Here is a 115,343-nt window from a genome sequence, read left to right on the forward strand (position 1 = left end):
TGCATTTTTGACCTTGCCCGTAATGCGATACGATAGCGTGTCGTCTTCAGTGATGTTGTCACCAAAATCGATCCCTGTTTCGGCGCGGTCGTAAGATCCCCCGGTCACATAGGCTTCGCCAAACCTTTCGTTTTTGGGTCGCTTCGTCATGTAGTTGACGGCGCCACCTGGGTCAGAAACGCCGAATGTTGCCGAGTTGGCGCCTTTTAGCACTTCTACACGTTCGTATGCGAAAGGTTCTTCACGGAGACCACCAAAGGGACGACCGATCAAAAGGCCGTCTCGATACATATAGGCATCGAAACCGCGAACCTTGAAATAATCAAACCGGTCGTCTGAGCCATAAAAATCAGTCGTGACGCCAGTGGTGTATTGCAACACTTCTTCGACGTTCTGCGCGCCACGTTGCTGGATTTCTTTTGACGTGATCACAGAAACGCTGGCAGGCGTGTTCATGATGTCCGTAGCAATCTTGCCGCCACTGGTTGTTTTGGTAGCAACAATGGATTTGCTGTCATCATCCGCGCCGGCGCCATCAATAGTAATGGTTTGCAAGACGGTATTGGAACCTGAACTGTCTGCATCTTGCGCCAGCGATGTTACCGGCGAAAAAGCGATCAGTGCCGTGCATCCAAGAAGGGCAGCATTGCGATAATGAAGACCGGACCGTTTGCCTGTGCTGCCGTTTTTTTTGCTGTGCATGTCCAAATTCCAGAGGTTGGCGTTGTTGTTGCTGGTCACCAACAGGGTGCATTTCTTAGTCCTTTGCCGAAGCGGTTCTGTGCGTCGCTTTGATGCGGAATGGCACGGACTGTGGCGATACCCTGTATTCACCTTCCGCGCTTGTTAACTTGAGGCGTACAGTCTGGTATTGTAGATTCCTCTGGTTTTGTATGAAACTCCGGAAACTTTGACGCGCTGCCGGTTGGTCGTTTGCGTAAGCCTTGACGCATCCCCATTAAACTGGAACTGGAAAGCCAACTTTAAATATCAAGGAGGGTTGGCCGTGCCAAGGTTCTTCGGTTTTTACGCAATGGTGGTTGTGACATGCCTTTCATTGCTGGCATTCACACAGGTCCGTGCAGACGAAAACACGTCTTATCCGATCGTCATCAAACATGCGTTGGGAACAACCACGATTGCCAAAAAGCCAGAGCGCGTCGCGACTGTCGCTTGGGCCAATCATGAAGTTCCGTTGGCATTGGGCATTGTTCCCGTTGGTTTTGCAGCAGCCAATTTTGGCGATGACGATGGCGACGGTCTGTTGCCATGGGTCGCTGAAAAGCTGAAAGAGCTTGGTACTGAAAAGCCCGTGCTGTTTGATGAGGGGGATGGAATTGACTTCGAGGCCGTCGCTGCAACCCAGCCGGACGTCATTCTCGCAGCCTATTCCGGCCTCAGTCAGGCCGATTACGACACGTTGAGCCAGATTGCACCGGTTGTTGCCTATCCGGAATCATCCTGGGCGACTGATTGGCGCGATATGATCCGCTTTAACAGCGCCGGGCTCGGCATGGCGAAAGAAGGCGATGCGCTGATTAAGCGGATTGAAAAGGAGATCGCTGATACGGTCGCTGGGCATCGTCAGCTTGAGGGCAAGTCGGCAATGTTTGTGACGCATCTCGACACCACGAACCTCAGCATCGTCAATTTTTATACCGCCAATGACACTCGCGTGAAGTTTTTTACCGATCTCGGTCTTAAGTCACCCAAGAGCGTTTTGGATGCAACCACCAAGGGCCAGTTTGCTGCGGGCGTCAGTGCAGAACGTGTCGACGCCTTTGATGATGTTGATATCGTCGTGACTTACGGCAGCCAGGCCTTGCTGGATGCGGTGAACGCTGATCCCCTGCTTTCGCGAATGCCCGCAGTCGCGAATGGCGCAATCGTCATGCTGGGCCGCAATCCACTCGGTACTGCATCCAATCCAACACCATTGTCGATTTCGTGGGTGTTGAAAGACTACGTCAATCTGCTTGCCGAGGCGGCGGGAAAGTCCAAATGATATTGAATAAAGGGTCCTCGCAGGCTGCGAAGGCTTTTCCGGGAAATATGCGCCGTTCGCGGTTCTTGGGTTTGGTTCTAGTGCTGGCAGCACTTGCTTTTTTGTGCGCCTTGTCGGTCGCGATCGGTACACGAGACGTGTTTTGGAGCGATATCGTAATGGCATTGCGTGGCCATACGGATAATATAAGCCAAGCTGCTGTCGCAGTCCGACTGCCAAGGACTCTGCTTGCATTGCTTGCGGGCGCTTCACTCGGTTTGGCAGGTGCGATCATGCAGGGCGTTACCCGCAATCCTTTGGCTGATCCCGGCATTCTCGGCGTCAATATGGGTGCGTCTTTGGCGGTCGTGGTGGGTGTGGCGTGGTTCAGTATCGCGTCGGCATACGCCTACATCATGGTCGCCATCTTAGGTGCCGGCATTTCAGCTGTTTTTGTTTACGTCATCGGCTCGATGGGGCGCGGCGGTGCGACACCGCTCAAATTGGCACTGGCTGGTGCCGCGACATCGGTCGCTTTTTCCTCTTTGGTTATCGCTGTAGTCTTGCCACGCAATGATATTGCGGGCGGTATTCGCGCCTGGCAGATCGGTGGTGTTGGTGGGGCGACATTTGAGCGTATTTCTCATGTGCTGCCGTTTCTGATCGTTGGTTTTGCAATCAGCCTGTTGTCGGCTCGCAAGTTGAACTCATTGGCGCTCGGCGATGAATTGGCCGCTGGTCTGGGCGAACGTGTTGCGACTGCCCGGGCCATAGCGTCATTCGGGGCAATCCTCTTATGTGGTGCAACGACTGCGATTTGTGGTCCGATCGGTTTCCTTGGTCTCGTCGTTCCACATCTGTGCCGCCTGCTGGTGGGGGTAGACCACCGTTGGCTATTGCCTTTCTCGGCCTTGAGTGGAGCTTGCCTACTACTGGCCGCGGACATTATGGGACGCATCGTGGCACGGCCTGCCGAGTTGGATGTGGGCATTGTCACTGCACTCGTCGGGGCGCCGTTTTTTATCTGGATTGTCAGGCGGCAAAGGGTGCGTGAATTATGAGCATGCTTTCCCCTGTCATCACCTCGATCGCTGGAAACCGGCGTCAGCGCGCTAGTGGCCGGTGGCTTGTTATCTCCGGTCTGGTGGTGTTGTTATGTGCCGTCTGTGCACTGACGCTGATGTCCGGCCAGACGTTTACGCCGCCGAAAGACGTTATCCGTGTTTTGCTTGGTGAGAATATCCCGGGTTTGAGTTTCACCGTTGGTCAGTTGCGGTTGCCGCGCGCTGTCCTGTCCATTGTTGCGGGACTTTGTTTTGGCATGGGTGGCGTCGCCTTTCAGATCATGCTCCGCAACCCACTCGCCAGCCCTGACATTATCGGCATCAGTTCCGGCGCAAGTGCCGCTGCGGTTTTTGCCATTGTTGTCCTGTCGCTCAGCGGGCCGATCGTGTCAGTTTTCGCCGTCGTCTCCGGGCTTGGTATTGCGCTGTTGGTCTATGCTCTGTCGTTTCGCAACGGTGTTGCAGGGACGCGATTGATCCTTGTCGGCATTGGTGTCTCTGCCATGCTGCAGAGTTTTATTGCTTACATATTGTCTGTCGCGCCGGCCTGGAGCCTTCAGGAGGCGATGCGCTGGCTGACGGGCAGTGTGAACGGTGCACAGATGTCGCAGACACTGCCGCTCATTCTCGCCTTGGCTGCCTTCGGTGGACTGCTGCTGACCCGCGTTCGTGATCTGGAAGCCTTACGGCTCGGCGATGATACTGCCGCAGCACTTGGCGTGCGTGTCGCCAAGACACGGATCATCGTTATCATCGCATCAGTTGGAATGATCGCATTTGCCACAGCAGTGGCCGGGCCTATTGCATTTGTTGCTTTCCTCTCCGGGCCGATCGCTGCAAGGATCATGGGTAACAATGGTTCGTTGCTTGTGCCTTCGGCACTGGTCGGCGCAACGCTCGTTCTGGTTGGCGATTATTGCGGGCAATTCCTGTTGCCCAGCCGTTATCCGGTCGGTGTCGTTACGGGTGCGCTCGGCGCCCCCTACCTCATTTTCCTTATCGTGCGCGTCAATCGCGCCGGAGGTTCACTATGACTACCTATTCACTTGCCGCCACGAAACTTTCAGCCGGGTATGGCGATAGCGTCATTCTGAATGACCTCGATCTGGTGGTGCCACATGGCAAAATCACAGTGATTGTTGGCGCCAATGCCTGTGGCAAGTCGACACTGCTGCGCACCATGTCGCGGCTGATTACGCCGCGTGCAGGCCACGTGCTGCTTGACGGCAAGTCCATTCACAAAATGCCATCACGGGAACTGGCGAAAGTGATGGGGCTTTTGCCACAATCCCCTATCGCGCCTGAAGGTATCATGGTGGCAGACCTTGTCAGCCGTGGCAGGCATCCGCATCAGGGCATGTTTACGCGCTGGACATCAGCGGATGATGAAGCTGTCGCGACAGCGCTTATTGCCACCAAAACTGTTGAGCTGGCAGAACGGCCGGTCGACGAACTTTCCGGCGGACAAAGGCAGCGTGTCTGGATTGCAATGGCACTGGCGCAGCAGACTGAAGTCCTGTTGCTGGACGAACCAACGACCTTCCTCGATATCAGCCATCAGATTGAGGTGCTGGATCTGTTGACCGATCTCAATCAGTCGCGGGGAACGACAATCGTCATGGTTCTCCACGACCTCAATCTGGCGGCACGATATGCCGACTATCTTGTCGCCATGGCATGTGGACGACTGCACATCACGGGAAAGCCGGAAGAGGTTCTGACAGAGGACAATGTGCGACAGGTGTTTGGCCTTGAGAGCCGCATCATAACCGACCCTACCTCAGGGCGGCCGCTGATGCTGCCGATGGGCAGGCATCAGATGGTCGGTGATAAGGCCGTATAATTACGGAGCAGACGCAGCAACTATCAACACGCTGCGTCTAGCGATCTGAACGTTGCAATTACTGCGCCTTGGCCAGAGGCAAGCGGGTCAGCACAGCTATATTATCTGTTTTAAACACCTGCTCGGCATAGGTCTGCAACGCGATCGGCGTCAACTGTTCGCTCAATTTTGGCATGTTGCTGAGGTAGGTCGGGTCGCCGTAACGGCGGTAACTCAAAGACAGTCGGCGCAGCCAAGTGTTGGCGTCACTCATACGCCCGCTTTCGGCAAAGTCGATGTCTGCCTGCAATCGCTTGAAGTCCACAGCCTGTATGTTCTGCGGCATGTTCTTCAGGACATTTATGGCAGCGTCTGCCAGCTCTTCTGCCCGCTCCGGCGCACAAATGAACGACAAGGTACTGATGCTGCGGTTGGTCTCTGGGTCCATGCGCAACTCAAACTGCAGCGTGTAGATGCCACCAAGATGATTGCGCAGTTCATTTTTCAGCGCTTGCTGTGCGAGTGGTGTCAGCGTCGAAATGAGGAAGGCTTTTTCTGGCGTCCATTCAAGGGCTGTGAACGTAGATATTTCGACCTGGGCCCGATGATCCCTAAATGTTTGAATGCTCTTTTTGTGTATGCCGTCTTGCTGCCTGGCGGGTGCTGGTGTGAGAGACGGAGCGCGTGCCAACGCACTCACTGTTTTTGCAAATGTGGTTTTGGTCTCAGGCGTTGGGGCGGGACCGACCGCAAACCAGGTTACCGGTTCCGCGACGAGCGCGCGAGCTGCTTTTTCCAACGCCTGTGCATCAATCACTCCAATGTTTGCATCGCCGGGGTGATCGGCAGACTCTCCGTAGAGCAACTGCGAATATTCATTGGCAGAGGTGAGGTTGCTGGCCATCTGGGTGCGGAAAGCGTCAGATGCCTCTTCACGAACCAGACCAAATTTTATACTCGCTGCATATTGACGCAACAATTCGGGGAGTTGTTCCGGTTTTGCAGCCACGGCAACGTCGAGCATGCTGTCCTTCAGCGCCCAACTCCACCTCGCTGGCTGGGCTTTTTTCCAAAGTTCATATTCGTCCTGTGACCAGAAATTAAAACCGCTTTGTTCCCAGAGTTGAATGGCAGCCTGTGAAACTGTGCTGCCGAACTCGGCATTCATGAAACCCGGTCTGGATTGTCCTGATAGATAGACCTTGCCATCCGTCGTGTCGCGCGCCAGCCAGACCACGCGATCGCCGTTCGAAAGGACCCATTCCTGTATCGTTGGGTTGTCATGGCGGGTTTCCGAAACGATTTCTCCCGTTTCATCAACCGTCGCGTCTGTTGGCCATATTGGCAGCGGTTGCTCTTTCGCAACCGGCGCCTTCGCTACAATCGCGGGCAAATCGGGGAGTGCTGTAACCGTGGACAACGCCTGACGTTGGGCACTGATATCGTCGACCGATGGAAGCTCTACCGTCTTGTCGCCCGGAACCTGATACATCATCACCTGGTCGGGCGCGCGCAGCATGTCTTGCATACGGGCAGACAGGCTTTCGAAGGTGATCTGCTCTAGCAGGGCTTGTGTGTCCCTCGCCTTTTCAGCTGCGTCTTGCAGCACGGAATCCATCATCACCGCGCTGGTAATACGGTCTTCCCACTCCGCATAGGTTCGCTGGGCTGCGGCGTCAGGATTGCGACTGTTGATCCGGACAGCATCTTTCATCAGAGCGTCGAAGCCATCCCGAGACAGGCCCGTGCGCCGCAGTCGCTCGACACTTTCAAGCAAAATGTCTTTCGCTCTGTCATGATTTTCGCTTCTGGCGTTGAAGGCCAGAATAAGCCGCCGCTCTACAGGTTCTTGAATGACGAAACTGAGAGAATTGACTATCTCACCGTAATGTTCGCCCTGCGTCTGTATCGCGTCGCGCATCAGGCGGGTCAGGAAATATTTCTCGAGATAGGCAAGTCTGCCGTCATCGCTTTGACGGGGTGGCATTTCCAGTCTGAAAGCATAGGTTACTTGCGAGGTGGTGCCCTGTGGGTCCTGTACCTGGCCGATGGAGAGTTCATCTTTCAACGGGAATGCCACGTAGTCTCTGGATGGTTGTGGCTTGTTCGGTGCTGAGCCAAACAGACGGATAATCGCCTTCTCAGTGCTTGCCGCATCTATCCTGCCAGAGACGATCAGGGTCATGTTGGACGCGACATAATAGGAATCGTAAAACGCCTTGATGTCAGCGATGGTCGTCGCTTCAATTCCCTCACGTGTGCCAATAGTCGGACGATCAACATAACGCGAACCTGCACGCAGCAGCTCTTTTTTCTGTCGGTTGATGCGTTCAGCCACCTTGTTATCATGGCGCAGTTCTTCAAGAATGACGAAACGTTCTTTGTCCCAGTCCTCGGCCAACAGTTTCGCGCCAAAGGCCATGTCAGCAACCAGCGCCAAGGACCCTTCTACATCGAGCGCATCATTCGGGCGGGTACGAACCATATATTGGGTCTCTGCTTCGCGCGTGACTGCATTGATCTGCACGCCGGTGCGCCACCCAAGCTTCTGAAAGTAGGTGTGTAATGTCTCGGGGTGCGCCTGCGTCGACTGGAACACCATATGTTCAAGGATGTGGGCAGTGCCACGGGGTATCTCTTCATCAACAGATCCGGCGTGCACAACAAGGCGGATGTTGAACGGTTCATCTGCGCGTTTGCTGTCGTAGAGAATGTAGGAGAGGCCGTTATCCAACTTTCCGTGCGTCAGCTTCTTGTCCCACTCCACACCATTAGCCTGAGCAAACTGAAGTCCGGCAAAAAGGGTAACTAGGGCAAACACGGCGCGCACAAAGATCATAACGTCACTTTCAAAATTCCACGAACGAATGCGTTCACTGGTATTCGACGTTTGATCTCGTTTGATCTCACAAAAAATCTGAGTATTTGGCGAATGATTAAAAGCGAAACCTATGGTCCTCCGATATCATCAACGGACCATAGGGGTGCTAGCGTCTGCGATCAGCCGCCATATTCGATTATTTCAAGGCCAGCATTGTAGTCGGTTGCATAGATCAGGCCATTGGCATCAACAAAAACGTCAGCCGACTGGATAACCCTAGGCCGATTTGGTCTCCGGTCCGTCATTGTTGTTGGGCCAGCCGGTACGAGCGCGCCCGTTTCAACGGGGTGATAGGGGTCGGATATATCGAATGCCCGGATACCGGCATTCTGCCATGTCGCAAAAATCAGAGTTTCCGACACAAACGAACCGGGGCGGTTTTCGTGAAGATTGTGTGGACCAAAATGGCCGGCCTTTTTGGTGTAGTCGATCTCATTTGGGATCGGGAATGTCGAAATACTGATCGGGTTTTCGGGAACCCGGATGTCGAATACCCACGTATGTTTGCGGCCGTCTTCTTCGTTATCAAGTACCGCCTCGTCGGCGACGACAAGCAGATCGCGTCCTGGCAATGGCAATGGAGAGTGCGTGCCACCGCCATAGGGAGGGCACCAGTTGTGGTGTTTGATCAGCTTTGGTGCGGAATGATCCGACACATCAAGAAGGGTCAGGCCGCCATCGCGCCAGCAGGCATAGGCTGTGTTGCCATGCACAAGGGCGTGGTGAAGTGCATAACGACGCCCCTCACCCCAGTTTGGTGTTTCGCCAGCCGCAAGGTTCATGCCCGGCAACCACCAGCGACCGACAAGTTCGGGTTTCGCGGGATTGGCAAGGTCGATAGTCACGAAAATATAATCCGAAAAACCATCCAGAAGCGCTGAAGCATAGGCGTAACGGCCGCCGACGTACCAGATGCGGTGCAGACCGACGCCGTCGACATCCAGTTGGCCGATTTTGCGGGGCTGAGCGGGGCTTGAAATATCGTAGACGCTCATTCCAGCCGTCCAGGAACGCTCGCGTTTTGTCGCCGCGACGGTTTCACCTACCGACTTGGTGTAATAGGCCTTCTCATCGGTGAAGGTTTCGACGTCGGCAAACAGGTCAAGCGCATTGATGACCAAAAGCAGATCGCCGTGTGTCTGCAGATGGATGTTCCAGGTGTTCGCAGGCGCCGCTACATAATTGACCGTACGCGGGTTCTTGGCGTCCGAGACGTCGACGATTGAGAAGCCCTGCGACCAGGGGTGGGCAATATACGCGTGGTTGTGGTGAACCATAAGCTGCAGGCCATCACCACGACCGCCAATATCGCTATGGCCAATCAGTTTCATATTGCGGGCGAAATCCGGTTTTGGCAGGTCTGTCATGGCCATTCTCATTGCTTGGTAAAGGGAAAACGCCGCCTTGCGGGCGGCGTCATTTTCATCTTTGGTCTTACTGCTTTGCAGCAGGAATCCATTCGGCAGAGGCAGCGTCGCTCTTCTGGAATGCCGGGAACTTTTGTTGAAGCTCCTCGATCGTGCCGATGTTGTTGTTGACCAGATCGTCACGGGTGATCAGGGTTGGCTGAAGGAGGACGGAACGGCCAGGGAACTGACCGGCAATCGCCAGCGATACGGCGCGAACAGAGACTTCACCCACAACAGCGGCGTTGGTGGCGGCAGTTGCAACCCATGCGCTGTCTGGCTCGGTGATCAGCTGAATGTCAGCGGTCGAAATGTCGACGCCATAGATTTTGACCTGCTGAGAAAGACCCAGCTCATCGATAGCCAGCTTTACGCCCTTGGCGAATTCGTCCCAAGGCGTGAAGATGACGGAGATATCCGGGTTGGCGCGCAGGATTGCCTTGGTCTGGTCAGCTACTGATGCTGGTACCGTATCGTTCACGACGCCCCATACGGCCTTTTCCGTCAGCTTGTGCTTTTCGACAAATTCTTTCCAGACGCCATAGCGGCGATCAAGTGGTGCAAAACCTGCAACATAAACGGCGCCGCCGACAAATGCTTCGCCCTTGTCTTTCACAGCCTGCTCAAGAACAAGCTTCGCCATATCCTTGTCGCTCTGTTCAATCTGCGGGATTTGCGGGTTGTCGAGGTCTATGTCATAGGCGACAACCTTGATACCGGCATCGAGCGCCTTCTGGGCTACGTCCTGCAGAACCTCAGGGCGACCGTTATTGATGATGATGCCGTCAACGCCGAGATTGATGGCCTGCTCAACCAGATTGCGCTGGGTGTCATTGTCGTTACGTGCCTGCGAGACAGTCAGATTGATGCCGAGTGCATCAGCCTGCTTTTTCACGCCTGCTTCAAATGCCTGCAACCAGTCGCCGCTACCGAGAAAGCTGACAACGGCAATGTTGACGGTCTTGCTGTCGAACGGTGCTGGTGCGCCGGCGATGCCAGCAGCGGACGCCGGTGCGGTGAAAATCGAACCGGCAATAACAACGGCTGCCAGCCTTTTCAGTGTCTTGAACATGGTTTTTCCATTTCGTTGCTAAGAATAATTCGAGAGAATGTCTGGTTAGTTTTGGGAGCGGCCAATGCCGTAGGTCAGCGCCAGTGCTCCGACGAGCACAGCACCCTTGATGAAGTCCTGCGTGTAATAAGGGGCGTTCAGCATGGTCAGGCCATTCAGCAACACACCAACAAACACAGCGCCGATCAGGGTGCCGAGGACGTTGGGACGTCGCAGGCCCAGAACCGCAAAACCGATCAGCGACGCGGCAACAGAATCCATCAACAGCGATGCGCCTGACGATACGTCGCCTCTGCCGACGCGCGCGGCAACGATAATGCCGCCCAACGCAGCAAGAGTGCCAGAAAGCACATAAGCGAAGGTCTTTATGCGGTTGACATTCGCACCGGCCAGTCGTGTTGCGACTTCATTGCCACCCGTCGCATAAAGCAGGCGTCCCAGTCGCGTCCGTTCCGTCAATACAAACAGGATTAGAGCGACCAGCAACATCATCAGTACCGAGAACGGGATGGTGCCAAACAGGCTGGAACGACCAATCGTCAGAAACGCCGGATCGTATTTTCCTGTCGCCGTCGTACCATCGGGCAGAATGAGGCCAACCGAAATCGAGCGCCCGGCGGTTGGAATAAGCTGCAAGCCGGTCAGCAGGAACATGGTCGATAGGGTTGCCAGTAGGTCTGGTACCTTCAGCTTCACAATTAAAAATGCATTGGCGAAACCGACAAGCGCACCGAAGGCCAGCACCAGTGGTACGGTATGATAGGCATTCAGGCCAAGCACGATCATGGCGTAGCTCGCGGCCATCACACTTGAAGCAGCAACTGCGCCGACGGAAAGGTCGAAGCCACCAATGGCAAGCGTGACCGTGACACCCGCGCCGATGATTGCGACGACGGATACCGCCTGCAGAATGCTCATCAGATTGTTGATGTTGATGAATGCGGGTTGCGCCAGCGAGAAGCCGACAACAAGCGCGATCAGTAGAATGAAAACCGCACCACGGCGAATGGTTTCTCGAACTGTCTCCAGACCATTGCCGCCGCGTGGATTTTCAGAAGTGTGTTGGGCGCTGTTGGTCATTAGACAGTGTCCTCTTGATAGCCGGTGAAGGCCGAATGTTTGGTTTCTTCGCGCAGCGTATGGTGGTCCATCACCAATACGCGGTCCGCAACTTCATGTGCTTCTTCCGCGTCTGAGGTTGCAATCAATGTGGCGCGGTCGGTGTGGCTGCGAATAGTTGCAATGATGTCCTGACGCGCACCGACGTCCACACCCTGAAATGGCTCGTCCAAAAGCAGCACCCGGCTTGGCTCCGCTTCCCAACGTGCAATCACTGTCTTCTGTTGGTTGCCGCCAGACAGCGACCACACTGACGCGAGAGAGTCGACTGCCTTGATGCCAAGCCGTTTGATGGCGGCATTGCCCTCATTTTCTTCGCGTTTCGAGAACATGAAACCTGAGCGATACCAACGGTTCAGATGCGGTAGGCTGATGGTGGAGGCGATGCTTTCGCCGGGCCAACCTGCATGTATCAGCGACGAAGTATGTCGATCTTCAGCCGCCATGACCACGCCTGCGGCAATGGCGTCTGCCGGCTTGCGCGCATTGAACGGCTGTCCGTTCAATGTGATGTTACCCGAGACGAATGAACCGACACCAAACAGACCGGAGAGAAGACGACTTTTGCCGGCACCGAGCACGCCGGTTATCGCAACGACTTCACCCTTGTGAACGGTCAGATCGAACGGCCGACTATCGGGCAATAGCTGAATACCTTTCAGCTCCAGAACCGCCTGTCCAAATCGCCGCTGGTCGGGCCGTGCCGATTCAAGCGACCGTCCGATCATTGTCTCGATGGCGGCTGAAAAATCAATTGGTCTGCTGAAGGCGCCGACATTGCGACCACCACGCAAGATGACAACCCGGTCAGCCAACGCCTCCAGATCTGCAGTGCGGTGTGAGATATAAAGGACGGCGATGCCGCGTGCCTTCAGTTGCCGCAAAATCTCATAGAGACGCTCCGCTTCCCGTACCGAGAGACTTGCAGTCGGTTCGTCTAGAATCAGTAGACGTGCGTTTTGCGAGAGCGCGCGCGCTATAGCCACCATCTGTCGGTCCGCAGTGCCAAGCGTCTCGAAGTCGCGATCAAGGGGCAGATCAAAACCCGCTTCCTGCAGAATGCGTGCTGCTTCGCGCCGTACTGTTCTGTGAGAAAGGAAAAACGGATGACTGCGATCAACGAATTGATTGAGCAAAAGCACATCTGCAACGCTCAGACCGGGAATGCCGACCACGTCAGTGGACTGATGAACGGTGACAATGCCGCGTGCGGCGGCCTCGGCCGGGTTTTGCGGTTTGTAGTCTGTATCTTCCCAGACGATTCTGCCGGAATCTGCCGTGTAGAGACCCGACAGTATCTTTACCAGCGTGGATTTTCCCGCACCATTGGCGCCCATGAGGGCTACAATTTCGCCGCGCTCGACCTGCAAAGAGGCATCCCTCAAGGCCTGCGTCGAGCCAAATGCTCGCGAAATATTTTGAACGTCCAGAAGAGGCATGATGGAAGAAAACCTGCGAATATTATCAGGATTTCGTAGCCATCCTTTGTCGGCAAACAAGGCCGTGAATTCTATTCTCGACCTAATCCACGGAATAAATTTCCAACAGTCCGTCGGGCCATTGCGAGAACTTGAATTTTGCTAAGAAAAACAAGTGAATTGCCTGTGGTATGGTGCCGTATTTTATCTCATGTGGTCTAGTGTACTGCCTCAGCTGTTACCCAGTTTACAATGTAATTCGGGTCTGCTGGCAGGATTTCCGCGCAGCCATCCGTGAAAGAGAGAAAGGCTTCGAGATTGAGTTTGTTGACACCGATGACTACGGGAATGTCCCGTTCCATGGCGTCGATGATCATCGAAACAAAGCCGCGACCCTCGGCTTCATGTTTGCCAAACTTGTTGACGATCAACACGGAGGCGCCATCTGAGCGTGCAGCAGCTTCTGTTGTCGCTGCCTCCAGAGCAGCACTGTCCAACCGGCATCCGGTTGCGAGTTCACCTAAGTTCTGGCTGATCCGAAACACTGGCCCATCCGGTAAAATCTGAAGGTCCATGTCGCATTTGCTGCGGTTTGGACCTTTGTATGGTGCATGAAGTGCGCCTGACGGTTTCATGCCAGCTTCTTCAAACAGCTTGACGAGCCGCGACAGGCATTTGTCCAACTCATCGCCGTCTGTCAGGTTGATGTACCCAAGCCGCATGGTCATTTTCCTCACATTTCCGTCATGCCAGACACTGGCCGATATTCTGAAATGCATGAACCATGCGGTGTTTCACGTCGTCAATAGCCGATGCTGTAAACGGCTTGTCTTGTCTGGTTTGTGGCTGTGACAAAGACTGGACGTAGACAATGCGCGAAAAGAGCGTCGCTCAGAAACCTTTCCTATAAGGTGAAGGCATTGCGGAAGGCTTCAAGTGCATGCTCAGGATCACCTTTTGCAAATGCCTCCATGCCGACCGGTCCGCGATATCCCATGTCGTTTAATGCTCTTGCGATCACCGGGTAATTGATTTCGCCGGTGCCGGGTTCACATCGTCCAGGTACATCCGCCACCTGTATCTCGCCGACCCATGGCAGGCAGGATTTGCAGGTTTCAATCAGATTACCCTCACCGATCTGCACGTGATAGAGATCAAGATTGAGACGCAGACGGGAATGGTTGACGGATGACACCAGAGCAAGCGTGTCTTCTGCCCGACCAAAAGGTGTGCCGGGGTGATCGACCGGAAGATTGAGGTTCTCAAGCGTGTAGACGACACCCTCCTCTTCCGCCATCTCGGCGATACGTGCCAGAGTATCGCGTGCCTTGAGCCACATTTTGCCGGTGACGATCTCAGTGGGTTGAGCCGGCAGGCCGCCCTCGCCAAGGCCAGTGCCATGCAGGTTAAGCCGGGCGACACCAAGCCGCTTGCCAATTTGGGCGGTTTCCCGTGCTGAGCGCAGCAGTTCAGTGGCTCCTTCATCGTCTGCCAAACGGCCAGTGAGGTAACCGTTCATGATCGAAAAACTGGCGCCGGAATGTACCAAGGCTTCCAGATCATGATCCGGCCAGTTCCAAAGGCCGACGTCAAACCCCATTTCGGCAAGACGTGCGCAACGCCATTCAATCGGCTTGTCCCGCCAGATCATTTCGGCGCAGACGGCAAGTGTAAACGGTTGGGTCATGATAAGTACTCTGAGGTTCTGCGATTACTTCAACAGATGTTCGACATTGGGTGCTGCAACGAACCGCCATTTGCGCAGTGGGCCAGCCATCACATTGAGATAATACATCTCGAAGCCATAAGGCGCGCCGCAGGGATGGTGGCCGCGTGGCACGCAGACGACGTCGCCGTCGTGAACTGCCATGGTCTCATTCAATTGCAGGTCATCGGTATAGACCCGGTGCACGCCAAAACCGTCCGCAGGGTTCAGCCGGTGATAATAGGTCTCTTCGAGATAGGTGATGCGGGGAAAATCATCTTCGTCGTGGCGATGGCTTGGATAGCTTGACCAGTTGCCAGCGGGTGTGAAGACCTCGGTGACCAGCAGCGAGTCACAATAATCCTCGTTTTCCATGGCGATATTGTTGATGTAGCGGGTGTTGCTACCTTCGCCGCGCTGTGTAAGCGTAATGCTGTTTGGGTCAATCAGGCGGGCTTCGTGACCACTCTTGCCAGGAGCGGAACACACGGCAATCACGCAATCTGTTTCGGCCGTCGCCTGCCAGTTCGAGCCATTTGGCAGATAGAGCGAATGGGGAGCTGTCTTTTCAAATACATTCATGCGGTTGCCCAAGATACCCCAATCCCGGCCGTTCGAATTTATCGCGGCTTTACCCTCGATCAGGACAAGGATCACTTCACGATCACCCGTTGCCTCCGCTGCTTTTTCACCTGCTCGCAAACGATGGAGCGAAAAACCGACATAACGCCAGCCAGCCGAAGTGGGAGTGATTTCGTGCACCTTTCCGTGGGTGCCAAAAGGCCGATGGAGAAGATTGGGCATCGTGTTTCCTCCTGGGAATATCACCCGCTTGAGCGATCTTGGGTGATGCATGCAATAAATTATTGATAAGAGAACGCTGCATCCGGGTTAGCCGGGGCAGCATTCTTGTGGTCGTTGGATGTCAGACGAGACCTGTCTTTGCGGCTGCCTCTTTTAAGGTTTTCAGGCCGAGTGACTGGTATTGATGCGGATTGCGAACCTTTGGATCCTGTTCGGCTTCGATGACGATCCAGCCCAGATAACCTTCATCCTTGAGTATTTGCAGAAGCGGCAGGAAATCGACGCCACCTTCGCTGTCGCCCGGAACGGTGAATACGCCTGCCCGCACACCATCCATAAATGACAGGCCGTTTTCGCGGACCTGTCGCATAATGGCAGGACGGACATTCTTGGCATGGAAGTGCGCGACGCGCTTTACGTATTTGCGAAGCACGGGTGTCGGATCGGCGCCGTTAGCACCGAAATAGCAATGTCCGGCGTCAAAAAGCAGATGTGTTGCCGGGCCGGTCGCGGCCATAAAGGCATCGATCTCTTCCGGTGTTTCGACAACAGTGCCCATGTGATGATGATAGACCAGCGTAATGCCTTGGGACGCCGTGAATGCGGCCAGTTCTTCCACCTTGGCAGCGAAAGCCTTCATCTCGTCTGCTGAAAGTTGCGGGCTTTCCGAAAGTGCTGTCTGCAGCCCTTGAATGGAATTGGAGGTTTCGCAAACGATGCAGACTTTGCAGCCATTGTGCTTCAGCTTGTCGAGGTGCTTCTGGATCGCCTTCTTTTCGTCTTCGATAGACTGAGTCAGAAGGTTGAGGGAATACCAGCCGGAAACGAAGGAAAGACTGTAAGAACCAAGAAGGCTTTTCAAAGCCTCCGGTTCATCGGGCCAGCGGTGGCCGTTTTCGATACCGTCGAAACCGATCTCGGATGCTTCCCGGAGGATCTGTTCTGTCGGTATATCTGCGCCAAGGGTCTGGTCGTCGTCATTGGCCCAGGCGATTGGATTTGTTCCGAAGCGGATCATGCTCATTCCTCAATTTACCAGTGTTTGCCGTGCCATACCTTCAAGGTAGCGTGCATAGGCTTCTTTCAATTTTTCGGTCGTTCCGACTTGCGGCACGGCAACATCCCACCAGTTTCCTGCGTCGCCAAAACCAGGCCCATTGGTCGGATCGGTATCGATGACGATGACGGTAGGGATATCGCGCTGTCGGGCTTGTGCAATCTGCTGTTCAAGATCGGCAATGTTCTTCGCCTTGATGGCAACGGCACCCATAGACGCCGCGTGGGCGACAAAGTCGATTTGCGGCTGTTGCTCGATGTTGCAATCGGCGTAGAGGTTGTTGAATGCGGCACCGCCGCTGGCCTGTTGCAGACGGTTGATGCAGCCGTAACCTCTGTTGTCGGTTAGAACCACCGTAAACGGTACCTTGCGCATAACCGCAGTCGCCAGTTCAGAATTGGCCATCATGTAAGACCCATCGCCGACAAAGCAGATGATTTCCCGTTCCGGCCGCGCCAGCTTCAAGCCCATAGCACCAGCGATTTCATAACCCATGCAGGAGAAGCCGTATTCCATGTGGTAGCCGCCCTGACTTGGCTGCCAGAGCAATTTCAATGCGCCGGGCATTGTGCCGGCCGCGCACATGGCAATTGCATCATCGCTCGTGGCGCGTTGTACGGCGCCAATGACCTGTGCGTCGGTCGGCAAGCCGTCAATCTTGGGCGCTGCACAGTGGAGATCAACAGCCGCCAGCCACTCCGAGCGCAAGGCGCCGTCTTGCTGTTCCGACTTGTGACCGCCCAAGGCTGCGCTGAGTGCTTCAAGCGCAACTTTCGCATCGGCAACAAGACCAATGGCACCGTGTTTGTCGGCATCATATGCCTGCACGTTGATCGAGATGAGCTTGCGGTCCTTTGCTTCAAACAATGTCCAGGAACCTGTCGTGAAGTCCTGAAAGCGGGTGCCAACGCCGATGACTACATCAGCCTTACGCGCAACAGCATTCGCTGCCGCTGATCCGTCGACGCCAGCGGCACCGAAGTTCATCGGGTGTGCTTGCGGCAAAGAGGATTTGCCTGCCTGCGTTTCGATGACCGGAATGTTATGGCGCGTTGCGAAATCGGCCAGTTCTTGCTCTGCCCCGCTGTAGATCACACCACCACCTGCGACGATGACCGGGTTGCGTGCTGCGCGGATGGCTTTTTCAACCTCTGCAAGGTCGCGTGTGTCCGGCGCTGGACGGCGTATGCGCCAAACGCGGCTTTCAAAGAATGCTTGCGGCCAATCAAAAGCTTCGGCCTGAACATCCTGGCAGAATGACAATGTCACCGGGCCGCAATTGGCCGGGTCTGTCAGTACGCGCATGGCGCGTGGCAAAGCAGTTAGCAACTGTTCCGGCCGGGTAATGCGGTCGAAATAACGGCTGACAGGACGCAGGCAATCATTGGCCGATACCGTGCCGTCATCGAAGTCTTCGATTTGCTGCAACACCGGGTCAGGACGACGATTGGCAAAAACATCGCCGGGAATAAGCAACAATGGCAGACGGTTTACGTGTGCCAGAGCAGCAGCCGTGACCATGTTCGTCGCACCGGGGCCGATGGATGATGTCACCGCCTGGGCACGCGTGCGTTTTTTTGCCTTGGCATACGCGATGGCCGCATGTGCCATGGTCTGCTCGTTCTGCCCGCGCCAAGTTGGCAGGCTGTTGCCTGCCTTCTGCAAAGCTTCGCCAAGTCCCGCAACGTTCCCGTGGCCGAATATCGCCCAGATACCGTCGATGAAACGTTCGTTTTCTTCCGTCAACTGTGCAGAGAGCCACTTCACCATGGCTTGTGCCGCTGTCAATCTTATGGTCGTCATGCGGCATACTCCTTGGCCTTGGCGCGTGCATTGTCCCAAACCCGGCACAAGCGGGCGTAACGCGACACCATTTCATCTGTGGCGGCAGCGTCTGTGATCTCGCCTGCCAGCCAGCGTGTTGCGACATCTGCAAAGATCGTGCGACCGACTGCAAAGCCCTTGACCAGATCGAAGCTCGCGGCGACCTCGAAGCTTTGTGAAAGTTCTGCTTCGGGCGCTTCAAGTCCCAGAACAACGATGCCTCTGGTGTGACGATCGTGTGCCTCAATGGCGTCGATCGCGTTAGCCCAAGCCGCATGCGTCTTCAGCGGTTCCAGTTTCCACCAGTCAGGGAAAATACCAGCTTCATAGAAACGGTGCACGAGGGTCGCGACCGTGTCGTCATCGGTTGTTGCCACCTTGGATGGAATGATTTCCAGAAGGAATTCCAGCCGGTTACGGCGTGCAGATTCAAACAGACGTTTTACGGTTGCTATCTGTTCCGACCATACCTCTGCACTATCTTGCGGATGGCAGAAGCACAGAACCTTCACGACGTTTTCGCGTGCCCATTCGATCAGTGTCCCGCAATCCGTTCCAAGCTCTGGTTCAAGCTTCAGTGGTCTTGATCCCGGCAGTTCTGCCGGACGGCCAATCCAGAGACCTGTTCCAGAGGCGCGTTGCAAGGCGGAGCGGCCAATGCGGTTGTCGCAAAGAATGCCGTAGCCAGCCTGGCCATTTTGCACTTTGAGGGCCGCATCAAGGCACAGTTCCTTGAAAGCACCGCCCTTTTCCAAGGTGTAGCTCGGCATATTCTCAAGCTGCATGCGGTGGTCAAAGGCAAAAACCCGCATAGTTGACCAATCGCCATTAACGCGCGTGTGTCTTGTGGTTGACCAGTGCAATTGTTCCAGAACCGGATCATTGCGCAAGTCAGGTCGTACGACGCCACGCTCAAGGAAAAATTGCAGCTCTTCCCAGCTTGGATAGGCTGGCGTGCAGCCATGTCGGCTGACCGCAAATGCGCCGCAAGCGTTGGCGTATTTGAGAGATGTTGGCCAGTCCTGGTCGGTCATCCAGCCGCGCAGCAGGCCGGAGAAAAAGCCGTCGCCTGCACCCAGGACGTTAAAGACTTCAATCGGGAAACCTTGGCCGGATTGTCCCTTGTCGAGACTGTCAGGAATATCCTTTTCAAATGCGACGGCACCGAGTGCACCGCGTTTGCAGACAAGGGTGGCTGGCGTCAGCGCCCGCACAGCCCTCAGGCATGCCAGTGTGTCGGTGCTGCCACCGGCGATATGAAATTCTTCTTCGGTCCCGACGATCAGGTCGAAGTAATGCAGGGATGCTTGCAGTTTTGCGGTGACCTTCTGGCTTTCGACGAAACGGCTTTCACCATCGCCATGACCGGCGACGCCCCACAGGTTTGGACGATAATCAATATCAAGCGCTGTCCGCAGACCATGTTTACGCGCGAGTTTCAGCGCCTTGATAACGGCGGCTTCAGTGCGTGTGTTGCTGAGATGCGTGCCGGTCACGACGACGGCGCGTGCAGAGGCGATAAAGGCCTCGTCAACATCATCTTCGCACAATGCCATGTCTGCGCAGTTTTCACGGTAGAAGATCAGCGGGAATTGTTCGTCGTCGCGGATACCGAGAATAACGAGAGCAGTCAGTCTCTCAGGATCGATTTTGACGCCCTTGGTGGAGACACCTTCCCGCGCCAACTGTTCAAGAATGAAGCGGCCCATATGTTCGTTGCCAACACGGCTGAGAAGCGCTGTTTTCAGACCAAGACGTGCGCTTCCGCAGGCAATATTGGTGGGAGAGCCTCCGATGTATTTTTCGAAAGACCCCATATCTTCCAGACGGCCACCGACCTGTGCACCGTAGAGGTCCACACCTGCGCGACCGATTGTAATGACATCGAGTGTTTTGGTCACAGCCTTACCTTTCAATATGCACGACACTTCCATGGGACGTTGCCATGGCGTGAATTATCTTTTCGATTTCCAATCCCTGAATGAAATCAGGGCCACAGGCAGCGCCACCTGCGATCGCGCGCAACAGATCGCGTGCCTCAACGACCTTCTGTTCGTTGAAGCCGAAATTGTGGCCCGGTGCCGGGCAAAATGCTGCGAAATCAGGCTGGTCCGGTCCGGTGAGATGACGGGTAAAACCGGCTTCGCCATGGCGATGCAGCCAAAGTTCGTTCATGTTTTCCTGATCGAAGACGAGCGTTCCATCCGTGCCATGCACTTCCCACTGCAAACGGCATTTGCGGCCACGAGCGACACGTGACGTGGCGAACGAACCTTGTGCACCAGAGGCGAAACGCAACAATGCGAGCGCGCTGTCTTCGTTCTCGACCGGCTTTGGACCTTCGGGAGAGTTGCGGGTTGAAACAACGATCTGTGTCTGTGCCACAACTTCTGTGACAGGACCCATCAATGCGATCATTTGGCTCACGAGGTGGCAGCCCAGATCCCCAAGAGCACCCAGACCACCACCTTCGTGAGTCATCCGCCATGACCAAGGGAGGAGCGGGTCAGCGGAATAGTCTTCGTCATAAACGCCGCGAAATGCCACGGGCTTGCCAATGACGCCATTGGTAATCATCTTTCTGGCGGACTGGAATGCCGGGCTGCGCAGGTAGTTGTAACCAAGAATGGTTTTCTGATCGGGATGTTGTGCGGCAAGAGCCGCCATGGCGCGGGCGTCGTCAAGTGTCAGCGCCATCGGCTTTTCAAGCCAGACATGTTTGCCTGCACTTAGAGCCGCCTCCGCCATTGGGCGGTGCATGCCGTTTGGCGCAGTGATTGAGACGACATCGACTTTGGGGTCATTGATTGCATCTTCCCAACGGGAGGTCGCGCGTGCAAATCCGAACTGACGAGCGTAATTCTGCGCTGCCTCTTCCGTAACATCATTCAGGATTTCCAAGCGGGGATGCACTCCGCCAAACACTGCTGCCACATTGCGCCAGGCCATGGCGTGACACTTGCCCATAAAGCCGGTGCCGATCAGGGCGATGCCGAGTTCTTTTGCAGGCATTGGATAAGACATCTCTGTCACCAGTTCACTTTCTATGGATAGATACGGGCACGTCTGTTGACGGATCAGATCGTGCCGCCAAGAGACCCTTCAAGCTCGGCGAGCTGCTGGCCACCGGCCATCAGATCCTGCAATTCCGGTGCTGTAATTTCGCCCTTTTTCGCCGTACCCAGCGTCTGGCCGCGGTTCAGGACGGTAAAGCGATCACCGACGGCCATGGCATGGCGGACGTTATGAGAGATGAAGACGACGCCAACACCCTGTGCGCGTACCTTCATGATGGTTGCCAGGACATTGGAGGTTTGCCGCACACCAAGCGCCGAAGTCGGTTCGTCAAGGATCAAGACCTTGGCACCAAAATAGACCGCTCTTGCAATGGCAACTGTCTGGCGTTCACCGCCAGACAATGTGCCCACAGCCTGGTCAGGTCCGCGCAGATTGATGCCCATCTTGCGCATTTCCTGGACAGTGATCTCGTTGGCACGGTCGATGTCGAAGCGCTTGAAGATACCCTTACCCGTTGTCGGCTCGCGGCCCATGAAAAAGTTGCGGGTAACTGACATCAGCGGGATCATAGCGAGATCCTGGAATACGGTGGCAATTCCGGCTTCCATCGCGTCACGCGGCGTTTCGAAAGACATGGGGCGTCCTTCGAAGGTAATGCTGCCCTCATTGGGTTTGTGTACGCCCGACATAGTCTTGATGAAGGTAGATTTACCGGCACCGTTGTCGCCCAGCAGGCAGTGGCATTCTCCGGGCATGACATCAAAGGTCACACCGTTCAGGGCAATGACATTGCCATAGTGCTTTTTGATGTTTTCCATGTGGATGATAGGTGCAGTCATCTCAACGCTCCCCGGTTACGCGTTTGCGGATTGCATTGTTGAAGATCACAGCCAGCAACAGCATCGCGCCAAGGAAGATCTGGAACCAGTCTTGGTCGAATTTGGTGTAGGTGAGGCCAATGGTGACCATGCCGAAGATGATGGCGCCGAAGAATGCACCGACCGCCGAACCATATCCGCCTGTCAACAAGCACCCGCCGATAACCGCTGTGATGATGGCTTCGAATTCCTTCATGAAGCCGCGCCGTGCATCGGTGGAACCAGCATCGATAACAGTGATGATAGCGACCAGAGCTGCAGCCATTGCTGTCAACATGAACAGAGAAAGTTTGACGCGACGAACTGGGACGCCCGAGTTCTGTGCGGCCACGGAGTCACCGCCTGTCGCGAAAATCCAGTTGCCGAAAGGCGTGCGCAGAAGGACGTAGGTAGCGATAATGGCAAAACCAATGAACCACAGGATTTCAACGGGCACACCCGGTACTTTGGGCGCGCCGGTCCGCAATGTGTCGATCAGCCCCTTGTCTGCCATCCACTGGAAGAACCAGCCGAATGCATCTCCGGAGAAGATTGGTGCAATGAAGTCGCCGCCGACTGCTTCACGGACACCACGCAGCTGTGTCGAACCCCCTGTGACGATTTTTAGTCCAACAAGTGATGCGCCGCGCAGGATGAAAAGACCAGCAAGCGTGACGATGAAAGAGGGTAGCTTGGTGCGAAGGACGATGAGTCCGTTTGCAATGCCAAGAGCACCGGCAAGGCCCATGGTCAGGGGAATGGCAACGATCAGCGGCAGGCCGATATTAACGGTAAAAGCACCGAACAACATCCCGGCAAAAGCGACCATCGAGCCGATGGAGAGGTCGAACTCACCGCCAATCATCAACATGGCAGCGGCGATGCCGAGAATACCCAATTGAGCTGCAGGGGTCATGAAATTCATGATGCCTGACAGCGTGAACATGGTGCTGTCGGCGGTAATCAGGAAAAAGATCGTGACGAGGACGACGCCTCCGATTGCTCCCAGTTCTGGTCTTTTCATGAGCCTGGTCACAAAGGACTCAGCTTTAATGCGTTCATCCACCATAGCAAGCGTCTCCGTCGACATGCTGTTCCTCCCGATAGAAAGCCGGGCCACACCAGTGCATGGCCCGGCTGTTGCTTAGCGGATGCCCTTTGCGGAAAGCTCGATGACCTTTGCGGCCGAATCTTTCATCACAAGGTTCGGGCCGGATGGTACGTCACCGCCCGGGATCAGGCCGTATTCGGCATTAAGCGCCAAGAAGGAAACAGGTAGATAACCCTGCAGGAACTGCTGCTGATCGATGGCGAAGGTTGCCTTGCCGTCGACAATGTCCTGTAGGAAGCCAGACGACAGGTCGAAGGTAGCGATCATGACTTTGTCGCGGCCGATTGCCTGCGCTGCCTGCACTGTGGGCTCACCGACCAGCGAGGCGTTCAATGACAGAACCGTGTCAACGTCGGCGTCGGATTCGAGAGCAGCGCGAACCTTGGCCTGCACTTCTGCTGGGTCGTTACCGGTTGGGATAACGGTGACTTGCCCGAAGCCTTCAGCAAAGCCTTTGCAACGCAGGTCGAGGGACACGTTGCCGACTTCCTGGTTAATGCAGATGCCTTTCTTGCCGCCCAGTTCAGCGAGCTTGGCACCAGCTGCCTTGCCAGCGTCGAATTCAGACTGGCCAACGTGAAGGAGGGCGCCGAGCTCGTGAGCGACATCGGAACCAGAGTTCATGGAAATGACCGGAATACCGGCTTCCACAGCGCGCTTGATGGATGGGCCAAGTGCATCGGCGTCAGGGATGGAAACGACAAGGCCATCTGGCTTCTGGTTAACGGCCGCATCAATCATCTGGCTCATCTGAACCATGTCGAAGGTTTCAGGCGAACGGAATTCTACGGTCGCGCCTGTGTCCTTGCCGGCTTTTTCCACGCCGTTTTTGACGACCGACCAGAACGGGTCGTTCGCCTGTCCATGTGCAACAACAATAATGCTGGCGGACAAGGCCGGACCAGCCATAGCAATGATTGCGGCTGTTGATACCGCGGCAAATAACTTCTTCATGATATCCTCCCGTTAAGTTTCGCAAGGCGCCCCGTCTGAACGCCCTTGCCTCCCGGCCCTCCAAGCCGGATTTCGAGACCGGGTGCGCGTTCTCCCTACGCACTCCGGTCAAAAACTCATGCATCATGACGAGTGGTCAGATGCCTACAGCGTCAGTTCAACTGAGCGACCTGTTTGCGCCGATTGCGTTGCCGCTTCAGCAAGTGCCAGCGCCTGAACGCCATCTTTCAGTGTGACTGGGATCGCCGCACCATCAAGGACTGCAGCGACAAATGAATTCCATTCCGCAACATAGGCACGCATGTATCTTTCAAGGAAGAAGTGCTCTGGCTTCGCGCTCGTCACGCCGGCCTTGGTGGCCTTGGAAACTGTGTTTTCCAGAATGTTGGCGGCCGAAAGCAGGCCTTCTGAACCGAGCAGTTCCAATCGCTGGTCATAACCATAAATGGCACGGCGGCTGTTCTTGATCACTGCGATGCGGCCGTTTGCGTAGGTCAAAGTCACCACCGCAGTGTCGACGTCACCAGCCTTGCCGATCTCAGGATCGACAATCGATGTGCCAACAGCATGCACGGTCTTGGGTGCGTCGCCCATAATGAAGTTAGCCATGTCGAAGTCATGGATCATCATGTCGCGGAACAGGCCGCCGGAAACCTTCACATAGCTGACAGGTGGCGGCGCCGGGTCAAATGATGTGATCGACAGCAGTTCCGGTTTTCCGATTTCACCGGCGTTGACCGCAGCTTTTACAGCCGCAAAATTTGGATCGAAACGGCGATTGAAACCGATCATCACCGGCAGGCCCGAGGATTCGGTTTTCGCCAAGCAGGCTTTCGCACGCTCGAGCGACAGATCCACCGGCTTTTCGCACAGCACAGCCTTTCCGGCTGCTGTCGCTTTCTCGATAAGATCAGAGTGGGTATCGGTCGAAGTTGCGATAAGGACTGCATTAATGGCTCTGTCGGCCAGGATATCCTCAATCGAACGTGCCTGCGCACCATAATGTCCGGCTAACTCATCTGCGGCCGCTGTATTAACGTCCGCAACAGCGACCAGCTCGCTTCTGGTGTTTGCGGCAATATTGACCGCGTGAACCCGACCGATGCGGCCAGCGCCGAGCAATGCAACTTTAAGCACTCTATTCCTCCCGAATTGGAAGCCCTCCTGCTCCCGTGAGCAAGACCTAGCACTCATTTGCTCCCGTGAGCAACAGCAATTTGCTCCCGTGAGCAAAATAAATGGAAGCGTGTGCAAAAAGGAGCTATCAATGAAGCGCGATACACGACATAAGGTTAGGAGGAGACGATTATGCCGCAAGAGAAGAAACCTCTATTCGCCGCGAACGTTACCGCGGATGACGTAGCGGTTGAGGCTGGCGTATCGCGGTGGACGGTCAACCGTGCGTTTCGCAAAGACGCCTCTATTTCCCCGAAAAGCCTGGCAAAAGTCATGTCTGCGGCGGAACGACTTGGTTATGTTCCCGATCTCCGGGCAGCGAGTCTCTCCTCTGATCGGACCAATCTTGTTGCTTTGCTCATTGACGATTTCGCTAATCCTCATAAGCTGGTGATGATGGAGCGATTGACGCGGATCCTGCGTCGTGAGGGATGGGACATTCTCCTCGTCAACACCCTCAACAAAGACGATGCTGGACATGCTTTGCTCAATGCCAGCCAGCGGCGGGTTGATGCGGTTATCCTGATTGGTATTCAGTTTGATGACGAGGTTCTGGAAACCGCCCTGCACGCCCGGCGGTTTCGTAAGCTGATCATTTTTGCCAGAACATCTCGTAACCCGAATACAATTTCTATTGCCGTCGATGACGTGCATGCAACGACTGAAATTGCCAATTACGTCCGTGATCGCGGTTATAAACGTCCGATGTTTCTGGCCGGACCACGCACCTATTCCGCACATTTGTTGCGCAAGGAAACCTTCGTTGACCGCTGGCGGGATTATTTTGGCGTTGAACCGGAAACAGCAAGCGTGCCCGCCTATGATCCTGAACTGGCAGCTGACGTCATCATGAAGGCGTTCACTGGACGTGATTTGGCCAATCTGCCTGATATCATCGTTTGCGAAAACGACGCTCTGGCGCTCGGTGCTGTTGATGTCATCCGCCATAAACTTGGTCTGCGGGTGCCGGAGGACATCGCTGTGGCCGGTTTTGATGATGTGCCACAGGCAGATAGCCCGAATTATCGTTTGACGACCTATCGCCAACCACTGACCGATATGGTCGAATATCTCGTTGAGGTGCTTGGCAGTTCCGAAGACAAGGATTTTGACAGGCTGTTTTTGGGCAAGCTGATTCCCAGAGAGAGCGCCTGAACGTAAGATGCGCGGTGCCTGACATGTAACTGCCATTAGAAATCGGCAGATTGCATACATGATTTGCTACGCTAGCTGCAAAGCTTAGACATCTTTTTCATTCAACACAGTGTTCAGCGTATCGATCATCTAAATATCGATTTTTAAATCAACACGCCTTGCATTTCGCCAGCCTATGCACTTATCTTCAGCCTGTTCTCAGGGCGGGGTGCAATTCCCCACCGGCGGTATCGGGAGTAATCCCGGAGCCCGCGAGCGCTTCCGGTTCCGCCGGAAGGTCAGCAGATCCGGTGAGATGCCGGAGCCGACGGTATAGTCCGGATAGAAGAGAGCAGGTCACGACAGCCATCCTTCGGGGTGGTTGGGCAGTGTTTGTTCGCCCAAGGGAAGTTTTGCCGAAGTGCCCCCAAGCACGGTTGGCGCAACATAAGCCGGACTTCTGGCTCAACCCTTGAAAGACTATGAAATGACTATCTCTAAAATTGAAGATGCTATCTCGGCCATTGCTCGCGGTGAAATGGTGATCGTTGTTGACGATCAGGACCGCGAAAATGAAGGTGATATCGTTTTTGCATCGCAGGATGCGACTGCTGAAAAGATCGCCTTCATGATGAACAAGGCCCGTGGCTTGATTTGCGTGTCTATGGAAGGTTCACGGCTTGATGAACTCGACATTCCATTGATGGTGCCAAACAATACAGAGTCTCTGAAAACAGCATTCACAGTGTCTGTCGACTATTTGCCCGGCACGACCACCGGAATTTCTGCAGCGGACCGCGCAGCGACCGTAAAGGCTTTGCTTGATCCTTCGGCAAAGCCGGATGAGTTTGCGCGTCCGGGCCATATTTTCCCACTGCGTGCCAATCCGAATGGTGTTTTGGGTCGTCCTGGGCACACCGAGGCTGCCGTTGATCTTTGCAGACTTGCCGGCAAGTCGCCTTCGGGCGTCATCTGCGAGATTGCCAATGATGACGGTACCATGGCGCGTCTGCCGCAGCTCGAGATCTTTGCGGAGCAGCACAATATCCTGCTCGTTACGATCGAAGATCTGATTGCCTACATGCAGAACACCGTGACGGAAGTCGCAGCCTGATGAGGCGATAAAATTAAACCGCTCCGTTTTCGCGGAGCGGTTTAGATGACATCAGATGGTATGGAGCGGAGCGTTACGCCGCATAGCGACGATACGAGCCGTTTTGCTGGGGGTTACCCTCCTGCATTCTGAACTGCGCAAGAAGGTCGGAAAGACGACCACTTTCTTCGGCGAGATTTGCGCCAGCGGCATTCATCTCCTCAACCATTGCGGCGTTCTGCTGTGTGACTTGATCCATGTGATTGACGGAAGTGTTGATCTCCGCCAAGCCTGAAGCCTGCTCGCGGGCCGCTGTCGCAATGGCGTCCATGTGTTCATTGATAGCGGTCACAAGCTGGGCAATTTCGGTCAACCCGCTCCCGGTATCATTCACCAATGTAACGCCCTGATTGACGGCAGCTTCGGAGTTACCGATCAGCGCTTTGATTTCTTTGGCCGCATTGGCAGAGCGCTGTGCCAGTTCGCGAACTTCCTGTGCAACCACCGCAAAGCCCTTGCCTGCTTCGCCGGCACGCGCAGCTTCAACACCGGCATTCAACGCCAGAAGGTTGGTTTGGAAAGCGATCTCATCAATGACACCGATGATATTGCTGATCTGCCCGGAGGCCATCTCTATCTTCTGCATGGCTTCGACTGCGCTAGATACAACAGTGCTTGAAGCAACTGCTCGCTGGCTTGCGTGACGTACCATCTCACGGGCTTCACCCGCACGCTCGGAGGTCTGCTTAACGTTGGTTGTGACCTCTTCAAGCGCGGCTGCGGTTTCTTCAAGCGATGCCGCCTGTTGTTCTGTCCGCTTGGAAAGCTGGTCCGACGCAGTCGAGATTTCGCCACTGCCATTGCTGACGCTCTGCGCGGTCTGGTTGACCTGCTCCAGCGTAATGCGAAGCTGATGGACGGATCTGTTGAAATCTTCACGCAGAGCTTCGAATTGCTCGCTGAATTTCTCATTGATCTCACAAAGCATGTCGCCGGAGGCAAGGCGCTTCAGACCATTTGCAAGGCCGGATGTTGCCTTTGTGAGACGCTCTTCTGCTTCCTGTTCAGCACGCTCCTGAATTGAGATGCGTTCGGCCTCAGACGCACGACGGTTTTCGTCTGCCTGTCTCTCGAGTGCCTTGTTGTGCAGGGCCGCCTCTTTGAAGACTTCGACTGCGCGTGCCATTTCGCCGATTTCATCGCTGCGTTTGGAACCCGAAACCGTGACAGACAGATCGCCACCGGCCAGCTTGCGCATGATGGCCGTCAGCTCAGCGATCGGATTGGTGATACGGAAGATGATTGTTAGAATGCCGACCAGTGACAGGGCCGTTATCAAGAGCGTGGCGATGGAGTACGCGATGATTGATCTTGTGGCCGATGTTGCATTGGCAGCGGTGAAGGCGGTCATCTCGACCAGCGCTGCGGATGCGATATCGGCAAGCGATGCCTGTGCCGGTGCTGCATCTTTGCGCCAATCATCGACATTGATGTCGACGGCTACACCATCCTTGGAGGCTGCGAGGGCTTTGGCTTTTTGCGCCGCGTAAGGGCCGCCGAAGTATGAATTTTGCGCAACGTCGAACAGCTTTTTGAGCTGTTCAGGTGCGGTTGGGCTGGCGACGATCTGGGCAATGACGTCGCGTGCAAAGTCAACCTTGGCATCCTGTACGGAGATTTCCGCGAGCTTTGCAGCGCTCAGAGGTTCTTTGGCAATCAATCCACCGACCAGCGTCGAATTCGCCGCGCCACCGTTTGTGCGAGCCTGCCATCCAAGCGAGCGCAACTGCGTGAACATGATCATGCCGGGCTCCCGACCGTTGATTGTCGCTTCTACCCGGTTGGCGGCCTTTTCCAGGTCCGACAACATGCCGTCAGCAAAAGTCAGCACTTGTTTGCCCAATGCTGGATCACGGCTTGCGACAGCCTGCTTCAGCGCATTGTCGATGTCCGCGCGCTGGGACGTCCATTTGGCATAAGCATCCAGCACCGGCGTGGTGGCGCTTTGAATTTCGCCGGAGCCGATATTGTCGACCAATGTGCGAATTGTGCTGAAGGCACCATCGACCTGCTTGCGGCCTGTCTCGAGATTGACGAGGCTTGACTGCATGGCAGAAGTTTCGAGTTTGATTGCCGAGGATATGGCGCCACGTTCGCCTCGAAGGCCAAGCAGGCCATCAAACAAGCTGGCGTCCAATTGTGCCAGTTCTGAAAGTCGGGAGGAATTATCGTATGTTTTAATTTCCTGGACAAGCATTTTGCTCATCAAACCAATAACAGCGAGGCTTAAGCCGACAAAGGCAAGCACAAGAGTGTGTTTTATTGAAATTTTCATGCGATTCCCCCGAGATATGAGGTCGTATTCGGGTTTTCACGTTCCACACGACAGCAATACGGGCTGTGACAGGAGGTGACAATGTCGCCGAATACTCCCTGAATATCAGGCTTTTCGCATGACAACGCTAAAAATTGAATTAATTACAATCTACAACTTATTATCGGTGTGCATGTATAAATTTCATCTTGCTTGAATTCATTGCACGTCCGGGGGAATTATTGATACCTGCTTGGAAGAGATTGTTATAGGATTTAAATCTCTGCCTTCAGGTTGTTTTTTAGATGACGTTGTCATCTGCAGCACTTCCACCCTCACCTTCCCAACCAACGATTTCTTGTCTTTCCTCGCGGTCAAACTTTAGGCGAACGCCAGCGCCATTACCTTCCTCAGGCAGAAAGACAGCGCCGAGTTCCTCAAGCGCGGATTTCAAGGCGCTCAGAACGCTCTGGGGAGGTGTTTCGATGCCGCTTTCAAACCGTCTCAACAGGTTCAGTGGAACGCCAGATGTCTCGCTGAGCAAGGCTTGATCGGCCTTAACTAGGGCACGTGCTGCGTGACAGAGTTCAGGGGTCAGAATGGGCATTTTGCTTTCCCTTTCAGTCTCAAAAGGTCAATGCAAAGCAGTATAATCTCGTTTAGCCTGAAAAGGAAAGAATGAGCATCACCGCACCACGATGTAACGATCGGCGCGGTGATTGATGGCAAGGAAGATGTTCAGCACGACCGCACCAAGGATGGAATAGGTAACGGTGATTGGATCGATCACAGTGAAGGCGCACAGCATGACAACCGCATCGAATGCCAATTGTATCAGGCCCGCGCGAATGCCGAAGCGGTCCTGGATATATATTGCCAGAATGCCGATGCCCCCGAGACTTGCCCTGTGTCGGTAAAGTGCCAACAGGCCGTAACCCAAAAGCAGGCCGCCAAGCAGCGCCGCCCATATGGGGTTGATGCTTTCAATCACCAGCATCCGGGATTCCAGTTCGGTAATCACCGATACCAGCGCAATGGCAATGAATGTTTTCAGAGAAAAAGCCGCACCCAGACGTTTGAACGACAGGTAGTAGAATGGCAGGTTGACGACAAAAAATAGCAGGCCGAAGCTTATGCCCCATGCATAGTGCATGAGGAAGGCGACGCCTGCGGTGCCGCCGGTCAATAGGCCGACTTTATTCATGAAATAAAAGCCCAAAGCGGAGATCATGCTGCCGGTAAATATGCCCTGTATGTCTTCGGCCGCAGAGTGATGCGACGGATCTGATTTCCACATACCATAGACGCTTTTGGACTTTACCATTCCCCATCCTTTCGGGCTAATGCATGCTATTTTGCATTGCGCCCTAGGGTTCATCAAGCAGGGTAAGTAAGCAAAGCTGACCTATCATGAAAAATGCAAGAAAACATTATGTCACAGGGCTTTGCGCGAAATAAACAGAATGTTGCAGACGGCTTTTTTAATATCCGTGAGAACGGCAAAAATGAAAAACGGCGACGCGTTGTGTTGCTTGCAGGAGCAAGCAGCAAATCGGCGCGTTTTTGAACACGTTATTGGCTTGCCCAAATGATACGGGCGATCCACTCAACTTCGCTGATGTCAAATGTTCGGTTGGGGTGTGCCGGGTTCAAGGACAGCAATTCAATAGAGCGCGGGCTTTGACGGGCGAGAAGTTTTGCCATGACTTCGCCGTCACGGCTTTTAACCACCACACGGTCACCACGTCTGACTTGGGCGCCGGGTTCGACAATTAGAATATCGCCATCTCTGTAGAGCGGCATCATGCTTTCGCCCTGTACTTCCAGAGCGTACACACCTGCCTTGTCGGCCGGAGAGGTTGGAAACTCAACAACGTCCCAGCCCTGACCAGCAGGAAAGCCACCATCGTCAAAAAAGCCGCCGGATCCAGCCTGCGCAAAGCCTAGCAAGGGTATTGCCCTAAGTTCAGCTTGTGAAAATGCGGTGTTTTGAAATGCAGCGTTTGTATCACTGTTGGTTATGACAATGCCAAAAAAGTCGTCGACACTTGCGCCGGTCGCTTCCAGCACCTTGGATACTGACTCTGTCGATGGCCAGCGCTGACGACCATCAGGGCCCAGCCGTTTGGATTTGTTAAATGACGTAGGATCAAGCCCTGCCCGCCGCGCAAGTCCGGAAGGGGTCAACTGATTGCGTTCAGCAAGGTTGTCGATAGCGCTCCAGATCGCATCGTGTGAAAGCATTGGCATATGGACCCATGAGTGGGGTTGTTACGTGAGTCACCCCTATTGTCATCTGCCCCATGTTAGACATTGGTACGATAAAGTAAAGTGAAGAAGGAATAAAATCCTTTCCTCCCTATGCCACCATGGCTGAGCTGTTTATTTTCGACAGCTGTATGACCGCCTGAGTGCGGCTATCCACCTTGAGTTTGAGCAGGATTGCCGAGACATGCGCCTTTATGGTCGCTTCAGACACCCCCAGAGCATAAGCGATCTGTTTGTTAAGCAGTCCTTCGCCAAGCATGCCGAGAACGCGGCTCTGTTGTGGCGTCAATGTGCGTAGTCTGTTGATGAGGTCTGCAATGTCAGGATCGTGTTCGCGTCCGTCTTGATAGCCGTTCGGTGTTGAAATTCCCCCGTTCAAAACCGTCTGAATGCTTTTGCGCAACTCATCAATGCCGGCAGATTTCGAAATGAAACCAGATGCGCCCAGTTCAATGGCGCGGCGGACTGTTGTCGCGTCGTCGGTGGCAGACACGATGACAATCGGCAGGCTTGAGAACTCGGCGCGCAATGCCATCAGACCTGAAAAGCCGCTGACCCCCGGCATGGCGAGATCGAGCAGCAGAAGGTCCGCATCTTTCTGCTCCTGCGCTGCGGCATGTGCCGTTTCGAAATCCCCGGCCTCCACAATGGTCTGGTCTGCATCAATGCCGTTGACGGCTTGTTTCAACGCACCTCGAAATAACGGGTGGTCGTCCGCGATGATGATCGTGAGTTGTGTCATGGGAAGCCCCCTCCCAAGGGCACGGGCACGCTTTCGCTTGCCCTATAACGGGAAAGTTTAATCTTGCCCGCCAGTAGATACAACTGATTGCTGACTCTATGGCGCATGATGTTGCTGTATGACGCGTTTGAAAAGCGGGTCTTTGGCTATTTCCAACGGAAATCGGTAAAACTTGCCGATGAAAGATGGACAAGGGCAGCCCTTTGGGGCAAATCGGCTGGCATCATTGACCCCACACAGAGATTTACTGGCATGGTGGCTTCCGTCATTTACAAGATTGTGCCGCAAGCACTCTGGCAGCTTGCCCGCCAGAAAGGTGTTTTTGACGGAGCGTCGATCGACCTTCAGGATGGCTTCATTCATTTCTCGACGGCTGCCCAGGCTTTGGAAACAGCGGCACGGCACTTTTCCGGTCAAAACGATCTTCTGCTTATTGCAGTAGAGGCGGCGAAACTGGGTGAGGCTCTCGTCTTTGAACCGTCAAGGGGCGGCGATCTGTTTCCGCATCTCTATGCTGCTTTACCGCTTGATGCTGTCTTGTGGGAAAAACCTCTGCCACTTGGTGCAGATGGTCTTCATGTTTTTCCGGAGCTATCAGAATGAACGATTTTCTGTCGTCGATTGGCCGTCGCGGTCTGTTTATGCTTGATCCTGAAACAGCGCATGGTTTGTCGATCAAGGCGCTGAAAAGCGGTCTCGTGCCAAGCTGCGCGCCTGCGGCAGATCCCCGTCTGGTTCAGACAGTTGCCGGAATTCGATTTTCCAATCCGCTGGGCATGGCTGCCGGTTACGACAAGAATGCTGAAGTGCCAAATGCGCTGTTGAAGCTGGGTTTTGGTTTCACTGAAGTTGGAACTCTGACGCCGAAACCACAGGACGGTAACCCGAAACCACGCATTTTCAGATTGACGCAGGATAATGCCGTCATCAATCGCTTGGGTTTCAACAATGAGGGCCATGAGGTGGCATTTGAACGCCTGTCAGCGGGGCGGTTGAATGGCCTCGTCGGCGTTAACATTGGCGCCAACAAGGACAGTGCAGACCGGGTTGCCGATTATGTTGCCGGTATCGACAAATTCTATTCGGTTGCCTCTTATTTCACAGCCAATATCTCTTCTCCGAACACACCTGGGTTGCGTGACTTGCAGGCACGGGAAAGCCTTGCTGTTCTTCTGTCGGCCGTGCTGAGCAAGCGAGATGCACTGGCGGCAGCTAGTGGTAAACGTATTCCGGTTTTTCTGAAGATCGCGCCCGATTTGACGGAGGAAGGGTTGGATGACATTGCGGCCGAAGCGCTGGAACATGACCTCGACGGTTTGATCGTGTCCAACACCACGCTATCTCGGGCGGGTTTGAAGGCTGGCCCCCATAATGGCGAAGCTGGCGGCCTGTCTGGTACACCATTGTTCGAGCGTTCGACCGCCGTGCTGGCCAAGGTTAGACAGCGCGTTGGCAAGTCCCTGCCGATTATTGGTGCAGGCGGTATTTCCTCTGCTGAGACAGCCATTGAGAAAGTCCGCGCTGGCGCTGACCTGCTGCAGCTTTATTCGTGCATGGTCTATGAAGGTCCAACGCTGCCGTCACGGATTATCCGTGGTCTCTCGAACCTGATGGATCGAGAAAAGGTCTCGTCGATAACGGAGTTGCGCGACAGCGCAGTGGATAAATGGGCCAGCAAACAGCTCGATTGAGCCATTTGCTGATTTTGCAGGTGGTTTGAATTTGTCTCTATTGGGCGGTTAGCTTGAAAGCACCATCGCCCAATAAGGCCGATTTCCTGAAGACGCATCCCGTGCCACGGCAACGCCAAGACCATGATAATTGCCCAGCATGTTTTCCAGATGCTTTGGAGAATCAATCCAAGCCTGAACCGCTCTCTGCACCTCTGCCTGGCCGCTGGCAATATTTTCCGCAGCAGGAAGTGGCACAGAGTGGCTTTTCATACGGCTGAGGAAGCTGTCGCCCAAACCGATGAGATGGGACATCTTGTCGGCTTTTGCCATGCGAACCGCCTGGCTTGCTGCCGCCTGTCGCGCACGTGTGTTGGCGCTTAAGGGCGAAAGTCCGCGCCCTTCACGAAGCTTGTTAACCATCGCCAATGCGGCGCCGGTTTCATCCGAGGTATTACCCGAGAGCTTTGGTGCGCGTGATGATACGCAGGCCGACAGCAAGACAGTTGCTGAGACTGCAAGAATGTTTCTGCGCGAGATTTTTGGTATGTTTTGCAAGGTCATATCAACGGCGGTAGTTGAAAATTCGCAGGATGATGAAAATAGGAATGACGATGGTCGCTCCCAGTATCAGGTAATCGCCAATTTTCCCGAGTGCGGCAAAACCACTGTGCCAGATATCGAGAATGAAATTGCGGATGCTGTAGACGAGATCCCATGGGTCAACGCCAAAGATCGCCATCAAAAAACCGACGATCAATGATACGACCACCAGCTTCAGTACGGTGCGAGCGGGACTATCCCCGAGGAACCTGTTCACATCACCAGCCATTGTTTTCTCCTTTTGGGACAGAGATATGAAAGGCAACGCCTGCCTGCAACCCTATTTCTATATGTATGAGCGCTGCGTGAATGAAATAAGACTTGAGTTTTTTTATGACTGCTGCAATTAGCGCCATCGCTTCAGGATATTGCTATGGCCTCAACCCAATTTTCTTCCGGTGACGTAATCGTAGACCGCCGGGCGGATTATGCCCGAATGCTTGCTGAAAGCGGCGACCACCTCGCCGCGACCGAACTTATGGCGCAAGCCCTGGAACTGGCCCCCAACTGGCCAGCGGGATGGTTTAAACTGGGGGAATATCAAGAGAAATCCGGAGATAAGGGAGGCGCAATATCTGCCTACGAAAGGGTGGTATCCTTGGACCCAGAGGGGATATTTGCAGCCAGCCTGAAGCTCGCTGTTCTTGGGGCCGCGGAGGTGCCCGATCAACCCCCCAGCCGTTATGTCGAGGAATTATTCGATGAATATGCCGTACGGTTTGAAACGGCACTGGTTGAAAAACTCGAATATTCCGTTCCGGCCAAACTTACGGCCCTGATCGAAAAAAATATCCCCACCCCTTCGTTTCGCTGTGTTGTTGATATTGGGTGTGGAACTGGCCTGCTGGGTGTTGAAATCAAATCCATGGCAGGCAGGCTTGAAGGCTTTGATATCTCTGCCAACATGCTGTCCAAGGCAGAAGAAAAAGAGATATATGACTATCTCGGACAGGCCGATCTGGCGTTGGGGCCAGAAGAATCCGCCTTATTTACTGAAAGTTTTGTCCAACATCGTGCTGATCTTGTCGCTGCGGCCGACGTGTTGATGTATCTCGGAAGCCTTGCGACGGTATTTGACCTGACCGAAAGCCTGTTGATGCCAAAAGGCATATTCGCTTTTTCCGTTGAGGATGCTGGCGATAAAACTGGCTTCACGCTTCGCCCTTCGCTGCGATACGCTCATTCCTTCGATTATGTCTGTGATCTCTTGGCGAAAAAAGGTTTCGACCTGTTGGAGAGCGTGCGGACCACCATCCGAATGGATGCAGGTAAACCTATTACGGGTATCCTGTTCATTGCACGTAAGGCCGATTGAAAGAGCTTGAAGCGTGATGCCTCAGTAAAGGCCACGCGGAAAGTAGCGGCGATAGATCTCGTCCAGCTTGCCATTGCGTGACAAGGTCGCCAGCGCCTGATCAAAAGCCGGGATGAGGACATTTTCGGGATCATTCGCCATAATCGTCAGACCTTCACCCAGGAATTTGTCGGACATATAGGGCCCGTCAAACAGCTCACAACAATCCGCTGACGCTGTGCCAGATACCCAGAATGGCAAACGCAATCCATCGGCAAAAATGGCATCAACGGCACCGGTTTTGACAGCCTCGAACAGCTCGTCGTAATTTTTATATTCGGTGCTGGTAATATCAGGGAAAAAGGCTTTCAGCATCGCCTGGTGGCGAGAGCCAACGACAACACCGACCTTGCGTTTGGCCAGTGCAGTTGCTGCACTACCTTGCAACTTGGCATTCTTGTTTGCGACAAAACGCGCTGGCAGCATCATATAAGGACGGGAAAACGAAAAACGCTGGCGCAGCGAACCGGTGACCGCCATGCCAGAAACGACTGCGTCCCCCTCGCCCATCTCCACAGCCGCTTCCAGCTCATCAAACGGCAGGGCCTGCATCTGGCACTTTGCGTCCATTTTCAGCTGCGCACAGACTTCGCGCACCAGATCGACGTTAAAGCCGGTCAGGCGGCCATTCTGGTCGGTGAAATTAAACGGCGGAAAATCAACCGACATCAGGAAACGAATGCTGCTTACGTCAGAAATATTGGCGCTAGGAAGACGCTCGCGTGTATCAAACAAGACCGGAAGCATGCCATCGGTGTTCTTTTCAGCGCTTTCTGCCGGCGCACTGACCAGAATGCCCAGCGTTGCCAGAAATATCGAAAGGCTCGGTAATTTCAGCGATGCAAGCTGGCGGGGCATGGGCATGATCCATCTTGGATGTAGGAGGCCATCAGTTCAGTGGCAGTGTAACAGAATGCTACATACTGAATATACAACCGAACGGTCACTATCCATGTCTAAAAATTGTCAGCGGTTTTTTGCAGCGATAGGTGATGATAACCGAAGTGAGCCAGAAAAGCTGGCCCACCTGAATTTCGGTGCCGATCTGATCAGATGCCTGCTGTATGTTAAAACAGCTCCGCATCAAGCGCCATGATTGAAACCGCGCCGTTCTCAATGGCTTTGGCCAAAGCCTCGGTTTGTGGCAGCATGCGATGGGAAAAAAAATCTGCAAGCACAGTTTTTCGACGTTCGAAATCGTTTGTTTTGCCGGCCGCTTCTTTCGCCATTTTTGTCCACATCCAGCCGAAGCACACAAGGGCAAACATCCGCTGATAATCGGTTGCCGCACCGCCGGTAAAGGCGGCGTCACTCTGGCGCGAAAGCAGGGTTTCCGTAACGGCTTCAAACTGCTTTAACGCGGCAAGAGAACTTTCAGCGATTGTTTTCGCTGCGTCTGTCTTGGCAGCACTTTGCATGTCCTGGCGCATTGTTTCGAACAGACCTCGCACCACTCCACCGTTCTCAAGTGGTAACTTGCGGCTTACGAGATCGAGCGCCTGTACGCCATTGGTGCCCTCATAAATCTGGGTAATTCTGGCATCTCTGACAAACTGCTCCATACCCCATTCGCGGATGTAACCATGCCCGCCAAATACCTGCTGGGCCAGCACTGCAGTTTCGAAGCCGAAGTCGGTGAAAGACGCTTTCACGACAGGTGTCAAAAGCGCCACCAGATTGCCGGCCTCATTCCTTGTCTTTTCATCCGAATGCCGGTCTGCGGTGTCCATTTGCAAGGCTGTCCATACCGCCAGGGCGCGCGCGGCTTCGATAAAACTGCGTCCGGTCAACAGCATCTTGCGCACGTCAGGATGTTCGATAATTGGCACCGGACTGTGCGCGCCATCTGCTGAGCGGCCTTGTAAACGCTGACGTGCGTAATCGCTCGCTTTTTGAACGGCCGCTTCAGCAATGCCCAACCCTTGAATGCCGACCATAAGTCGCTCGGCATTCATCATCGTGAACATGGCGTTCAGTCCGCGACCAGCCTCCCCAACAAGCCAGGCCGTCGCTCCGTCATAATTCATGACGCAGGTTGGTTGGGCGTGGATACCCATCTTGTGTTCCAGCGAGCCAACGGACATGGTGTTGCGATCACCGAGGCTACCATCAGCGTTGACAAGGAATTTCGGTGCCAGAAACAGGCTTATGCCTTTCACGCCCTTCGGTGCATCAGGCAAACGTGCCAATACCAGGTGGATGATATTGCCGCCAAAGTCGTGGTCGCCTGAGGAAATGAATATTTTGGTGCCTTTGAGCTTGTAGCTGCCGTCACCAACCGGTTCGGCGCGTGTGCTCAGCAGACCAAGGTCTGTGCCGGCCGACGCCTCGGTTAGAGCCATTGCGCCTGTCCATTCACCTGAGGTCATTTTGGATAGGTATGTCTGTTTCAAGGTGTCGTCAGCATGGTGGGCAATTGCTTCAGCGGCGCCCCGGGTCAGGCCTGGGAAAAGCCCAAATGACAGATTGGCCGAAGCCATCATTTCATCCAGCAACAGTTGCAGTACTCGAGGAAGCCCCTGGCCGCCAAACTCCGGATCACCAGATAGCCCGCCCCAACCCGCTTCGACGAATGTCTTGTAGGCGTCCGCCATTCCTTTTGGTGTGCGGACCACGCCGTTTTCCAGAGTGGAACCTTCCTCATCACCGGCTCGATTTATCGGTTCTAGCACACCCGTTGCAAACTTACCGGCCTCTTCCATGACGGTAACCGCAAGTTCTGCATTGACCTCCTCAAATCCCCGCAGGTCTTGCATAACACCATCGAAGTTGAAAATTCTCTCCAGCAGAAACCCGATATCATCGACCGGTGCGGTATATGGCGCCATTTCAGATTTCCTCCACCCTTGGAATGCCGCGTCCTTACAGGGATGATGGCACACCACCTGTTTGGCCATCAATGTACCAAACGACTGTTACACTTTTCAAGGACGAAAATTTTCACAAATCTATACCGGTTTCTCGGTTGGAGGGACGACGGTTATGTGGCTCTTTGAATGGCCGTCTCCATTACTGAGTCAGGCAATATGTGCGGAAACAGGGTTCTGCTGACGTGTAAATATAATGCATTCTTGTTGCCGCTGACCCCTGCCAGGGGCGGCAATGATTCGCGGTTTTTGATGAATGAACTGTCTGAATTTGTCAGTCTGATGATGAAATGGCTAACGGCTCGAGGTTTTGCCCTCAACAGGCGGGTATCTGCAGGTTCCTATGTTTTCAAGATAAAGTCACTTAAGAGTGACATGGGTAAATAATTGAAATATATATAGAAAGATGATTTTGCTAATTTAGTTTTATTGTAAAATCCTCCCGATTTCCGCCTTAAGTGTAAACGGCTAGAGCGTTGTTTTCTGTGGTGTAAAAGCACTGTTAACCTTCACTTCTGGACGAAGTGTCAGAATCATGTTCTACGTCTTGGCGGGCATAGGTCGGCAAACCGACAAAATGCCGCCAAGGGGAGAATATGACGATAGTTGAGCGTGCAGGCGCCAAAGCTGTAGTGAAGGAAGACGCTGGTAGTAAAATCATGCGTCACGCTACCGTTTTGTCTGGTCAATTGCAGCAACTCAGAACTCGTATGTATCCCCCAAAGGCTGAAAAATCATTGCGTCATTTTATGACCAATGAGGTTTCCAGATTGACGTCCATTCCTGACTCCACCCTGAAACTGATGTCCAGCGAAGGACGTGGACCCGTTCCGAGTCGGTTGGAGAACAATCACCGAGTTTACACTCTTCCGCAAATTAATGAGCTGCGCGAACTGTTTGCCAAGCAGAAGCCCGCCGACGCGCTTCGTTTTCTGCCGCGTCGGCGTGCTGGTGAACATTTGCAGGTGTTGGCGATCGCTAACTTCAAGGGCGGTAGTGCCAAGACGACAACCTGTGTCCATCTCGCGCACTACCTCGCTCTGCAAGGCTATCGGGTGCTGGCGCTTGACCTGGACCCACAGGCTTCGTTGTCAGCGATGTTTGGTGCGCAGCCTGAAGTGGATGTTGGTGCAAACGAGACAATATATGCGGCGCTGCGCTATGAAGATGCTGAGCGGCGTCCAATTCGCGACATTATCCGCAAGACCTATTTTGACGGTATTGATCTGATACCCGGCAATCTTGAGGTCATGGAATATGAACATGAGACACCGCGTGTACTCGCCAATAAGTCCAGTTCCGGCGCGATCTTTTTCGAACGACTGAAGTTGGCTCTTGATGAGGTTCAGGACGACTATGATATCGTTATCCTGGATACGCCGCCATCTCTTGGCTTTCTGACGTTGAGCGCTATCTACGCTGCCACCAGCATGATCATCACTGTGCATCCTGCCATGTTGGATGTCGCGTCGATGAGCCAGTTTCTATTGATGATGGGTGATTTGATCGGCGTTCTCAACGAGAGCGGCGCGCAGCTCGATCAAGATTTCATACGGTATTTGATTACACGTCATGACCCGAATGATGGGCCTCAGTCCCAAGTGGTGGCAATGCTACGTCACCTGTTTGGCACCGATGTTCTGTTGCCAACATCGATTGAAAGCACAGCCGTGGAAGCGGCCGGACTTGCCAAACGTTCCCTCTATGAACTGGAGATGGGACAGATCGGCCGGGATACTCATAAACGTGCTCGCGAAGCCGTCGATGCCGTGAACGAAGCGATCATTGATTTGATCAATAGCAGTTGGGGGCGCAAATGAGCAAAGGATCTCGCAAATCGATCGTGGCCAGTTTCGGACTGCTTTCGGCTGAGTTGGAAAATCACCTGAAGGGTGAGGTATCTGCACCGGCAGTGGCACCTAAGGCTGCCAACAATCGTGTGGGAGCTGGTGTCATTGGTGCTGCACATCGTGCCATCGATGATATTCGTGCCGAGCGTGACCGTTTGAAAGCTTTGGTAGAAGCTGGTGGTGGTTCACTGCTGATGCTCGACACCGCCGTTGTTGACCCCTCGCCCTATCCGGACCGTTTGCCGGAAGATGACCCGGATGCATTTCAGGCCTTCAAGACGTCGATTGAGACTGACGGACAAAAGGTACCTATTCAGGTTCGCAAACACCCAACGGCAGCCGGCCGCTATCAAATTGTCTACGGTCATCGCCGGTGGCTTGCCGCCAAGGAACTGGGTAAGCCGGTTCAGGCAATGGAAGTGGATATTTCCGACCTGGATCTTGTTGTCGCGCAGGGTATTGAAAATGCCAGCCGACAGGATTTGAGCTGGATCGAGCGTGCATTGTTTGCATCGCGTATGGATATGGCCGGGATAAAGCCGCGCGACATTTATGCGGCGCTTTCAATCGATGACGCCGAACTGGCGCGGATGCGTGGCGTTTACCGCACCGTACCAGCCGACGTGATTGAGGCCATCGGCCGGGCGCCAAAGATTGGTCGACCGCGTTGGGTCGATTTCGCTAAGCGCATCAGCGCCAACAAGAATGCTCTGGAGGTAATCCGGAAAACTCTTGCCAATGGCAACGGTAAGTTGCTGACATCAGACAAGCGGTTCCAGAATGTGCTGGAAGCCATCAAGCCGACGGTCACCGAAAAGGCACCGACCGAGATACTCGACGCCAATGGTGATCGTCTCGTGGCACTGAATACGTCCGCAAAAGAAGTTCGCATTTCTGCCGAGGATCAGCTTGGCAAGGAATTCATCAAGTTTGTTGCTGAGCAATTGCCGACACTCGTCGAGCAGTTTTCGCTTCAACGCGCAAAAAAGAACAACTGATAGCACAAGCTATCTTGTTGATCGAAAACGAAGAAAGGTATTTACCGCAAAAGAAAAAGGCCCCCAAACGTTGCCGCATGGAAGCCTCTCTCAGATTTAGCACTTCGAGAATCGCATTTCCATGATTCACAGTCAAGAGTTTTCGGCATCTTTTTGGTGAGCGGATTTCTGTTGCCTTAAAAGAGGTAAAAGAAGATGCAACCTGTCAATGTAACGACGCCCTTTGGGCGGCGGCCGATGACGCTTGACCTGATGAAACGGCAAGTCGCTTCGGCTCAGATTCAATCCGGTAAAACCGCCGATAAGTGGAAAGTGTTTCGTGATGTGTGCGAAGCTCGAGGTATGCTCGGCGTGCAGGACAGATCACTTGCAGTGCTTGATGCGCTTTTGAGCTTTTATCCTGAAACAGAACTGCGTCAGGGTGACCAGCTCATCGTATTTCCATCAAACGCAAGTCTTTCAGTTCGCGCCCATGGCATGGCGGATGCAACATTACGCCGGCATTTGGCAGCATTGGTTGGAGCAGGGCTTATTGTCCGCAAAGACAGCGCTAATGGCAAGCGGTTCGCCCGCAAAGGTCGTTCAGGGGAAGTCCAGGACGCTTTCGGTTTTGACCTTTCACCAATACTTGCACGAGCAGAAGAATTTGCACACCTGGCGCAAGAGGTGGCTGCAGAGCGTGCGAAGTTCAGACGGTCAAAAGAAGCTCTAACGATATGCCGACGCGATGTTCGCAAGCTCATCTCGGCCGCGATCGACGAAGAGGCAGACGGCGATTGGCATGCTGTTGAAGAAGTTTACAACGAGCTGGTTGCGCGTATTCCAAGGTCGCCGACGACCGATGAACTGAATTCGCTGCTCGATGAGATGCTGATGCTCAGGGCAGAGGTACTCAATCTGCTGGAAACACTAGCTAATTCAAATAATATAAGCGGCAATGCAGATCATTTTGAGCGGCACCAACAGACTTCAAATACCAACTCTCTTAATGAACTTGAAGCTAGCTCAAAAAATGAGCTCGACCCGAAACTTGGTGTCAAAACAGCCAAGCCGAATGTGGAGCTGAAGGCATTTCCTTTGGGTATGGTGCTTCGCGCCTGCCCCGAGATTGTGCCCTATGGTCCGTCCGGCGTTATTGAGAATTGGCGCGATTTGATGAGTGCCGCGGTGACTGTTCGCTCAATGCTGGGTGTCAGCCCGTCCGCCTATCAGTCGGCGTGCGAAGTCATGGGCCCTGAAAATGCGGCGGTTGCTATCGCCTGCATTCTGGAAAGAGCACAGCACATCAATTCAGCTGGCGGGGATCTGCGCGATTTTACCAAACGCACAGCACTTGGCGAATTCTCATTGGGACCAATGTTGATGGCTCTGCTGAGAGTGGCTGGGACTAATCAACGCCAGGCGGGGTGACGCGGTGGTGTCATGTGCAAATGAGCTTGTCGGGGTTTGTCTTTATAAAAGTCCAACGTCTGATTTCCGAAATCGGTCGGTGGTTCATAGCAAGACGATGATAGTCGACTGATGTCGGAAGCATTAATCGCTGGCAGCCGAGTGTGGAAGATTGCAGCGAACCGGCGGACTTAAAGTCGATTTCGCAAGTGGCATTAAATGGAAACAAAATTTGTTTCGAAATGCCACTGCTACTGTTGGTGAGATTTTGGCCCGATGGCTCGGCATATTTCCAGGCCGAGAGAAAATAGTGAGGTCAGCTCGCGCTTAGCGAGATTTGCAGCGGAAGTGATTATCAACCATCGATCAACTCAACTGTACAAAAGGCAATGAGCCACTGAAGTGGATGTGACGTTTTTAATTGTCGGTGGAAAGGGGGAAAAGGACACGCCAATCTATTGGCGATATGGGACGACAGTGACGGCTAATGTAAAACCGCCCATTAGGGCAAAATAAAACCCTGTCAGTTGACAGGGTTTTAGGTGTTTCTGTTTGCCTGAATCAGGGGCCTTCGCTGGTATCGAGGCTATGCTGAATATAAAGTGCACGCAATTTTTGGCTTATAGGACCAGGCTTTCCGTCGCCGATATTTTGTCCGTCGATAGCGATGACGGGCATAACGAAAACCCCGGCCGAAGTGATAAATGCTTCCGCGGCTGATTTTGCTTCATCAGGTGTAAAAGACCGCTGTTCCGTCGGAATACCGGCCTTATCTGCGATATCAAGAATTGATCCGCGGGTAATTCCATGGAGCAGAGCATTTGATAATGCGCGGGTGATAAGTGTGCCATCGCTGGTCACGATATGAAAATTGTTGGATGTGCCCTCGGTGATGAAACCATCCTCGACAAAGAGAGCATCATCTGCGCCCTTGCGTTGGACTTCCATCTTCGCCATCGACGAATACAACAATTGTACGGTCTTGATCTGGCGATTGGACCAACGGCCTTCAGGGACCGTGGCGACCGAAATTCCGGTTTCCCATCGTGGATTTGCCAAGACATTGCGGGCCTGGGTAAACATCACAATTGTTGGCTCGAGACTGGCACTATAGAGAAAGTCGCGATCTTCAGCACCACGCGAGATTTGCAGATAGATCAAACCGTTCGTAAGTTCATTTCGGCGAATGATTTCGAAATGGAGCGACTTGAGAACATCATTGGTCACCGGCGGTTTGATACCGAGCGCTTCGAGTGAACGGGCGAGACGTGCCGCATGGCCAGTGAAGTCGATCAGCCTGCCGTTAGCGACTGCGGTTACTTCATATATCGCATCGGCGAAAAGATAACCGCGATCGAAGACAGAGACCTTGGCGTTTTCTTCCGCGACCCATTCACCGTTGACATAAACGGTCCTGCTCATTTCGCTTTTCCTTTAATGAATTTTGAAGCTCACCCGTCCTACAACATGTGTAATTAATGGGGAATTGCTTTCCTTTCGAATGCCGGTTGAATACGGTTTGCCCAGTTACACTCATTTCCAAAAAAGGTGTTTTTGATAGATGTCCCAACTGCCGCCTATTGCATTTGTCTCGCGGAGTGATGCCGCCTCCGAAGCCGTCTGGATCAGTGCCTTGAGTGCGGCTTTACCTCAAGAGACAATCATCTCTTTTTCGGCAATGTCGGATGATGAAAAGCAGCGCGCAGAAATTGCTGTTGTCGCCAATCCCGACCCCGAACATATCGCAGCACTGCCAAACCTGAAGTGGGTTCATAGTCTTTGGGCCGGCGTTGAACGTTTGGTTGCGGAGTTGGGTCCAAAGGCTCCACCTTTGGTTCGACTGACTGATCCAGAACTTTCGCGGGTTATGTCTGAGGCTGTTCTTGCCTGGAGTTATTACCTCCAACGGGATATGCCCGCTTATCGGAAGCAGCAACAGCATCGTGTCTGGCAGGAACTGGAGTATCGGCAACCGAGCGAAATGGCCGTTGGTCTGATCGGCCTTGGCGAGTTGGGTGCAGCTTCTGCCCGAAAACTGAAAGATGCGGGTTTCAACGTGATTGGCTGGAGCCGCTCGATGAAATCGCTAGCCGGAATTGAAACAGTTGCCGGTGATGAGGGGTTGAACACCATGTTGCAGCGTAGCGATATTGTTGTCTGCCTCGTGCCACTCACCGAGCAGACCCGTGGATTGCTCAATGCATCTCGGTTTGGAATTATGAAAAAGGGCGCCAGCCTTATCAACTTCGCACGCGGACCGATTATCGTGACTAATGACCTCTTGGACGCTTTGGACAGTGGTCAGCTTTCACACGCTGTACTCGATGTCTTCGAAGTAGAGCCGCTACCCGATAATTCGGCGTTTTGGGATCATGAAAAAGTGACAGTACTACCGCACATTTCCGGACCGACCAGTCGTGAAAGTTCCGCGCGTATCGTTGCTGGAAATATTCGTAACTGGCGGCAAAATGGCACCTTGCCACCGACTGTCGATATTCAACGGGGATACTAGATTTTCGACAAAAATAACCCGGCTTTGATGAGGCCGGGTTATCTTGAAGCGTGATGCGATGAAGCGCACCTGTACTCTTAGAATTTCGTGGTTACGCCAAGGAAGAATGTACGGCCATTTTCCACAAAATTGGATTCGCTCTTTGGCTGCGTATCGAAGATGTTATTGATGCCGGCTTTGAAGTCGACATTCTCATTGAAGCTGTATCTGGTCGAAATATTGGCAACAGCGTAAGGCTCGACGTTCTGAGCGATGAGCGTTTCAGGTGTTGTGACATAATCGACCTGTTTTCCGTAATAGTCACCTGAGAGTGTGAAGCTCAAATTCTCACGGGCCTGCCAAACCAGTTCCGTATGGACGGACATTTCCGGATCCGCAGACAATGGCAGGTTAGTTTCGAGATTCTTCGATTCAAACAGCCAGGTAAACGAGTTTGTCCAGGTCAAAGTGTCGTGTAATGGAATGGAGAAGTTACCTTCCAACCCCTGTGATCTGGCACGGTCAACATTGATCTGTTGAACGTATTTCGTGCCGCCGGCAGTGATTAGGGAAGCTACGCGGGCAGAGGTAATTTTGTCTTCAATTTCATTGAAGAAATAATTCAGGCCTGCCTGCAATCCAGCGGAGTTTTCGTAGAAAAGACCGCCTTCGAAACTGTTGCTGGTTTCCGGTTTGAGGTCTGGATTACCGACCATTTCGCAAGGGCCGCCGACAGCACCGCAGCCACGGCCGCGGGATGTTTGCACCCAATTCGGATTGAGCTGGCGAAGATCAGGCGCTTTGAAAGCCTGAGCCCAACCGGTTTTGAACGTCAAATCCGGAGTGACATCCCAGGTGATGTAGGCACGTGGAGAAAGATGACTGCCAAACATGTCGTGGTAGTCATAACGCAGACCGGTTGTCAGATGGACAGTTTCGATGATGTCGAGCTTGTTTTCGGCAAACAGCGCAGCTGTCCAGTTGTCGGTTTGTGGAGAACCACTTGTGCCGGTTACGGTATTGGCCTTGCCAAGATTTTCCGGATCGTCCAGTTCTTCGTAGCGGAATTCGCTGCCAATCGTCAGGCCATCCGTCCAGAAGTAATCCAGCGGCATGGCAAACTTGCCGTCCAGCGTGTAGCTGCGAACGGTGATGCTGTTGCCGAGAACATCGCCCAAACGATCGGTGATGGTGTGTTTGTTTTCGGCATTTTCCATAAAGCCTGTGACTGTGGAGGTACCAAAGTCCCACTCGCCGACATGGCGAAGCGAAACTGAGGTTCGCTCAATTGTTGTCGGTGTGTCGGCCTCGCCCGGTTCAAGATACGGGATGTAACGCTCACGTCCAAAACCCGCTTCGAGATCAATAACTTGATCGGCTGATGGCGTCCATGTCAAACGACCTGTCAGGTCGAAATCACGTGTGCCGCGTGGTGTCTCCACACCGCCGCCCAAGCTTTCATCAGCTTCTTTTTGTTTACTGACATTGCCAAATGCGCTGAAGGACAGAACATCAGGGATGATCGGACCACTGACGTAACCGCTGAGTTTCTGTTTGGAGCCGGTCAGGGCATTGCTGGGCAACAGCGTTTCTGCGGTCACCGATCCACGCCAGCGATCACTGTTTTTCTTGGTGATGATATTGACGACACCGCCCAATGCATCGGAGCCATAAAGTGTCGACATCGGGCCGCGCACGACTTCAATACGTTCGATTGCATCGATCGGCACCCAATCAAGATCGCCGTTATATTTGCGCATTGTCGTCAGGCCGGCGTTTACGCGCTTGCCGTCTATGAGGATGAGTGTGTAGCTGGAGCCGAGGCCACGTATACTGACACCGCGTGTGCCATTACTGCCAAATCCGACATTAACGCCCGGCTGAGTGCGGATTGCCTCGGAAATATCAGTGACGGCTCTTCGTTCAAATGTATCAGAGTTGATAACCGATACACTGGCCGGTGCGTTGCGCAAATCGGTTGCGACCGACGAGGCTGTCACGACAATCTGTTGAAGCATAAGTGCTTCTTCATCTGTGGCTGTGTCAGCTGACTGTTGCGCGTAAGCGTTTTGAGCAATGAAAATGGCTGTACTCGCGAGGCACGCCAAGGCAATTCGGTGCTTTCCGGCTTTCAGGTTTTGGCTTGGATGCTGGCGTTTTTTTGCGCGCAACATCGTCCCCTGCCCGTCCCCTCGACGGTCAGCGATCAACTTCATGTGACACTCCAGACAATTAACTTGAGTAATGGTATCCACATAATTAACGGCTCTGGTAAGAGCAACCTTGTTGTTTTCGAATGATTCCAAATTTGAATATGAGGAAGTTACAGGGCAGAACGGAGATGTCGTGACAGGGGAAAAAAAGCGACGCGGGGGCGTTGATCAGGCACAAGATCGATCAGGACAGTTGCGTCTTTTGATCGTGCTGGACACTCTTTTGCGAGAGGGGAGCGTCAGCCGCGCTGCGGCAAGCATGGGTATACAGCCACCTGCAATGAGCAGAATGCTCGGCCAACTTCGGGAAATTTATGGCGATCCACTATTCCACCGAACGGCCCGAGGGTTGGTGCCGACGCCACTTGCAGATTCCCTGCGGGTTCGTGTTCGGGCACTTGCGGCAGAAACGGATCGATTGTTAGCGCCGCAAAAAGAGACTGTCTCCTCCTCCAGGCCGGGTGAAACCGGTTGGAGCGGCCCTGCCCTGTTGGATGCACCACCGCTTGCGGTTCGACCCTCGATGCTTCTGGATGGACAGCCATCACCGGAGCACATCGCCGATAAATTGTCCCGGATAGGGGATAACGCGCCGCCGATGCAGAGACTTGCGAAATATATCGCTCTGTCCGGCGCAGGCGTAGGTCGCAGCCGCTCGCTCAACCAGGAAGAAGCGCAAGACGCCTTGTCCATCATTCTCGACGGCGAGGCAGATCCGATCCAGATTGGTGCTTTGTTGGCGACAATGCAGTTCCGCGGTGCAACGACATCGGAATTTGCAGGTTTTGTCACGGCACTTCGTGCTCATCTCAAGGTATCGGATGTCGGGACCACGACGGCCGATCTTGATTGGCCGGTATATTTATCACCGAAGTTACGCACCTCTCCCTGGTTCATGCATGCCGTGCGACTGGTTAATATGGCTGGTTACCGCGTGGCAATGCACGGTTCTGCCGGCGGTGGTCAGGACGAAGCAAAATTTGTTATCGCTGCGAAGATGTCGGGCATTCCCGTTTGCGCATCGATCAAAGATGCAAAAAATGCGCTGAAGACGGCTGCGAGCGTCTTTATTCCAATGGAAACCCTCGACGCACAAATTACCCGGCTTATCGGTCTGTATCCGTTGATGGAAATGCGCTCGCCGCTCAATACGATTCTGCAGTTGATCAATCCCTTGGGTGCAAAGGCCAGCATCATGGGTGCGTCGGGATCTGCGCGACGGGATCTACACCGCGATATTGCGATGTTGCTGGGTGTGCAGCAACTGTCCATCATCGGCAATATCAGGGATATTCCGGAATTTGGCCCGTTCAGAACGACGACAATCTATCGTTTGCTGGATGGTGCATCCTATGATTTTTCTATTCCGGGCATGAAGCAGCCAGGTGCAGAACCGGACACGTTGATGACGATGCGGGAATACTGGTTTGCGGTTTGGACAGGTGCGGCGCGTGATGAACGCATGGAAATGGTGATTTGCGCGACGGCCGCCATGGCGCTGATGACGATTGAATGTGCATCGGCGGATAGTTTTCTGGAATACTATCAACGTGCGTTGAGACTATGGAAGGACCGTCTGGTGGCGGCTGCGTAACCATGGTCATGAGTATGACAGCACCTTCAAAATCCGCAATATGATGCAACAGCTGTAAAGTGGCCGCGTTAAAAACCAGCGTCTGAAATGTATTCTGGAAATATGGATTGAAAGATTGGCGGGATATTGAAGGTGCCGTTAACGCCATGATCTAAAAAGATAAATCCCGTTTCTTCGATCATGGTGTGGCCTTATGTTGTGGCACTTTTTAGCTCAAAAAATGCCACAACAAATATCGACCTGATGTCAAATTACCGGATAGAGGGACCAGAAAAACAGTTCGTGTTCCTGCTCCACATCCTTACGAGATGCCTCGTCGCGCGCAGTGCGTGCCGCAGTTTTTTCACTGCCCGTTTCTGACTTGTTCTCGGGCATTCTGCGGCCGAGACCGAAGAGGTCAAAGGAAAGCATGTTCATACCTGCTACCATTTACGTATCTCCTGTCTAATCGTTTACGTCCCGTTAAGTGTGCTTTGTTGCCACTTTTTCGTCAAGATTGGTCAGGCAATCAATTTTCTATTTTTTCTGTAGACTATAGCAAGAATGTTTACTGATGGAACGCGAGAGAAAATGCGGGCTTAATGTGGGTCTTCGTAGGTTTTTGCCAGAGCTGAGTGGGCAGAGATCGCGTCACGTGCGACATCAAAATGTTTGAGTAGGGAGATATAGGCATCGATATTGGCGGTGACTGCGTCTCGAGAGGCGCGATGTCCCGTGTGGTTGAAGCGGACAAGTCGTTCCGCGCCAAGACCTACACCCGATGTGAGATCAGATCCTGCACCCCATGATCGAGCTGCGAAGTCATTCAACGCGATTTTTTCTGGTAATATGACGGTTGTCACAAGCGCGGATGCCTGGTCTTTTTCTACCCATAGTGTGGCGCCCAAGGCTTGCAATGCACTGCGGGTGGCGCTTGCCGCGTGCTTATGGCGCGCCACAATGTCGGCAATTCCCTCTTGCTCCACACGCTGCAAAGCTGCTCTCAAGGCATAGAATTCCAGTGGCGCCGGTGTGCCAGGGAGTGCACCTCTCCCTTTCTCAAGCCATTGTTTTTTCTGGTCAATCAGCGACAACATGGACTCGCGTGGGGGATTATCATGATCAAGAAATGCCCATGCCGCTTTGCTAATCGAGATCGCAGATAGTCCGGCTGGACCTGCCAAAGATTTTTGCGGGCCAATGACGGCGATGTCTATGCCCAGCCTGTCGACCTCCAATGCGTGGCCGCCGACGGAAGCAACGGCATCCACCACGGTGACAATGCCGCGTTTTTTTGCAAGGGCAACGATCTCCTCCAATGGATTGAGAATGCCACTGGCCGATTCCGCATGCACCACTGCAAGGATTTGGATGTCAGGTTCTGCATCAAGGGCGGCTTCGACAGCTTCGATTGTGATCGGTTTGGCTGGGGCAGCCTGCAAGTTGGTCACTTGCACGCCGCCGCGCGACAGCCAGCCGCCGAACCAGCTGCCATAGGGGCTAGTGACGATGTTGAGTGCGGTGAGATCTGGTCGTGCCAGACTGGTCGCAACGGCTTCAAGTGCCAGCACCGCTTCTGCCTGAATTAGGAGAACATCGTTTCGAGTGCCAAGTATCGCTGCCAGCTGGTCCGCCAATGGCGCATAGGCATCGGCCGGGAAAGGGGGTGTGTCGAGCAGGAAAGTCCAGTCACGGTTCGGCATTGTGGATGTCCTCATGCAATATATTAAGCCGCGGAACGGCCTCAATCAGTTGTTTGGCGGCGGCAGATTGCGGTGCGGCAATGACTTTGCCGGTAACACCGCTTTCAACGATATGCCCTTTTTCTATCACCGCAATGCGATGGCAGACAGCCCGAATAACGGCAAGATCGTGTGATACAAAGATGCAGGCGATGCCGGTATCACGCTGAATTTCAACAAGAAGTTCTAAAATTCTGCTGCGAACGGAGACATCAAGCGCAGAGACGGCTTCATCCATCACCAGTAAATCGGGGCGTAGTGACAGGGCCCGGGCGATCGCAACACGTTGGCGTTGCCCACCTGATAGAGCCATGATCGGGCGTACGGCGTAACTGGCTGGTAGACCCACACGTTCCAGCAATCGGTGAATTTCACGCTCACGTCCCGTGGCTGGCACAATATTGTGGATGCGCAACGGATCGCCAATCGCACTTGTGACCGTTGCGTGTGGATTGAAGGCCCCTACAGTGTCCTGAAACACCATCTGCATGTGCTTGCGCTGTTTTCGAAGCGCTGCCTGCGGCAGAGCCAGCCAGTCCTGTCCTTGAAAACGAATAGACCCGCTATCCGGTGGAACAAGCCGCATTAAGATACGGGCTAGTGTCGATTTTCCGCAACCTGAAGCGCCGGCAAGACCCAACGTTTCGCCTTTTTCGACGCTGAAGGTGATATTGGACAGTGCCGTCACCTGGCGTGGTCCGCCGTCATAGGTTTTTGACAGTCCTGTTACCTGCAGCAGTGGTTCGGTCATTGTCGGGGCTCCAGCACCAGCGGTGGCGTGGAAAGATCAATATGCGCGGAAATCAGTTCGCGCGTGTAGGGATCTTCGGGAGAGTTTATGACCTCACTCGCCCTGCCCTGCTCTACAAGCCGTCCGGATTGCAAAACAGCAATGCGGTCCGCCAGACTGCTGGCCAAAGCGATGTCGTGAGTGATGAAGATCAGCGTCATGCCTTCCTCTTGCACCAGACCATCGAGCAGTCGGGCAATTGCCGCCTGAGTGACGCTATCAAGCGCACTTGTGGCCTCGTCGGCTATCAATATGGATGGCTGTGCCGCAATGGCTGCTGCAATTGCTACACGTTGTTTCTGGCCACCTGAGAGCTGATGTGGATAGGCATTCACCAAGCGCTGAGGTTCCGGCAATTGAACCCGTTCCAGCAGGTCCACAGCCTGTCTCAACGCCTGTCGATAGGAGATATCGAGATGCTGATGTGCAGTTTCGGCGACTTGCTCGCCTATTTTCAGCACAGGATTGAGGCTACTTCCAGGATCTTGAAAAACATATGCCAGTTCACGACCGGCTTGTGGGCGGGCTTTTATGCGCTTTCCATGCAGGGCCCAATCAATTGAGCCGCTCGATTTAGCGCCCTGCGGTAAAAGTCCCGCGAGAGATCTGGCCAGTGTCGTTTTGCCAGAACCGCTTTCACCGATGATTGCCAGTCTCTCTCTTGCATAGATCTCAAGGTTAATATCTGTCAATGCCGGAGTTCGTTGTTTGGGGTAGGTTATGCCGAGATTTTGGATATGGCACAGTGGAAGCGTCATTGGTCCCCTCCCCTGTCGCTTTTCGACAAAGCCTGATTGATACCTTCGCCCAGAAGATAAACACCCAGCACCAGTGTCAGCAAACCAAGGCCCGGTATGATGGAGAGCGATGGTGCTGAGCGAAGCACATTACGTCCCTCGGCAATCATCGATCCCCAGGTGACGATGTTCGGGTCTCCCAGTCCCAGAAACGACAAAGCGGCTTCTGTCAGCACGGCTGCTGCGACGATGATGGCAGCCAGTGCCAGAACCGGTGGCAGGGCATTGGGCAATATCTGCCTGAAGGCGATTTCAAGCGGGTGCATGCCGATCGTGCGGGCAGAGGCGACGTAATCGCTTTCACGAATGGACAACACCTGTGCGCGCGTCAAACGGGCGGGATCAGCCCATGCGCCGAGTGCAATTGCGATGACCACAATTGGCATGGAGGTACCGATGGTACTGACGAAGGCAAGTGCCATGAGAAAGCTGGGCACGATTTGAAAGGCGTCAGTGACACGCATCAGTGCCTCATCAATCAGGCCACTGGCGAAACCGGCAAGGGTGCCAATGATCGTACCGAGGGTTATTGCGGCGATAGCTGCGGCCAGTCCGACGGCGAGTGACGCACGTGTGCCATGTACCAGCCCGGCCAGAACATCGCGGCCCAGCCTGTCGGTTCCGAGCGGAAAGCTCATGTCAGTGAACGGCGGAATGAGTGGCGCACCGGCAATCGACAGAGGATCGGCAGGAAAAAGATAGGGCGCAGCCAGCGCAATCGCGCTCAGTGCGAGCAGGATGATCACGCCGGCCAGTCCCGATGCGGAAGCCATGAGAAAACTGAGCTGTTTCATGTGCCGGTGGTCCCTGCCCCGACGCGCGGATCAAGCGTGGCATAGAGGATGTCGACAAGCAGGTTGACGACAATCACGAACACGGCGCTGACAAGAATGATGCCCATCAACAATGGCGTATCTCGTCCCGACACAGCTTCCTGCGCTAGACGTCCAAACCCCGGTATGGCAAATACGCTTTCAATCACTACGCTGCCCCCCAGCATCGCCGCTGACTGCAAACCAAGCACCGTGACGAGTGGTAACAGGGCATTGCGTGCGACATGGCGTAGAACGATCCTGCTGCGTGAAAGTCCCTTCGAGCGGGCAAACAGTACGAAGTCGAGTTTCCAGATGCCGGCCATGGAGGTGCGCATGACACGCAGGAAAAGTGCCAGATAGATCAGACCGAGACTGGTAACCGGCAAGACGAGATGTCTGGCGATGTCCAGTGCCCTCGCCCATCCCTGTTTGCCCGACGCGATGGTTTCAATACCGGATGTCGGAAACCAGCGAAGCTGAACCGCGAATATAATGGCAAGCACCAGGCCGAGCCAGAAACCCGGCATGGCGTAAAGTGCCAGTGAAGAGACCGACAGGAACCGATCACGCACACTTCCCGGTTTCGCCCCGGCAACAATGCCAAGCGCTGAGCCCAATGCGAAAGAAATGGCTGTGGCGCTTCCCATGAGTAGTAGCGTATTCGGCAGCCGTTCGAGTATGAGCGCAAGCACGGGGCGATCGAAGGACAGAGACCAGCCAAGGTCTAAACGCGCTATGGAGCCAACGTAGAGCCAAAGACGGGCAAGCATGGATTGGTCCAGGCCGTATTGCGCCCGCAGTGTCTGCACAAGGTTCGCATCGCCGCCACCAATCGAGGTTAGATAGGCATCAACGGCGTCTCCCGAGGCGTTTTCAAGCAAAACAAAAGTAAACAGCAAAACGATCAGCAGGACCGGAATGGCGCTGACGGCTCTTCGTTTCACTAATGTCATGGACCGGCGCATAGCTGATATCCCCGACTATCGATATTCTTGCGAGCGCAGCCAATCAGTATTCGGAAGCATTGACCAGCCTGTTGTGAAAATTTGTCATCCCGAACTTCGGCCGGTGGTAAAGCCACGGCGATAATTGCTGAACTCGAAAACGTCGATACTGCAAAGTGCAGCAGATTTTTATGGAGGCCGACTGTTGTTGAAGTTAGGGTTTGGGAGAGTTGTCACCCTGCCAAACCCTGTCAGGTGTCAGGAAACCAGTTCCGTATCTGCCCAGTTCGAAACCGCCCAGCGTGGGTTGCTTGCCACATTCTGCACGGTATCGCGGGCAACGGTGATGAAGCCCCACTCAGCAACATTGATGAGAGGCAGATCCTCGGTGACCTTTTTTTGGAACTCCTTGTAGAGTTCCGTACGGGTCTCTGTATTGACCGCCTCGGCAGCCTTGTCGATCAGCGCATCCAGATCCTTGTTTTCATAGCCACCCTGATTGGAGAAGCCGACACCAGCCGGTGTGCCTGATTTGACGAGAATGGTGGTGGAGATGGCCGGGTCTCCACGGAACACAGGTGGAGCAATCGCCAGATCAAATGCATGATCGGTGTAGACTGCCTTCTGATGTGCGGCGGAATCATTGTTGACCAGCTCGGCATCAATGCCGACTTCCGCCAAAGCCTGCCGCAGATAGGCACCAAACTGTTTGGTTTCATTAAAATAAGGTGCCGGCAGTAGCTTCAGCGAGAAGCGATTACCGCCCTCCCCGCGCTTGTAACCAGCCTCATCAAGAAGGGCGTTGGCCTTAGCAACATCGAAATCATAGGTCTCCACGTCGTCCGTGTAGAACTCAGGCGCATTCTTGGGTACAGGGCCGCTCGAGGCCGTTGCATAACCAAGGAAGATGGTGTCGACCACGAACTTCTTGTCGATAGCATGCGCAATCGCTTGGCGCACCTTAAGGTCGGCCAACTCCTTGCGGCGGTGATTGATTTCGACGACCAGCTGGTAGGTGAGCGCTTCGTAACCGTCGGCAATCACCTTTATGCCCGGCACCTTGGAGATGCGCGACAAGTCTGCCAGCGGAACCGCCGAGAAGGCCGCAAGGTGGATTTCTTCCGCCTCAAGCGTAGCACCCGCCCCTGCCCTGTCTGGCAGAATGCGGTAGATGATTTCCTGCAGCTTCGGTTGGCCGGCATTCCAGTATTTTTCATTGCGTGTCAGACGGTAATACTCACCTGGTTTATATTCCGCAAACACGAATGGGCCCGTACCAACCAGCTTGTTGTTGGCCGGATTGGTGGCAATGTCGGTGCCTTCATAGACATGTTTTGGCAGGACGCTGGTGACGACCGGAAGCGCGTTACGGATAAGCTGGAATGGTGTTGGCTTTGAGAACCGGAAGATTGCGGTATGGGCATCCGGTGTGTCGACGGTTTCGAGATGCGCGAAAACCAGACGGCCGAGGTTCTGCAATGTCTTCCAGACGGACAGCGCCGAGAAAGCAACGTCAGCCGAAGTGAAGGGTTTGCCATCGTGCCAAGTGACGCCCTCACGCAGTTTGAACGTGGCGCTCAGGCCATCTTCAGACCCCTGCCATTCCACGGCAAGACGCGGTGCAAGCCCATCCTTACCATCAAAGGAGGCTTCGGCCAGCGGCTCGATGACCTTGCTGGAAATAAAGAACACGCCGTTTGACGCGACGATCGCAGGATTGAGGTTTTTAGGTTCGGAGTCGGCGGCGACAATCAGACGTCCGGAGGCTGCTTCCTGCGCAAAGCCCCTGCCCGCAAGTGTGGTCGCAGCGGCCAGCAGAATGCTGCTTTTCAAGAGCAGACGTCGGGACAGTGAGGATGAGAAAGACATGATTTCACTCCGATAGATGAGATGCTTCGCGGGCCGCAATGCAGCATCTTATGCCTGCGGTGAGAGGAGTGTCCATCTTAAAGGGACGATAAGACAGCAATTGCATTTCAGCTTTTTTGAGATGCAGAGCAATTTAGATGCAATGTGTGGTTTTGGATGAAATGCTATTCTGCGAACCCTGTGACGCTATCAAACCGCATGAAAACACTTGCACGCTTTCCGCTCCTATTTCATGGTCTGTCGCCAGATAAGACGGCCCCTGCCCGATAACGATTTTGCAAGACGCTCAAGGACATTCCATGCCATCCGCCGATAACAAACCTGTATTCAACTCTCTTGTCGCTGAGTTGTCGCCACCACCTGTTCCCTTCGTTTTTGCCTGGGCACGGGCTTACGATGGCGCACGCGGACCGATGATCGACCTGTCTCAGGCCGTACCGGGTTATGCGCCGCATGACGATATTCTGCGTTGGCTGGGTGAGGCGGCATCCTCAAAACAATATTGCGGATACGGTCCGATTGAGGGTGAGACCGAGTTGCGGGATGTCTATGCGCAGCACGTGTCAGAGCTTTATGGTGCGAGTGTTGGCATCGACAATATCCACATCACGTCGGGCTGCAATCAGGCCTTCATGTGTGCGGCAATGGCTGTGGCCAAGGCTGGTGACAGTGTAGCACTCACGGATCCGTTTTATTTCAATCAGGATACGACGCTTGCCATGCTCGGCATCAACCGGGTGCTTGTATCCTGCGATCCCAATAATGCGTTTTTGCCAGATGTCGCTGACGTCAAAAGAGTGCTGGAAACCGGTGTGAAGGCTCTCGCTTTGGTGACGCCAAACAATCCGACCGGTTCGGTTTATCCGCCTGAATTGTTGCTGGAGATTTTCCACGCCTGCCGCGAAAAAGGCGTCTGGCTCATCCTCGACGAGACCTACCGTGACTTCCTTCCCGGCCAGACGCCGCGTCCACACACATTGATGAATGTCGAGGGATGGCAGGATAATCTCATCATGCTGTACAGCTTCTCGAAGTCCTTCTGCGTGCCCGGGCATCGACTTGGCGCGATAACAGCGGGCCCACAGGCTGTGACCGAGATCGCCAAGATCATGGACAATCTGCAGATCTGTGCAGCGCGTGCACCGCAGGCCGCCGTTGCAAAGGCTATTCCCGCTTTGGCCGATTGGCGCGATGACAATCGGCTCGAGATTGAAAGACGGGCCGATGCACTGCGTCAGGTCATGCCGAAGATCAGTGGTTGGGACCTGGTTTCTGTTGGTGCTTACTTTGCGTTCATCCGCCATCCGTTCCGTGGCGTTTCGTCTGCAGCAGTCTCGGAGCAGCTGGCGAAAAGGGCAGGGGTGGTGTGTTTGCCGGGCGTCTATTTTGGTGAGGGCCAAGAGGACTATTTGCGCTTCGCTTTCGCCAATGCCGATGTTGAAACCATTGCCAAGCTGGAGAGCCGTCTCTCTGGATTTACGCTAGCATAAGCTGCTGAAGACCAAGACATCCCGCGAGTTGACAGCTGTCAACTCAGTCAACAAAACCGCAGAATCCCAGATTTTGCGGTTGTTATTTTGTCCTTATGAAATGGGATAGTTTGTGCCCTTATGCCACATTTAGACCACGTAAGTGGTGGTTGGCGGGCCGTCGATAAAGTTAAATGACTGAAATGCTTTCATATTATTCGGTTGACAGCTGTCAACCAGTGCTGAGTTTCGTGCCAAATTTCAGATGTTTTGGGTCGCGGAGTGCTTGACGGGAATCACTGAATCCGTCATCCTGTTACGGAAATTCGCAAAAATTTGAGTATTTGTCGTAACTGGACCAGATTTCTGTAAATCTCGGTATGGTTCGTCAGCTTGAGATAGTTGTCCTGGTCCTCCTTCTGGCGCTCAAGGAATGATTTCACCGCTGTCGAACCCACAGTCCTCATACTCGCCAGTCAGGAGATAGAACCCATGGTGTCTGTAGTGCAGGCGACCGATGAAAAGCCACAGGGCACGCCGAGCATCGTGGCAGATGCCGCGATTGCGGCGGACGCGCGTGCGCTGTCCGAGCAATTGAAGGCGATGCGTGAACGCCTGTATCCACCGATGGCACAGAAGACACTGCGCCAGTTTTCCTCAGGTGAGGCTGCAAAGCTCATCGGTGTTTCGGATGGCTACTTGCGCCAATTGTCGCTGGCGGGCGAGGGGCCACAACCGGAAACCGGGACCGGCGGCCGACGTTTCTATACGTTGAACGACATCAATGCACTGCGCCATCACCTCGCTGAACAGGCTTTGGCGAAAGGCAACACTGCGAAGGCACGCAGTTATCTGCCGCAGCGTGATCTGTCGCGCGGCGAACACATGCAGGTCATCTCGGTGACCAACTTCAAGGGCGGCTCTGGCAAGACCACTTCAGCTGTTCATCTGGCGCAATATCTGGCGCTGACCGGTCACCGGGTTCTCGCCATCGACCTCGATCCGCAGGCATCATTGTCGGCGATGTTCGGTTATCAGCCGGAGCTGGATCTGACCGGCAATGATACGCTGTACGGCGCTATTCGTTATGACGATCAGGCCCGCCCACTCTCGCAGATCATCCGCGGCACATATTTCCCGGGGCTTGATCTGGTCCCTGGAAATATCGAACTGCAGGAATTCGAGCACGAGACGCCACAGGCGCTGACACGCCGCCACAGCGGCATAGACAGCGGGCCGCTGTTCTTTGCCCGTATACAGGCCGCTCTGGCCAGCGTGGAGCTGAATTACGACGTGGTGGTCATCGATTGCCCGCCGCAGCTCGGATATCTCACCCTGTCAGCGCTGTGCGCCTCCACATCCGTTATCGTTACCGTCCATCCGCAGATGCTGGATGTGGCATCGATGAACCAGTTTCTGTTCATGACCTCGGATTTGCTGGGCGTGGTGCGTGAGGCTGGCGGGGAGTTAAACTTCGACTTCCTCCGCTATCTCGTTACCCGTTTTGAACCGAACGATGGACCGCAAACACAGATTGTCGGCTTCATGCGTTCGCTGTTTGGGGATCGGGTTCTGACCGCGCCGATGCTGAAATCCACAGCTGTTTCCGATGCAGGCCTGACCAAGCAGACACTGTATGAAGTGGGCCGCGAAAACTTTACCCGCACCACCTACGACCGCGCGCAGGAAGCGATGAATGCGGTCAATGCGGAAATTGAGAAACTCGTTCACGACGCATGGGGCCGATAGGAGGCTGACGAAGATGGTTGGAAACTCCCGTAAAACCGAACTCAAGGCTTTGTTTGGCGGCTCTCTGCCTGTTACGACAACACCGGCTGTTGCGCCGGAAGTCAAACCTGCCAGCCCCGCACCAGTGGCTCCGGTCAGCAATACAGAGACAAATGCACCGGCGCGCAGCGCCTCTGGTGCAGTTCGTGCCATGGGCCTGTCGCTTGGTTCAATGACCCGTGAAGCCGAAGAGGCGAGGGCGCTGCGCCAGGCCATGAGCGACGGCGAGCACGTTCTGGCCGTTGATCCAGCGCAGATCGATGCCTCATTCGTCGAGGACCGTCTGAGTGTGGCGGGTGTAGATGATGAAGACTTTGCGGTGCTGCTGGAAAGTATCCGCGAAAGTGGCCAGCAGGTGCCGGTTCTCCTGCGTCCGCATCCGGAAAAACAAGGTCGTTACCAGACGGCCTATGGTCACCGTCGTATTCGTGCGGCGCTTAAACTGGGGCAGCCGGTCAAGGCAATCATTCGCTCTTTGAGCGATGATGAGCTGGTTTTGGCGCAGGGTAAGGAAAATGCCGAACGCCGTAATCTTTCCTTCATCGAGAGAGCAATTTTTGCCAGAAACCTCGCGGAGCGCGGGTTTGATCGTAAGGTGATCGGTGACGCGCTTTCGGTTCAGAAAAGCGAGCTCTCCCGCCTCATGCAGGTGGTGGAAAAAGTGCCAGCCCGGTTCATCACTATTATCGGGGCTGCTCCGAAGGCCGGCCGTGATCGTTGGATGAAGTTGGGTGAGATGCTGCAGAGTGATACCGCTCAGGGCAACGCCATGGACGAGATCGGCACAGATCGTTTCGGCACATCGCAAAGCGACCAGCGGTTTGAATTGCTGTTCAAACGACTTTCGGCCCGCCCGCCTGCCAAACAGAAAACCCAGCGTCCACGTGAACTCCGCGACGGTAAGGGGAAGGTGTTTGCGACACTGCGCGTCGATGGCAAAGCGCCGCGGATCGACTTTGTCGGAAAAATTGATCCGGAATTTATCGAGAAGGTCGTCGATCTGCTGTCGCGGGAATACACGGCGCATACTGCTAAGCGCTGATCGGAACAGGCCAGAGCACATCTGCGTGTGTTCAATATGTTGCGCTCTGGCTTTTACACCGATGACACTGGATTCTCGCAGGCTGGAACTGGGATTGAACCAGCCATTTCGGATGGATTTGGACGTTGAGCTTCGCAATCGAAGCAAAAGCCGCTATTTTTGCCGATTAAGAACCTGACGACGGGGCGTGCGGTTTTGGGTGTAGATCAGCATCAAACTCCACATAGCTCTCCGTGCCACAGCTATGCTTGTTGGACAGAATCTGTCCCTGCTTTCACACTCAACGTCCAAAACCGATTGCGTTGTGTTACGCAACGACTGAGAAAGTTACGCCCTCGGCGGCTAGGCAATTGCTGTAGTGTTCGATCGACGCGACTTGATCGATATGCCATACGCCGGGCGCGATGGGTGTGTCAGTAAGTAACTGCACGGTGTTTGCAGCGACCAACGCAGTGATCGCCGCTTCCTCTCTTCCTTCCAGTGACATGGTGGCCGTGGCCTCGCGGCCACTACGTGAGCCCGTCACCACCACTGAAAGAGCCGTGCGATCAGAACCGAGCCTGATGTGCATCATGCTCTTGCTGACCAGGCGGCGGAGAAACGCGATCTTTGTCATGACTGGCAGCAGGTGGAATAAAATCCGACTTAGAGTCGCGCTATCAAAGGTCAGCAATGTTCTAACCTTGCCGATACCGCGTGTGCGGCGAAGCACGTGTTGATCTGCGAAGTTGAATTCCATTGCCGGGTGCGGGCGGTCATTTTTACCGAAATGCAGTTTTTCAATGGGTGCGCGTTTGAAATTCTGAAGTGTCCAGTCGATGGCAGCTGGTCCGTGCGTGTCACCAAGGCCGAGCAAGATACCGATACGCGCATCCGTCGCGTCATCCAGTTTCTCGGCACAGGCCTTGACCAGCAGATTGGTGAGGCCCGGCGCGAGACCGACGGACAGAAGCGCCGTTCCGCCTGATGCCCTGGCGAGTTGGGCTAGCTGCTCGACGTCTCTGAAAAACGTATCGTCGGCAGTAATGTCGATATAGCGCAAGCCCTTCGTCAGAACATGTTCGATGAAGCCGGTGTCGGTTTGGTCAATGCAGACAACAACCGTCTTAATTGCGGCAAGTGCTTTGCTCCAGGTTTGTGGATCGCGCACATCAAGCTGTGTTGCTTTGCATCCCAAACGCGTGGCCATGGCATTGGCTTTGTTTTCATCACGGCCGGCGATGCAGACCTCATAGTGACCGGCTTTCTTTAGACGGCGAGCGATCTGGCTGCCGACATGGCCATATCCGCCGACGATCATGACGCCCGGTCGGATTGTTGTGTTATCACCCATTAGTGTCGCGCCTTTGCATGTCAGGCCGAAAAATTTATGTTCCGGCGAATCGATTGGTCCGATGGCAGATAAAGCAGATGGCAACTGAACTATCCAAATGGGAAGAACAGGGACTGCGAGGTGAGGCAGTGGGCACGAAACAGGCACCCCGCCATGTGTCGCAATGCCCGGTTGAGGATTGGCTGACGTTTCTCGGACACCGCTGGAGTGCGTTGATCCTCTGGCGTCTCTCCGATCGTGAATTCGGTTTTTCAGAACTCATGGAGACGCTGCCGAAGATTAGCCCGAAAGTCCTGACGGAGCGGCTCGAAGGTTTTGTCGAAAGGGGATTGGTAACCCGGTCCTCCACATCGACCTTTCCCCGCCGGACAACTTATACCCTGACCGATGCAGGACGGGAGATTACGCAGATGCTATCGCGGCTTTACGAGTGGGCGCGCTGAGAAGCCTTTCACGGGCCGTATTTTTCTAGATCGAAAAACTGTTGTTTGGGAACACACATGAAGGGCAAATATTGATGCGGCTTTTGGCATCGGCGGAGCGCTTGCTTTGGTTCTTGCATAAGAGGGATGGGACTCAATGACGACGAGTTGGCCCGTCTCGTTTCGCAATCTCCTGGAGCGATGCAGACAGACACACTGACATCACAATATCCCGTAACTAACGGACGACCTTGAGAAGACGGTCGAGCCGCTCCGCGAGCCTGACCTCCTGATGTTCAAGCCTTCCGTGCGTCTCACAAACTGCCATAACTAAATAACTGGAAATATTGGGATTTAATCTCTTTCCATGATTGTTTGTATGAATAAAGTAATACTTAATTTAAACTTTTCGCAAAATGTACAATTTGCAGGTTCCCGCTTTCAAGGCTGGAGCCGGTAGAACAATCGGATCACGCTCTTGCCCTGCATGATGCAGTTGCCAACAGCATTGCCGCTTGTCGCCCGATGAGTGGGCCCACCTACCTGCAATGTCTTATCATGTGCTCACAAACTGCCCCCGTAGGGCCGGTTTCGAGGCCGTCTGGCTTGAGGTCTATATGTCGTTTTTGAAAAATGCCAAGATACAAACAAAAGTCGTTTTTGTAATTGCTTTGATGAGTATCGTTTCGTTGTCTGGCCTGGGTTATGTCAGCCTGCAATATAAACACACTGATAATAATTATAGTGAGTTCATCGCCAATAACGGTGTTGCAGCGGTCTTGAACGCCAGAACCAGTGGTAACCTCAATGCCTTGGGCATGCAGGTTCTCCGTGCCACTCTCAATGAAGCTGGCAGCAGCGATTTTGAAAACGCCGTCAAGACGTTCCGTGCTGACAGCAAGCAGCTTGAAGAACGCCAGAACACGATCGTAAAGCTTATTCCATCGCGCGCCGATGCGGCGCGTGACATTCTTAACGGCGTTGCAGAGGTTCAGGCTGTCGGAGAACGCACTATTGCACTGATGCAGGCAGGACAAACTGCAGATGCTCAGAAGATGGCGCTGGAGCTCCTCAAGAAGCTGGGCGAAGTTTCGCCAAAAATCAGTGCCGGTAACGAGCAACTCATAGAGAGAATGGTCAAGGGTAGCGACGAGCTTACTGCAAATACCAACAGCACGATTTTCAAGAGCATTACTGGCATTGTCATCCTGTCCTGTCTGCTGATTGCGCTTGGCCTTTACGTCTCGTCGCGTGGCATCACGATGCCGATTGCCCGTCTTCGCGAACGGATGGCTTCGCTGGCAAATGGCGACACGGCCGCAGGCGTTGACGGCATGGACCGCAAGGATGAAGTTGGCCAGATGGCCGCTGCCGTACAGGTCTTCCGTGAAGGTGCCATTGAGCGCATTCGCCTTGAGAATGAAACGGAAGCCAATCGTTCGCTGTCTGAAAAAGAGCGAATTGAACGCGCCAAGCAGAAAGAACAGGAAGAGCGAGACGTGCAGTTTGCAGTCGATAATCTGGCCACAGCTCTTTCTAAGATCGCGCATGGCGATGTCACCTACAGGATTGCACAGCCTTTCGTTGGTAATCTTGACGGTATTCGTGGCGACTTCAACAAAGCTGCAGAACAGCTGCAGACGACGCTCAACCAGGTTGCCCAGAATGCGCGCGGTATCGATGCTGGCGCAAATGAAATCAAGTCCGCTGCTGATGACCTGGCCAGAAGAACAGAACAGCAGGCGGCTGCTGTTGAGCAGAGCGCTGCAGCACTAGAAGAAATCACGACGACGGTTCAGGACTCGACAAAACGTGCGCAGGAAGCAGGCCAGCTCGTCAGCCGCACAAAGGTCGGCGCCGAGAAGTCTGGCGAGGTTGTTCAGAAGGCCGTCGCGGCTATGGAACAGATCGCAAAATCTGCAGGTGAGATTTCCAACATCATCGGCGTCATCGACGAAATCGCCTTCCAGACCAATCTGTTGGCGCTGAACGCCGGTGTAGAAGCCGCGCGTGCCGGTGAAGCCGGTAAGGGTTTTGCGGTTGTTGCGCAGGAAGTGCGTGAACTTGCGCAGCGTTCTGCAGGTGCTGCAAAGGAAATCAAGAACCTCATCACAACCTCAAACAGCCAAGTACAGCAGGGCGTGCAACTGGTCGGCGAGACCGGCAATGCATTGTCGGTGATTGTTGCAGAAGTGCAGGAGATCAACCGCCACGTTGCTGCGATTGCAGAATCCTCGCAGGAACAGTCATCCGGTTTGCAGCAGATCAACACCGCTATTAACCAGATGGATCAGGACACGCAGAAAAACGCTGCGATGGTCGAAGAAAGCACCGCTGCAAGCCACGGACTTGCACGCGAGGCGCTGTCGCTCAACCAGCTGCTGTCCAGGTTCACGCTGTCTGACAATGGATATAGCTCTGCTTCTCCCAACGTTCGCCCGGCATCCCCGGTTGATCGGCCGGCTGCCTCTCCGGCGCGTGCGCTCGGTGGCAAAGTTCGGGCTGCATTTGCAGGCAATGCCGCGCTGAAGCCTTCTGCTGATAGCTGGGAAGAGTTTTGATAATTGTGCAACCCTAGCGGTTGACGAATCTTGATGACAACTCCACCCCATCCGGCGTGTCCGGGTGGGGTGGTTTTGTTTTAAGCCTGTGCGGTTTCATTTGCACGCGACCCATATCGGACCTTATGAGTTCGATATAACCGTCAGTTTGCCGTGCATAGGAAAGAATATTCTCGGCTTTGTCGGGTTTTGTGGTTTCGAAAAGACGAAAATGTCGATCATCGCCGTTATCCCGATAGATTTTTTCGACGTTTATGTTGCAGCGCAGCAAAAGGTAAGATTTTCTTATTGTTCTTCTCCTAGCATTTTGGCTTGGAACATAGCGACCAAATCTGGTCACCAGCGCGCATGATGTGCGCCGCCTTTTCAGGCGGTTTCCTTTTTTCTTCCTCACATGCCTGACGCCAAACGCTTAGTCCCTCTGCCCCGCACCGAGGTTTTTTCCGATGCTCCAAAATTTAAAAATCAAAATCAAATTTCTTATGGCGATCGCCATTCTCAGCCTCATTTCACTTGCTGGTCTGATGCACCTGACTTTGAAGTTTTCCGAGGCCAACACGGCCTATTTCGGCTTTCTCCAGCATGAAAGCCTTGGTGCAAACTACGGTCCCCGTGGCGCAGCAGGAACCTGGACCGCGACGACTTGGCTCACGCGTGCGCTGGCTCAAAATCCAGCATCGCCCGCCTTCAAGGACTTTTCCGAGCGTTTTACTAAGGAACTTGCTGGCGCGCGTGGGCGCCTTGCGCAGGTGGCAGACCTCGTGCCGTCTCGTAGAGAGGCGATGAACGAAATCCTCGTTCTGGTCGACAATTTGAAATCGATTGGTGATCAGGTGCTGAAAGCCCATGCGGAGGGGAACTCTGCAGAGGTTGAAAAACTTTCCGCGATGCTCGACAAAGCCGTGATTGACCTGTCACCGAAATTCGGTGCCAACAATGTCGTTATGGCCGAAGCTTTGACCAAAGGTGGCGAAGAACTATCGAATTCAGTGTCACAAACAATCCTTTACACGACTTGCGCCTTGTTGGCCGGCATCGCAATCGCGATTGCAACCAGCCTCGCCATTGCTCAAAAAGGTATCACCGCGCCGATGGCACGGTTGCGTGAACGCATGGCGTCTTTGGCCGCCGGTGATGTTCGTTCAGACATCGACGGCCTCGTACGAAAGGATGAAATCGGCCAAATGGCCGAAGCCGTTGCAGTCTTTCGTGATAATGCCCTTGAACGGGCCCGCCTTGAACTGCAAGCCGATGAAAACCGCAGTCTGTCGGAGAAGGAGCGCGTTGAACGGGAAGAACAGCGTGCCCGCGAAGCATCCGAGGTCAAGTTTGCCGTTGAAAACCTTGCTAAAGGCCTCAGCAATCTCGCCGACGGCAATGTCGTCTATCGCATCGAACAGCCTTTCACATCTGTGCTGGATGGAGTTCGCGGCGACTTCAATGCGTCAGCAAGCAAGTTGCAGCTGGCGCTGGAACAGGTTGCTGAGAATGCCAGCAGCATTGAGGCCGGTTCGTCTGAAATCAGATCTGCCGCCGACGATCTTGCCAAACGGACTGAACAGCAGGCCGCTTCCGTCGAAGAAACAGCTGCAGCCCTTGAACAGATCACAACGACCGTCAAAGATGCGGCCAGCCGTGCCCATGAAGCCGGGTTGCTGGTCAGCCGGACACGGGCCGGTGCTGAAAAGTCAGGCACCGTTGTACAAAATGCCGTTGCCGCCATGGAGCAGATCGAAAAGTCTTCGGGCGAGATCAGCAATATCATCGGCGTCATCGATGACATTGCTTTCCAGACCAACCTGTTGGCACTGAACGCAGGTGTTGAAGCAGCACGCGCTGGCGAAGCCGGCAAGGGCTTTGCTGTTGTTGCACAGGAAGTGCGCGAATTGGCGCAGCGTTCCGCAAACGCGGCCAAGGAAATCAAGGCTTTGATCAACAACTCAAACCAGCAGGTACAGAACGGGGTTGAACTTGTCGGCGCAACCGGTACAGCCTTGAAAACGATTGTCGCTGAGGTGCAGGAGATCAACCGCCACGTCAACGCAATCGTTGAATCGGCACAGGAACAGTCCTCCGGATTGCAGCAGATCAACACTGCGGTAAACCAGATGGATCAGGACACCCAGAAGAATGCGGCGATGGTAGAGGAATCCACCGCAGCCAGCCACGGCCTTGCCCGTGATGCTGCATCGCTGAATGCGCTTCTGGCGCAGTTCAAACTGTCTGGCCGTTCTCAATATGCTGCTGTTCGTCCAGCACAAGCGCGCGACGTTCCAGCGGCATCACCAGCACGTAATCTTGCACGCAAGGTGGCGTCAGCCTTCTCCGGCAATGCGGCACTCAGCACGGCGTCCGATAGCTGGGAAGAGTTTTGATCTTCCCATGAGATAGGTAATGCTTTGAAAGAACTGCATCCCCGTCACTGCGTGTTACGAAATGATGGGGATGCACAGCTGCGACATTCGCTTTTCCAGCATCGTGTGCGGAGGCCGGTACCACATGCAATTCGATGACGAAAATTTTATTCATCATTCCAAAAAAATGCCACCAATCATGAAGCATCAGCTGTGGCTGAACGAACCGCGATTCATGCAGTAAAATCAAATAGAAAATATGTGTAGAATACTCATGTTTTTTTAGCGGGGGGCTAAACGCGAATGTTTCAGCGTCGTCTCGCATGGTTGCAATCCCATTTGACCTTGACTAAGCCCTGTGGCGCGGGTGCTGCAAACGCATAAGCCGTCCAGCGTCTCAGGCGAAATTGACATGTGCAGTAGTGTTTGGCTTTACAGATTTGAAGGGCGCGGGAGGCTGATTTGTCCGCAGCCCTGAATGCAATTTTCCAGTCTCGCCGACGCTCCCTGATCTGGGCGGTCATGAAGATCGTTGGTGATCCACAGATCGCTGAGGATGTCGCGCAGGAAGCCTATCTGCGTGCCCGGCGGGCGATAGAAAACGGCTCAATAGACCATATTGAAGCATTTCTTCACCAGACCGCGCGCAACTTGGCTCTTGATCACCAGCGCCATCGCAAAATGCGCTCGACCTATGAAGCCGATGGTGTGAGCGACGATTTTCTGCAGACCATTCCTGACAATGTGCCGTCGATTGAGGCGGCAATATTGGATAGGGAGCGTTTTCATGCGCTGCAAAAGGCGCTGAGTGGATTGCCTGAGCGAACGCAGACCGTGATGAGACTGAGCAGGATCGAAGAGTGGTCCAACCGAAAGATCGCCGAACATCTCGATATTTCAGAGCGAACCGTTTTCAATGACCTCAAGCTTGCCATGGCCCATTGCCGCGAAACGCTTGCCCGCTTTGACAGTCGATAACTCCCCGGTTTTGAAAACGGGATAACTTTCTTTGCTGAATTTCAGCGCGTCGAGCGTCTCATATATAAAAGGCGCGAAAACAGCATCAATTGGACGGCTTGAGTGGCACCACAGGACGACGATCAGGATATGAACCAGAGCGGCTTCGAACACGATAATCCCATCGTGGATGACGCCTTGGAGTGGTTTGCCCGCCTGCGCAACACAACACCTGTTCCGGCGACCCAAGCTGCCTTTGAACGTTGGATTGCGACGAGCCCGCTTCACGCGCAGCATTATCGCGAACTTGAAGAGATGTGGGGAGCGCCCGCATTCAAAAAGGCAGTACAGAGCCTTCCGGCAACACCCGTGCCGCAGCTGGAGGTCAAAACAAAAAACCTTGGCTGGACGCGCCGTTTTGCTGCCATGGCGGCCGCCGCTGTGATGGCCATCGGTATATGGCAATATCCGGTGATGATGTTGCGGTGGGAGGCTGATTACCTCACCACCGTTGGCGACAGGTCTAGCGTGACGCTGCCGGATGGATCGGTGATGACGCTGGATACCGCGTCTGCGGTTGCCGTCGATTTTGCTGATGGAAAGCGCAATATCAAGCTGTTGCAGGGAGAGGCGTTTTTTGACGTTAAGCCAGATCCGGCCCATCCATTTCGCGTAGTGGCAAGTTACAGTGAAGTCGAAGTGAGGGGCACGGCGTTTTCGGTGCGTCGCGACGATGAGGCCGACCGTGTGGTACTGGAACACGGGCTTGTCGAGGTTCGCCGTGTCGGCAATCAGCCAGAGAAAGCCAATCTTCGCCCCGGCGAGATGATTTTTGCCAGTGGAGCATCGCTTTCGGCCATCTCTCCGGCCGATCTATCAACTGCGCTTGCATGGCGCGATGGCCGCCTTATTTTTGAAGACCAACCCTTCTCCCGCGTGCTCAGTGAATTGCAGCGTTACTACAGAGGTACGGTCGTTATGGTCGATAAACGTCACGACCAGTTGGCTGTGACCGGTAACTATCGTCTCGACAATGTTGAGGCTGCAATCCAGACACTCGCGAATGCAGCAGGTGTCTCCATGACGCGTCTGCCGGGCGGGATCATAATCCTTCGTTAAATTCTCAACTATTTTTTCCGACTCGCCACACCTCGTTCGTCAAAGAATACGAAGGCCCATGCCAACATGATGTGAGCAGGGCCCTTTGGAATTGATGAGAAGGGTTTGGGAATGGGGCATAAGAATTTTGAAGGCGGCGTTGCAAAGACCGCTGGCAGACAGCAAAGCCGTTTGCGCGTGGTGTCGCTGCTGATGGCATCCACTGTTCTGGGATTTGTTTTTACCGGCACGACCACGTTTGCACAGGCTCAACAGAATGCCGCGCTGGTTGCCGATCATGCCGTCAAGTTCTCCATTCCTGCACAGCCTCTGTCATCCGCCATCAATGCCTTTATCCGCCAGACCGGCTGGCAGATCAGCTACTCTTCCGCGCTGGTCAACGGCAAAACCTCGACTGCTGTTGCTGGCAGCTACACGCCATCGCAGGCTTTGCAGCAGCTTGTTGCCGGTACCGGCGTCAGCATCCGTTTGAGTGGAGCAAATTCTGCAGCGTTGATTGTCGGCGACAGTGCTGCGACTGGTCCCGTCGATGCGAGTGGTTCAATACTGCTTGATCCGATCACGATCGTCGGCAAGACAGGGCGCATAGCAACGCTTGGCGTATTGGCCGACGAGGATGCCAATTATCGCAACGCCGGCAGCAGCGCGTTTCTAAGTGAACAGAAGGTTCAGCGGTTTCGCGGATCGTCGGTTGGCGATTTTATCAAGGGAACGCCGGGTGTTCTGACCGGGGATAACCGCAACAGCGGTGCTGTCGACGTGAACGTTCGCGGTATGCAGGGGTTTGGCCGTGTTCCCGTGGTTGTTGATGGCACCACGCAGCAGAACACGGTTTACCGCGGTTATTCTGGCGTCGCCTCACGCAACTATGTTGATCCCGACATGATTGGTGGCGTTGTTATCGAAAAAGGTCCCTCTGCCAGCGTCTATGGTGTTGGCGCAACCGGCGGCCTTGTACGCATGGAAACCATCAATGCAGACGATATTATCAAGGGTGATAAAAACTGGGGTATTCGGGTGCGTGGTGGCTTGATGAGCAATACGACCACACCGCCAGCCGTCGGCACGCCGGGTGGTTATCCGCCCTTGGCAAAGTCCCGCTTCATTACCGGTTGCAACTACACCCCCTGCGCCGTCGATACTATTCCTGATGACTTGCTCTCGGGCAGCCCCTACGGTTTGGACCGCCCTGCTTTTCTTACCCCGACCACCGGCAATGGTAGTGTCGCAATTGCCGGACGCAATGACATGTTCGAGGTCGTCGGCGCCTATGCAAGACGCAAGAATGGCAACTATTTCGCCGGAACGCGGGGCAGGACACCCGTCCTGAAAAAATCCTATGACACGATTATTCGTCCGGGACGAAGTGGCACTCCGGACCGGATTACAGACTATACGGTTTTCTCTCTAAATGGCCTGAACCGCTATAGAGGCGGTGAGGAGGTTCTCAATACCTCTCAGGATAACACGTCCTATATGCTGAAGTCGAAACTGGAATTGGACGGCGGCCACACCTTTGATATGAGCTACATGCGGTATCACAGCATGTTTGGTGAAATGATGCCGTCGGTGATCATCCGTTTTGATGGCGCAACGCAGGCACCTCTCAGTGAGGTTTCCGTCAACACATACCGCGCAGGGTACAAATGGAACCCGGAAGAAAACGATCTGATCGATCTCAAAGCCAACCTCTGGATGACAGACACCGACACCAAGATTGTTACGCCTTATGCCTTCAGCTTTCCTTTCGGCGGAACATTGGAGTTGCCGCAAGCCTATTGGGATATCGCCAAACGCTACGGTTTTGACGTCGTCAACGCATCTGAGATCGACACGGACTGGGGCGAAGTCGGTGTGTCAGTTGGCGGATCCTTTGTGTATGAGACCATTGAACCGCCATCCGGTCATGTGAATATTGATTCCAATGGATTGCTCGCCTCGCGTGACGGATGGCGCAAGGAAGCCAGTGCATTTACTGCCGTCGATTGGAAACCCACCGATTGGCTGAAGTTCGATGGTGCGATCCGTTACACGTGGACGCAGTCTTATGACAACAACACCAATTATGGTTCCACCCTGCATAACGAAGAGAAAAACAGCGGCTGGGCGCCGATGATCGGCGCAACGCTCGAGCCGTGGGACGGCATTCAGCTTTACACGAAATATTCCGAAGCAATTCGTTCGCCGAGTCTGTTTGAATCGACCACCGGTTTTTCATTCAATACCAACCCGCTGGTTGGCGTAAGACCGGAGCATTCACGCAACACGGAAATCGGTATCAATGTTCTTCAGGAGGATGTTCTGCTTGGCGGGGATAAGGTGCGGTTCAAGGCGTCCTATTTCAACAATAATGTGAAGGACTATCTGTCCCGTACAAACTACCCGGATGTGTCGGTCAAGAACATCGATAGCGCTTTGTTTCGCGGTTACGAGGCGTCGATCGGTTATGACGTCGGGTGGGGCTACTTCGATATCGGTGGCACGGTTTACGACAAGACCGAGTTTTGTGCTGCAGAGTTGAATCTTGGCGTGAATTGCCGATCTTCCGGCATTCAGAACGGTTATGCCCAGTTGCATCTGCCGCCTCGCAAATCCGCCTCGCTGACAGCCGGTGTCCGGCTAATGGAAGAGGCTCTGGAAGCTGGCGGACGTGTGACTTTTGTTGGCGACCGAGGAACCATGACCAGCAATGACACCGGTGGTTATACGACCGTGGTCAATTGGTCGAAATACACACTGCTTGATCTGTTCGCGAGCTATAAGGTCAATGACAGTGTCAATATCGACCTCGCCGTCGATAACGTTACCGACGTTTACTACATGGACGCATTGACGCTTGGTCTTATGCCATCTCCGGGACGTACGTTCCGTGTCAACATGACCGCAAAGTTTTGATCTCACCGTTTTGAATGAGGCACCAGGCCGTTGGCACGACACTCGGGATCGGCGGGTCTGATCTCGAATAAACTTTTGCAAGCATGCGGCCTGAATGTTCAGGCCGCATCTTCACACCGATCAAGTCTCGTTGTCGTGTACGCCTTGGATCATTTCGTCGGTGACACGCAGTTCCGCGCCAACCGGCGTCATCGCGGTTGTTGCTGCAAATGGCGCAACGTGGTTCGATTCCGGGCGGACACCACGCCTCCAGAAGAAGAATGATATCAGGCCGACGTTGAGAACAGCCAGTGACCAGAACAGGCCGGACGCACCGAAATGGTTCATGACGGGCGAAATGGCGATTGGGCTTATGGCCGAACCAAGGGAGTTTATCAGCAGCAGACCCTGAATGATCGGTACCAGCGATTCTGATGAGGCGCGGTCGGCCGCAAAGCTGACCGATACCGGATAGATGGCAAACACGCCGCCGCCGAACAGGAACATGGTGATCATGAGTGTCGTCGACGTATGTGGCAGCAACAAAATGGCAGCACACAACAACAGGCAAATGAATGCCAGTGTGATCAGCACGATACGTCTGTCCTGCCGGTCAGACCAGCGTCCCACTGGATATTGCAGCACCATAGCGCCTAGGATGACGCTGGCCATCATGTGACCGACCTCTTCAACCTGCAGACCAGCATGTTGGAGATAAAGCGGCAGAAGCGAATATATTGCCGCAATTGCGACACCAGAACCAAAGCAGCCGATAACGCCACTCGGCGACATCTGAAACAGTCGGGATGGTTTGAGTGCTTCCACCCGTTCCACTGTTGGTGTTATGCGCGGCAAGATCACAATTGGCAGAACCGAGAGTGAGGCAAGCATCGCTGCGGTGATGAACGGTGCAGTTTCTCCCAGGCCTGCAACGGATCCAAGCAACACCTGACTGAGAGCGCCAGCGCCATAAAAGGAAATCATGTACAAAGCCAGCAGACGGCCGCGTACACTCTGGTCGGCGGCAAGCAACAACCAGCTTTCGATGACAAGAAAAATACCAACTGTCGTCCAGCCATAAACCAGACGCGCGAGGATCCAGACGGTCCAGTCCGCGGACAGTGCCTGCATCAGGATGCTAACGACGCCCAGCGATGCAAAACTGCTATAGGCGCGAATGTGACCTATCCGCACGATCAGTCGGTCGTGGAACAGTGCGCCGATCGTGAGGCCAATAAAATAGGCGGAAGAAACAATGCCAACCATGGTGGCGGATGCGCCGCTGGCGTCAAGCCGCAGGGTGGTAAGCGATGACAGGAAGCCATTTCCGACACTTAGAATAAAAAGGCCGAGTAGCGGAGCCAACACCTTTGCCAGGAGTTGCATAGACATGAGTATCTCATTTCAGGGGGGAGGATATGGGAAGGCTGATGAGTACCTGCAAACATTGGCATTCATCGGGTTTTACACAGATCAAGCTGGACATTGCCGGAAACAGGTAACGACATATTGGTCGTAAATACTGATGTTTTTACAAAGGGATAATCCAGTCTGACGGAACCGTTTCAGCGTCGTTGCTGAACCAGTCCGAATAATCAAATTCGGCGGCAATCTCCTCTTATTACGACCAAATTGGAATGCCGGAAACGACAAATTAGTGTCCAATTTGCGACATCGCTGAAAATTGAATTTTTGGCTGAAGGGGCTGCTTGGTTGCGTTAGTCTGCGACGCTACCCCCAAACTTTCTGTCAAACCGGAGGGGCGGATTTCAGGTAAAACATGAGTCAACATCATATATGATGCATCATGCTTGACGCATGATATTTTTCTTCGTATGTTTTTTTTACTGAACGGCAGGGGCCACAGTGGAGGAGCTGGCCCGGGCGCCGCCGGAAACGGCGGAGGTCGGGGCGTGCCTCGTAACGACAAAAGCGAGATATGTTTATGCAGAACACCGAACTGGGGCCGGAGCTGATTGCCCGTCTCGAGGAGCGGGCGAGATTCGTCCGACTGGAGACCATTCGGCTTATCAGCATCGCCAAGGTCGGACACTATTCGTCCGTCTTTTCATGCGCCGAGATTTTCTCTTCACTCTATTATGACGTGATGAATATTCGGCGTGGAGAGCCGAAATGGGCTGATCGTGATCGCTTCCTGATGGGCAAGGGCCATGCGGCGGTTGGTCTGTTTCCCATTCTCGCTGATCTTGATTTCTTTCCCGTAGAATGGCTGGACGACTATACGCGTCTTGGCAGCCCTTTGGGTGACCATCCTGACATGCGCAAGGTGCCGGGTGTCGACTTCAGCTCAGGTTCTATCGGCCATGCGCTATCCAATGGTGTTGGCATGGCGCATGGCGCGCGGATCCAGAAGCAGAATTTCGACGTCTTTGTCTTGCTGGGTGACGGCGAGATGCAGGAAGGCCAGGTCTGGGAAGCGGCATTGAACGCGTCCAGCCACGGCCTGTCCAACGTCATCGCCATCGTTGACCGCAACGGCTATCAGCTGGATGGCAAGGTGGACGATGTCATTGCAATCGAGCCACTGGATGAAAAGTGGCGTGCTTTCGGTTGGGAAGTGCATGTGGTCGATGGCCACGACATTGTTGAGCTCACCGAAAAACTCCGTGAGGTCAAGGCCGACCGCGAGCGTACCAAGCCATGCTGCATCATTGCCAAGACGCTGAAAGGCAAGGGCATTGATTACATGGAAACGGAGCCTGGCTGGCATCTTGGTTGGCTTGCCCCGGATGATGAAGAGCGCGCGCGCCAGACCATTCTAGATGGAGTCCAATAATGAACGCCCCACAGAACCCACAATCCTGGCAATATCGCGATCTCAACAAGAAGGCGCCGTCGCTTTCCGTGCTGTCCGATGCGCTGATTGAACTTGTCGAAGCTGGTCATCCCATTGCTGCAGGCACTGCCGACCTTCAGCACTCCAACGGCCTTTTTGCCTTCGCGGAACGTTACCCCGATCGTTTTGTTCAGTTCGGTATTTCCGAACAAAACATGGTGTCTGCCGCCGCTGGTATGGCGACGACCGGGCTTATTCCCTATGTCGCAACCTTCGCGTCTTTCATCGGTCTGCTGACATGCGAACAGATTCGCATGGATGTGGCCTACTGCGCGCAGCCGGTGCGGCTGATCGGGCATCATACCGGCATTTCCATGGGCTTTTACGGCACGTCCCACCATGCCACGGAAGACATTTCCACCATGCGGGCCATCGCGGATCTAACGGTTATCTCACCCTCTGATGGTCAGCAGTACAAGCAGCTTTTGCTGGAATCTGCTGTATACAAGGAACCGATCTATTTCAGAACCCATCGTGGTCACGATCCGGTTGTTTATGACGACACGGAAAAATTCCAGATCGGCAAGGCGAAGGTTCATGCTATCGGCAAGGACCTCACCATCATTGCCTGCGGCATGCCGGTACATGGCGCGAAAGCGGCCATGCAGGCGCTTAACGCCAAGGGTTACTCCGTCGGTTTGATCGATATGCACACCATCAAGCCGCTCGATGTTGAGGCGGTTCTTGAAGCGGCCAAAGCCTCCAAAGTCGTCCTGACGGTGGAAGAGCACAATATTCTTGGTGGTCTGGGTTCCGCGGTCGCTGAAGTGATGGCGGAAAACCCGGGTGCGGCTCGATTGGTGCGTCACGGTATCATGGATGAATACAGCCTGATTGCCCCGCCAACCCATCTTTACCGCCACTACAAACTTGATGCGGCCGGTATTGAAGACGTGGCATCACGTCTGGTCTGATCTCCCGTGGTCCGTAAAAACGGGCTTGAAAAAATGGCGGTCTCTTGGGAGATCGCCATTTTTGTTGTGACAATAGAAACGTTTAGCTCCCGATGCCACCCAGGCAGATATATTTTAGCTCCATGTAGTCATCCATGCCGTATTTCGAACCTTCGCGGCCGGTGCCGGATTGTTTAATGCCACCAAACGGTGCGACTTCGGTGGATACCAGCCCGGTGTTGACGCCGACGATGCCGTATTCAAGTGCTTCCGCCACCTTGAAGACACGCGACAGATCACGAGCATAAAAATAGGCGGCTAACCCGAATATTGTGTCATTGGCCATCTCGATGACTTCGTCGACATCGCTAAACCGGAAAACCGGAGCGAGCGGTCCGAATGTTTCTTCGCGTGCAACAGCCATGCCCTGATGAACGTCGCGCAGGACGGTTGGTTGGAAGAAACACCCACCACGCTCATCGGGTTTGCCGCCCACAACCAGTGTGGCGCCTTTTGAGAGGGCGTCGGCTATATGCTCCTCGACTTTGGCCACAGCTGCCTTGTCGATCAGCGGGCCGAGTTTGATGGCTTCTTGCAGGCCGTCGCCGATTTTCAGATTTGCCACGGCTTTCGCTAATTTCTCGACAAATGTGTCGTAGATGCTGTCATGGGCATAGATGCGGTTGGTGCATACACAGGTTTGCCCGGCATTGCGGAATTTCGAAAGGATTGCGCCTTCGACGGCCTCATCGATATCGGCATCCTCAAACACGATGAATGGCGCGTTGCCGCCAAGTTCAAGGCTCAGTTTCTTGATCTGGTCCGAGGCCTGACGCATCAGGATACGGCCAACTTCTGTAGATCCGGTGAAGCTCAGTTTCCTGACCTTTTCATTTTCGCAGAATTCGGCGCCGATTGCTGAACTTGAGGCGGAGGTCAGTACAGAAAATACGCCGGTCGGGACGCCGGCACGCTCTGCGAGGACCGCCAGTGCCAATGCTGACAGTGGTGTCTGTTTTGCCGGTTTGGAGATGAATGTGCATCCTGCCGCCAGCGCAGGAGCAGCCTTTCTGGCAATCATGGCGATCGGGAAATTCCACGGGGTTATCGAGCCAACCACGCCAACCGGTTGTTTGATGACCATGATCCGTTTGTCGCCGGCGTGGCCCGGGATAATGTCGCCATAAGCACGTTTTGCTTCCTCGGCAAACCATTCGACATAGGCCGCGCCGTAGGCAATTTCGCCGCGCGCCTCAGCCAACGGTTTGCCCATTTCCGTGGTGAGGATGATCGCCAGGTCTTCCTGATTGGCCATTATCAGTTCAAACCAGTTGCGCAGTATCTTGGAGCGCTCACCGGCGGTCAGGGCTGCCCATTTCTTCTGGGCAACATATGCCGCGTCGATTGCTCGCGCGGTCTCTGTGCGACCCATGTCGGGCACTGTGGCAATTTCCTTGCCCGTTGCGGGATTATCGACAGCCAGTGTGCGACCGCTGTCAGCTATTGCCCACTGGCCAGCGATGAACGCCTTGTCTGCAAGCAGGCTCGGATCAGTGAGCCGGGAACGAAGATCATGTGTCACGGGATAAGGTTTCCTGTTGTTATGCAAAGTCGAGCATGACCTTGATGGCCTGCTGTCGATCACGGGCGAAGGCGAAAGCGTCGTCAGCGCGGTCAAATTTGAAGGTGCGGGAAATGATTGGCCGCACATCGATGGTGCGGTCTGAGATCAGCCGGACAGCCAGATCAAATTCGCTGTCGAAACGAAATGATCCCCGGAAGGTGATTTCCTTGGTGATGACAGGATTAAAGGCTGTGGTTATCTCGTCAGGCAAAAGCCCTACCTGAATAATCGTGCCGCCGGGCTTGGTGACGCCAATGGCTGTCTGCATTGCAGCCTGATTGCCAGAGCATTCAAATACCACATCGAACTGCCCCCGATCGCGGTATTCTTCTTCCATCATACCGGGCATTGTGACGTTCCAAGTCTTTTCTGCCCCCAATTGCGCTGCAAGACGAAGCGGCATGTCGGCAACATCGGTCGCAGAGATTGCAGCTGCTCCGGCGTGTCTTGCAGCAAGGAATGTCAGTGCGCCGATTGGCCCGAAACCGGTGACAAGAACGCGTTTGCCCCGCAGATCCGGTGCCTGCGATACCGCATGCAGGCATACGGCCAATGGTTCTGCGCAGGCTGCTTCATCAAGCCCTGCAAGTGTCCCGACCGGCACGGCCTGCGCCGCCCGAACCACTACATATTCGCGGAAACCGCCATCAATATGTGGGTTGCGCATGGCGCTGCCCATGAAGCGCATATCGGAGCAGTGCCGTGGCGTGCCCGACGCGCAGTAGCTGCATTTTCCACAAGCGAGCGATGGATTGACCGCAACTGCTGTACCGACGCTTTTTCCAGAAACATCCACGCCAAGGCGTTCAACAACGCCCGAAAGTTCGTGTCCGGGTACCATCGGTGCCTTCATGCGCACTGTCCCGAAGCCGCCATGATGGTAATAATGCATGTCCGAGCCGCAGATTCCCCCCTTATGAATGCGGACCAGCACCTCTCCGTCGCTTGGAACGGGCATATCTCGATCCTCGATCACCAGATGATGTGGTGCGTGTAATACAACTGCCTTCATTGCTCCTCCCAAAGACTTTTGCGTTGACGACAATCAAATATCATGCATGATACGTGATGACAATGCGAGGGAGGCGCTGATGGAGATTAACGGGAGAACGCAAGTTCTCATTCATATTGCGTATCCGTCTGCGCATTTGCGGACTCCGCAGCTGTTTAATGCCCGCTGCACGGAGCGTGGGCTGGATGCGGTGCTGGTGCCGTGGCAGGTCCACCCTGACAATCTCGTCGCCGTGATGAATGCGCTGCGCATCAGCGAAAGTGTGCCCGGTGCGATTATCACAATCCCTCACAAGGAGACCGTTGCTGCGTTGTGCGACAGGCTTGAAGGCCCTGCCGCATTGCTTGGTGTTGCCAATGTCGTTCGCAAGGATGCTGACGGAGCCTTGGTCGGTCGTATACTCGATGGTGAGGGTTTTACGGGCGGTCTATCGCGTCTGGGGCGTAACCCAGCTGGCAAGAAAGCGCTTTTGGTGGGCGCGGGCGGTGTTTCTGTTGCCATAGCCGATGCGCTTCTGGCGGCCGGTGTCCGCGAGTTGGTTATCAGCAACCGTACCGAAGCCCGTGCGCAAGCGTTGGTGGACCGTTTGCGGGCACTGTATCCGGCAACACCTGTCAGTGTTGGCAAGGCCGATGGAACCGGTTTCGATCTGGTGGTCAATGGCACGGCTCTTGGCATGCATGATAATGATCCGCTGCCGCTTGATCCCGATACGCTGGAGCGTGGCAGCATCGTTGCCGAAGTCATCATGTCGCCACCCGTTACGCGACTTCTGGAGGAAGCGCACCTGCGCGGTGCGATGGTCCACGAGGGCGTTCATATGCTGACCGGCCAGATAGATCCTTTCATTGATTTCGTTGTCCGGCAGGTCCCGGATGAACATATTTTGAATATCCGGAGAGAAAACGCATGATTATTTTTGGAGCACCACGCCGCTATATTCAGGGGCCAGGCGTTCTTGCAGCCATCGGCAAGGAACTTGCGGGATTTGGAACATCCGCGATCCTTCTGGCCGATGATAATGTCAACGCAATTGTTGGCCCAACCATCACCCGCAGTGCGCAGGAGGAAGGCGTTAGTGTGACAGGTCTGCGTTTTGGCGGCGAAATCACCTATGCCGAGATTGAGCGACTGGTGAAGGAAGTGTCCGATGCAAAACATGACGTGGTGATTGCTGCAGGTGGTGGCAAAACCATCGATACCGGCAAGCTGGTGGCAAGGGCGCTGAAGGCCGCTTTCATTTCGGTTCCGACGGTTGCCTCAAATGATTCTCCCACCAGTCATATCGCGGTTGTCTACGACAGCGACCACAAGCTGGTTGGCGTGGAACAGAACCGTGCTAACCCTGATCTTGTGCTTGTCGATACAGCTATTATCGCCAAGGCACCGCTGAAATTGCTGTCCGCAGGCGTTGGTGATGCGCTGGTCAAACGTTTCGAGGTTGAGCAGTGCATCGGAGCAAAGGGCAATAACGTGTTTGGTGCGGCATCACCGCGCTCTGCTCTAGCGCTCGCTCATGCATGTTATGATACTGTGCGTGAACACACCACCGCCGCTTATGCCGCGCTTGAGCGCGGCGAACCGGACGAACATCTCGAGGCACTGGTTGAAGCCTGCGTTCTGATGAGCGGTCTGGCCTTTGAAAGTGGCGGACTTTCCGTGTCTCACGGCATGACGCGTGGACTGTCAGCAGTGCCCGGTATCGCCAACGCACTTCATGGTCATCAGGTCGCTTACGGCCTGCTGGTGCAGCTTGTGCTTGAGGACCGCGATGATAACTTCATGGCCGATATGTACGATTTCTATCGTGACGCCAAACTGCCGCTGAAACTGGCGGATCTCGGTCTGGACGAGCGGTCGAATTCGGTTGTCGAAACCATCGCCACCGTGTCTGCCGAGGCCGCGCATATGAAGAAATTTGTAAAGCCGATTTCGGCTGACGATATCGCCCGCGCTATTACCATCATCGAGGCCGCTTGATCATGACCACAGGGACTGAACTTTTCTCGTTGAAAGGCCGCATTGCATTGGTAACCGGTGCTGGTCGCGGCATTGGTTTTTCCTTTGCGAAAGGACTTGCCTCGGCAGGTGCGCACGTCGTTATCAACGATATCAATGCCGATAACGCCAACGCTGCGGTCGAGAGCTTGAAGGCCAGCGGCTGGAGTGCCGAAGCCGTCACCTTTGATGTGACTGACACGCCAGCGGTTGCCGCCGCTGTCGACGGTATTGTTGAGCGCAATGGCAGGCTCGACATATTGATGAACAATGCCGGTATTCTTATTCGCAAGCCGGTTGAAAGCCATGACATGGATGACTGGAACAAGGTCATTTCCATCAATCTCAGTTCGCTCTACGGCGTGGCGCGTGAATGCATTCGCCACATGCGCAAGCAGAAATACGGGCGTATCATCAACACAGCGTCGGTCATGGCCATCAGTTCGCGCCCCGGCGTCATATCCTATGTTGCGGCCAAGCACGGGGTGGTTGGCATCACACGTGGTCTGGCAGCGGAGCTTGGTTCCTGCGGCATCACGGTCAATGCGATCGGTCCCGGTTATATTTTGACTGACATGAACAAGAAGGTGCTGGGGACGGGAACTTTTGAGCAGCAGGTCATCGACCGCACGCCTCTGGCACGCTGGGCCGAGCCAGATGAGTTAATGGGTTCGGCAATCTTCCTGGCGTCCGAAGCGGCAAGTTTTGTGACAGGCCACGTCTTGATGGTGGATGGCGGCATGACAGCCAATGCATTCCTCACCGAAAGCGCTGATCTGGGCGTGGCAAGCTGATGACGACAATTGCAAAACTCGAAGCGAGGTCTGTCTGCATCCCGCTTCAAAAACCGGTTCAACTCGGTCCTGTTACCATCGCACAACGGGATTATGTCGTTGTGAAGCTGGTGCTTTCCGACGGGTCGGAAGGTTACGCTTATGGCTATGATCGTGGTCTGCCGCTCTTTGATCTGGTGGCCAAGGCGGCCCGGCATTATCCGGGCGAAAAGGCGGCCGATCGAAACCGGTTGCGTAAACTTGCACTGGGACCAACGCCTGCACCGCGTGCGGCCATGGTCAGAGGAATGAGCCTTTGTGACATTGCGCTTTGGGATGCCTGGTCCGTGTCGGTTGGCCAACCGCTTTCCACTGTTTTGGGCGCCGTTCGGGACAAGGTGCCTGTCATGCCGGTAATCGGTTACGGCATGACGCCGGAACGGGCTGCCACGGAAGGCGCAAATCTCGCTGCCCGCGGGTTCAAGACCATCAAATGCATGATTGATGGGCTAAATTTCGAGGCTGACAAGGCTGTCATGGAGGCTCTTGCTGCGTCACTGCCAACAGGTGTCAAATTTGGGATTGATGCGCATTGGTCGTGGACCAGCATTGATCAGGCGCTTCCCTGGTGCAGGCTGGCGGAAAAGCTTGGTGCCGCTTTTGTTGAAGACCCATTCGCACCAACGCAGGTGCATGCCATCGCCTCATTGTCCTCGCGGCTCGACATTCCGCTGGCGGTGGGCGAGGACGTCATCGATCTCTCGGGCTTTCGTGATCTTGCCAATGCTGGCGGTATTCTCCGGGTCGATGCCTCGGTCAGTGGCGGCATTACCGGTGCAGTAGAGGCAATTGCGGTGGCTCACGCCTTTGACAGGCCCGTCATTCCGCATGTTTTTGCAGCGCTTCACGCTGAGCTGGCATTGGCTTTTGATGCGGTTCGCTGTGTCGAAATGATCATGCCGGAGGTCGGGGCCGATCCGATCGACCAGTTTTTCTTGTCACCTCCGGTCATCGAAGGCGGAAACATCATTGCCACTGGACGCAAAGGTGCGGGTCTCGCACTCGATTGGGACCGGGTGGCGCCCTACACAACCCGTCAGGAAATTTTTTCGAAATGACAGATCAGGCCTATCTGGAAAAATGGGGACAATCCAGCCTCGACCATACCGGCTGGATTACCCCCGATATTGAGCGCTCGGTCGCCTTCTGGACCAATGTGATGGGATTTGAGGCGAAACCGATTGGCGAACGACGTCAGCCTTGGATTTCACGCTTCATGGGTGTGCCAAATGCGCAGGTGAAGCTCGTGCATCTCTATGGCCATGGTGGCCATATCGAGTTCATCCAGTTTGATGAACAGGACACGCCATCCGTGCCGCGTGGCAGCCAGCCGGGTGCCGCACATATCTGCCTGCGCATAAAAAATGTCGAGGCGCTGCGCGATGACATTCTCCGGAATGGCGGATCTGAGCAAGGCGAACTGACCGAGATTACCGAGGGTATAGCGGCCGGTTTGCGGGGGTTATACATGCGTGATCCACATGGCGTGCTTATCGAACTGGTCGAGCTACCCAGGTCATAGAGAAGTATGTTAGATCATATATGATTTGTTTCGTTGCCTGAAAGGATGCCGGATTGGCCCAGAAACCTATTTCGCGGGAAAACCTGTCGACACAGCTTTATGGCAATTTGCGCAATGCACTTATGGACGGCCAGTATGCACCGGGCCAACGCCTGACGATCTCAGGCGTGGCCGAAGAATATGGCACGAGCATAACCCCGGTACGCGAAGCGATTTTCCGTCTGGTCAGCGAGCGGGCCCTGGAAATGCGCGCTGCCACATCTGTGCAGGTTCCTGATCTTTCCCCGCAGAGTTTGCGGGAGGTGCAACGTATTCGCGTCGAGCTTGAAGGTGTTGCAGCAGCACGTGCAGCAGAACTGGCCACCAAGGCAGATATCAAGGCGCTGAAAGCCATCAACGCTGAATTTATCAAGGCCGCTGCGACAAGCCCTGAGCGAGCAAGTGTTTTGAACCGCGATTTTCACTTTGCAATCCTGCGTCTTGCGCAATTGCCGATCCTCGAAAGCATCTGTGAAAATATGTGGGTCCTGATGGGCCCGTTCCTTCGTACCTTCCACGACCGGATGCCGGTACGTCAGCTTTCGGGTGACAATCACAAACATTATGACCTGATTGCTGCGTTGGAAGCCGGAGACGCACAGGCAAGCCGTGCCGCCATGCAGGAAGATATCCTGTGGGGCGAGGAAATGGTCCGGACCCTCGAAGCCGAGCGCAAGACAGCCGTCTGAGCAATCCTGGATTTCTGATTTTATAACCGCCGATGACCTCATCGGCGGACACTTTTTCACGCCCGGAGAAACCGCATGAAACTTCTATATGCAGTGCCTTCACCCTATTCCCGCAAGGTTAGGGTGGTTGCGCACGAACTCGATGTGCCGCTTGAATTGGTTACCGTCAATGCCATGTCTGACGATGTCACGCTTGCTGCCGTCAATCCGCTGAACCGTGTTCCGGCCCTGCTGCTGGACGACGGAAAGGCATTTTTTGACAGCCCGCTGATCAGCGAATATCTCGATGTAACCTATGGTCCAAAGCTATTTCCGTTGGAGAGCGGTGCGCGCTGGCAGGCGCTGCTGCAACAGGCCCTGGGTGACGGGATCATGGACGCGGCAGTCCCCCGCCGCCATGAAACATTGCGTCCTGTAGAACAGCAATCGCCTGAGCGTATCCGGCTCTACAGGCGCACGATTGACCAGACACTGGCGCATCTGGAGCAAAACATTGGTGAACTGTCCCGCTTCCATATTGGGGCGATCTCGATTGCCTGTGCGCTGACATATCTGGATTTCCGTTTTTCCGAGGATGCTTGGCGAGTTCGTCACCCCGCACTCGCGTCATGGTTGGATGCTGTCTCCGCCAAACCGTCGATGCAGGCCACTTTGTTTGAATAACACGCGTTTGCAGGCTGTTGGCGGACTTGACGCTGAAAGAATATGATGCATGATATATGACTGAGGCCGAGGAGGAGTGAGCGGTGCTGGAGGAGCAGCCAGCCGCACACGGACCACAGGTCGGGATCGTCTTAACCGTGCCGGGGAGGCACGACACGTCCATCTGGAGGAAAATATATGCTGAAATTCACCCGTAGAGTTTTTGCGGCGAGCGTTGCTGCCAGCCTTGCTATGTCCTGTGCGCTGCCTGCTTTCGCGCAATCGCCGACATTGCTGCGCATGAACATGGTGGTGTCCAATCAGGACAAAACCTACCCGCTTTGGCAGGAGTTTGCCAAGGAGCTGGAAGCTGCGTCCAATGGCACACTCAAGGTCGAAATCTTCCCGTCGGAAGCTTTGGGCAAGACGGTCGACATGATCGACACCATCTCGCGTGGTGCGCCGGTACTGCAGGATTCCGATCCGAGCCACCTGTCCAACTATGTGCCTGACTTCTCGACTTTCATGGCCCCGTATCTTGTGAAGAAGCCTGAGGATATCGAGAAGCTGTGGAACTCTGACACGGTCAAGGACATGGAAGCGAAGCTTTCCGAAAAGGGGCTACGTGTTGTTACGCTTGTTTATTTCGGCACACGCCATCTGCTTTCCAACCGTGAGGTAAAGGCTCGTCCCGATACGGCTGGCATGAAGATCCGTAATGCCCCAACCAAGATGTGGAACGAAGTGTCCAAGACCCTTGGTGGAAACCCGACCAACACCGCATGGTCTGAAGCTTACAGCGCCCTTGAGCAGGGTGTGGCGGATGGCGTGGAAGCGCCGCTATCGTTGCTTTATTCATCGAAGCTCTATGAAACCCGTCCCAATATATCTTTGACCGGTCACGTTGTTGCCACCACCTCAATCCTGATGAGCCAGAAGGTGTATGACAGCCTGCCTGATGACGCCAAGAAAGCTCTCGATACCGTGGGTCGTGCTGAATCGGCCAAGCGTATCCCGAAAATCCAAGCGCTTGAAACCGAGTTCCGCAAGACGCTTGAAGACAAGGGCATTCGCTTCAATGACGTGGACAAATCGTCCTTCTTTGAAGCTGCTGCGAAGGTTCCGGATGCCTTTCCTGAGTGGACGCCTGGCGTCTACGACAAGATGAACGACATCATCAAGTAAGTTCCCATCTCCTCCACGCACTCATCGTGATGTCCGGTTCTGCCGGACATCGTTTATCTATGGAGTAAAGATCATGCATGTGATGAACCGGTTAGCTGGGCTCGTCTCAAAATTCGAGGTGACGGTATCTATGGTCGCATTTGCCACCATGGTGCTGGTTATTTCGGCCAATGTCATCATTCGTTTTACGACGGGTAACTCATTGGTTTTCACTGAAGAAATTGCCTATATCGCTTTCGGCTATTCCGTCTTTTTTGGATTGTCACTGCTGTTTCGAATGCGTGCGATGATCGCGGTGGATCTGGTCGTTGATATGTTCGCGCCCGGCCCGAAGCATATTGCGCATATCATCAGCTACATCATCATGGTCGTGATCTGTGGGTATTTCTTTTATCTGGCTGCAACGCTTGCGATGTCCGGATGGATTCGTCGTACAGCGTTTCTTGAAATTCCCTATTTCTGGATCAATCTCGCGCCGGCCATCTCGTTTGGTCTGATGACATTTTACAGCATCCGCTTTCTGGTGATGCTCCTCAGAGGGCAGGAACTGCCATCTGTTGATCTGGAAGAGCAGATGTAACTGTCATGTGCTGCGACCTTCTTCATCCCGTTATTACTTGCTCCATTGGGAGCGTCTGGGGGCTCACATGGGCTTGACTTCCTACCTGCCGCTTTTCGTCCTTTTTGCGCTGTTTCTTTTGCGTGTTCCTGTTGCTTTGTCACTGATGGGTGCGGCGGCTTTCTACTTCGTGTTCATCAACACTTTGCTGCCGACCGACACGATGGTCACCAATCTGATGGCCAATACGGAGGCGTTTTCCTATCTGGCAATTCCGCTGTTCACCTGTGCGGGCGTCATTTTCAACTATTCAGGAATTACAGATAAAATCCTGAAGCTGTCGAACGTGCTGGTTGGCCATTACACTGGCGGAATGGCGCAGGTGAATGTGTTGGTGAACATGCTGCTGGGCGGGCCTTCGGGTTCTGCCAATGCTGACGCGGCCATGACCACCAAGATGATCGTGCCTGAAATGACCCGACTTGGGTACGACAAGGGTTTTTCCACTGTGGTAACCGCCGCCTCATCCTGTATCGCGCCAATCATCCCGCCCGGTATCATCTTGATCCTTTATGCGCTTGTGGCTGATGTCTCGATTACGCGGATTTTCTTTGCCGGCTATTTGCCGGGGCTGCTGATCTATGTAGCGATTGCTATTACCGTTGCGATCATTTCGAAAAAGCGCAACTACAAGCCTAGCCGAGAAGGCAGGGCCTCATGGGGCGAGATCGGCCGTCAGGCGCTGGATTCCAGTTGGGCCCTATTTCTGCCGATCGTTATCCTTGGTGGCTTGCGTTATGGCCTGTTTACCCCAACCGAGGCTGGCGCGATTTGCGTGATCTATGCGGCGCTTGTCGGTGCCTTGGTTTATCGCCAGCTGAAATGGTCGCACATTCCTCTCATTCTAATGGAGTCTACACTGGCGACTGCGGGCGTGATGTTCCTGATCTGCGCGGCGACTGTGTTCTCGGCCTACCTGACGTGGGAAGGCATTCCCGCCATGGTAGCCACAGCCCTGACGACGAATATCTCCGATCCGCTGATCATGCTGCTTGTCATCAACCTCATTCTGCTCGCCGTTGGCGCGTTCTTTGAGGGCGGTTCTGCGATGATCTTGATGGCACCGCTTTTTGTGCCGGTGGTCTTGGGCATGGGCATCGACCCGGTACACTTCGGCATCATCATGTCGATCAACCTGACGATTGCCGGCTTTACTCCGCCGGTTGGTACAATGATGTTCATCACCATATCAATCGCTAAGGTGAAGATCGGCCACTACATCCGCGAAAGCTGGCCATTCCTGTTTGCGTTGCTCGCAGTGCTATTCCTGGTGACCTACATCCCCTGGATTTCGCTGATCGTACCAAGGCTGTTCCTCTAAAAACGAAAACAGGGCCCGAAAGGGCCCTGTTGTTATTTCGATGTCGGGAAAGGCCTGTTGTAACGCCGGCTAACCGACCATCAACAGCCGTGCGGGTTGCAAGGAAACCACTTCATGGGGTGTGCCTGCCGGATTGATGGGGGCGGGAGGTATCACAAGTGGCAATTGGCCGTCGGGTTTGAGAATACCGGCCATTTCCGCCAAGACTATAAGGTTAAATCGCAATTCGAGCTGAATGAGCTTCCAGGTGTGAACGGAAATCAATGCAGGGTGATGGAGGCTGGCACCTTCTGTCGGCGTATCTCAGACTGCCTGACGATGCGGGCTCTTAAGCTAAATGGCAATGGTGCCAGGATCATGCCGGCATTGTGTAAGGCCATTGCAAAGGTCTCGGCAGACGCCGCCACCCTGATCCGATCGCTTTCGGCGCAGAGCTGTTTCAGGCAGGCACGGAATATTTGCTCATCCCAATGCTGAATCCCAGCGATAATTCCGAGCACCAAAACTTCGTCCGGACTGATAAACCGTGAACCTGGCGGGTAGGCGGCAATTGGGCTAGCTCGAAAAGTTTTTAGTGCGGCGACAAGTCGTTCAAGAGCTGCGGCAGCTTCCGCGCCCGCAGGTTCGCCAAGATTGTCGTGATAAAGACGCAGTACTGATGGTGAAGTCAGTTTGGCGCGACTATCTGCCAATCCGGCCAGGAATCGATAACCCTCGATGACCAGTTGTTCGGCCCGGCGGTTGAGATAATCCTCGTTTGTGGTCGCGGCGCCAACCGTCATCTGTGCCAAGGCAACTCTCCTGAATGAATGATCTGGGCCGACGGCCCAGTCATGATGTCATGGCCAGTTATGATTTCAGGGTATGTGCCGCAGCCATTCGTCGGTCGAGAATTTCTCGGCTGCCAGCTTTTCGGCCGCTGCGTATTCATCCGCAGAAACGCCACCGGCAATTCCGCCATTGAGGGATCGGAAGGTTTCCTTCATCCGCTCGATGATCTCTTCGCGTGGTAAGCCGGTCTGGCTGCGCAGGGGATCAACGCGTTTGTTTGCGCTGGTTGTGCCCTTGTCGCTCAGCTTTTCCCTGCCAATGCGCAACACCTGCACCATTTTGTCGGCATCCATGTTGTAGGCCATGGTGACATGGTGGAGAACGGCACCCGACGTGAAGCGCTTCTGTGCAGCGCCACCGATCTTGCCCTTGGAACTGGAGATGTCGTTGAGCGGTTTATAAAAGGCATCAATTCCCAGGGAGTTCAGAGCTTTCAAAACCCAGTCATCAAGGAAGGCATAGGAGTCTGCAAAACTCATGTCGCGAACGAGTTCGGCTGGTGCATAAAGTGAATAGGTCACGGTCGTGCCGGGCTCGACGAACATTGCCCCACCACCCGTGATACGACGTACGGTCTCAACGCCGAATTGGGTCGCAGCCTCCATGTCCACTTCATTACGAAGTGACTGGAAACCGCCAATAATGATGGCCGGACGTTCCCATTCCCAAAAGCGCAGGCAAGGGGCGCGGCGGCCTTCGCCCACTTCCTTTGCCAGAACTTCATCAAGGGCAAGATGCATGGCCGGACGAAGCGCAGGGGTCTCGATGATCTGCCATTCATAATCCCGCCAAGTGCCAGTGACGCCGAGCGCCCGGCGCACAGCGATTGCGACGGCCTCAGGGCTGAAGCCGATCATTTCAGCGCCAGGGCGCAGGCCGGCTCTGATCGCGGCAACAATGTCTTCAACGGTCGAGATAACCGGTAGCCCTTCCAGTGAGGTGCGGATATCGTCCAGAGCCTCGGCCGGCTCGAGGAAAAAGTCGCCGTGCACCTGCACGTTCGTCAGACGGTCGTTGATATTATCAAGATCCACGACCACAAGCTTACCGCCCTGCACCTTGTATTCACCATGCATGCTAGTGTTCCAATCCAGAAGGCCTATGCCTTGTCATTTCAATCAGGGGAAAGAGACCAGATTTCCATATAGTGAGCGCAGCTTTGCCTTTACAGCATCCGAGCCGCGATAGATGTCGATGAAGTTGCGCAGGTTTGCGTCGTCCTTCATGTCAGGACGCGTGACAAACTGGAACGCATAAATCGGGTCGTTCTCGAAGATCAGGCCAGATGCCGGGTCAAGACCTGCCAGTTTGGCAAATGTCGGATAGGTGGCAGCGGCATCGACCTCATCCAGCGCGCGGGCAATCTGCGGGCCATCAAGCTGCACGATGTTGAGCGGTTTGTGCCAGACGACAACGTCTTCCAATGTCGCGCGGTGACCAACATCGGGCTTCAGTTCAATCAGGCCCGCACGCTGCAGCAACAACAGGGAACGGGCGGTATTGACGGGGTCCCCGGAGAAAACCACGCGGGCATTGTCAGGCAATTCTTCAAGCGTTTTGTATCTTTTGGAATAGAGTCCGAAGGGCGTGCTGAATGCCGGGGCGACCGGAACCAGATTGTGCCCGGTATTTGCGTTGGTGAATTCCAGAAACGGAATATGCTGGAACAGGTTTGCATCGACTTCGCGATCGGCAACCGCCGTGTTGGGGGTGTTCCAGTCGTTGAACTCGATGATCTCGATCTTCAAGCCCTTGGCTTCGGCCTCTTTCGCTGCAATCTCAACAGCTTCATTTGAAATACTCGTCGCCAAGGCAATGCGCAGCGCTTTTTGTTCCTGGGCGATGGCGCTTGGAGCGGCAGACATGCTGGCCAGCAATGTCGCGATGATACCGACAACAATCCTGCGAGACATCCTGGTTCGCGCTGAAACATCTCTCAAACGGCGTTGGACGAACATAACGAATACTTTCAATTTGGAGCGTGTGCGGTGCGCATGCTCTACCTGATCCTGCTTGGCCTACATAACATGATATTTTTCGTCAAGAATGTAATTCAACTTTGAGAGGCGGACGATACCTTTGGTCGCATGTGCTCCATTGCTGTTTGATATGGAGGTGCGGTGAGCAGACTTCAAACCGTCAGGAGGCGTTCGCAGAAAAGCAACAAGGTGGACGCAAATTGATGCTGTTCGAGACCCGGCTAATCTTCTAACGATGATCGCAAAACAATCAGAGGGAATTACATGAGCAAGCCGTTTTACTGGAATGAATTGAACACCTACGATTTTGCTCATTTATCGCCCAAAAAAACCATAGCCATCCTGCCGCTCGCCTCGACTGAGCAGCATGGGCCACATCTGCCTGTTGCTACGGATGTCGCCATTGCCAATGGTATGCTCGACGAGTTGAAGACACAGCGCCCTGACGACCTCGACATACTCGTGCTGCCGACACAGGAGATCGGCAAGGCGAATGAGCATGTCTACGGTCCGGGGTCATTGTCTTTCGGTCCCGAAATTCTTATCCCAGCCTGGACTGCCATCGGAACCAAAGTTGCGGAAGCCGGTATCCGCAAACTCGTGATGGTCAACTCCCATGGCGGTAATGCGGACATCATGAGCATTGTTGGCCGGGAGCTGCGGGTGCGCCACCAGATGGCGGTTATCTGCACTCATTGGGGCCGCTTCGGTCACCCGGATGGTTTGATCAGTGAGCATGAGAGACAATTCGGCATTCATGGCGGCGAAGTGGAAACGTCGCTGATGCTGCATTTCCGGCCTGAGCTCGTGCGTATGGAAAATGCGCAGAACTTCGTGTCGAAGGCTGAAAGCCGCTCGAAATTCATGCAACCAGCGCCGCCGCATGTACTGTCCTGGCTTGCCCATGACCTGAACCCACATGGCGTGGTTGGTGACGCGACCAAGGGTAGTGCAGAAAAGGGCGAGATAATCTGCCGCCATCAGGTGGCGGGTTTCGTCGAACTGCTGCGCGAATTCGAAGGATTTTCGCTGGATGAATTGTATTCCCGCTGAGAACAGCGGGACTTTTCCCTTAAAATATCTTTGCGGCGGTAATCTCGACTTCGACCTTGAATTCCGGACGCGTAAAGCCTCCCACCACGATCAAGGTCGAGGTGGGTTTGCGATCCAGAGTGAAGCGATCGCGCACGGCCATATAGGCTGGAAAATCTTCCCGGCGTGTCACGAAACCGGAAATGCGGATAACATCCGCAAAACTCATGCCCGCCTCCTCGAGAATTGCACCTATTGCCTTGAAGCACAGTTCTGCCTGTTCGCTGACTTCGCGTGGAATGACATCATCCAGACCGATGCCGAGCTGCCCGGAGGTGACCAGCAGGCTGGCGCCCGGAGGCACCAGCAGACCGTGATTATAGGCTCCGAACGGTTTGGGAACCGCAGGCGGATTGAAAACCTGTTGCATGATGTGGGCTTCCTTTTCGCCGTTACCGTTTAGCGGGCATAGAGTTTGTCCAGTCGGACAAGGCGACCAACCAGGATCAGGGCCATCACTGTGAACACAATCAGCACTGCGGAGATTGCATGGGCTGTCGGTTCAAGACTGAAGGTTGATTCTGCGTAGATACGAACCGGCAGGGTTGTCAGGCGTGCCGTGGTCAGGAAGCTGGTGACCGTTACTTCACCAAAGCTCAGCAGGAAGCCGACGAGACTTGCTGCAAACAGACCCGGGGCAAGGCCTGGCAGTGTGATCAGGAAAAACATCCTGAAAGGGTCGGCGCCCAGACTTGCGGCCGCTTCCTCCTGCGAACGATCAAGCTGCATGACCGAGGTGGTGAGCAGGGTGATGGCAAACGGCAGGATGACGATGACGTGGATTGCCACAAGTCCGAGGAACGGCGGCACGATCAGATAGATTTGCAGCAGTTTCAGCATGCCGACACCAATTGCCACATGCGGCAAAGACAGTGGCAGCATCCAGAATGTCATCAGGACGGAGCGCCCCTTGAACGGAAAGCGGGCTAGGGCAAATGCTGCCGGAAGCGCCAGTGCAATGGCAACCAGCACCGAGACCGTGGCGAGCTGAACTGAAACCCAGAAAGCGTCCGCATAGGCACCGTTGAACAGAACTGCGTAATACCACTTGAGTGTGAAGCCCTTGAAACCGGCGGCCGTTGCCTGTGGCACATCGTTGAAGCTCTGGATGCATACGAGCACCAGTGGCAAGAGAAGCAGGCCAAGCGATGCCACCAGCAAAAGGCGGGCGATCACGAAACCGACGGTATCTGCCAGCCTGACAACGATATTCGGCAGGAATACCGGGTTGCTGGCGCGCTCGTTCAGCCATGGCATCAGACGTTTCATGCCGATGCCGCATAGCGCTGCAAACGCCAGGCTGGTGATGGTCATGATGACGGCAAGCGCCGAGGCAAGTGGGGCGTTGAGGTTCTTGATCGCCTCCTGCATGACCAGCATGCCTGTCGTCCAGACCTTCTTGCCGCCAAGCAGGGTGGCGGACACATAGGCTGTACTGGCCATCAGGAAGACGATGACAAGGCCGGAACGCAGGCCGGGCAGCGACAGGGGGAGGTCGACCGTCAGAAAACGCATCGCAGGCGATGCGCCAAGGCTTTCGGCAGCCTCATGCACACGCGGTGAGGTGTTCTGCATGCTGTCGTAAAGCGCAAGAACCATGAAGGGCAGGAAGACCTGCGCCAGAGCAACCGCCACAGCGCCATGGTTGAACAGCATGTTGGCGGCCTTGGGAATACCAACGAGGCCAGTCACCGAATTGATCAATCCGTCCGGCGCAAGCAGCAGAATGATGCCGAGCGAACGGACGACCACGTTGGTCAACAGCGGAATGAGAATGATGGCAAAGGCCGCGGCCCGGTATTTCACCGGAATGCGCGCCAGCCAGTAGGCGAGTGGATAACCCAGCAGGGCCGTCAGCAAGGTGACGCCAAGGCCGAGTGCAATGGTTTCACCCACAACGCGGAAATAGAAACTGTCGGTGACGATACCAATATACTGCGCCAGCGACGGCGCAGTGATCAGTGGTCCAAACGGATCAGGGTATTCGTGCAGCGACAGCAGGAAGATCGCGGCCATGGGGGCCGCGAAAGACAGGAGTAGCCAAAAAGTGACCGGTGCTGAAAGGGCCGGTCCTATCCACCGTGTCATCCGGCGATCTCCCGGTCATAACGGGACTGCCACTTGGCGCGGTTGGCGTTGATGAAGTCCCAATCAAAATCAACCAGCTGCGAAACCTGCTCATCACCAACGATCAGCTTGCTCTTCAGATCGTCAGGAATGGTGATGTTGTTGACGGTCGGGGAGTAATAGATTTCGCGGGCATAGGCCAGCATGCATGGCTCGGACAGGTGCAGGTTGACCCACTCTTCTGCCAGCTTTTGGTTCTTGGTACCTTCGGTGATGCAGGCAACGTTCATTGCCAGTGCCTGACCTTCAGTTGGAGACGCGATCTCGATGTTCGGATTGCGGGTTTCCGCGTAAGAGCGGGTGAAGCTGCCGAACTCGACGGAGAGATCGCAGATGCCCTGATCGAACATTTCAAACAGCTGTGCCTGACTTGCCTGAATGGCGGCAAAAGGCTTCAATTCCTTGACCTTTTCGACCACCAGATCGAAGTCCTTTTCAGTGCCGCCCCATGCACGGGCTGTCATCATCAATGCAGAAATGCCTTCCGCGCCGAGGCCGTCCGGCCAAGCAATACGACCCTTCCATTCCGGGTTCCAGAGATCCTTCCAGGACGTGATCGGCTTGGATGCCTTGCGCTTGTCGTAAACGATCGTGCAAGGGTTGAAGGCAACGCCATAACCTCCCTTGCGGGCGCTCGGGTAAAGCGCTTCGAAATTGGCAACGTTCGCGGTCGGTTCCTGTGTGACGCCATCTTTTACGGCTTGGCGGCTCTCATAGATGTTGAGGTAAAGGACGTCGAAGCTCGGGCGGCCGCGCTCGGCATAGGCGCGTGCGCGACGGTCACCAGTACCACCAAGCACGTAGCTGATCTTGCAGCCGTATTTTTCGACAAGCGGCTTTTCAACATATTCTTTGACGATCTTTTCCTGGGCGCCGCCCCAAATGCCGACAACCAGTTCGTCGCCTTTTTTGATTTCGGCGTAGGCCGGGCGGATGATGTGAAATGGAGCTGCGAGGCCAACGCCAGCACCTGCGCCAAGTACGAGCCTGTTGAAATTGCGACGCGATAGGGTCATTGCAAATACTCCTGTCCGGTTCAGATGTTGGGTGGGGTCAGATAAAGGTAGCGCCGCCGGGCTGGGCCTGAAGGCTGCATGGTGCGCCAAGCGGTGGTGGCGGCAAATCCGAGGGAACGATCACCCGGATCGTACCGGCTGCAGACTGAATGTCCGCTTCCCAGGTGTCTCCGAGATAAGCTGCGTTGATGAGTGTGCCGGGCAGGGTCAGCGGACCGGCTTCGTCAGTAATTCTAAGCCGTGAGGCGCGCAGTACCAGTCGGGTTGCGCCATCTGGCGCGCCGGTGCAGGACAGGCCGGGTGCGCGGAAAACGCCATTTTCGCTGCGGCCTTCGATAACGGTCCGGGCACCGAGGAAGGATGCCGTAAAGGCAGAGCGTGGATTGTCGCAAAGCTGCTCCGGTTTGCCGATTTCTTCCATGATGCCCTTGCTCATGACGGCCACACGGTCCGACATGGCCAGTGCTTCCTGCTGGTCGTGGGTGACAAAGACGGTGGTGATGCCAAGGCGCTGCTGAAGCGAGCGGATTTCGCTGCGCATATCGGCGCGCAGATGGGCATCAAGGTTGGAAAGTGGTTCGTCGAGGAGCAGAACATCAGGCTCGATGACGAGCGCACGTGCAAGCGCCACACGCTGTTGCTGGCCGCCGGACATCTGCGTTGGATATCGATCCTTGTAGGGGCCGAGGCCCACAGTCTCAAGGGCTGCCGCCGCCCGTTCACGACACTTTGCCTTGTCGACCTGTCGCATACGCAGGCCAAAGCCGACATTATCCAATGCTGTCAGATGCGGAAACAGCGCATAGGACTGGAAGACCACGCCGATATTGCGGGCGTGCACCGGCTTTCTGGTGATGTCCTCATCGTTGAGAATGACCCGTCCCATGGTCGGTTTGACAAAGCCTGCAATCATGCGCAGCGTCGTAGTTTTGCCGCAGCCAGAGGGGCCGAGAAGCGAAAGAAGTTCGCCTTTCGGCACTTCAATCGTCAGACCGTCGACGGCCGTCTGGTCGCCGTAGCTCGCTGTTACGTTGTCCAGGGTGAGATAATGTTTATTTGACAACGTCATATCCTCGGGGCTGTAAATTCATGCGGGCTGTATCGCAGTGATGATGAAATCAGCTGCAAAATGCTCAATATTTGAGCTTCAATAATTACTGCTTATCATATGAGCATTAAGGTATTGAGTGAACTCCACGGACGCCGATATGCGGTATAGATGAAACGCTATATCGACGCTCAGATCGGCAGCTGATTGAGGGAAGGGCGTACCGGCGACAGGGTCGGCTCGTGCAGGCTGGATTCAAATTCCTTCGCGACATCCCGAATGATACGGCGCAGCCATTTGTGGGCAATGCTGGTGTGGTTACGCTCGTGCCAAAGCAGGTAAAGATGCATGCGGTCGAACTCTGACGGCGCATCAATGACCTGCAGGTGCTGGTCAGGTGTGTTGGCGGCCATATGTTCGGCATAGGCGCGCGCCGTGGTGAAGATAAGATCGGTGCCGCCGACGATAGGCGGGATCATCGCATATTCGGGCACGGACATGGCAATGTTGCGTTTCAGCCCGAGCTGCGCCAACCGCCCGTCGATCGGGCTGAACCCGGCGCTGGAACTTGCTGTCGGTGAAATGTGGCTAGCGGCGAGATAGGCATCGAGTGATATCGCGTCCCCTGCAGCCAAGGGGTGATCGCGATGGGCAATGCAGGCAATGTCGCATTGAAACAAGGCGGTAGACTTCAGGCTTGGCTGCGGTGCAGGCCAATTGCCGATGACCACATCGACACGGCCCGCACCAAGTTCTTCGGGAAGGTCAGGATTATCACCCGGCGGAAAGAAGTCGAGTGTGACATTGGGAGCATTGTGATGAATGCGCTTGGCTATTTCCGGGACGAGAAACACCCCAAAACAGTTGAGCACAGCAATGCGAATATTCTGGCTGGATAGACGCGGATCGAAATGGTCTTGACCGTTTAAGGCATCAGACAGGCCAAGCAGCACACTGCCGATCAGCGTCTTGATCTCTTCGCCTCTTTCGGTCAGCACAAGCCGTTGTCCGGCTCGCACGAGCAGCGGATCGGCAAAGATTTCGCGCGCTTTCTTCAGGTAGGCGCTGACCGTGGGCTGGCTGTGCCCGAGCAGCACCGCCACTCTTGAGACATTGCGCTCGGTAAGCAGGAGGTAGGTGGTGCGGAGCAGCCGCACATCTATCGAGGGATTAATATTCGCAAACATGGTCATTCCCGGTCGTCTGGTTCAGGAAATGCAAGGGTCATGCCATTAGAGAGCCGCACCATCAGATCTTGGATCGGTAGCAGCTTCGCAAAGCCCGTTAGGATGCAGGACAACGGCTCCGGCATGGCCGCAAAGATCGGAAAACGGCGCGATCATCTCAATGTCGTGTCCCGCCGTTTTGAGCTTTTCGACAAGTGCCGTATCAAATCGGCTTTCCAGTTTCAAATTGGTGCTGCTGGCGCCCCATGTGCGGCCGAGCAGCCAGCGCGGTGCGGTGATTGCTTCCTGAAGCGGCATGCCAAAACGGGCATGGCGGGTAAAAATCGCCGCTTGGGTTTGCGGCTGGCCCTCACCGCCCATGGTGCCGTATGCCATCACGCGGCCGTCGGCGAGCTTCGCGAGGGCCGGATTGAGCGTATGAAACGGCCGTTTGCCGGGCTGAAGCTGGTTTGGACCTTCAGCCAGCGAAAAACCGGCGCCACGGTTCTGGAAAAACACGCCTGTTTCGGGACAGGTAAGTCCGGAGCCGAACTCCCAATAGACACTCTGGATAAAACTGACGACATTGCCGTATCGGTCGGCAGCACCCATCCAGATCGTATCGCCCTCTGCTGGTTTGTATGGCCATTGCAGTGCCCGGGTCATGTCGATCCTGGCGGCGAGATTATCGAGCGCTTTAGCCTCAAGCCATGTCTGGGCGTCGGCAGTCATTGTGACCGGATCACCAAGGTCACGATTGCGTTTGATGAAGGCCTGTTTAGTTGCCTCGATCAGCCCGTGGATATGGTCATAACCTTCGCCATTTTCGATCTGCAACCGATCGAAGAGACCGAGGATCATCAGCGAGGCGACACCCTGGGTAGGCGCGACCATGTTGTGGAGCGTGCCCTCAAGCGTGGTGACGCTGAGCGGTGTAACTTCACGCGGAGCATAGTGCCTGAAATCCTCAACCCGTAACGGACTGCCGTTGCGCTCAAGAAAGGCTGCATGGGTTTGAGCGAGATCGCCGTCATAATAGGAGCGTAGGCCATGTCGGCCAAGCTCTTCCAGCGTATCGGCCAGTCGGGACTGTCGCAGGCGTGCGCCAGCTGGCGGTGTTTTTCCTTCTATCAGATAGGTTTCGGCAAAACCCGCAACACCGGAAAGTTCGTGCAATTTGTCTGAAGTACAGATCGACTGATTGCCGGTGACGGCAATTCCATCGCGTGCTTTTGCGACGGCGGCAGAAATAAGTTCGGAGACTGAAAAACGCCTGGGGTCACCAACCATCGACAGCGCCATGTCCCATCCACCGATGGTACCGGGGACGGTCAGTGCGGCTTCGCCGTTGCGCGTAGGAATGGCGGCGACATGGCCGCGTTCCCGGTACCAGTCAACTGTCGCAAGACCGGCTGCCTGTCCACAGGCGGAAATGCCAGTGAGTGGTTTACCCGGTCTGTGGATTAGCCAGAAGCCATCCCCGCCGATACCGTTCATGTGCGGATAGACAACGGCGATCATCGCGGCTGCGGCAACCATGGCTTCCATGGCGGTGCCACCTTCATCAAGAATGCGGCGTCCGGCATAGGCCGCTTCGCGGTGTGGTGCGGTGAAAGTGCCGTTAAAGGCGAGCGCGGTTTGCAGCATGCTGATATCCTGACGCTTCAGAAGGATGGAAACGAGGCGGCGGCTTTCGCCAGCAACAGGTCGCTGCCCGGTCGGCCGACCAGGGAAAGTCCAACGGGTGCGCCATCCACCGTTCCGAAGGGAATGCTGAGTTGCGGTAGACCCGCATGACCGGCGACCGACATCAGGCTCAGCGCTCGATTGCGATAGGGCTCAAGTTCTGACTGCGGTGTTGTCAGCAAAGGTGCAGGGCCGGGCGCCGTGGGATAGAGCAGGATTGTCCCTTCGGGTAAAAGTGCATCCAGCCGTGCACGAAGTCGCTCGCGGTAGGCGCTGGCCTCCTTGAATTCGGCTTCGGTAATTTTACTCGCCATGGCGAAACGTTCTTTGATGCCCGGTCCGAAGGCCGGTTGACGTTTGGTAATCCATTCCCCGAAATGCTGCCAGATCTCGTATCCCTGATGGAGACGAAATGCGCTTAAGGAAGCTTCCGCTCCACCGTCAGGCAGGATCGTATCAAGCCTGTAATCGAAGTCGGGGAGGGCAGAGCGGATATGTTCACGGGTTTCATCCATCGGTAAGGCCCAAAGGTCTTCGGGTGCCCAATAACGAATGTCTGTAGCGTCGGGTGATGTCCCGCAAAAGACCGAGATGATCCGTTCCATCAGATTGCGATCCCGCGTGAAGAAACCCGATACGTCATAACTCGCGGCCAGCGGCACCATGCCCTCGGATGACATTAGCCCATGAGTAGAGCGCCAGCCATAAAGGCCGCAAAAGGAGGCGGGAAGCCGAACAGATCCACCGGTGTCTGTTCCTAATCCAATGTCGGCAAGGTCAGCGGCCACCGCAGACGCTGAGCCGGAGGAAGAGCCGCCTGGTACGCGCAATGGTGCTGCCGTATTCAACGGCACGCCGTAACGTGCGTTCAAACCCATCAGGCTGTAGGCAAGTTCGTCCATATGCGTTTTGCCGATGATGGAGGCGCCGTTTTTCAGTAGCGTGTCGAAAACGCCCGCATTCACCGCTGCTGGTTTCTGATCCTCCGCAAATTCCGGGTTTCCAGCCCCTGTGATCAGGCCCCTAATGTCGAAATTGTCCTTCGCAGCGACGCTCAAGCCGGAGAGCGGCTGGTCGTTGATTGCTGGGCTCGCTTGAAGCGGGTGATCAAACCATTGGATAAAGGCGTCGCAGAAATCGGGCATGGGGCAGTCCTAAATTACAGATCGAGGGTTAGTTGGGCGGTTTTGGCGCGGGACACACAAGGCATGATCCACTGGCCGGATGCGATCTCCTCCGGGGTGAGAAATGTGTCGCGATGTTCGGCCTCGCCTTCAAGCAGGGCCGTCATGCAGCTTCCGCAAAAGCCCTGTTCGCAGGAGTGTTCGATGTCGTGGCCATTGGCCATCAATACGTCGAGTATGCTGCGATTGGTCGGCACATCGATTGTGGTTCCGCTACGCGCAAGAACCACACGAAAACTATCCGCATTCTCTGGAGCCGCCGCTCCGGAAAACCGTTCCTCATGGATTTCCGTCTCGGCCCAGAGGCGTGATGCCTGCGTGCGTACGTGATCCATGAAAGGGCCGGGGCCGCACATATAAAGATGGCTACCGCTGCCTCTTTGCGCGAAAATTCCATCCAGAACCGGTGCTAGTGCCGCGGTCTCCAGACCAAAATGAAAATGGACATGGTCTGCGAAAGCGCCAGATGAAAGCACTTCGAAAAAGGCGGCCCGTTCTTTCGAATGCGCAAAGTAATGCAGTTCAAACGGTTTGCCGGCGGTGAGGAAATGCATGGCCATGCTGTAAAGCGGTGTAATGCCAATACCGCCTGCCAATAGGATATGCCGCTCGGCTTTGCTTGATACGGAGAGAAGGCTTCGCGAAGCACCCATCTTCAATTTGGCGCCGATGTGCGCGGCCTCATGAAACCATTGTGAACCACCCCGTGACTGAGTTTCACGCTTGATGGCAATCCGGTAGAAGTTGGTTTCCGCCGGATCATTGCAAAGCGAATATTGCCGCACCAGACCGTCGGGCAGGTGGATATCGATATGTGCCCCTGCCGGAGAAGCTGCGAAAGGCTCACCATCGGTACTTTCCAGTCTGAAGGAGCGAATACCGTCTGCCTCCTCATCGATGGCGGTAATGACGATGTCACGCATCGAAACCTGCATCGTCCTTACTCCATCGCCTTGTTGAGCAGCGCGGATACGTCGCGGCAGTAACCAGCATATTCAGGAGAAAGGCGGTATTCGGCATCGCGTGGATAAGCCCGCTCGATGGGGATTTCGCCAATGATACGGCCGGGGCGGGCTGCCATGACCACGATGCGGCTTGAGAGAAACACGCTTTCATAAACACTGTGGGTGACGAACATCACTGTGGACGAGGTAGATGCCCAGATGCGCAACAGGTCGTTGGACAGGCGGTTGCGGGTAATTTCATCGAGCGCTGCAAAGGGCTCATCCATCAGCAGCAGTTTTGGTTTTGTGACCAATGCGCGGGCAATGGAAACACGCATTTTCATGCCGCCGGACAGTTCGCGCGGATAGGCATTCGCAAAGTTTTGCAGGCCAACCATTTCAATGACGGACAGCACGTCATCACGAGCGGCGTTTTTTGATTTTCCCGCCAGTTTCAGTGGCAGGAAAATATTGTCGAAAACCGTTGCCCAAGGCATGAGGTGCGGCTCCTGAAAAACGAAACCGATTTCCCCGCGTGCGTCCGATCTGTCGTCTCCCGGTCGGTCGACACGTCCTGCTGTGTGCTGACCAAGGTCGGCAACAATGCGCAGCGCGGTGGACTTGCCACAGCCGCTTGGGCCGAGAAGACTGACGAATTCGCCGGGCTGAACTTTCAAGTTAAGGTCGCGAAGAGCAACCGTGCCATTGCCATAGATCTTGTCGACGCCGCTGAGGCGCACGATTGGTTTTACCTGTGCCGAGGGCATGTCGAGCATAGCGGTGTTTCCTGTGTTCATCATCAACCCTCCTGCACCAGTTCGCTCTCATGCCAACGGCTGAGCAGAGCATGCTGCACCTTGGCCATCATGAACCAGATCGTCAGACCAAAGGCGGAGAGCATGAAAAGTGCCGCGAACATGCGGGCGACATCCAGCATCGCGCCGCTTTCAACGATGGTCCAGGCAAGACCTGTGGCATTGCCAGCGCCAGCAACAAATTCGGCAACCACGGCACCAATGACTGAAAGACCGGAGGATATGCGTGCCCCTGCCAGAATGAAGGGTAATGCGGATGGAAGCTGCAGGTAGCGGAAACGCTGCCAGCGGGTTGCCTTGTAGAGGCTGAAGACGTTGCGCAGGCCGTGATCGGCAGATTTCATGCCGACTGCGGTGTTGGACAGCATGGGAAAGAAAGCCACGATCCAGGCAAGGATCATCAGTCCAAGCCATACACGGTTCAGGCCAACCCAGATTACCACGAGCGGAGCAATTGCCACCATGGGGGTCACCTGTAGGGCGACGGCATAGGGCCAGAGGATACGTTCCACCTGCTTGTTCTGCGTCAGAAGCACGCCCAGGGTGACGCCGGATACGAGTGCGGCGACAAAGGCGCAGAGGGTGATCGATGCCGTGAACCCAAGAGCGCTCAACAGCGAGGGGAACTCATCGACCATCTTGACGATAATTGCCGACGGTGGTGGCAGGATAAAACGCGACACCTGAAAATGGGTGACCAGTGCTTCCCATGCAATGAGGAAAATGACACCGCCGAGAGCTGGAGCAGCAGTCTCGGCCGCCGCCCTGCGCCATTTGACCGGGGTTGGATTGGAAGGGCTCACAGCAAGATCGGTCAAGACGGCACTCCCGAAAGTTTGGCGATGGGCAGACGCAAGGTTGAGCTATGCGACGGGCCATGTGACACGCAAATCGTCGTAACCACCGCCTTTGTTTTTGGGGTAGATACCGGGTCTTCACCGGTGCCGGGATTGACCGGATGGGCGGGGTAATCGGAGGCTGCAATGGATAGTCGCAACTGTTCACCCGCCAGAATGGTCGAACACGTTGTTGTCAGAGGCAGGGTGTAGGTTCCCTCGCCAGCGTCTCTATAATGTGCATAACCGCTGGAAATCTGCAGGACCCTACCGTCCTTTGTGACTGTGGAGAGAACGCAGGACAGATCGAAACTCGGGCAATCTGAGGTCGCGGATATCTCGATCACCGGTTCTCCGGCCAAGGTCAGGCTGGATTGCAACGGCGCGGTCGTGAATGTCAGAACATCACCGCGCTCGTCAGTGATGCGGCGGTCGACAGGGCCGGCGGGTACGCCGTAACAGCCACCGGTTACAGGAGCCGGGCGCCAAGGATCGTGTACGATGTAATCGCTGGCATCCAATAGACCTTGCTGTTCGCTCAACGTGCCGTCATCGGCACGGATTGCCGCACGTCCGGTGCTGCCAAGGTAGAAGGTCTGCTCATCCTCAGGCCAGCTTTCCAGGTCGCGCCATGATTTTGCACCCATGTCGAAGAATGAGATTGGCTTGCTAGTGATTTCGGTAGTTGGCTTGCGTTTGAGAGCCTGATCGAAGAAGCGGATATGCTCGATGTCGGTGTCTCGCTCCGCCGCAGGCCCGAAGTCGACAGTGCCGACCTTGCTGACCCAAGGGAAATGGACCCAAGGGCCGATGATCAACCGCGATATGCCGTCATCGCCGTGCGAAAGCTCTTTCCACGCTTTGATCGTGCTGGCCAGATGTGTGTCAAACCAACCGCCGATGACCAGCATGGGGAGTTTGCGAACCTTGATTTTTTCGGCATGGGTTGAGGGGGAAATTCTGGCCCAAAAATCAGAGTCCGCAGGTGTTTCAAGCCAGTCCATGACATGGGAGTAATCGCGGTATTTTGCCAGAATTTCGGGTTTTGCGGCAATTGGACCGTTAACTGGTAGGTTGGCGGATACAGTCATCAGCGCCGCGTAGGCTTCGTCGTCACCGGCACGGCGTGCCGCTTCGGCGGTGATCTGAATGCCCCAGCCGACCATCTGTTTCATCCGCAGCGCGCCGTTTTCATAGGCCCATGTGGAACCTGCATCCCACGGGCCCATGGCCGGTGCGATGGCCTTTAGCGACGGGCTATTGCCAGCGGCGGCAAGCAGCTGGTTGTAAGACTGGTAGGAAAAACCATACATGCCGACATCGCCGGTCGATCCTTCCAGTGCTGCAGCCCATTCAACCGCTTGCGCACCATCCTCGATATCGTTTTCGCCGGGACGGAACACACCTTCCGACGTGCCGCGACCACGGATGTCCTGGACCACAACGATATAACCATGCGACGCATACCAGGCCGGATGCGCGTAACAGATGGTGCATGCAATGCGACGGCCATAGGCTTGCCGCTGAAGAAGCACCGGGTAAGGGCCGGGGCCAACCGGACGGTAGATATCTGCATCAAGCCTCATGCCGTCACTCAAATGCATCGACTGCGTTTCCGGAGGCAAAACGGCAAGCCTGCCAGTGAGGTCTTTGGTGTTTGAAATGTCGTTCATGCCTGACGCCGATCCCATTTGTCTGTCGGAAGTTCGATGGCGAATTTTTCATCGGCCTTGTCGTCGATTTCGAAGCGGCCTGGATTGAGCAGATTGTAAGGATCAACCTGGCGCTTGAAGGTGATCTCGCGTTCGGTGATTTCCTTTTTGCCGACGGCGCGCACATTGGATGTATGTGAGTTGGAGACCACGGCTCCGGCCTCCTGCATCAGCCGCACCATGGTGGCCATCTGTTCCGGGCTTTCGTAAACGAAATAGGGCGAGCCGGAGCCAACTACCTGACCACCAACGCGCAGGATTTCCATGCGCATCGGGCCATAATGGCTGACCTTGTCGTGCACCCGCTGCACAAGTCCCACCAGATCGGCATCGCGGAAGAAGCCTTCGACGACGGAACGGCCGGGCTCGGTCTTTTGAATCTGGAACAGCGCGTGGCCGAACACGAATTCCCAGATCGGCCCGCCATAGGGACCTTTGCCTTCTGGCGCGGACGAAACGATGGTGCCACCGAAGGAGGCGACACAGGCCTCGAAATCCTCCCAATTGTCTTTTGCGATCATGGTCGAGCAGATCGAATGACCTTCGGGCACGATATCGGCAAATTGCCGGATCAGCTTTGGTGTTGGCCATTCCTGAACCGAAACGACCTTGCGGTTGATGCCCGCTTCATTGGCAAGCGTCACGCCAAAACGCACCGCCTGCATGTATTCCGGGAAAGCAACGATTGCTTCGATCCAAGGCCATGCCGGAGCAAGTGGCATCTCGACTTCGGTGATGATGCCGGTTGCGCCATAGGTATGGTGAATGAGCTGCGCGTCTGGCCCACGCAGTTCGATCAAGCGTGGTTCTTCCTCCATTGTCAGCACCTGCGCGCTGGCAATATTGCCGCGATCACGCAGGATGCCGTAGACGACCGAACCCGGCCCGCCGGTACCGCCAGCGATGTGGCCGGCGATGGTAGCAATGCGAGCTGTTGTCGGGTGGACGCGCAACTCCCAGCCGATCTCGCGGGCTGCCTTGTCAATGTCGATGACCAGTGTGCCTGCCTTAGCGCGGGCCATGCCGGGAGCTAGCTCGACCATGCCGGCATAGGCGCTCATGTCGAGCAGGATGCCGCCCCGCAGCGGCACGCTCTGGCCGTAATTGGCAGACCCGCCACCTCGTTCGGTGATGGGGATGCGATAACGGACCGCTGCCGAGACGACCCGCTTCAACTCCTCAATGGTTTTCGGCGTGACGACTACATCGGCCTGCTTGCCTTCCAGCATGGTGCGCAGCAGCGGGCTGACGGCGTAGCGGTCACGGCTTTTGACGCGAATGCGGCGCGGGTCCATCGTCAATTCGACACCCTCAATGGCGGCGGCGAACTCGGTCAGCGGGTATGAGGTCATTGGCTCATTTCCCCTTCGTGTACATTGTCTCGGATGTGATGCGATCGAGTGGGTAGTGGGCAATTTCGCCGATCAGCTTGATCAGTCGGTCAGACGCCCGCTCGACGGTGATGCGGCCGCGCTCCGCGTCGGCTGCGGCGGCATTGCCGCAAGCGCCGGACGGGTGAATATCCTGCGACTGCCAGCCGAAACCGACTGCACCGCCTTCGGTCATCAGCATGTCGTATTCTTTTTCGAGCTGCTTGGAGAGCGGTACGAAATCCTCGGCATACTGCATGTCGACGAGTTCCGGGTGCAGGTAACGCAGGACGCTGGTTTCGACTTCGCCGGCATGAATGCCGTGTTTGCGTTCTTCGCCATCGAAAAGGTCGCTCAGGTCGGTGAAGCGCGACCACTGCGATGAAACGGCGAACATGCCGAGATTGACCCGCAATTGGCGGCAGACGATTTCCATGACCTGCGGCTGGCCACCATGCGAATTGACGAACAGCACTTTGCGCACACCAGCGCGGTAGGCGCTTTCGCAGACTTCGTACCAGAGACGGCCGAGCGTTTCGGCAGACAGTGTCAATGTTCCGGGGAAGGCAGAATGTTCGTTGGATTTGCCAACACTCATAGTTGGCAGGATAAGGGCTGGAAAGTCGGGTGCCATCTTGGCGACCGCATGTTCCATGATGCCATTGTTGATGGCGGCGTCCACTCGGACGGGTAGATGCGGTCCGTGTTGTTCGACGGCGCCAACCGGCAGAACGGCCACGATCTTGCTCATGTCCAGCGTTGCAAAGTCACGCGCCGTCAGATCCCACCACCAATGCGATTTCAGGTTCATAGTCATATTCCCGGTTATTATGTGAAGTGTTGTGAGAGGGGCGGCAAGCGCCCGCCCTCGACGTCGTTGTCAGTTCATCGGCTTTTCAAGGAACCGTGTCGTAAAGGCGCTGGCGTAGTCGAAGTCCGCAGCAAACAGACCGTTAGCGACCAGCATCTCATAGTGAGACTTCCATCGCTCAGCTGAGATCCAGCCAATACCGTGTTTGGCGGTGTCGTCGTTTTCGACCAGGTTATTGGCCGTCATCATCTCGTGGCTGTAATCCATCAGCTCTTTGGTGATCTGGGGATTGAGCTTGTTGATGGCAGCAAAAGCGACCGACGGGTCTTTCAGGAAATCGACCCAGCCCTTGCGAGAGCCGTCAACCAGGCACTGTACGACCTCAGGCTTCTCATCGATCATCTTCTGCGAGACCACGACGATCACGGTGTAGGGGTTGTAACCCATGTCCGACAGCAGGAAGTAGGATGGCAGCTTGCCGGTCTCAGCCTTGATGCGGAAGGGTTCCTGCGTCACGACACCCTGCTGGATGGAGGTTTTGTCCGACATCCAGGTTGCTATCTGGCCAGTGTAAGTGCGCAGCTGATCGTCGGTGTAGCCATATTTGGATTTGAGGAATGGCCAGAAGGTCGTGCGGTTGCTTTGAGAAATCAGGACAGGTTTGTCCTTGATGTCTTCGGGCGTCTTGATGCCGGGTTCATCATGATACAACATCACCGTCAGGAACTTCTGCATTGAGGCCATCACGGCCTTGGCCGGGAAGCCGACCGAATTCATGCGCAAAACGCCATCATTCTGCGGCAGCAGCGCCACATCGACCGCGCCTGTTGTCAGAAGCTGGGTTGGATCGATACCAGGTGCCCCTTCGCGCAATGTCATGTCGATGCCGCAGGCGGCATAATAGCCTTTCTCAAGAGCTTCATAGAAACCTGCAAATTCCGGCTGGGCTTTCCAGCTTAGCTGAAAGGTGACTGGTTCGTTGGCGGCTGCGGGAGCGGCGAGGCCTGCCAAGACGGCCAGGGCCGCGATGGAGGATTTCAGGTAATTGCCTATCTTCATTTCCATTGTTCCCTCATTGTTGTTTTGGGGTATGCGATCAGGCGGTTTTGGCTTCCAGCCAGCCATCGGTTTTCAAAAATTTATCGATGACGGCATCCTTGGTTTCATCAATCTCGAAACGGCCCGGATTGAGCAGGCCTTCGGGATCCATGCGTTTCTTGAAGGCGATGTCGGCCGGGCCGATTTCCTTTTTCCCGACGCCACGCACGTTTGAGGCATGGGGATTGGCGACGCGAATTCCCTCTTCGCGCATCATCCGCACGACATCGTCGACCTCTTCTTCCTTTTCGAACGTGATGAAGGTTGAGCCGGAGCAAACGAGATCGCCTTCCCAGCGGCGAACCTCCAGCCGCAGGGGGCCGGTGTGACGGATGCGCTCATAAACCCGCAAAACCTGACCCTCGAGGTCGCTTGAGCGGAAAAATCCCTCAACCTCTGTGACCGTCGGCACGGTTTTCTGGACTTGAAGCGTTGTGTGACCAAAGGCAAATTCATGCATTGGCCTGCCATAGGGGCCTTGGGCTTCAGGTGCCTCGGTCAGTATCGTGCCACCAGCCTCGCTGACCATCTCGTGGTAAAGCTCCATCGAGGAGGCATCGATCATTGCCATGACCACGGACTGTCCTTGCGGCACAAAGGGTGCGAAAGGGGTAAGCCACTGACCGATTGGCCACTCGTAAGCCGAGGCCAGTTTTTTGACGAGCCCGGTCTCGTAACCGATTGCCAGTGCGTGACGTATGGCTGTCGGGTAGTCGTTGAAACCGACCAGGATCTCAACCCATTTGCGGGCCGGTGCCAGCGCAAATTCGACTTCGGTAATGATGCCGTTGGTGCCGTAGCCATGCTGCAGAAGACGGGTCTCCTTGCCGAGTAGTTCCACCAGTTGCGGCTCCGCTTCTACGGAACAGGCTTCCAGTGCGATGATGTTGCCCCGGTCACGCAGAACGCCCCAGGTGATAGAACCCACACCGCCCGTGCCGCCTGCGATGAAACCGCCAATCGTTGCCTGTCGTCTGGTGGTCGGGAAGAAACGCAGTTCCTGTCCCGTTTCCTGAACTGCGGCCTCGATATCCTCGATCTTTGTTCCCGCACGTGCCCGCACCGCACCATCGCGAATGGATACGATGCCGCTCAGCCCGGAAAGGTCCAGCAAGGCACCGCCACGAAGGGGAACACTCTGACCATAATTTGCAGTTCCCGCACCACGTGGTGTCAGTGATATGCGGTGTTTGTGGGCGGCTTTGGCAACAGTCAGAACCTCATCCTTGGTGCGGGGCGACACCACCAGTTCCGCCTGCAATCCCGCCAGTGTCTTTTGCAAGAGCGGGCTAAGCGAATAGTGATCGCGGCTTTTTGTCCGGATGGTGCGTGGATCTGTTGTTGCGGGAATATCGCCAAGATCTGAAATGAAGGCATGAATATCAGACATTCCGGCCTCCTGCGGCTTAACGGTCGGCGTTGATGAGTGAGACGTGAGCGGCGGCAATTTTCCAGCCGTCGACGGTACGTATCCAGGTCTGGCTCTGGCGCCCTCGGGTGCCGGTTGCTGGCCTGATAAATTCGAGATTACAGGTCGCGACATCGGTTCCGTGGGTCGTGATGACGCGGCGAAGGACGTCCCGTTGCGGCGAGCCGCCAGTACGCCCGACACGGTAGGCGCGGATTTCTTCTATGCCGTAGAGATTTTCGGCAATGCCGTAGCGTAGCGTTTCGCTTGCAGACCAGAAAAGCGCGTCAAGCGTGTCCAGATCATTCGCCATCAATGCCACCTCATAGGCGTCACACAAAATGGTGACTTCGGCGATGACGTCGGGCAAATTGACCGGCAATACGGCTGCGCTTGACGGAGTGGTGTTCGTCGTCATGCCAGCTGCTCCCGAATTTCGTTGGAACCGCAGACAAAACCGAAGCACTGGCGCACATTGTAGAGGGTAGCATCCATGCAGAAGGTCGGTGATGTCGTGGCCGAACAATCTTCCAGCATGATGCAGTCGAAACCCCGGAAGTTTCCGTCCTGTAGTGTGCACAGAACACATTGGTCCGCATTCACGCCAGCAAACAGCAAGGTTGTAACGCCGAGATTGCGCAGGATGCTTTCCAGAACCGTGTCATGAAAACCGGACATGCTGTATTTGTCGACACAGATATCATCCGGCTCGATAGCCAGTTCGTCAACGACCTGTGCAGCCCAGCTTCCGACCTGAAGAACCTCCGCGTTGCGTGATGGCAACTTGTCGCCGATGCCGATGCTGACGCCGTCCGAATTGTAGACATGCAGCACGCCGGGCGAAAGGTTGGCGCGGTCCGCCCTGTTGCCCCAGTTCACCCAGATCACGGGGACGTCGGATTTGCGCAGCACTGGTAAAAGCGCTTTTAACGGCTCAATCGGCGCGCGTGCAGGGGTAACGTCTACGCCAATATGGGCAAGCCAGCCGTCGGGATGGCAGAAGTCGTTCTGCATATCGATGACGATGACCGCGGTGCGGGCCGCGTCGAATGTGATGGTGCGGTTACGGTCCTGTACCGAGACTGGACGTGCGCTGACCGGTACACGGATCATGTTGACCGTGTCAGCTGAAACCCGCCATTCGTTGCGGGCTGATGGGCCGAGGGGATTGAGGTGCGGCTGGGTTGCCATAGTGTCCATTGATCAAAGCCCCTGCAGAACGCGAAGGTCTTCTTCGTCGAGGCTGATGCGCTGGCCGCTGCGGATAAGTTCGGAAAAATCCTGGTTCGGCGTCATCACGGTCAGTGTGTAAAGCTTTGATGTGCCCGTGTTTTTGACAATGTGGACGCTGCCGGGGTTGAGCAACAATGCATCACCTTTTTTGATCGGCATTTCGTCGCCGTCGCTTGCGGCGGTGCCTTCACCGTGCAGCACGTAGAAAAATTCATGCGCATCTGAGTGGCTGTTGGGCGGCGTTGCGCCACCGACATTGAAGATTTCGACGACGAAGATGTTGTCGGTTGGTGCGGATTTCGGGTCGAACAGGATGGCGAAGTAGTTGGTATCCGTCGGCGAGATCTGGAACGCCTCGGCACTTGTCGCATTTTCAAAAGAAAAGGTTTTCATATTCGCTTCCTATGGTATTTGCCTAGTTTGTAGGCGTGGCGTTTTTTCAGGCGCATAGACATTGTTAGCAAGGATAAAATGAATTAAAAGCGCTTAATTGTGTTGTTTGCGTTGCCTTTTGGGCAACATGGATTTGACGTTATGCTGCACGCCAGATTGCTCAGCTATTTCGATGAAGTGGCCCGTTCAGGCTCGATCCGTAAGGCCGCCGAAAAGCTCAATGTCGCGCCGTCCGCAGTTAGCCGGCAGATTCTTGCGTTCGAAGAGGAGCTCGGAACGCCGATTTTTCAGCGCACGACCCGCAAGCTGTTGCTGACGGCGGCGGGTGAAATTCTCATTAGACATATCCGTGCGACGTTGAAGGACATGGAGCGCGTCCAGTCGCAGATCGAGGAGCTGAAAGGCTTAAGACGGGGTGAAATTACGGTCGCGGTTATGAGCGGCCTTGCCGCCAACCTGGTGCCGCGTGCTGTTGCGCATTTCCAGAAGCGTAATCCGCGCGTCAAACTCCAGCTTCGGCTGCTGCCGACTGGTGATGACATCATGGACAGCGTGGAAAATGGTGAGGCACATATCGGTATCGGATTCGACTTTCCATCCAGACCCAACATCCGCGTTCTTGATGTGGCAATCGGCCGTCTGGGCGCTGTCATGGCGCCGGATCATCCGTTGGCGTCGCGGTCCAGCATTCGGATCAGTGATTGCATCGGTTACCGTCTGATCGTTGCGGATATGACCATGGCTATCCGGCCGCATCTCGACAGGCTGTTTAGCAAAATGAAGCTGGAGCCGCAGTTTGCGGTCGAAACCAACTCGATTGAGGTCATGCGGCACACGGCCCTGTCGGACGAGGGTATTACTTTCCTGACGCCATTCGATATCGAATATGAGCTAAGGCAGGGGAGGCTAGTCTATATTCCGATCCATGAACTCGCGCATCACACGCAGCAATTGATGCTGATTGGCAGTGAAAGAACACCAAGTGCGCTTGCCAGCCTGTTTGTCGAGAACCTGCGGCAGGTCATCCAGCAGGTTTCAAGTGTGCCGGACCTAACGTCGATTTAGTGCTTTATTGCAGATATCAAAAATGACGCTCCGCCCGCGAGAGCGGAACGCCGTTTGTTTACGCGTCGCGAAACCAGCCTTTAGGCCTGGGTCGCGCCCGGTCTTGAACGCATCACGCAATGGTTGGCAACTGGCAGGTTTTGCCGGACGGACTTTATGTATGGTAGGTCAATCCGCGCCGTAATGGCGGTTACCAAATCCGGGCTCTGCGCAATCATGTGACCCCAAGGATTGACCACCATCGAGCGGCCGTAACATGCCTTCCTACCACCGGCATGAGTGCCGGTTTGTCCAACAGCCACAAAATATGTCTGCGTTTCAATGGCGCGCGCTCGTGCCAGAATTTCCCAGTGGTCCTTGCCGGTCGAGAGCGTAAATGCGGCAGGCAGGACAATGATTTCGGAGCCAAGGTCACGCAACCGCTGAAACAGCTCGGGAAAACGGATATCGTAGCAAATGCCGCAGCCAACGGTGATATCTCCGACCTTGTAGGTCACGACATCCTCACCGCGACGGATGGAGTCAGACTCGCGGTAGACAATGCCTTCAGGCGTTTCGACATCAAAAAGATGGATCTTGCGGTATCGTGCTATCTGTTGTCCGTCCGGTCCGAACACCAGTGACGTATTGTAGAAGTCCTCTCCTTCCTTTTCGACGATCGATCCCGCATGCAAGGTTACGCCATGTCGCGCTGCGGTTTCTGAGAGAAAGGACCAAGTCTCGCCACCGGGAAATATTTCAGCACTGGCGTGCATGGCGTTTCTGTCATCATCCAAAAATGCAAAATATTCCGGCAAGACGACGAGTTGAGGTTTTTCATCGCGGATGGCGGTCTCAATAAGCTTCGCCGCGGTTTGCAGGTTCGCCGCCTTGTCGTTTTGCGAATTCATCTGGATCAGTGAGATTTTCATGTCGCTATTTCCTTTGTCAGTGCGCTGGCGAGAGAAGTTGCGCGGTGGTGTTCCAGGCGTCACGAAAACCAAGTGCGATGGCACCATGCTCCATAGTCAACACAAGTGTGTGGGCATTATTTTCTAGGGCGAATTGCTTTTCGGAGACACTCCAGGCTGGTAGCAGCCAGTGTTTGCCAGCGGCCTTAGCTGCATCGGCAATCGCTTTCAGATCGGCACAATCGGCCTCGCTGCGTTTGTAGGATCCGCGGCCGCGCCGCAGGGAGAGATCGCTCGGACCAATAAAAACGCCGTCCACTGTGTCGAGTGACAGGATGTGTTCGATATCTCTCAATGCGCTGGCGTGTTCGATCATTGGGTAACACCTGGTCTTGCGATCCTGATCGATGAACCATTGGTCATCGGGACTGCCATAGGCCACGGTTCGACCTCCGGCAAAGCTGCGCTCGCCATGCGGCGGGAACTTTGCAAAGGCACATGTTTTCTCTGCATGGGCAGCATCAAGAATGTGGGGAATGACCACGGCATCTGCGCCGAAATCCAGCGCCTGCTGGATGGGACCACGCTCAGGCGCCAATACCTTGGCCAGGACCTCCAGTCCCAAACCCTTGAGAACCGGAATGAACCGTTCAAGTGTGTCGAGGTCAAAACTGCCGTGCTCGATATCGAGCACGACGGCGGTGTAGCCGATGGAGGCAGCAATTTCTGCAGCTGCGATGTTCGGCCCGGAGAGCCAGACGGCTGATTTATGTCCGGAATTTTTTGTCATGCGACGGTATCCCTGATCTGGAAATGGATTGGCTGGCGCATTTATCCCAGCACCTGTCTGACGGCGTCGGCGGTGACCGAAACAATCTCTTCTGCCTCTTCACGTGTCAGGCACAGCGGCGGCGCAAAGCCGATGATGTCGCCCTGCGGCATGGCGCGCGCAATGATGCCTCGCTCCAGCATGGCCGCCACGATGGAGGCGCCCACTTTCTTTGATGGATCAAAGAAACGGCGATCATCGCGATCTTCCACCAGTTCCACGGCGGCCATCAGGCCGTCACCACGCACATCACCGACATTGGCGTGGCCGCCAACGGCCTGTGCTAGTGCATCGCGGAACCATGCGCCGGTAACGCGTGCGTTCTCTAGCAGACCCAATTCGTCGATCAGCTCTAGATTGGCGACACCAGCTGCGGCGCAGATAGGGTGGGCAGAGTAGGTCCAGCCATGGCCGATCGGCCCGAGCTGATCAGAACCCTGAACCAGAACATCCCACATTTTTTCGCTGACGATGCTGCCGGAAAGCGGTGCATAGGCAGAGGTCAGTCCCTTTGCGATGGTGATCAGGTCCGGTTCCATGCCGTAATGATCTGAGCCGAACATGCTGCCCAATCGCCCAAAGCCGGTGATGACTTCATCGGCAACCAACAAGATATCGTATTTGCGCAAAACGGCCTGAATGGCCTGCCAGTAACCCTGTGGCGGTGGCACGATGCCGCCGGTGCCGAGAATTGGCTCTCCCACGAATGCGGCAATCGTATCCGGGCCTTCGGCTAGAATAAGCTCTTCCAGCTTGTTTGCGCAGTGTGCCGAAAACTGGGCCTCATCCATGCTGCGGTCTTCGCGGCGGAAGAAATAGGGTGCTTCGGTATGCAGGATCGGCGCGCGAGGCAGGTCGAAAGCCTTCTGGAACGCTTCAAGGCCAGTCAGGCTGCCGGTCATGATGCCAGAACCGTGGTAACCGCGCCAACGCGAAATGATCTTCTTCTTTTCCGGACGACCGAGTACGTTATTGTAATACCAGATCAACTTGATGTTGGTCTCGTTGGCATCGGACCCGGAAAGGCCGAAATAGACACGGCTCATATTGCGCGGTGCCCGTTCAATGATCATCCGCGCCAGTGTTACTGACGCTTCGGTGCCATGACCGACATAGGCGTGATAGTAAGCCAGTGACCGCGCCTGTTCGGCAATGGCGTCGGCAATTTTCTGGCGGCCGTAACCGACATTCACGCAGTAGAGACCGCCGAAGGCGTCAAGGCTGCGGCGACCATTGGTGTCGGTAATGTAGACGCCTTCGCCGCTGGCGATGGTGCGAATGGGGCTTTCACCGCGTGCATGGGCGCCCATGGCCGTCGAGGGGTGAAAAAAGTGATTGCGGTCCCAGGCGTTAAGATCGTTGCGATGGTCGTTCATGCGTAGTTCCTTTCCATCCCGCGGTCAGCGGGGGTGTCGATGCACAGATATTTGAGTTCGGTGAATGCCTCGATGCCGTGGCGTGAGCCCTCACGCCCCAGCCCGGACTGTTTCCAGCCGCCGAATGGCACCGGGCCGCCGGTGATTTTGACGCGGTTGATGGCAACCATGCCAAATTGCAGGGCGCGTCCCATGCGCCACTGGCGTGCGCCGTTTTCCGTCAGCACATAAGCAACAAGGCCATAATCGGTATTATTGGCGCGTCTGATGACCTCCTCTTCGCTGTCGAATGCGTTGACTGCGGCCACAGGGCCGAATGTCTCCTGCTGCATGATAAGTGCGTCATCCGGCACGTCGGCAAGCAAAGTAGGGGTGTAGAACAGTGATCCGGCCGGGTGACGTTTTCCGCCAGTCAGGCAGCGTGCACCGTGAGCAATTGCGTCATTTACCTGGTTTTCGACGCTGTCTATTGCCCGCTGATGCATGAGCGGAC

General features: G+C 54.9%; 102 protein-coding genes and 1 riboswitch (2 of these 103 cut by a window edge). Of the genes, 38 read left to right on the forward strand and 64 right to left on the reverse strand.

Annotated elements, in window-relative coordinates; translation table 11 throughout:
* Positions 1-702, reverse strand: partial view of a TonB-dependent siderophore receptor gene (locus HGO37_RS20560; RefSeq protein ID WP_250985119.1) — the 5' end (the start) only. Its footprint begins 1,440 nt before the window's first position; only the first 702 of its 2,142 coding nucleotides appear in the window; it begins with the start codon at positions 700-702; the stop codon falls past the left edge of the window.
* 331 nt (positions 703-1,033) lie between these two features.
* On the opposite strand from HGO37_RS20560, the gene HGO37_RS20565 reads away from it, so the two are divergent.
* The 4 genes from HGO37_RS20565 to HGO37_RS20580 are packed head-to-tail and all read left to right on the forward strand — an operon-like array spanning position 1,034 to position 4,891.
* Positions 1,034-2,005: an iron-siderophore ABC transporter substrate-binding protein gene (locus tag HGO37_RS20565; RefSeq protein WP_250985120.1), complete on the forward strand. Its 972-nt coding sequence runs from the start codon at positions 1,034-1,036 to the stop codon at positions 2,003-2,005.
* A 47-nt stretch (positions 2,006-2,052) separates the two neighbouring features.
* Complete coding sequence (locus HGO37_RS20570) at positions 2,053-3,045, forward strand: FecCD family ABC transporter permease (RefSeq protein WP_250985121.1); 993 nt, start codon at positions 2,053-2,055, stop codon at positions 3,043-3,045.
* Positions 3,042-4,082, forward strand: coding sequence for a FecCD family ABC transporter permease (locus tag HGO37_RS20575; protein ID WP_250984973.1), 1,041 nt, complete (start codon positions 3,042-3,044; stop codon positions 4,080-4,082). The genes HGO37_RS20570 and HGO37_RS20575 overlap by 4 nt, the downstream gene beginning before the upstream one ends.
* Entirely contained in the window at positions 4,079-4,891 is an 813-nt protein-coding gene (locus HGO37_RS20580) for an ABC transporter ATP-binding protein (RefSeq protein ID WP_250984974.1), read from the forward strand. The genes HGO37_RS20575 and HGO37_RS20580 overlap by 4 nt, the downstream gene beginning before the upstream one ends.
* Positions 4,892-4,949: 58 nt before the next feature.
* Here the strand turns inward: HGO37_RS20580 and HGO37_RS20585 are convergent, their stop codons facing one another.
* The 16 genes from HGO37_RS20585 to iolG form a co-directional block, all read right to left on the reverse strand.
* Positions 4,950-7,709 carry a M16 family metallopeptidase gene (locus tag HGO37_RS20585; protein ID WP_250984975.1) on the reverse strand — a complete coding sequence of 920 codons (2,760 nt, stop codon included), beginning with the start codon at positions 7,707-7,709 and terminating at the stop codon, positions 4,950-4,952.
* A 161-nt stretch (positions 7,710-7,870) separates the two neighbouring features.
* Entirely contained in the window at positions 7,871-9,124 is a 1,254-nt protein-coding gene (locus HGO37_RS20590) for an LVIVD repeat-containing protein (RefSeq protein WP_250984976.1), read from the reverse strand.
* A 61-nt stretch (positions 9,125-9,185) separates the two neighbouring features.
* The gene (locus HGO37_RS20595; RefSeq protein ID WP_250984977.1) at positions 9,186-10,229 is read right to left on the reverse strand and encodes a substrate-binding domain-containing protein; all 1,044 of its coding nucleotides are present in this window, start codon (positions 10,227-10,229) and stop codon (positions 9,186-9,188) included.
* 45 nt (positions 10,230-10,274) lie between these two features.
* Positions 10,275-11,309, reverse strand: a complete 1,035-nt coding sequence (locus tag HGO37_RS20600; RefSeq protein ID WP_250984978.1) for an ABC transporter permease — start codon at positions 11,307-11,309, stop codon at positions 10,275-10,277.
* The gene (locus HGO37_RS20605) at positions 11,309-12,787 is read right to left on the reverse strand and encodes a sugar ABC transporter ATP-binding protein (RefSeq protein ID WP_250984979.1); all 1,479 of its coding nucleotides are present in this window, start codon (positions 12,785-12,787) and stop codon (positions 11,309-11,311) included. The genes HGO37_RS20600 and HGO37_RS20605 overlap by 1 nt, the downstream gene beginning before the upstream one ends.
* 197 nt (positions 12,788-12,984) lie before the next feature.
* Positions 12,985-13,488, reverse strand: a complete 504-nt coding sequence (locus HGO37_RS20610; protein ID WP_250984980.1) for a DUF2478 domain-containing protein — start codon at positions 13,486-13,488, stop codon at positions 12,985-12,987.
* A 182-nt stretch (positions 13,489-13,670) separates the two neighbouring features.
* Entirely contained in the window at positions 13,671-14,453 is a 783-nt protein-coding gene (locus HGO37_RS20615; protein ID WP_250984981.1) for a TIM barrel protein, read from the reverse strand.
* Between the two features lie 24 nt (positions 14,454-14,477).
* Positions 14,478-15,275 (reverse strand): 5-deoxy-glucuronate isomerase, encoded by a 798-nt coding sequence (gene iolB / locus HGO37_RS20620; RefSeq protein WP_250984982.1) that lies wholly within the window; start codon positions 15,273-15,275, stop codon positions 14,478-14,480.
* Positions 15,276-15,396: 121 nt separating this feature from the next.
* Positions 15,397-16,293, reverse strand: a complete 897-nt coding sequence (iolE, locus tag HGO37_RS20625; RefSeq protein ID WP_250984983.1) for a myo-inosose-2 dehydratase — start codon at positions 16,291-16,293, stop codon at positions 15,397-15,399.
* 9 nt (positions 16,294-16,302) lie between these two features.
* Positions 16,303-18,135 carry a 3D-(3,5/4)-trihydroxycyclohexane-1,2-dione acylhydrolase (decyclizing) gene (iolD, locus tag HGO37_RS20630; RefSeq protein ID WP_250984984.1) on the reverse strand — a complete coding sequence of 611 codons (1,833 nt, stop codon included), beginning with the start codon at positions 18,133-18,135 and terminating at the stop codon, positions 16,303-16,305.
* On the reverse strand, positions 18,132-20,057 hold the full coding sequence (locus HGO37_RS20635; RefSeq protein WP_250984985.1) for a bifunctional 5-dehydro-2-deoxygluconokinase/5-dehydro-2-deoxyphosphogluconate aldolase: 1,926 nt from the start codon (positions 20,055-20,057) through the stop codon (positions 18,132-18,134). Before HGO37_RS20635 ends, iolD begins: the two co-directional genes overlap by 4 nt.
* 4 nt (positions 20,058-20,061) lie before the next feature.
* Positions 20,062-21,180, reverse strand: a complete 1,119-nt coding sequence (locus HGO37_RS20640; RefSeq protein WP_192489046.1) for a Gfo/Idh/MocA family protein — start codon at positions 21,178-21,180, stop codon at positions 20,062-20,064.
* A gap of 53 nt (positions 21,181-21,233) precedes the next feature.
* A complete protein-coding gene (locus HGO37_RS20645) occupies positions 21,234-22,013 on the reverse strand; it encodes an ATP-binding cassette domain-containing protein (protein ID WP_192489045.1) in 780 nt (259 codons plus the stop codon).
* A 1-nt stretch (position 22,014) separates the two neighbouring features.
* Entirely contained in the window at positions 22,015-23,121 is a 1,107-nt protein-coding gene (locus tag HGO37_RS20650; protein ID WP_192489044.1) for an ABC transporter permease, read from the reverse strand.
* A 54-nt stretch (positions 23,122-23,175) separates the two neighbouring features.
* Complete coding sequence (locus tag HGO37_RS20655) at positions 23,176-24,096, reverse strand: sugar ABC transporter substrate-binding protein (RefSeq protein WP_250984986.1); 921 nt, start codon at positions 24,094-24,096, stop codon at positions 23,176-23,178.
* Between the two features lie 144 nt (positions 24,097-24,240).
* Positions 24,241-25,233 (reverse strand): inositol 2-dehydrogenase, encoded by a 993-nt coding sequence (gene iolG, locus HGO37_RS20660; protein WP_250984987.1) that lies wholly within the window; start codon positions 25,231-25,233, stop codon positions 24,241-24,243.
* 171 nt (positions 25,234-25,404) lie between these two features.
* Here iolG and HGO37_RS20665 point away from each other — a divergent pair, with 171 nt between their 5' ends.
* Both HGO37_RS20665 and ribB read left to right on the forward strand, forming a co-directional pair.
* On the forward strand, positions 25,405-26,427 hold the full coding sequence (locus HGO37_RS20665) for a LacI family DNA-binding transcriptional regulator (RefSeq protein WP_250984988.1): 1,023 nt from the start codon (positions 25,405-25,407) through the stop codon (positions 26,425-26,427).
* A gap of 190 nt (positions 26,428-26,617) precedes the next feature.
* A riboswitch (FMN riboswitch) is annotated at positions 26,618-26,764 on the forward strand.
* A 129-nt stretch (positions 26,765-26,893) separates the two neighbouring features.
* Positions 26,894-27,520, forward strand: a complete 627-nt coding sequence (gene ribB, locus HGO37_RS20670; RefSeq protein WP_250984989.1) for a 3,4-dihydroxy-2-butanone-4-phosphate synthase — start codon at positions 26,894-26,896, stop codon at positions 27,518-27,520.
* A gap of 73 nt (positions 27,521-27,593) precedes the next feature.
* On the opposite strand, the gene HGO37_RS20675 is transcribed toward ribB, so the two are convergent.
* The 3 genes from HGO37_RS20675 to HGO37_RS20685 form a co-directional block, all read right to left on the reverse strand.
* Positions 27,594-29,834: a methyl-accepting chemotaxis protein gene (locus HGO37_RS20675; protein WP_250984990.1), complete on the reverse strand. Its 2,241-nt coding sequence runs from the start codon at positions 29,832-29,834 to the stop codon at positions 27,594-27,596.
* Between the two features lie 280 nt (positions 29,835-30,114).
* Complete coding sequence (locus HGO37_RS20680; RefSeq protein ID WP_250984991.1) at positions 30,115-30,420, reverse strand: XRE family transcriptional regulator; 306 nt, start codon at positions 30,418-30,420, stop codon at positions 30,115-30,117.
* Between the two features lie 78 nt (positions 30,421-30,498).
* Positions 30,499-31,137, reverse strand: a complete 639-nt coding sequence (locus HGO37_RS20685; protein WP_250984992.1) for a YitT family protein — start codon at positions 31,135-31,137, stop codon at positions 30,499-30,501.
* A 108-nt stretch (positions 31,138-31,245) separates the two neighbouring features.
* Here HGO37_RS20685 and HGO37_RS26400 point away from each other — a divergent pair, with 108 nt between their 5' ends.
* Positions 31,246-31,380 (forward strand): hypothetical protein, encoded by a 135-nt coding sequence (locus tag HGO37_RS26400; RefSeq protein WP_259147181.1) that lies wholly within the window; start codon positions 31,246-31,248, stop codon positions 31,378-31,380.
* A 5-nt stretch (positions 31,381-31,385) separates the two neighbouring features.
* Here HGO37_RS26400 and HGO37_RS20690 read toward each other — a convergent pair whose 3' ends face one another.
* On the reverse strand, positions 31,386-32,057 hold the full coding sequence (locus HGO37_RS20690) for a S24 family peptidase (RefSeq protein ID WP_250985122.1): 672 nt from the start codon (positions 32,055-32,057) through the stop codon (positions 31,386-31,388).
* A gap of 115 nt (positions 32,058-32,172) precedes the next feature.
* Positions 32,173-32,823 carry a response regulator transcription factor gene (locus HGO37_RS20695; RefSeq protein ID WP_250984993.1) on the reverse strand — a complete coding sequence of 217 codons (651 nt, stop codon included), beginning with the start codon at positions 32,821-32,823 and terminating at the stop codon, positions 32,173-32,175.
* A 252-nt stretch (positions 32,824-33,075) separates the two neighbouring features.
* Here HGO37_RS20695 and HGO37_RS20700 point away from each other — a divergent pair, with 252 nt between their 5' ends.
* Both HGO37_RS20700 and HGO37_RS20705 read left to right on the forward strand, forming a co-directional pair.
* Entirely contained in the window at positions 33,076-33,426 is a 351-nt protein-coding gene (locus HGO37_RS20700) for a DUF952 domain-containing protein (RefSeq protein WP_250985123.1), read from the forward strand.
* Complete coding sequence (locus HGO37_RS20705) at positions 33,423-34,514, forward strand: quinone-dependent dihydroorotate dehydrogenase (protein WP_250984994.1); 1,092 nt, start codon at positions 33,423-33,425, stop codon at positions 34,512-34,514. The genes HGO37_RS20700 and HGO37_RS20705 overlap by 4 nt, the downstream gene beginning before the upstream one ends.
* 48 nt (positions 34,515-34,562) lie before the next feature.
* On the opposite strand, the gene HGO37_RS20710 is transcribed toward HGO37_RS20705, so the two are convergent.
* A complete protein-coding gene (locus tag HGO37_RS20710; RefSeq protein WP_250984995.1) occupies positions 34,563-35,057 on the reverse strand; it encodes a CAP domain-containing protein in 495 nt (164 codons plus the stop codon).
* A gap of 1 nt (position 35,058) precedes the next feature.
* Complete coding sequence (locus tag HGO37_RS20715; protein ID WP_192489032.1) at positions 35,059-35,325, reverse strand: DUF6460 domain-containing protein; 267 nt, start codon at positions 35,323-35,325, stop codon at positions 35,059-35,061.
* Between the two features lie 144 nt (positions 35,326-35,469).
* On the opposite strand from HGO37_RS20715, the gene HGO37_RS20720 reads away from it, so the two are divergent.
* On the forward strand, positions 35,470-36,411 hold the full coding sequence (locus tag HGO37_RS20720) for a class I SAM-dependent methyltransferase (protein ID WP_250984996.1): 942 nt from the start codon (positions 35,470-35,472) through the stop codon (positions 36,409-36,411).
* Between the two features lie 21 nt (positions 36,412-36,432).
* Here HGO37_RS20720 and HGO37_RS20725 read toward each other — a convergent pair whose 3' ends face one another.
* On the reverse strand, positions 36,433-37,308 hold the full coding sequence (locus HGO37_RS20725) for a transporter substrate-binding domain-containing protein (RefSeq protein ID WP_502941440.1): 876 nt from the start codon (positions 37,306-37,308) through the stop codon (positions 36,433-36,435).
* A 209-nt stretch (positions 37,309-37,517) separates the two neighbouring features.
* The gene (locus HGO37_RS20730; protein WP_250984997.1) at positions 37,518-39,278 is read right to left on the reverse strand and encodes an acyl-CoA dehydrogenase family protein; all 1,761 of its coding nucleotides are present in this window, start codon (positions 39,276-39,278) and stop codon (positions 37,518-37,520) included.
* A 635-nt stretch (positions 39,279-39,913) separates the two neighbouring features.
* On the opposite strand from HGO37_RS20730, the gene repA (HGO37_RS20735) reads away from it, so the two are divergent.
* The 3 genes from repA (HGO37_RS20735) to repC all read left to right on the forward strand — a co-directional run bounded on the left by repA (HGO37_RS20735) (position 39,914) and on the right by repC (position 43,575).
* Positions 39,914-41,137 carry a plasmid partitioning protein RepA gene (gene repA / locus HGO37_RS20735; RefSeq protein ID WP_192489028.1) on the forward strand — a complete coding sequence of 408 codons (1,224 nt, stop codon included), beginning with the start codon at positions 39,914-39,916 and terminating at the stop codon, positions 41,135-41,137.
* On the forward strand, positions 41,134-42,165 hold the full coding sequence (gene repB / locus HGO37_RS20740) for a plasmid partitioning protein RepB (RefSeq protein WP_250984998.1): 1,032 nt from the start codon (positions 41,134-41,136) through the stop codon (positions 42,163-42,165). The genes repA (HGO37_RS20735) and repB (HGO37_RS20740) overlap by 4 nt, the downstream gene beginning before the upstream one ends.
* Before the next feature lie 195 nt (positions 42,166-42,360).
* Positions 42,361-43,575: a plasmid replication protein RepC gene (repC, locus tag HGO37_RS20745; protein WP_250984999.1), complete on the forward strand. Its 1,215-nt coding sequence runs from the start codon at positions 42,361-42,363 to the stop codon at positions 43,573-43,575.
* Positions 43,576-44,115: 540 nt separating this feature from the next.
* Here the strand turns inward: repC and HGO37_RS20750 are convergent.
* Positions 44,116-44,976: a D-amino-acid transaminase gene (locus tag HGO37_RS20750; RefSeq protein ID WP_250985000.1), complete on the reverse strand. Its 861-nt coding sequence runs from the start codon at positions 44,974-44,976 to the stop codon at positions 44,116-44,118.
* Between the two features lie 148 nt (positions 44,977-45,124).
* On the opposite strand from HGO37_RS20750, the gene HGO37_RS20755 reads away from it, so the two are divergent.
* Positions 45,125-46,066 (forward strand): 2-hydroxyacid dehydrogenase, encoded by a 942-nt coding sequence (locus HGO37_RS20755; protein WP_250985125.1) that lies wholly within the window; start codon positions 45,125-45,127, stop codon positions 46,064-46,066.
* 77 nt (positions 46,067-46,143) lie between these two features.
* Here the strand turns inward: HGO37_RS20755 and HGO37_RS20760 are convergent, their stop codons facing one another.
* Complete coding sequence (locus HGO37_RS20760) at positions 46,144-48,063, reverse strand: TonB-dependent receptor domain-containing protein (protein ID WP_250985001.1); 1,920 nt, start codon at positions 48,061-48,063, stop codon at positions 46,144-46,146.
* Positions 48,064-48,391: 328 nt separating this feature from the next.
* On the opposite strand from HGO37_RS20760, the gene HGO37_RS20765 reads away from it, so the two are divergent.
* Positions 48,392-49,852: a glycosyl transferase family protein gene (locus HGO37_RS20765; protein ID WP_250985002.1), complete on the forward strand. Its 1,461-nt coding sequence runs from the start codon at positions 48,392-48,394 to the stop codon at positions 49,850-49,852.
* A gap of 246 nt (positions 49,853-50,098) precedes the next feature.
* Here HGO37_RS20765 and HGO37_RS20770 read toward each other — a convergent pair whose 3' ends face one another.
* From HGO37_RS20770 to HGO37_RS20800, 7 genes are all read right to left on the reverse strand, one after another.
* Positions 50,099-50,281: a hypothetical protein gene (locus HGO37_RS20770; protein WP_250985003.1), complete on the reverse strand. Its 183-nt coding sequence runs from the start codon at positions 50,279-50,281 to the stop codon at positions 50,099-50,101.
* 149 nt (positions 50,282-50,430) lie between these two features.
* Positions 50,431-51,534 (reverse strand): pyridoxal-phosphate-dependent aminotransferase family protein, encoded by a 1,104-nt coding sequence (locus HGO37_RS20775; protein WP_250985004.1) that lies wholly within the window; start codon positions 51,532-51,534, stop codon positions 50,431-50,433.
* Positions 51,521-52,324 (reverse strand): ABC transporter ATP-binding protein, encoded by an 804-nt coding sequence (locus HGO37_RS20780; protein ID WP_250985005.1) that lies wholly within the window; start codon positions 52,322-52,324, stop codon positions 51,521-51,523. The genes HGO37_RS20775 and HGO37_RS20780 overlap by 14 nt, the downstream gene beginning before the upstream one ends.
* The gene (locus HGO37_RS20785; protein WP_250985006.1) at positions 52,321-53,121 is read right to left on the reverse strand and encodes an ABC transporter ATP-binding protein; all 801 of its coding nucleotides are present in this window, start codon (positions 53,119-53,121) and stop codon (positions 52,321-52,323) included. Before HGO37_RS20785 ends, HGO37_RS20780 begins: the two co-directional genes overlap by 4 nt.
* Positions 53,118-53,954, reverse strand: coding sequence for an ABC transporter permease (locus HGO37_RS20790; protein ID WP_250985007.1), 837 nt, complete (start codon positions 53,952-53,954; stop codon positions 53,118-53,120). The genes HGO37_RS20785 and HGO37_RS20790 overlap by 4 nt, the downstream gene beginning before the upstream one ends.
* A complete protein-coding gene (locus tag HGO37_RS20795) occupies positions 53,951-54,940 on the reverse strand; it encodes an ABC transporter permease (protein WP_250985008.1) in 990 nt (329 codons plus the stop codon). The genes HGO37_RS20790 and HGO37_RS20795 overlap by 4 nt, the downstream gene beginning before the upstream one ends.
* 237 nt (positions 54,941-55,177) lie before the next feature.
* On the reverse strand, positions 55,178-56,788 hold the full coding sequence (locus tag HGO37_RS20800; RefSeq protein WP_250985009.1) for an ABC transporter substrate-binding protein: 1,611 nt from the start codon (positions 56,786-56,788) through the stop codon (positions 55,178-55,180).
* 299 nt (positions 56,789-57,087) lie between these two features.
* On the opposite strand from HGO37_RS20800, the gene HGO37_RS20805 reads away from it, so the two are divergent.
* From HGO37_RS20805 to repB (HGO37_RS20815), 3 genes are all read left to right on the forward strand, one after another.
* Positions 57,088-58,278 carry an aminotransferase gene (locus HGO37_RS20805; RefSeq protein WP_250985010.1) on the forward strand — a complete coding sequence of 397 codons (1,191 nt, stop codon included), beginning with the start codon at positions 57,088-57,090 and terminating at the stop codon, positions 58,276-58,278.
* Positions 58,279-58,749: 471 nt separating this feature from the next.
* Positions 58,750-60,006 (forward strand): plasmid partitioning protein RepA, encoded by a 1,257-nt coding sequence (repA, locus tag HGO37_RS20810; RefSeq protein WP_250985011.1) that lies wholly within the window; start codon positions 58,750-58,752, stop codon positions 60,004-60,006.
* 13 nt (positions 60,007-60,019) lie between these two features.
* Complete coding sequence (repB, locus tag HGO37_RS20815) at positions 60,020-61,087, forward strand: plasmid partitioning protein RepB (RefSeq protein WP_250985012.1); 1,068 nt, start codon at positions 60,020-60,022, stop codon at positions 61,085-61,087.
* A gap of 307 nt (positions 61,088-61,394) precedes the next feature.
* Here repB (HGO37_RS20815) and HGO37_RS20820 read toward each other — a convergent pair whose 3' ends face one another.
* On the reverse strand, positions 61,395-62,420 hold the full coding sequence (locus HGO37_RS20820; protein ID WP_250985013.1) for a saccharopine dehydrogenase NADP-binding domain-containing protein: 1,026 nt from the start codon (positions 62,418-62,420) through the stop codon (positions 61,395-61,397).
* Between the two features lie 77 nt (positions 62,421-62,497).
* Between HGO37_RS20820 and HGO37_RS20825 the strand changes: the two genes are divergently transcribed.
* The 6 genes from HGO37_RS20825 (at position 62,498) to HGO37_RS20850 (ending at position 72,728) form a co-directional block, all read left to right on the forward strand.
* Positions 62,498-62,863: a winged helix-turn-helix transcriptional regulator gene (locus HGO37_RS20825; RefSeq protein ID WP_250985014.1), complete on the forward strand. Its 366-nt coding sequence runs from the start codon at positions 62,498-62,500 to the stop codon at positions 62,861-62,863.
* 596 nt (positions 62,864-63,459) lie between these two features.
* Complete coding sequence (locus HGO37_RS20830) at positions 63,460-65,403, forward strand: methyl-accepting chemotaxis protein (RefSeq protein ID WP_250985015.1); 1,944 nt, start codon at positions 63,460-63,462, stop codon at positions 65,401-65,403.
* 446 nt (positions 65,404-65,849) lie between these two features.
* Positions 65,850-67,778 carry a methyl-accepting chemotaxis protein gene (locus tag HGO37_RS20835; protein WP_250985016.1) on the forward strand — a complete coding sequence of 643 codons (1,929 nt, stop codon included), beginning with the start codon at positions 65,850-65,852 and terminating at the stop codon, positions 67,776-67,778.
* A gap of 441 nt (positions 67,779-68,219) precedes the next feature.
* Positions 68,220-68,735 carry an RNA polymerase sigma factor gene (locus HGO37_RS20840; protein WP_250985017.1) on the forward strand — a complete coding sequence of 172 codons (516 nt, stop codon included), beginning with the start codon at positions 68,220-68,222 and terminating at the stop codon, positions 68,733-68,735.
* A gap of 102 nt (positions 68,736-68,837) precedes the next feature.
* Positions 68,838-69,833, forward strand: a complete 996-nt coding sequence (locus HGO37_RS20845; protein WP_250985018.1) for a FecR family protein — start codon at positions 68,838-68,840, stop codon at positions 69,831-69,833.
* Between the two features lie 111 nt (positions 69,834-69,944).
* The gene (locus HGO37_RS20850) at positions 69,945-72,728 is read left to right on the forward strand and encodes a TonB-dependent receptor (protein WP_250985019.1); all 2,784 of its coding nucleotides are present in this window, start codon (positions 69,945-69,947) and stop codon (positions 72,726-72,728) included.
* Positions 72,729-72,848: 120 nt separating this feature from the next.
* Here HGO37_RS20850 and HGO37_RS20855 read toward each other — a convergent pair whose 3' ends face one another.
* Entirely contained in the window at positions 72,849-74,099 is a 1,251-nt protein-coding gene (locus HGO37_RS20855; RefSeq protein ID WP_250985020.1) for an MFS transporter, read from the reverse strand.
* A 553-nt stretch (positions 74,100-74,652) separates the two neighbouring features.
* Here HGO37_RS20855 and HGO37_RS20860 point away from each other — a divergent pair.
* The gene (locus HGO37_RS20860; RefSeq protein ID WP_250985021.1) at positions 74,653-75,504 is read left to right on the forward strand and encodes a transketolase; all 852 of its coding nucleotides are present in this window, start codon (positions 74,653-74,655) and stop codon (positions 75,502-75,504) included.
* On the forward strand, positions 75,504-76,478 hold the full coding sequence (locus HGO37_RS20865) for a transketolase family protein (protein ID WP_250985022.1): 975 nt from the start codon (positions 75,504-75,506) through the stop codon (positions 76,476-76,478). The genes HGO37_RS20860 and HGO37_RS20865 overlap by 1 nt, the downstream gene beginning before the upstream one ends.
* An 82-nt stretch (positions 76,479-76,560) precedes the next feature.
* Here the strand turns inward: HGO37_RS20865 and HGO37_RS20870 are convergent, their stop codons facing one another.
* Positions 76,561-78,039 (reverse strand): NAD-dependent succinate-semialdehyde dehydrogenase, encoded by a 1,479-nt coding sequence (locus tag HGO37_RS20870; protein WP_352230590.1) that lies wholly within the window; start codon positions 78,037-78,039, stop codon positions 76,561-76,563.
* Between the two features lie 19 nt (positions 78,040-78,058).
* Positions 78,059-79,093 carry an L-idonate 5-dehydrogenase gene (locus HGO37_RS20875; protein WP_250985023.1) on the reverse strand — a complete coding sequence of 345 codons (1,035 nt, stop codon included), beginning with the start codon at positions 79,091-79,093 and terminating at the stop codon, positions 78,059-78,061.
* A gap of 79 nt (positions 79,094-79,172) precedes the next feature.
* Between HGO37_RS20875 and HGO37_RS20880 the strand changes: the two genes are divergently transcribed.
* The 10 genes from HGO37_RS20880 to HGO37_RS20925 all read left to right on the forward strand — a co-directional run bounded on the left by HGO37_RS20880 (position 79,173) and on the right by HGO37_RS20925 (position 87,941).
* Positions 79,173-80,006 (forward strand): shikimate dehydrogenase family protein, encoded by an 834-nt coding sequence (locus HGO37_RS20880; RefSeq protein ID WP_250985024.1) that lies wholly within the window; start codon positions 79,173-79,175, stop codon positions 80,004-80,006.
* Positions 80,003-81,073, forward strand: coding sequence for a glycerol dehydrogenase (locus HGO37_RS20885; RefSeq protein WP_250985025.1), 1,071 nt, complete (start codon positions 80,003-80,005; stop codon positions 81,071-81,073). Before HGO37_RS20880 ends, HGO37_RS20885 begins: the two co-directional genes overlap by 4 nt.
* A 2-nt stretch (positions 81,074-81,075) precedes the next feature.
* Positions 81,076-81,885 carry an SDR family NAD(P)-dependent oxidoreductase gene (locus HGO37_RS20890; protein WP_250985026.1) on the forward strand — a complete coding sequence of 270 codons (810 nt, stop codon included), beginning with the start codon at positions 81,076-81,078 and terminating at the stop codon, positions 81,883-81,885.
* Positions 81,885-82,982: a mandelate racemase/muconate lactonizing enzyme family protein gene (locus tag HGO37_RS20895; protein ID WP_250985027.1), complete on the forward strand. Its 1,098-nt coding sequence runs from the start codon at positions 81,885-81,887 to the stop codon at positions 82,980-82,982. The genes HGO37_RS20890 and HGO37_RS20895 overlap by 1 nt, the downstream gene beginning before the upstream one ends.
* On the forward strand, positions 82,979-83,446 hold the full coding sequence (locus HGO37_RS20900; RefSeq protein ID WP_250985028.1) for a VOC family protein: 468 nt from the start codon (positions 82,979-82,981) through the stop codon (positions 83,444-83,446). Before HGO37_RS20895 ends, HGO37_RS20900 begins: the two co-directional genes overlap by 4 nt.
* A gap of 53 nt (positions 83,447-83,499) precedes the next feature.
* Entirely contained in the window at positions 83,500-84,174 is a 675-nt protein-coding gene (locus tag HGO37_RS20905) for a GntR family transcriptional regulator (RefSeq protein WP_250985029.1), read from the forward strand.
* 75 nt (positions 84,175-84,249) lie between these two features.
* On the forward strand, positions 84,250-84,837 hold the full coding sequence (locus tag HGO37_RS20910; protein ID WP_250985030.1) for a glutathione S-transferase family protein: 588 nt from the start codon (positions 84,250-84,252) through the stop codon (positions 84,835-84,837).
* 177 nt (positions 84,838-85,014) lie between these two features.
* Entirely contained in the window at positions 85,015-86,001 is a 987-nt protein-coding gene (gene dctP, locus HGO37_RS20915) for a TRAP transporter substrate-binding protein DctP (protein ID WP_250985031.1), read from the forward strand.
* A gap of 73 nt (positions 86,002-86,074) precedes the next feature.
* Positions 86,075-86,581 (forward strand): TRAP transporter small permease, encoded by a 507-nt coding sequence (locus HGO37_RS20920; protein WP_250985032.1) that lies wholly within the window; start codon positions 86,075-86,077, stop codon positions 86,579-86,581.
* A 67-nt stretch (positions 86,582-86,648) separates the two neighbouring features.
* Positions 86,649-87,941, forward strand: a complete 1,293-nt coding sequence (locus HGO37_RS20925; protein WP_210323934.1) for a TRAP transporter large permease — start codon at positions 86,649-86,651, stop codon at positions 87,939-87,941.
* 260 nt (positions 87,942-88,201) lie between these two features.
* On the opposite strand, the gene HGO37_RS20930 is transcribed toward HGO37_RS20925, so the two are convergent.
* The 3 genes from HGO37_RS20930 to HGO37_RS20940 all read right to left on the reverse strand — a co-directional run bounded on the left by HGO37_RS20930 (position 88,202) and on the right by HGO37_RS20940 (position 90,685).
* Positions 88,202-88,732, reverse strand: a complete 531-nt coding sequence (locus HGO37_RS20930; RefSeq protein WP_250985033.1) for a hypothetical protein — start codon at positions 88,730-88,732, stop codon at positions 88,202-88,204.
* A gap of 66 nt (positions 88,733-88,798) precedes the next feature.
* Positions 88,799-89,848: a lipoate-protein ligase LplAB gene (gene lplAB / locus HGO37_RS20935; RefSeq protein ID WP_250985034.1), complete on the reverse strand. Its 1,050-nt coding sequence runs from the start codon at positions 89,846-89,848 to the stop codon at positions 88,799-88,801.
* Positions 89,849-89,890: 42 nt separating this feature from the next.
* Positions 89,891-90,685 (reverse strand): MetQ/NlpA family ABC transporter substrate-binding protein, encoded by a 795-nt coding sequence (locus tag HGO37_RS20940; protein ID WP_250985035.1) that lies wholly within the window; start codon positions 90,683-90,685, stop codon positions 89,891-89,893.
* A gap of 330 nt (positions 90,686-91,015) precedes the next feature.
* On the opposite strand from HGO37_RS20940, the gene HGO37_RS20945 reads away from it, so the two are divergent.
* Positions 91,016-91,804 (forward strand): creatininase family protein, encoded by a 789-nt coding sequence (locus tag HGO37_RS20945; protein ID WP_250985036.1) that lies wholly within the window; start codon positions 91,016-91,018, stop codon positions 91,802-91,804.
* A 19-nt stretch (positions 91,805-91,823) separates the two neighbouring features.
* On the opposite strand, the gene HGO37_RS20950 is transcribed toward HGO37_RS20945, so the two are convergent.
* The 18 genes from HGO37_RS20950 to HGO37_RS21035 form a co-directional block, all read right to left on the reverse strand.
* Positions 91,824-92,213, reverse strand: coding sequence for a RidA family protein (locus tag HGO37_RS20950; protein WP_250985037.1), 390 nt, complete (start codon positions 92,211-92,213; stop codon positions 91,824-91,826).
* Between the two features lie 29 nt (positions 92,214-92,242).
* Positions 92,243-93,931: an ABC transporter permease subunit gene (locus HGO37_RS20955; RefSeq protein WP_250985038.1), complete on the reverse strand. Its 1,689-nt coding sequence runs from the start codon at positions 93,929-93,931 to the stop codon at positions 92,243-92,245.
* Positions 93,928-94,986: an ABC transporter substrate-binding protein gene (locus HGO37_RS20960; RefSeq protein WP_250985039.1), complete on the reverse strand. Its 1,059-nt coding sequence runs from the start codon at positions 94,984-94,986 to the stop codon at positions 93,928-93,930. Before HGO37_RS20960 ends, HGO37_RS20955 begins: the two co-directional genes overlap by 4 nt.
* Positions 94,987-95,023: 37 nt before the next feature.
* Positions 95,024-96,049 carry an ABC transporter ATP-binding protein gene (locus HGO37_RS20965; protein WP_250985040.1) on the reverse strand — a complete coding sequence of 342 codons (1,026 nt, stop codon included), beginning with the start codon at positions 96,047-96,049 and terminating at the stop codon, positions 95,024-95,026.
* Positions 96,050-96,225: 176 nt separating this feature from the next.
* The gene (locus HGO37_RS20970) at positions 96,226-97,221 is read right to left on the reverse strand and encodes a LysR family transcriptional regulator (RefSeq protein ID WP_250985041.1); all 996 of its coding nucleotides are present in this window, start codon (positions 97,219-97,221) and stop codon (positions 96,226-96,228) included.
* 45 nt (positions 97,222-97,266) lie between these two features.
* Entirely contained in the window at positions 97,267-98,847 is a 1,581-nt protein-coding gene (locus HGO37_RS20975; RefSeq protein ID WP_250985042.1) for a gamma-glutamyltransferase family protein, read from the reverse strand.
* 17 nt (positions 98,848-98,864) lie between these two features.
* Positions 98,865-100,031 (reverse strand): amidase, encoded by a 1,167-nt coding sequence (locus HGO37_RS20980; RefSeq protein WP_250985043.1) that lies wholly within the window; start codon positions 100,029-100,031, stop codon positions 98,865-98,867.
* Positions 100,032-100,045: 14 nt separating this feature from the next.
* Entirely contained in the window at positions 100,046-101,005 is a 960-nt protein-coding gene (locus HGO37_RS20985; protein WP_250985044.1) for a PDR/VanB family oxidoreductase, read from the reverse strand.
* A gap of 5 nt (positions 101,006-101,010) precedes the next feature.
* Positions 101,011-101,811 (reverse strand): ABC transporter ATP-binding protein, encoded by an 801-nt coding sequence (locus tag HGO37_RS20990; RefSeq protein ID WP_250985127.1) that lies wholly within the window; start codon positions 101,809-101,811, stop codon positions 101,011-101,013.
* A 2-nt stretch (positions 101,812-101,813) separates the two neighbouring features.
* The gene (locus HGO37_RS20995) at positions 101,814-102,647 is read right to left on the reverse strand and encodes an ABC transporter permease (RefSeq protein WP_250985045.1); all 834 of its coding nucleotides are present in this window, start codon (positions 102,645-102,647) and stop codon (positions 101,814-101,816) included.
* The gene (locus tag HGO37_RS21000) at positions 102,644-104,338 is read right to left on the reverse strand and encodes a CocE/NonD family hydrolase (RefSeq protein WP_250985046.1); all 1,695 of its coding nucleotides are present in this window, start codon (positions 104,336-104,338) and stop codon (positions 102,644-102,646) included. The genes HGO37_RS20995 and HGO37_RS21000 overlap by 4 nt, the downstream gene beginning before the upstream one ends.
* Positions 104,335-105,729 carry an FAD-binding oxidoreductase gene (locus tag HGO37_RS21005; RefSeq protein WP_250985047.1) on the reverse strand — a complete coding sequence of 465 codons (1,395 nt, stop codon included), beginning with the start codon at positions 105,727-105,729 and terminating at the stop codon, positions 104,335-104,337. The genes HGO37_RS21000 and HGO37_RS21005 overlap by 4 nt, the downstream gene beginning before the upstream one ends.
* A gap of 4 nt (positions 105,730-105,733) precedes the next feature.
* Positions 105,734-106,558 (reverse strand): creatininase family protein, encoded by an 825-nt coding sequence (locus tag HGO37_RS21010; RefSeq protein WP_192488978.1) that lies wholly within the window; start codon positions 106,556-106,558, stop codon positions 105,734-105,736.
* 69 nt (positions 106,559-106,627) lie between these two features.
* A complete protein-coding gene (locus HGO37_RS21015; protein ID WP_250985048.1) occupies positions 106,628-107,623 on the reverse strand; it encodes an ABC transporter substrate-binding protein in 996 nt (331 codons plus the stop codon).
* Positions 107,624-107,654: 31 nt separating this feature from the next.
* Positions 107,655-109,046 carry an FAD-binding oxidoreductase gene (locus tag HGO37_RS21020; RefSeq protein WP_250985049.1) on the reverse strand — a complete coding sequence of 464 codons (1,392 nt, stop codon included), beginning with the start codon at positions 109,044-109,046 and terminating at the stop codon, positions 107,655-107,657.
* Between the two features lie 16 nt (positions 109,047-109,062).
* The gene (gene hpxZ, locus HGO37_RS21025) at positions 109,063-109,482 is read right to left on the reverse strand and encodes an oxalurate catabolism protein HpxZ (protein ID WP_210323932.1); all 420 of its coding nucleotides are present in this window, start codon (positions 109,480-109,482) and stop codon (positions 109,063-109,065) included.
* On the reverse strand, positions 109,479-110,264 hold the full coding sequence (locus tag HGO37_RS21030; RefSeq protein ID WP_250985050.1) for a cysteine hydrolase family protein: 786 nt from the start codon (positions 110,262-110,264) through the stop codon (positions 109,479-109,481). The genes hpxZ and HGO37_RS21030 overlap by 4 nt, the downstream gene beginning before the upstream one ends.
* A 3-nt stretch (positions 110,265-110,267) precedes the next feature.
* Positions 110,268-110,690 carry a cupin domain-containing protein gene (locus HGO37_RS21035; RefSeq protein WP_192488974.1) on the reverse strand — a complete coding sequence of 141 codons (423 nt, stop codon included), beginning with the start codon at positions 110,688-110,690 and terminating at the stop codon, positions 110,268-110,270.
* Between the two features lie 141 nt (positions 110,691-110,831).
* Between HGO37_RS21035 and HGO37_RS21040 the strand changes: the two genes are divergently transcribed.
* Positions 110,832-111,755 carry a LysR family transcriptional regulator gene (locus HGO37_RS21040; RefSeq protein ID WP_192488973.1) on the forward strand — a complete coding sequence of 308 codons (924 nt, stop codon included), beginning with the start codon at positions 110,832-110,834 and terminating at the stop codon, positions 111,753-111,755.
* A gap of 80 nt (positions 111,756-111,835) precedes the next feature.
* Here the strand turns inward: HGO37_RS21040 and HGO37_RS21045 are convergent, their stop codons facing one another.
* The 4 genes in view from HGO37_RS21045 to HGO37_RS21060 are tightly spaced (at most 41 nt apart) and all read right to left on the reverse strand, a layout consistent with a single transcriptional unit that may run on beyond the window.
* Positions 111,836-112,666, reverse strand: a complete 831-nt coding sequence (locus tag HGO37_RS21045; protein WP_250985051.1) for a carbon-nitrogen hydrolase family protein — start codon at positions 112,664-112,666, stop codon at positions 111,836-111,838.
* 16 nt (positions 112,667-112,682) lie between these two features.
* Positions 112,683-113,435, reverse strand: a complete 753-nt coding sequence (locus HGO37_RS21050) for an aldolase/citrate lyase family protein (protein ID WP_250985052.1) — start codon at positions 113,433-113,435, stop codon at positions 112,683-112,685.
* A 41-nt stretch (positions 113,436-113,476) separates the two neighbouring features.
* Positions 113,477-114,850: an aspartate aminotransferase family protein gene (locus HGO37_RS21055; protein ID WP_250985053.1), complete on the reverse strand. Its 1,374-nt coding sequence runs from the start codon at positions 114,848-114,850 to the stop codon at positions 113,477-113,479.
* Positions 114,847-115,343, reverse strand: partial view of an NAD-dependent succinate-semialdehyde dehydrogenase gene (locus tag HGO37_RS21060; protein WP_250985128.1) — the 3' end only. Its footprint extends 1,012 nt past the window's final position; the window shows 497 of its 1,509 coding nt (coding positions 1,013-1,509); its start codon lies beyond the right edge, outside the window — the gene reads right to left on this strand; its stop codon occupies positions 114,847-114,849. The genes HGO37_RS21055 and HGO37_RS21060 overlap by 4 nt, the downstream gene beginning before the upstream one ends.

The sequence above is a fragment of the Rhizobium sp. CG4 genome, from assembly GCF_023701965.1.
Classification (GTDB): domain Bacteria; phylum Pseudomonadota; class Alphaproteobacteria; order Rhizobiales; family Rhizobiaceae; genus Agrobacterium.

Coding starts and splice junctions, on each gene's coding strand:
- HGO37_RS20850 (WP_250985019.1), top strand. CDS start 69,945: ATGGGGCATAAGAATTTTGAAGGCGGCGTTGCAAAGACCGCTGGCAGA.
- HGO37_RS20865 (WP_250985022.1), top strand. CDS start 75,504: ATGAACGCCCCACAGAACCCACAATCCTGGCAATATCGCGATCTCAAC.
- HGO37_RS20790 (WP_250985007.1), bottom strand. CDS start 53,954: ATGAAACAGCTCAGTTTTCTCATGGCTTCCGCATCGGGACTGGCCGGC.
- HGO37_RS20710 (WP_250984995.1), bottom strand. CDS start 35,057: ATGACCTTGCAAAACATACCAAAAATCTCGCGCAGAAACATTCTTGCA.
- HGO37_RS21055 (WP_250985053.1), bottom strand. CDS start 114,850: ATGAACGACCATCGCAACGATCTTAACGCCTGGGACCGCAATCACTTT.
- HGO37_RS20675 (WP_250984990.1), bottom strand. CDS start 29,834: ATGAAAATTTCAATAAAACACACTCTTGTGCTTGCCTTTGTCGGCTTA.
- lplAB (WP_250985034.1), bottom strand. CDS start 89,848: ATGCATGGTGAATACAAGGTGCAGGGCGGTAAGCTTGTGGTCGTGGAT.
- HGO37_RS20885 (WP_250985025.1), top strand. CDS start 80,003: ATGATTATTTTTGGAGCACCACGCCGCTATATTCAGGGGCCAGGCGTT.
- HGO37_RS20590 (WP_250984976.1), bottom strand. CDS start 9,124: ATGGCCATGACAGACCTGCCAAAACCGGATTTCGCCCGCAATATGAAA.
- HGO37_RS20975 (WP_250985042.1), bottom strand. CDS start 98,847: ATGCTGCAAACCGCGCTCGCCTTTAACGGCACTTTCACCGCACCACAC.
- HGO37_RS20580 (WP_250984974.1), top strand. CDS start 4,079: ATGACTACCTATTCACTTGCCGCCACGAAACTTTCAGCCGGGTATGGC.
- HGO37_RS20800 (WP_250985009.1), bottom strand. CDS start 56,788: ATGTCTTTCTCATCCTCACTGTCCCGACGTCTGCTCTTGAAAAGCAGC.
- HGO37_RS20875 (WP_250985023.1), bottom strand. CDS start 79,093: ATGAAGGCAGTTGTATTACACGCACCACATCATCTGGTGATCGAGGAT.
- HGO37_RS20640 (WP_192489046.1), bottom strand. CDS start 21,180: ATGTCTTATCCAATGCCTGCAAAAGAACTCGGCATCGCCCTGATCGGC.
- HGO37_RS20700 (WP_250985123.1), top strand. CDS start 33,076: ATGGTGGCTTCCGTCATTTACAAGATTGTGCCGCAAGCACTCTGGCAG.
- HGO37_RS20780 (WP_250985005.1), bottom strand. CDS start 52,324: ATGACCGAACCACTGCTGCAGGTAACAGGACTGTCAAAAACCTATGAC.
- HGO37_RS20690 (WP_250985122.1), bottom strand. CDS start 32,057: ATGCTTTCACACGATGCGATCTGGAGCGCTATCGACAACCTTGCTGAA.
- HGO37_RS20960 (WP_250985039.1), bottom strand. CDS start 94,986: ATGACCCTATCGCGTCGCAATTTCAACAGGCTCGTACTTGGCGCAGGT.
- iolB (WP_250984982.1), bottom strand. CDS start 15,275: ATGCCCAATCTTCTCCATCGGCCTTTTGGCACCCACGGAAAGGTGCAC.
- HGO37_RS20955 (WP_250985038.1), bottom strand. CDS start 93,931: ATGACACGGTGGATAGGACCGGCCCTTTCAGCACCGGTCACTTTTTGG.
- HGO37_RS20600 (WP_250984978.1), bottom strand. CDS start 11,309: ATGACCAACAGCGCCCAACACACTTCTGAAAATCCACGCGGCGGCAAT.
- HGO37_RS20835 (WP_250985016.1), top strand. CDS start 65,850: ATGCTCCAAAATTTAAAAATCAAAATCAAATTTCTTATGGCGATCGCC.
- HGO37_RS20910 (WP_250985030.1), top strand. CDS start 84,250: ATGAAACTTCTATATGCAGTGCCTTCACCCTATTCCCGCAAGGTTAGG.
- repC (WP_250984999.1), top strand. CDS start 42,361: ATGCAACCTGTCAATGTAACGACGCCCTTTGGGCGGCGGCCGATGACG.
- repB (WP_250985012.1), top strand. CDS start 60,020: ATGGTTGGAAACTCCCGTAAAACCGAACTCAAGGCTTTGTTTGGCGGC.
- HGO37_RS20595 (WP_250984977.1), bottom strand. CDS start 10,229: ATGTTCAAGACACTGAAAAGGCTGGCAGCCGTTGTTATTGCCGGTTCG.
- ribB (WP_250984989.1), top strand. CDS start 26,894: ATGACTATCTCTAAAATTGAAGATGCTATCTCGGCCATTGCTCGCGGT.
- HGO37_RS20820 (WP_250985013.1), bottom strand. CDS start 62,420: ATGGGTGATAACACAACAATCCGACCGGGCGTCATGATCGTCGGCGGA.
- iolD (WP_250984984.1), bottom strand. CDS start 18,135: ATGACGACCATAAGATTGACAGCGGCACAAGCCATGGTGAAGTGGCTC.
- HGO37_RS21000 (WP_250985046.1), bottom strand. CDS start 104,338: ATGAACGACATTTCAAACACCAAAGACCTCACTGGCAGGCTTGCCGTT.
- HGO37_RS20920 (WP_250985032.1), top strand. CDS start 86,075: ATGCATGTGATGAACCGGTTAGCTGGGCTCGTCTCAAAATTCGAGGTG.
- HGO37_RS20615 (WP_250984981.1), bottom strand. CDS start 14,453: ATGACCCAACCGTTTACACTTGCCGTCTGCGCCGAAATGATCTGGCGG.
- HGO37_RS20570 (WP_250985121.1), top strand. CDS start 2,053: ATGCGCCGTTCGCGGTTCTTGGGTTTGGTTCTAGTGCTGGCAGCACTT.
- HGO37_RS20980 (WP_250985043.1), bottom strand. CDS start 100,031: ATGCCCGATTTCTGCGACGCCTTTATCCAATGGTTTGATCACCCGCTT.
- repB (WP_250984998.1), top strand. CDS start 41,134: ATGAGCAAAGGATCTCGCAAATCGATCGTGGCCAGTTTCGGACTGCTT.
- repA (WP_192489028.1), top strand. CDS start 39,914: ATGACGATAGTTGAGCGTGCAGGCGCCAAAGCTGTAGTGAAGGAAGAC.
- HGO37_RS20775 (WP_250985004.1), bottom strand. CDS start 51,534: ATGCCGAACCGTGACTGGACTTTCCTGCTCGACACACCCCCTTTCCCG.
- HGO37_RS20695 (WP_250984993.1), bottom strand. CDS start 32,823: ATGACACAACTCACGATCATCATCGCGGACGACCACCCGTTATTTCGA.
- HGO37_RS20680 (WP_250984991.1), bottom strand. CDS start 30,420: ATGCCCATTCTGACCCCTGAACTCTGTCACGCAGCACGTGCCCTAGTT.
- HGO37_RS20785 (WP_250985006.1), bottom strand. CDS start 53,121: ATGACGCTTCCACTGTGCCATATCCAAAATCTCGGCATAACCTACCCC.
- iolE (WP_250984983.1), bottom strand. CDS start 16,293: ATGATCCGCTTCGGAACAAATCCAATCGCCTGGGCCAATGACGACGAC.
- HGO37_RS20945 (WP_250985036.1), top strand. CDS start 91,016: ATGAGCAAGCCGTTTTACTGGAATGAATTGAACACCTACGATTTTGCT.
- HGO37_RS20940 (WP_250985035.1), bottom strand. CDS start 90,685: ATGTCTCGCAGGATTGTTGTCGGTATCATCGCGACATTGCTGGCCAGC.
- HGO37_RS20750 (WP_250985000.1), bottom strand. CDS start 44,976: ATGAGCAGGACCGTTTATGTCAACGGTGAATGGGTCGCGGAAGAAAAC.
- HGO37_RS20665 (WP_250984988.1), top strand. CDS start 25,405: ATGCCGCAAGAGAAGAAACCTCTATTCGCCGCGAACGTTACCGCGGAT.
- HGO37_RS20565 (WP_250985120.1), top strand. CDS start 1,034: ATGGTGGTTGTGACATGCCTTTCATTGCTGGCATTCACACAGGTCCGT.
- repA (WP_250985011.1), top strand. CDS start 58,750: ATGGTGTCTGTAGTGCAGGCGACCGATGAAAAGCCACAGGGCACGCCG.
- HGO37_RS21035 (WP_192488974.1), bottom strand. CDS start 110,690: ATGAAAACCTTTTCTTTTGAAAATGCGACAAGTGCCGAGGCGTTCCAG.
- HGO37_RS20645 (WP_192489045.1), bottom strand. CDS start 22,013: ATGACTGCACCTATCATCCACATGGAAAACATCAAAAAGCACTATGGC.
- HGO37_RS20610 (WP_250984980.1), bottom strand. CDS start 13,488: ATGCGGCTTGGGTACATCAACCTGACAGACGGCGATGAGTTGGACAAA.
- HGO37_RS20805 (WP_250985010.1), top strand. CDS start 57,088: ATGCCATCCGCCGATAACAAACCTGTATTCAACTCTCTTGTCGCTGAG.
- HGO37_RS21010 (WP_192488978.1), bottom strand. CDS start 106,558: ATGAACCTGAAATCGCATTGGTGGTGGGATCTGACGGCGCGTGACTTT.
- HGO37_RS20685 (WP_250984992.1), bottom strand. CDS start 31,137: ATGGTAAAGTCCAAAAGCGTCTATGGTATGTGGAAATCAGATCCGTCG.
- HGO37_RS20925 (WP_210323934.1), top strand. CDS start 86,649: ATGGGCTTGACTTCCTACCTGCCGCTTTTCGTCCTTTTTGCGCTGTTT.
- dctP (WP_250985031.1), top strand. CDS start 85,015: ATGCTGAAATTCACCCGTAGAGTTTTTGCGGCGAGCGTTGCTGCCAGC.
- HGO37_RS20650 (WP_192489044.1), bottom strand. CDS start 23,121: ATGTCGACGGAGACGCTTGCTATGGTGGATGAACGCATTAAAGCTGAG.
- HGO37_RS20760 (WP_250985001.1), bottom strand. CDS start 48,063: ATGCTTCAACAGATTGTCGTGACAGCCTCGTCGGTCGCAACCGATTTG.
- HGO37_RS20855 (WP_250985020.1), bottom strand. CDS start 74,099: ATGTCTATGCAACTCCTGGCAAAGGTGTTGGCTCCGCTACTCGGCCTT.
- HGO37_RS21005 (WP_250985047.1), bottom strand. CDS start 105,729: ATGACCTCATACCCGCTGACCGAGTTCGCCGCCGCCATTGAGGGTGTC.
- HGO37_RS20720 (WP_250984996.1), top strand. CDS start 35,470: ATGGCCTCAACCCAATTTTCTTCCGGTGACGTAATCGTAGACCGCCGG.
- HGO37_RS20725 (WP_502941440.1), bottom strand. CDS start 37,308: ATGCCCCGCCAGCTTGCATCGCTGAAATTACCGAGCCTTTCGATATTT.
- hpxZ (WP_210323932.1), bottom strand. CDS start 109,482: ATGACGACGAACACCACTCCGTCAAGCGCAGCCGTATTGCCGGTCAAT.
- HGO37_RS21050 (WP_250985052.1), bottom strand. CDS start 113,435: ATGACAAAAAATTCCGGACATAAATCAGCCGTCTGGCTCTCCGGGCCG.
- HGO37_RS20985 (WP_250985044.1), bottom strand. CDS start 101,005: ATGCAGGTTTCGATGCGTGACATCGTCATTACCGCCATCGATGAGGAG.
- HGO37_RS20705 (WP_250984994.1), top strand. CDS start 33,423: ATGAACGATTTTCTGTCGTCGATTGGCCGTCGCGGTCTGTTTATGCTT.
- HGO37_RS26400 (WP_259147181.1), top strand. CDS start 31,246: ATGTCACAGGGCTTTGCGCGAAATAAACAGAATGTTGCAGACGGCTTT.
- HGO37_RS20825 (WP_250985014.1), top strand. CDS start 62,498: ATGGCAACTGAACTATCCAAATGGGAAGAACAGGGACTGCGAGGTGAG.
- HGO37_RS20970 (WP_250985041.1), bottom strand. CDS start 97,221: ATGTTTGCGAATATTAATCCCTCGATAGATGTGCGGCTGCTCCGCACC.
- HGO37_RS20860 (WP_250985021.1), top strand. CDS start 74,653: ATGCAGAACACCGAACTGGGGCCGGAGCTGATTGCCCGTCTCGAGGAG.
- HGO37_RS20895 (WP_250985027.1), top strand. CDS start 81,885: ATGACGACAATTGCAAAACTCGAAGCGAGGTCTGTCTGCATCCCGCTT.
- HGO37_RS20950 (WP_250985037.1), bottom strand. CDS start 92,213: ATGCAACAGGTTTTCAATCCGCCTGCGGTTCCCAAACCGTTCGGAGCC.
- HGO37_RS21020 (WP_250985049.1), bottom strand. CDS start 109,046: ATGTCTGATATTCATGCCTTCATTTCAGATCTTGGCGATATTCCCGCA.
- HGO37_RS20730 (WP_250984997.1), bottom strand. CDS start 39,278: ATGGCGCCATATACCGCACCGGTCGATGATATCGGGTTTCTGCTGGAG.
- HGO37_RS20880 (WP_250985024.1), top strand. CDS start 79,173: ATGGAGATTAACGGGAGAACGCAAGTTCTCATTCATATTGCGTATCCG.
- HGO37_RS21015 (WP_250985048.1), bottom strand. CDS start 107,623: ATGGAAATGAAGATAGGCAATTACCTGAAATCCTCCATCGCGGCCCTG.
- HGO37_RS20715 (WP_192489032.1), bottom strand. CDS start 35,325: ATGGCTGGTGATGTGAACAGGTTCCTCGGGGATAGTCCCGCTCGCACC.
- HGO37_RS21030 (WP_250985050.1), bottom strand. CDS start 110,264: ATGGACACTATGGCAACCCAGCCGCACCTCAATCCCCTCGGCCCATCA.
- HGO37_RS20575 (WP_250984973.1), top strand. CDS start 3,042: ATGAGCATGCTTTCCCCTGTCATCACCTCGATCGCTGGAAACCGGCGT.
- HGO37_RS21045 (WP_250985051.1), bottom strand. CDS start 112,666: ATGAAAATCTCACTGATCCAGATGAATTCGCAAAACGACAAGGCGGCG.
- HGO37_RS20770 (WP_250985003.1), bottom strand. CDS start 50,281: ATGGTAGCAGGTATGAACATGCTTTCCTTTGACCTCTTCGGTCTCGGC.
- HGO37_RS20605 (WP_250984979.1), bottom strand. CDS start 12,787: ATGCCTCTTCTGGACGTTCAAAATATTTCGCGAGCATTTGGCTCGACG.
- HGO37_RS20795 (WP_250985008.1), bottom strand. CDS start 54,940: ATGCGCCGGTCCATGACATTAGTGAAACGAAGAGCCGTCAGCGCCATT.
- HGO37_RS20830 (WP_250985015.1), top strand. CDS start 63,460: ATGTCGTTTTTGAAAAATGCCAAGATACAAACAAAAGTCGTTTTTGTA.
- HGO37_RS20990 (WP_250985127.1), bottom strand. CDS start 101,811: ATGAACACAGGAAACACCGCTATGCTCGACATGCCCTCGGCACAGGTA.
- HGO37_RS21040 (WP_192488973.1), top strand. CDS start 110,832: ATGCTGCACGCCAGATTGCTCAGCTATTTCGATGAAGTGGCCCGTTCA.
- HGO37_RS20890 (WP_250985026.1), top strand. CDS start 81,076: ATGACCACAGGGACTGAACTTTTCTCGTTGAAAGGCCGCATTGCATTG.
- HGO37_RS20585 (WP_250984975.1), bottom strand. CDS start 7,709: ATGATCTTTGTGCGCGCCGTGTTTGCCCTAGTTACCCTTTTTGCCGGA.
- HGO37_RS20900 (WP_250985028.1), top strand. CDS start 82,979: ATGACAGATCAGGCCTATCTGGAAAAATGGGGACAATCCAGCCTCGAC.
- HGO37_RS20655 (WP_250984986.1), bottom strand. CDS start 24,096: ATGAAGAAGTTATTTGCCGCGGTATCAACAGCCGCAATCATTGCTATG.